Source organism: Arminella tubonensis, assembly GCF_003240585.1.
Classification (GTDB): Bacteria; Pseudomonadota; Alphaproteobacteria; order Rhizobiales; family Rhizobiaceae; genus Rhizobium; species Rhizobium tubonense.
Genome location: NZ_PCDP01000038.1, coordinates 171,208 through 282,069, shown reverse-complemented (window position 1 = coordinate 282,069; position 110,862 = coordinate 171,208). Strand labels below are relative to the sequence as shown.

Here is a 110,862-nt window from a genome sequence, read left to right as displayed (position 1 = left end):
GTTCAAGGCCGACGTTGCGGTCGTCGTTGCCTATGGCTTGCTGTTGCCGCAGGAAATTCTCGATGGCACGGCGCTTGGCTGCTACAACGGCCACGCCTCGCTCCTGCCGCGCTGGCGGGGTGCCGCCCCGATCCAGCGGGCGATCATGGCCGGTGACAAGAAGACCGGCATGATGGTGATGAAGATGGACAAGGGTCTGGACACTGGCCCCGTCGCTCTCACCCGTGAAGTCGAGATCGGCGAGACGATGACGTCAGGAGAGCTGCACGACAGGCTGATGCATGTTGGCGCCAAGGCCATGGCCGAGGCGATGGTGAAACTGGAGATGAACGAGCTGCCGCTGACGCCGCAGCCGGCCGACGGCGCCGTCTACGCGGCAAAGATCGACAAGAGCGAGACCCGGATCGATTTCGACAAGCCGGCGGTAGATGTCCACAATCACATCCGCGGCCTCTCACCGTTTCCCGGCGCCTGGTTCGAGATGGAGATTGCGGGGAAACTGGAGCGCATCAAGGTGCTCGGTTCGGAGCTTGCCGAAGGTGCGGGCATTGCGGGGGAAGTGTTGACTAACGAGCTCGTCATCGCCTGCCAGACCGGCGCGGTGCGGCTGGTCAAACTGCAGAAGGCCGGCGCCAAACCGCTGGTGGCTGCTGATTTCCTGCGTGGTACGCCGATCGCAACCGGCACGAGGCTCGCCTGATGCCGCGATACCGCATGACGGTCGAATATGACGGTACGCCCTATGTCGGCTGGCAGCGCCAGCAGAACGGACATTCCGTCCAGGCGGCGATCGAAGCCGCGATCCTGTCGTTGACGCGCGAGACGGTTCTCGTCCGCGGCGCCGGCCGCACGGACAGCGGCGTCCACGCCATGGGGCAGGTGGTTCACGCAGACCTGTCGAGGCAGTGGGAGCCGAATACGCTGCGAAATGCCCTCAACGCCTATCTGGGGCAGGCTCGCGAAAGCGTCTCGATCATCGATGCCGCGGAGGTCGACGAACGTTTCGACGCGCGCTTCTCAGCCCATCGCCGCCATTACCTTTACCGCATCATCAGCCGCAAGGCGCCGTTGGCGCTGGAGGCGCATCGGGCGTGGTGGGTGTCGAAGCCGCTCGACCACGAAGCCATGCATGCAGCAGCCCAAACGCTTGTCGGCTACCATGATTTCACGACCTTTCGCTCGATCCATTGCCAGGCCAACAGTCCGCTCAGAACACTCGATCGTCTTGATGTGACCCGCAGCGGCAATCTGATCGAGATCCGCGCAACGGCGCAAAGCTTCCTCCACAATCAGATCCGTTCCTTCGCTGGGACGTTGAAGATGGTTGGCGAAGGCAAATGGGCGGTCGAGGACGTACGTGCGGCTCTCGACGCGCGCGACCGCAAGGCCTGCGGTCCGGTCGCGCCGCCGGAAGGGCTCTACTTCATGCAGGTGGATTATCCCGATGATCCCAATGCGATGCGCATCAGGCAAAGCGAGCAGCAAAGGCGTCTATCGGATCAGGAACCCGGCGGATAGATGTCGAGAAACCGCTGCAGGAAATCCGACAGCACCATCGAAGGCACCAGCAGCACCAGCGTCAGGGCCGCGACGAACAGGGGATGCGCGCCGCAGATCATTCTGAGAATGCGGGCAAGTGCGAAGATCAGCGCCAGCATCAGCGCGAACCAGAGTATCGCGGTCAGCCCGGCAGAGCCTGGAACGAAGGCGATGAGCGCGATTAACAGGGCGTTCATATAGGCGAGTGGAATTCCCAGCCAGTTTACGGCCACGACGATCGGCGCAAATTTGTCGCCTATCTTGAAGACGAGCAGCAACAGCCCGGCGAGGATTAGCGGCACCAGCCAGTTTGCAGCTTCGACCAGCCCGAGCCGCAGGAAGAAGGCCAGGCCTACGGAAGTCTGAGGCGGCATCTCCGACAGATAGGCCTGCTGCCACCAGAGCCAGGAAATACCGATCGGCGGCACGCACCAGAGGATCGCCCAGAAGGAACGTGTGACGCCGCGATCGGAAATGTCGAGATAGTGGAACCCGCGCTGGTCCATGCGGATCAGCAGCCATAGGCCGGCCAGATAGTATTGGACTTCCTTAAACGTCGGCATTCGCAAACCAGCGTTCGATGAAGGCTTCGTAGATTGCGGTCAACGTCTCGAGATCGGCAAGCGCGACGCTTTCGTCGATCATATGCATCGTCTGGCCGACAAGACCGAACTCGACGACCGGGCAATGATCCTTGATGAACCGTGCGTCGGAGGTGCCGCCCGTCGTGGAAAGTTCGGGAGCGCGTCCGGTAACGGTTTCGATGGCCGATGAAAGCGATGCAATCAGCTCGTTGTTGCGCGTCAGGAAAACAGGGCTCACCCGCGCTCCCCAGGCCACGTCGTATTTCGTAGGCGCCCGGCCGGGACGCAACGCCTGGCTCGATGAAGCCCTGTCCAGTCGGGCCACGATCTCGGCCTTCAGCGTCTCGGCAGTCCATGTGTCATTGAAGCGGATATTGAAGCTTGCCGTCGCCTTCGCCGGAATAACGTTGCCGGCGCCGTTGCCGACGTCGATTGTGGTGACTTCCAGGTTCGACGGCTGAAAACTGGCTGTGCCGTTGTCGAATGGCGGGTCCAGCAGCGCCTGTGTCAACGCCACGATGCTACGCACCGGATTGTCGGCGAGATGCGGATAGGCGACGTGGCCCTGCACGCCTTGGACGGTAATCGTCCCGGAAAGCGAACCACGCCGCCCGATCTTGATCATGTCTCCAAGCTGGTTGGGATTGGTCGGTTCGCCAACGACGCATGCGTCCCAGCGCTCCCCCTTTTCGACGGCCCATTCCAGGAGTTTGACAGTACCGTTGATCGACGGACCCTCCTCATCGCCGGTGATCAGGAAGGATACGGATCCGTTCGGTGCGCCGCGCTTGGCGATGTAGCGGGCGATCGCGGCTGCAAAGCAAGCGATGCCGCCTTTCATGTCCACTGCTCCGCGGCCGAACAATTGCCCGTCGGCGATATCGGCGGCAAACGGCGGATGGCTCCATGACGTCTCGTCGCCGACTGGAACAACGTCCGTATGGCCGGCAAACATCAGATGAGGGCCGTCTTTCCCGAGCCGGGCATAGAGGTTTTCGACGTCAGGTGTGCCGGGCTCGCTCGCGCTCATCCGATCGACCTCGAAGCCCAGCGGCAACAGCATCGCCGTCAGCGCGGACAGCGCACCGCCTTCTGCCGGCGTGACGGAAGGGCATCGGATCAGGGTCTGGAGGTTGGCGACGGGATCGGTTGCGGTCATGACGTGCGATTTATCCGGCGGGAAATGGCAAAGCGATGGCAAAAATGAAAATGCTTTCAGAAATCCGGGCGCCCCGGTGAGCCGGAGCGCCTTTGCTGATCAGCTGATCAGTCGCGAAGGAGCTCGTTGATACCGGTCTTAGAGCGCGTCTGCGCGTCGACGCGCTTGACGATGACGGCGCAGTAGAGGCTGGGCTTCGGCTGGCCGTTGGCCATCGTACCGGCCGCAGGCAGTGAGCCGGCAACGACGACGGAATAAGGCGGCACTTCGCCATAGGTGATTTCGCCGGTGGCACGATCGACGATCTTGGTCGACTTGCCGATGAACACGCCCATGCCGAGGACCGAGCCTTCGCGGACGATGCAGCCCTCGACCACCTCGGAGCGGGCGCCGATGAAGCAATTGTCCTCGATGATCGTCGGGCCCGCCTGCATAGGTTCCAGAACACCGCCGATACCGACGCCGCCCGAAAGATGCACATGCTTGCCGATCTGCGCGCAGGAGCCGACGGTTGCCCACGCATCGACCATCGTGCCCTCGCCGACATAGGCGCCGAGATTGACGAAGGACGGCATCAGGATTGCGCTCGGAGCGATATAGGCGGAGTGGCGCACGATGCAGTTCGGCACGGCGCGGATGCCGGCTTCGCGGAAGCGATTTTCGCCCCAGCCCTCGAACTTCGACGGAACCTTGTCCCACCAGACCGAGCCGCCTGAACCACCCTCGATGATCTTCATGTCGTTCAGGCGGAAGGAAAGCAACACTGCCTTCTTGAGCCACTGGTTGACCTTCCAGTTGCCGTCGCTGCCGCGCTCGGCAACGCGTGCCTTGCCGCCGTCGAGCAGGTTCAGCGCGGTTTCCACCGCATCGCGAACCTCGCCGCGGGTCGACAAGTTCACATTGTCGCGATCGTCGAAAGCGGCTTCGATGGTCTTTTCAAGCGAGGCAAGGTCGGTGGCGCTCATGAGAATTCCTTAAACTTCAATGGATATCGTGAAGGCCGGAAAGCGATCCGGGATATGATCGGCGGGCCGGTGTCCTGCTCTACAGCATGAGCCCCGAAAATGGAATAATGTTATCGGCTCGGATCACACTTGGATTCATGGCGCTATCGCGGCATATGCGCCTGTACGGACTTGTTGAAAGGCATGGGAATGGCAAAGACCAAAAACGGCAAGCTGCGGCGCAAGGACGGGGTATGGGACCCGCTGAAAACCAGCTCCGCCGACAAACAGCGCGCCGAAGCCGTCCAGAAGACACCGCAGTCGCTTTCGCCCTCCTATCGACTTGCCTACGCCGACGAGGATTTCCTCTGCCGCGAGGAACTCCGGCCGATCCGGCTGCAGCTGGAGCTCCTGAAGACCGAAATGATGCTGACCGAGCGCGGCATCAAGTCGACCGTCGTCATGTTCGGAGGCGCCCGCATCCCTGCGCCCGGCCAGAGCGCCTGGGCCGCGCGCAACGACGTCCAGCGCGCCAATCTGGAGGCGGCATCGGTCTATTATGACGAAGCCCGGAAATTCGCGCGGCTATGCTCGCGCTATTCCGCCGGTTTCGATTTCCATGAATATGTCGTGGTCACGGGTGGCGGTCCGGGCGTGATGGAAGCTGGAAACCGTGGAGCGTCGGAGGAGGGCGCCCCCTCGATAGGCCTCAACATCGTGCTGCCGCATGAGCAGGCGCCGAATGCCTACGTCACCCCTGAGCTCAGCTTCAATTTTCACTACTTTGCCATCCGCAAGATGCATTTCATGGTGCGGGCAAAGGCAATCGCCGTCTTTCCCGGTGGCTTCGGTACGCTGGACGAATTCTTCGAATGCCTGACCTTGATCCAGACCGGCCGCATGGAGCGCCTGCCGCTCATCCTGTTCGGCGAGGCATTCTGGCGCAAGATCATCAATTTCGACGCACTCGCCGAGTTCGGCACCATCGCGCCCGATGACGTCAATCTCATCAGCTTCGTCGATACCGCCGAGCAGGCTTGGAAGATCGTCACGGATTTCTACGAGCACTAAGCAAGGAAAAGCCCGCCTTCGCAATGCGCGGCGGGCTTCGTTCGTCATTGAGAGAGTCGGCTGTTTCTAGAGCAGCGGGAAATTCGGCATGTCGTCGAGCGAGATGAAGCCGTCATGGTTGCGGTCCATGCGGTCGAACAGTTTGTCGAGCGCAGCCTCGGCCTCAGCCTTGCTGATCTGGCCGTTTTCGTCGGTGTCGACGCGCTGGAAGAACAGCGCCGAGCGCATCATGCCAGCTTCGCGCATGCCGTGCGGGCCGCGGTGATGTGGACGTTTTCCATCCTTGCCGTCGTTGGCCTTGTCGTCATTCTGGGCCTGGTCATCGGGGCCCTTTGTCTTGTCATCGCCCATCTTGGCGTTGTCGGCCTTCCAGGCCTGCATCCGGGCTTCATGGTAGGCGCGAAGCTCACCGGGGGTGATCGAGCCGTCCTTGTTGGTATCGATCTCGTCGAAGATCTTGTCGACGCCGGCTTTGGCTTCGTCCTTTGAGATTTTCATGTCGCCGTTGGTGTCGAACTGCTTGAGCATCCTGACATAGATGACCTCGGGCGGCAGCCAGCCGTGTCGGCCGTGGCCGTGACGACCTTTCCAGTCATGCCCGCCGGGGGCTGCAAACCCGACGCCCGCGGCAGCGCCGGCAAGAAGGGTTGCGGACACTGCGGCCAGAAGAATTTTTTTCCCGTTCATCGCTTTTTCCTTTGATTGCCGAGACACAATCATAAGGTAGGGCGGAACCGGAAAAACAGCGAATTAAACATCGGTAAGATGGATGAAACTTTTGTAATCTCTAGCGAATCCGCTCAGACCAGCGCTTTGAGAAACGTTGTCAGATCGTCCGTCACATAGTCTACATGATCGTCGGAATCGCTCTGCCGCTCCCACCATTCGGTGAACGTTCCCTCGAGGTTTTGCGGCACCAGTAGCACCGTGCGCATGCCGAGCGCCTTCGGTACGTTCAGGTTGCGCGGAAGGTCTTCGAACATCGCCGCATTCTTGGTGTCGACGCGGTGAAGGCTGGCGAATTTGTCATAGGTGCTGCCGGCGGGCTTCGGAACATACTCGGCAGCGACGATGTCGAAAATGTCATCGAAGTGGTCGAGGATGCCAAGCGCCCCGGCGGTCGCCTGCGCATGCTTGACGCTGCCGTTGGTGAAGATGAACTTGCGGCCGGGAAGGGCCTTGATCGCCGCCGCCAGTTCCGGCTGCGGCACTAGCCCGGTGTAGTCGATCGCGTGCGCCTTTTCGAGAAAGTCGTCGGCGTCGATCCCGTGGTGGATCATTAGCCCCTGCAGCGTCGTTCCGTGCTCGTGGTAATACCGCTTCTGTACCACCCGCGCCGCCTCGCGGTCCATCCGCAGGAGCGCCGCGACATAAGCAGTCATATTCCGGTCGATCTGCGAAAACAGGTCGACGTGGTGTGGATAGAGCGTGTTGTCGAGGTCGAACACCCATTCGCGAACATCGGCGAAGTCGGTTGGGCTGGGAGCGGTCTTAATCTGTGCCATGGCGGCTCTTATCACACGCGCGGACGGAAGGCGCAAACCGGAAATCGCCGTGGCTCGGTCATTGATGTGCTTGGGCTTGCGGGCTAGATATTGACAAGACGCGCGACGGCGGGGAGAGCCGGGCATCGCGACGACAAATCAAGGGAGGGAATAGATTTGGAACAGGCAAACAAGGCGCAGGAGTTCGCCAAGCTGCACAAAAAGGGCAGCCCGCTCATTCTCTACAATATCTGGGACGCTGGAAGCGCGCGAGCGGTCGCTGAATCAGGCGCCAAGGCCATTGCTACCGCCAGCTGGGCGATCGCTGCTGCCCACGGATTCAGCGACGGTGAAGCCATCCCGCTCTCGCTTCTGAAGGAGATTGTAAAGCTGATTTCACAGGCGACCGACCTGCCGCTTACAGTCGATTTCGAGGGTGGATACGCAGTCGACCCTGCCGAAGTCGCCGCGAATGTCTCGGAGATCATCGATTGCGGCGCCATCGGTATCAACTTCGAGGATCAGGTCGTCGGCGGCGAGGGTATTCATTGCATCGAACACCAGTCCGCTCGCATCCACGCTATCAGGGCCATGGTCGACAAGCGCGGCGTTGAGCTGTTCATCAACGCCCGAACCGACCTCTTCCTGAAGGAAAAAGACACCAGCAAGCATGCCGCCCTGATGGATGACGCGATATTGAGAGCCGCGGCCTTCGCGGCAGCAGGTGCCAGCGGCTTCTTCGCGCCCGGCATCGTCGATGCAGGCCTCATCCAGACGCTTTGCGAGCGTGTCACCCTGCCGGTGAACATCCTCACCCGCCCGACGACGCCTGATCTGGCGACCATGGCGACCCTCGGCGTCAGCCGCATCAGCCATGGTCCGGGACCGTACCTCTCACTGATTGAGAAGCTGAAAACCGATGCCTCGGCGATCTATCGACCGGCAGCAGGTTAGGGAACGATCAGGGTTCCCGCGCCGAGTTCGGTGAAAATCTCGAGCAGGACCGCATGGGCGGTCTTGCCGTTGAGGATGACGACGCCCTGGACGCCGGCCTGGATCGCCTCGATGCAGGTCTCGACCTTGGGGATCATCCCGCCTGAAATCGTGCCATCCTTGATCAGCGCGCGGGCTTCGGCAACGGAGAGCTCCTTGATCAGCTCGCCGCTCTTGTTGAGCACGCCGGGAACATCGGTGAGAAACAGCAGGCGCGTCGCCTTCAGCGAGCCGGCGATGGCGCCCGCAAACGTGTCGGCATTGATATTGTAGGTCGCGCCGTCGCGGCCGGGTGCAACGGGGGCGATGACCGGGATCATCTCGGACTTCGCAAGAAGATCGAGCAGCGTCCGGTCGACCTCGACAACCTCGCCGACGAAGCCGAGATCGAGAACGCGCTCGATATTGCTGTCCGGATCGATGACTGTCTTCCTCGCCTTTTCGGCGAAGACCATGTTGCCGTCCTTGCCGCAAAGGCCGATCGCCCATTCGCCGGTCTGGTTGATCAGCATGACGATCTCTTTGTTGATCGAACCCGCCAGCACCATTTCGACGATTTCCACCGTCTTCTGGTCCGTCACCCGCAGGCCCGCCTCGAACTTGGATTCGATGCCCATCTTGGTCAGCATGGCGCCAATCTGCGGCCCGCCGCCATGGACGACGATGGGATTGACGCCGGATTGCTTCAACAACGCGATGTCCGCGGCGAAGGCCTTGCCGAGCGCGGCGTCCCCCATGGCGTGCCCGCCATATTTCACCACGATGGTCTTGTTTTCGTAGCGTTGCATGAACGGCAGAGCCTGGGCCAGCAGACGTGCTTGTGTTTCGCTTTCAGACTCGGTCATGGGACACCCCGCAGGAATTGATCGCGGCGTTTTATCTCAAGTTTTTGACAGATGGAATAACGACGGAGCGATAAGTTTGCGACGCCCTTGCATGTTATCTCTATCTAATTGAGCGCAGTGGACATTCGCCTTGCCCGCCATATGTTTTCTTCTAATATGAGGTCCTATTGAAGGAGCGGGGAGATTTGATTGGCCAGTGACGACGTTGCCGTTCTTATCAGCCGTGTCGCATTGCGCGATCAGAGCGCCTTTTCCGAGCTTTACACCAAAACAAGTCCGAAACTTTTCGGCGTCTGCCTGCGTATTCTGAAAGACAGGACTGATGCCGAGGAAGTGCTCCAAGAGGTCTTCGTGAAAATTTGGCAGCGGGCCGACCGATATGTCGCGTCGGAAAACCCTGCCATGCCCTGGTTGACGGCGATCGCCCGCAATCAGTCAATCGATGCGATCCGGGCAAGAAAGCCTGTCGCCGACGAAATAGACGCAGTGTACGATCTTGCCGACGACCAGCCGGACCCCGAAACTCAGGCTGCGACCAAGGGCGAGGGAAGGCGGATTGACAGCTGCATGGAAGAGTTGGAAGCTGATCGCGCGAAGGCGGTCCGAGGCGCTTATGTCGAGGGCCTCAGCTATCAGGAACTTGCCGATCAATTCGCGGTGCCGCTGAATACGATGCGGACTTGGCTGCGCCGCAGCCTGCTACGACTGAGAGAGTGCATGGACCGATGAGTTCACCTGACCAAAGCAAGGGAGACCGCTCCCGCGACGAAGTACTCGCAGGCGAGTACGTTCTCGGTGTCCTTTCGTTGGAGGACAGGCAGAAGGTCGAGCGCCGAATGCGCAACGACCGGCCGTTTGCGGCGATCGTCAGCCGCTGGGAACAGAATCTCTCGACGTTCAATGACGAATATGAAGCGCTGATGCCGTCTCCATCGGTCTTTCCGAAGGTCGAGCGCCGCATATTCGGCGAAGCCGGTCCGGCGAGGGGCATCTATGGCCGCCTCTGGAATTCGATTGTACTCTGGCGATCAGTGGCGATTGCTTCGATCGTGATTGCAGCCGCCGTCGTGGCGACGAACGCGAACATCACGGCGCTCTCGCCGAGGAGCAAGCCGCTCGTGGCAGCACTCGGCGCGGAAAACAGTGCCATCAATCTGGTCGCGTCCTATGACGTCGGCAGCGGCCATCTGAAGGTGACGCCCGTCGCGGCCGGCAAGCCGGAAGAAAAGTCCCTGCAGCTGTGGCTCATCCGCGGCAGCAATCCCGCCGAATCGCTCGGCGTTCTGCCGCAGACAGGCGAAGGCGAAATCGCCATTCCCGAGAATATTCGAGGCCAGCTCGCCGAAGGCGTCGTTCTCGCCGTCAGCGTCGAACCCTTCGGCGGCTCGCCGACCGGCAAGCCCACAGGCCCTGTCGTCGCCTCCGGTGCGGTACACCTCCCCTGATCCCGATAGGACGTATCTGAGCGTCTTTCGCGATGCTGCCCCTCCTGCGCGGCAGCGGTCGTCTGTGCATCACAGGTTCCCATAAAATCTCCCGCCGCAATTTGAATTTTCGTGAAACTCTTTCTCGAACCTCTCCGTACTTCCCTCTGTGCCCGGCGGCGCAAAGGATTGGCCAAAGCCAACCGGCCGCGGGAAGTGGAATTCGCCGTCGTGAATTCAAACACAGGGAAGAGGATTGGATCAATGATCAAGACTACGCTTCGCATCCTGGCAGTCGCAGCGGTCATGTCGGCCGGCACCTATGGCGCCTTTGCGGCAAAGAACCCGATCGTCGGTGGCGCACCGATGTTCGCCAGCAAGAATATCGTCGAGAACGCCGTCAATTCGAAGGATCACACCACGCTCGTCGCCGCGGTCAAGGCCGCCGGCCTCGTCGATACGCTCGAGGGCAAGGGGCCGTTCACGGTTTTCGCGCCGACCAATGAAGCCTTCGACAAGCTGCCTCCGGGCACCGTTCAGACGCTCCTGAAGCCTGAGAACAAGGCGCAGCTCGTCAAGATACTCACCTGCCATGTCGTGGCCGGCGACGAGATGTCCTCGGCCATCAAGAAGATGGTGATGGGTGCCGGCGGAGAATACGACGTCAAGACTGTTGGCGGTTGCGTGCTGAAGGCCATGGACAAGGGCGGCAAGATCACGCTCACGGACGAGGCCGGCGGCACAGCTCATGTCACGATCGCCGACGTCAAGCAGTCGAACGGCGTGATCCACGTCGTTGACAAGGTTCTGTTGCCGAAGATGTAATCATTATTGGCAACAGGCCGCCGTCCCTGGGGTCAGGGACGGCGGTTTTTATGTCTTTAAAGCGTCAGGCCGACGGTGTCGCGTATCGCCTGGCGCAGCTCCTCGAGGCCTTCGGTCTTCTCCGACGACGTCGCCAAAATCTCGGGATAGGCAGCCGGTCGCTTGCGGATTCTTTCCTTGGTGTCTGCCAAAAGCTTGGCCATTCCCGACACATGTATCTTGTCGGTCTTGGTCAGAACCACCTGGTAGGAGACCGCCGCCTTGTCGAGCAGCGTCATCACATCCTCGTCGTTCTTCTTGATGCCATGGCGGCTGTCGATCAGCAGATAGACGCGCTTCAGCGTCGAGCGTCCGCGCAGATAATCGAAAACCAGCTCCGTCCAGGCCTCGACGTGTTCCTTGGGCGCCTGCGCGTAGCCATAGCCCGGCATGTCGACCAAAGCCATCGGCGGCAGGTCTCCGCCTTCGCCGGAAAAACCGTCCGGCACGAAATAGTTGAGCTCCTGCGTACGACCCGGCGTGTTGGATGTACGGGCAAGGCCGCGGTGTCCGACCAGCGCATTGATCAGCGACGACTTCCCGACATTGGAGCGGCCCGCGAAGGCGATCTCGAGCGGCCCCTCCGGCGGCAGGAATTTCATCGCCGGCACGCCGCGAATGAAGATCCACGGTCGCCCGAAGATCGGCTTTTCGTTCTGTACGTTTTCGTCGGCCATGCGTTTACGATCTCTGTTCTCTAAGCCGAGATGGCTTCACGGTTTTAACCCGGAATGTCAAGTTTTGGGCGATGTTCGCCCTTGAGTGGCTGTTGTCCTGAGTTTGAGTTTCTGCGACGCCAGCGGGTGCATCTATTCCGAGGAATTTTTCTGCCTCGCATCATCATTCGACGACGGCACGAAGCAAAGCATTTCACGGATCGTGAAAAGGCAGGTGCTGAAACTTACCACTACCACGGCTACGCTAAGCCAAACTGTGTGAAGCGCATCACTACATTGATTTCCGGGACATGCTTCCGAACTCTCGAAGAGCGCTGCCAATCCCGCAAACACATAGAGGATAGTGAGAGCCAGCCCGCACGCGAAGAGCGTGATTAAGAATATGATGCTCAAGATTTTCAATGGTTCTTACCGCCCATAATATGTTTGTCTCAAAGTAAAATTCGGCAAAATGTTTCACGAAATATTTTAGGCAAGAAAAAGCCGGATCGCCCATGCGGTGAGCGATCCGGCACCATTCAACTTGGATTTCACATTTCAATCTGGGCGCGGGCAATTTGCCGCGATCGAAGCCTATTTCGTCGGTGCAGGTTTTCGTTTGAACAGGTTCCGGACATTGTCGATCAGTTCCACCTTCACGCCGTGGCGCTTCATGATGATCGACTGCTGGATGACCGAGAGCGTGTTGTTCCAGGCCCAGTAGATCACGAGGCCAGCCGGGAAGCTCGACAGCATGAACATGAATATCAGCGGCATCCAGTTGAAGATCATCGCCTGTGTCGGATCCGGCGGCGTCGGGTTCATGCGCATCTGCAGGAACATCGTCACGCCCATGATCAGCGGCCAGACGCCGAGGTGCAGTATCGTCGGAGCCTCGAAAGGCAGGAGGCCGAACAGGTTGATGAACGACGTCGGATCGGGTGCCGAAAGGTCCTTGATCCAGCCGAAGAACGGCGCGTGCCGCATTTCGATGGTGATGTAGATCACCTTGTAGAGCGAGAAGAAGATCGGAATCTGCAAGGCGATCGGCCAGCAGCCGGCAACCGGATTGATCTTCTCTTCCTTGTAGAGCTGCATCGTCGCCTGCTGCAGCCCCATCTTGTCGTCGCCGAACTTGGCCTTCAGCTCCTCCATCTTCGGCTGCATGCGCTTCATGTTCGCCATCGAGGCATACTGCTTGCTGGCAAGCGGGAAGAACAGGGTCTTGACCACGATGGTCGTGCAGAGGATCGCGACGCCGAAGTTTCCGAAGAAGCGATAGAAGAAGTCCATCAGCTTGAACATCGGCTTGGTCAGGAAGTAGAACCAGCCCCAGTCGATCAGGCGGTCGAAGCGCGGGATCGAATAGCTCTCTTCATACCTGTCGATGACAGGCACTTCCTTGGCGCCGGCAAAGACGAGGTTCTTGAGCTCGACCGACTGGCCGGGCGCAACGGTAACCGCGTCCTGCTTGTAGTCGGCCTGGAAGCGGGGCTGCCCGTCGGTGAAGTGAGAGAAGCGCGCATCATAGGCGGTGGCCTGCGGCGGAACGATCGTTGCGGCCCAATACTTGTCGGTAATGCCGAGCCAGCCGCCGGTTGCCTTTGCAGGCGTGACATTTTCCTTCTCGACGGCTGCATACTTGCTTTCCAGCAGGCCATCGTCGCCGATGACGCCGATGAAGCCTTCATGCAGCACGTAGGTCGGTGCGATCAGCGGCTTGTTGTAGCGGATGACGCGGCCGTAGCTCGACAGCGAAACCGGTTGATGGCCGCCATTGCTGATCTTGTCCGTGACGGTGAACATGTAGTGGTCGTCGACCGAGATCGTGCGGTTGAAGGTGACGCCCTTGTCATTGGTGTAGCTCAGCGTCACCGGCGTCTTGTCGGTCAGCTTGTCACCGCTGGCAACCGTCCAAACGGTGGCTGGACCGGGGGTCGCGCCCGTGGTGTCGCCGCCGATATAGCCGAGCTCGGTGAAATAGCCGTCCTTGGTTTCGGCCGGGCTGAACAGGGTAATGATCGGGCTCGTCTTGTCGACGGTCTCGCGGTAGCCCTTGAGCTTCAGGTCGTCGAGGCGTGCGCCTGCAAGATTGATGGAGCCGGAAAGCGCCGGCGTGTCGATGGAGACGCGCGGGGTCTTGGCAAGCGCCTCTTCAAGTGTCTCGGCAGTGGGTGCCGCCTGGCCTGCGGGCAGCGCGCCGCTGGCAGCGCTGTTTGCGGCTGTCGTCTGTGCCGCATTGCCGGTCTTTGCCTGTTCCGTCTGATGCTGCTGCGCCTTGGCGATCTCGTCGGCCTTGCGCTGCGCTTCGATGCGCGGATTCATATAGAAAAACTGCCAGGCGAGAACGATGAGCACCGACAGGCCGATCGCGATGAAGTAATTGCGGTTCTTTTCCATCATTCTTTCCTGGAGCGGTCTGGTTGCGACCGCCGGTGTTTCGGCTTCGCTTCGACGCGTGTTGCGAGCTCTCTGGCCAGCGCATCGAAGGGCGCAGTCAATACGTCGCGCCGGGCGACAACCACATAGTCGTGTCCGGGCTGCATTGCAAACCCGGCATGAAGCCGCACCGCTTCTTTCAGCCGGCGCCGCATGCGGTTTCGTTCCACCGCGTTCCCATGTTTCTTGGTAACGGTAAAGCCAACGCGGGGTTCCGCCTCGGGCAGGGCGCGGTCGAGCGCTTCAACGAGGAAAAAATTCCCCCTGCGCTTTTCCCCTGCGCGTACGGCAAGAAACTGCGGCCGGCTCTTCAGCCGCCCGACAGTCTTTTCTGGTCGTGCATTCGTCATTCGCCCGCCATCGCTATCGGGCATATCCGGCCTTAGGCCGAAAGACGCTTGCGGCCGCGCGCGCGGCGGGCAATGATGACCTTACGGCCGCCCTTGGTTGCCATGCGTGCGCGAAAGCCGTGGCGGCGTGCGCGAACAAGCTTGGATGGTTGATAGGTACGCTTCATTTATTTTAAACACCGCGGAGTGCGGCCCTTCTTGGGTTTGCATATAGCAAGGAGCGTTGTTGATCGCACGGATGTGATCCCGCTATAGCAGGCTCCATGACCGGACGTGCGGCGGCTTATAGGGATGAAGCCCGCGAAAGTCAATTATCCCTAGCCGGATTCACAGTCGTCTGCATCAGCACCTAATAAATCTAGTATTGCGCTACTAGTACCTAAAAACACACCTGAAGTTGAAATTTTATCGCTGGTTCGCGCTGAAAAGTTACAGGTTTTGGTGTTTAATTTTAATATCTGGCGGTTTCTCCGATGTTATCGAAGCGAACCTGTCCAGCTATAGAAAATTTATCCCGATTAATACGCGAAGCGCCGCAAGCTAAAATTAAGCATTTTAGTCAATGCTTATCGATATGCGCGGAGAAGCCAGATTTCTCCAAGCCGTTTATTCGTCCTCCAGGAGGTATATCGTTGAAAATCCGCGGTAAGATTAACCTGCTCGTCTTCGTCATGGCCGGCGCTGCGCTGGTAATCGGCGCAACCGGCCTCTACGCCATGCGCCAGTATGACCAGCAGCTGCAGGTCTACGAACAGGTCGCGGAGCGGGCCCACCTGGGAGAGCGGCTGAACCGTTATGTGACGGCGGTAGTCATGGAGGCACGCGGCATTTACGCGGCTGACACGGTCAAGACCGCAAAACCCTTTGCCGACGGTTTGATGAACGACCTCGACGAGATCGACAAGGTTGTAGCCGCGTGGGCGCCGCTCGTGCCCGACGGCCAGAAATCGGCGTTCAACAGCCTGGTTGACCGCTCGAAGGAATTCCGCGGGTTCCGCACCGAGACGGCCCGCCTCGGGACGACCGACGGCCCGGACGCCGCCGGCAAGCAGGGCAACAACGACGCCAACCGTGCAAACCGCAAGGCTTTCCAGTCCGAGATCGACGCCGTGGTTCAGACCGACAAGGCTGAACTCAACGCGATTGATCAGCAGGTCGATGCCTTCCGCGAGATGATGTTCTGGCTGCTGCTCGGCATCACGGCGGTCGGGATTGGCGCCGGCGTGGGATTGGGCCTGTACATCGGCACGGTCCATCTCAGCCGGCCGATCAAGAAGGTGACCGAGACGATCAAGCAGGTTGCCGACGGCAATTTCGACGTGGATGTTCCCTTTGCCGACCGCGCCGACGAGATTGGCGACATGGCCGCGGCAGTCGAGGTGTTCAAGCAGAACGGCCTTGCCGTCAACAGGATGAACGCGCAGGAAACCGCGATGCGCGCCAAGAGCGACGACCTGCAGTCCAGCATGTCGCAAGTCGTGGCTGCCGCCGCCGCCGGTGATTTCAGCCGCCGCATCGACAAGCATTATGACGACGAAAACCTCGACCGCTTCGCCGGTAACATCAACGAGCTGCTGCAGAGCGTCGATACCGGCGTCACCGAGACCCGCCGCGTCGTTGCAGCGCTGGCGGACGGCGACTTGACCTCCATCATGCAGGGCTCCTTCCAGGGCGCTTTCGGAGAGCTGCAGCAGAACGTCAACCACACGCTGGCGACACTGCAGAACACCATGCGCGAGGTGCGCGACACCACCGAATCCATCAACGGCAACACCAACGAATTGCGCAGCGGCAGCGACGACTTGTCGCGACGCACCGAGCAGCAGGCAGCGGCCCTCGAGGAAACGTCGGCAGCGCTCGACGAGATCACGGCCGTGGTCCAGAACTCGACCGGCCGCGCCCAGGAAGCAAGCGTGATGGTCACGGAGGCCAAGGAGAACACCGAGCGTTCCGGCACGGTGGTGCGTAGCGCGGTCGACGCCATGGGCCGCATCGAGCAGGCCTCGCGCGAGATCAGCCAGATCATCAACGTCATCGACGAGATCGCCTTCCAGACCAACCTTCTGGCGCTGAACGCCGGTGTCGAGGCAGCACGCGCCGGCGAGGCGGGCAAGGGTTTTGCCGTTGTCGCCCAGGAAGTCCGCGAACTTGCCCAGCGTTCGGCCAAGGCTGCCAAGGACATCAAGGGGCTGATCACCAAGTCGGGCAGCGAAGTGCAGGTCGGCGTCAAGCTCGTCCAGGCAACCGGCGAGGCCCTGGCGGAGATCGAGACCCGCGTCCTGAAGATCAACGACCACATCCATTCGATCGCCACCTCGGCACGGGAGCAGGCGACCGGGCTGCAGGAGGTCAATACGGCTGTCAACCAGATGGACCAGGTGACCCAGCAGAATGCGGCGATGGTCGAGGAGACGTCTGCCGCGACCCACAAGCTTTCCGGCGAGGCCGACGGGCTGCTGCGGCTGATCTCGCGCTTCAAGATCGAGGACAAGCCGCGCGCACCAACGCTCGTCCGCCCCGAGAAGACACACCGCCCGGCACAGTCGCCAGCCCGCCGCATGATGGGCAGCGTGGCGCTTGCCTTCTCCGGCGGCAGCGCGGCCTCCGCGAAACAGGCCGTATCGCAGGATTGGGAAGAGTTCTGATCCAACCACGATTTGTGAATAGATAAGGAGGCGCCGCCCGGAACTGTGCGGCGCCTCTTTTGCGTCCGGCAATTGCTACCATCGTCGCAATTGCAGCAATGGAGATTGGAATGTCGGAAACAATCTCCTATGATCGGGTCCTGATGGACTTCGCCTTGCTGATAAAGCGGGATACCGGCATATGGAAAATGGGCAGGACGTAAGTGCCGCTGAGGGCGTCAAGGCCCCACCGCGCGCGGGGTCGGGGCTCGGTCGGCCTACCGGCATCTTCGGCGGACTTTCCGGCAAGCTGCTGCTGCTGACGATCGTCTTCGTCATGTTCGCCGAAGTTCTGATTTTCGTTCCCTCCGTCGCCAACATGCGGCTGCGCTGGCTGCAGGGCCGGCTGAACACTGCGGCCGCCGCTGCGATCGTCATCGATGGCCTGCAGCCGGTGGAACTACCACGCGCTCTGCAGCGGGAAACGCTGATGGCGACCGGCACCCGCGCCATAGTGTTGCGCAAGGACGGAACCTCACGGCTGCTCGCTGCCGCCGAAATGCCATCCTCCGTCGACGATCAATATGACCTCAGCGATGTTTCGATGCTGACGTCGATCCGCGACGCCATGGACACCATCCTCTTCGGCGGAGATCGCATCATCCGCGTCTTCGGCCCGTTCGGCGATTCCGGCATGGGCGTCGAGGTCGTCTTGAAGGATACGAGCCTCAGGGACGCGCTCCTTCTCTATTCGCGCAACGTCTTCCTGATGTCGCTGCTGCTCTCCTTCGTCACGGCAACGCTGATCTTCTTCGCCATCAATCGCATCATGATCCGCCCGATACGCCGGCTGACCGACAGCATGCAGGCCTATTCCGACGATCCGGAAGATCCAAGGCGCGTCCTCGTCCCCGACGGTGGGCGTGACGAGCTTTCCGTCGCCGGCCGCCATCTCGCCTCCATGCAGGCGCAGCTGCAAAAGACGCTGAAGCAGCAGAAGAACCTCGCGGCGCTCGGCCTCGCCGTCTCGAAGATCAATCACGACATGCGCAATATCCTGGCCTCCGCGCAGCTGATGTCCGACCGTCTGGTCGATGTCGACGACCCGATGGTGAAGCGCTTTGCCCCCAAGCTGCTGCGCACCATCGACCGTGCCGTCGGCTACACGACCGAGGTCCTGTCCTACGGCCAGGCCTCCGAATCCGCGCCCAGACGGCGCCGGCTGAGGCTGCGCGACCTGACGGAAGAGGTGCGGGATATCCTGGCGATAGATCCCGAAAGCGGCATCGAGTTCATCGAGCAGGTCAGCCGCGATCTCGAGGTCGACGCCGACAGCGAGCAGCTCTTCCGCATCATCCACAATCTCTGCCGCAACGCCCTCCAGGCTCTCGTCGCCTTTCGCGAGAGCGATCCGGACAGCACGCTGCGCATCACCGTCTCCGGCCATCGCATCGGCAGCGTCGTCTCGATCACTGTCGACGACACCGGCCCCGGCATGCCGCAAAAGGCGCGGGAAAACCTGTTCACCGCCTTCCGCGGCTCGGCCCGCTCCGGCGGCACCGGTCTCGGTCTTGCGATCGCCCGCGAGCTCGTCCTCGCCCACGGCGGCACCATCGCGCTTGTCGAAAAGCCGGCGGCCGGCACCCAGTTCCGCATCGAAATCCCCGACCGCCCGGTATCGCTCGACGACTACCGCAGCCGCACCGTCCACGAAAGCTAAGGCCTTTCAGAGCTTTCCCGGAAGCCCCGACGAAAATCGCGATTTTTTCAGAAATCCACTTGCTTTCGAAAGGCGGACGTTTTAGAGGATCGCCACGCAAACGGTTTCACCCGTTTTCGTCACGCACCCGTAGCTCAGCTGGATAGAGCACCAGACTACGAATCTGGGGGTCGGGCGTTCGAATCGCTCCGGGTGCGCCATTTCCATTTCAGATTGTCGCCAGACTCTTCCCGAGATATCTATCTCGCGCCGAGCGAGCAACTGTCGCTTGCCGCCTGAATTTCAATCAGCGTTCGAACAGGTTCATCGAAACGTCTATTGACAACCGATGTCGCATCCGTAATGCTGGATATATGGATAAAGTTACCGCAATCGCAGCCCTGTCCGCGCTCGCGCAGTCGACGCGCCTCGATATCTTCCGGCTCCTCGTCAAACACGAGCCAGGCGGTATTCCGTCCGGAGAAATAGCAAAACTGGTGGACGTTCCTCAAAATACGGCATCGGCCCATCTTGCGACGTTGTCTCGTGCTGGGCTGATCAGAGGCGAGCGACAGAGCCGGTCGATCGTCTACCGGGCCAATCTCGACGGCTTTCGCGAGTTGACCTTGTTCATGATCAAGGACTGCTGCGGTGGTCGTGCCGAGTTGTGTACGCCTTTGGTCGCTGATCTTGCATCTTGCTGCATGCCGACCGAGCTTCGCCAATGAGTCCGGTGTCGTTCGATCCCACGCGAACTTTCGACCACAAGAAGGCAACGCATGAACGTCACCATCTACCATAATCCCGCTTGTGGCACCTCGCGCAACACGCTGGCCATGATCCGCAACGCGGGCATAGAGCCAACTATTGTCGAATACGTGAAAACGCCGCTCACTCGCGACCGGTTGGCCTCGATGATCGCGGACGCCCACTTGACCGTTCGCCAAGCGATCCGCGAAAAAGACACGCCCTTTGCGGAACTCGGGCTTGGCGACCCATCGCTTGCCGACGACCAATTGCTCGACGCGATGATGGCGCATCCCATCCTGATCAACAGACCCTTCGTGGTGACGCCGATCGGTACGCGCCTCGCTCGCCCTTCCGAGGTCGTACTCGATATCCTGCCGGCGACGAGCAAGGGAGCTTTTTTTAAGGAAGACGGAGAACAGGTTCTGGATGGGGAGGGCAAACGAATTGTCTGATCTTCCAGCCGCGATCTTTGATCATCTCCATCGACCTCATATAGAGTCCCTGCGGCCCGCGTTCTCGACCCATCCGCCGCGTATCCTGATCCTTTACGGCTCTTTGCGCACTGTTTCCTATAGCCGTCTTCTCGCTGGAGAAGCCGCACGTCTGCTTGAGCACTTCGGCTGCGAGGTCAGGATTTTCGACCCGGCAGGTCTACCTCTGCCCGACGCTGCTCCCGCGGGCCATCCGAAGGTGCGGGAACTCAGGGAACTGTCGGAGTGGTCTGAGGGCCAGGTTTAGGTCAGCCCCGAACGTCACGGCGCGATGACGGGAATTATGAAGGCGCAGATCGACTGGATACCGCTATCCATCGGCTCGGTGCGTCCTACACAGGGCAAGACGCTTGCCGTCATGGAAGTGTCGGGCGGGTCGCAATCCTTTAACGCCGTCAACCAGTTGCGCATACTCGGCCGCTGGATGCGGATGATAACGATCCCGAACCAGTCGTCGGTCGCAAGGGCCTTCGAACAGTTCGACGCGGAAGGCAGGATGAAGCCGTCGGCTTTCTACGACCGGGTTGTCGATGTCTGCGAGGAGTTGACAAAGTTCACGCTGCTGACCCGCGACGCTTCCGCCTACCTCACCGACCGCTATAGCGAGCGAAAGGAGAGTGCCGAAAAGCTCGAGCAACGCGTCACTCTGGCGTCGATATGAGCGCGTAAGCCCCTAGCTTGAGGTATCCGTGCTGCTACCCGCCGTCGTACCCGTGGTGCTCGCCCCAGTCGCCGCATCCTTAGGCGCAGACCAAGTCAAATAATAAAACTGCGACCCCACCTGCCCGAAATAGGCTTCATTGCCGGTTGTCTTGTCGATGAAGCTGCCGTCGCTGGCGCGGGCGAAGGTGCCGTTTGAGCCGCGCTGGAGGTGGGTCTTCAGATAGTCGTTCCAGTCCGTCGTCGGGATGGTCGTGGCGGTCTTGGTCGTGGTGCTGGTTGTTGCATCCGTCGTATCGGTCGCGCTCGGGTCCCAAGCGGTGATCGAGACGCCGTTGGTGGGGTCGCTGACCGTCAGCGTGCCGTTGTTGAGCGCATCCAGCATTGCCTGTGCCTGGCCGCCGTCCTCGTTTTTCTTCGCGGTGGCCGTCAGGTTCTGCTTCAGCAGCGCCATGAAGGAACTGGTGGTGATGTCGGTGCTGGCGAGGTTCGAGCTCGACGAGGACGACGTGGTGTCCGACTGGCTGGCCGTCATGCCGTTGAGAATGCTCGTGAGAGACGCCTGCGACGATGACGGCAGGCTGGAAATATCGCCGGAGCCCGGCATAGACGAACTGTCATCCTGCGATGAGCTGTCATCGGGGCTTGTCATCAAGACCTGGAGAGCCATTTGGGCAGCAATCAATCGGGTGTTTGCAAGCGCGGAAACCATGGAGAGACCTCTTGTTGGCGACCATGATCGTCCACGCAAGGGACAGTCGCGACCGCATGATTGCCGCAACGGTTAACGCCAGGAACTTGCCCCGGGCTTATGGCGGGTTCAGGCGCCCCGTTCCGCCCGGTCGATCTGCGAGCGGATGCGCTGCTGGACGTCATGATCCTGGACGCGAACGGCCTCCATCAGGTCGCGTAGGGTGCCGCGCAGGCCGTGAACCTGGTCGACGAGATCCATGACGACGTCGACGCCGGCCTCGTTGACGCCCATTGTCTCGATGAGGTCGAGAATGAGGCGACCGCGCGCCACATCGGCATCGTGGAAGGTTAGCCCTCGATCGGTCCTGTCCGGCACCAGCCAGCCCTGTTCGACCCAGACATCAAGGATCGTCACATCGATTTTGAGGCAGAGGCGGAATTCAAGATCGTTCATGGTTCAAACTCCCATGCTTGTTCTCGGTTCATGCGTTTTCCCGGCGGCCCAATCCTCGACAAAGGTCGCAAGATCCGTGTTGGGTCCATCCGGCAGGACGATCTTCAGCGTCACATAGGCATCGCCGCTTTCGCCGCCGCGCTTCGGCACGCCCTTGCCCTTGAGGCGCAGGATCTTTCCCGTGTTCGAGTTGGGGGCAAGCGTGACGGTGACCGGGCCGGACGGCGTCGGTACCCGGATCTTGCCGCCGAGAACCGCTTCAGGCAGTGAAATGGGGAGTTCGAAGCGGATGTCGTCGCCGTCGCGGACATAGAACTTGTGCGGCCGCACGCGGATGTCGATGAGCGCGTCTCCGGCCGGGCCGCCGGCAAGCCCGGGCTCGCCTTTTCCGCGCAGGCGCAGCGTCTGGCCATCACGGGTTCCCGGAGGGATGGTAACCTCGAGCGCCGGTCCGCTCGGCAGGCTCACCTGCGTTTTCGTGCCGTTGACGGCGTCGAGGAAATCGACCTCCATCGAATACTGCCGATCCTGGCCCTTCATTCTGGTTTGTCCTTGGCCGCCGCCGCGGCGCGAGAAGAAGCTTGAAAAAACGTCGTCCGCATCGCCGAAATCCGCAAATCCCCCCGCGTTCTGGTAGCGGCGGGTAGCACCGTCTGCCGAGGCGTAGTCGCGATAGTAGTTTCGCTGAGCCTGCTCGGTTCCCGCACCGTCGATCTCGCCGCGGTCGAAGCGGGCGCGCTTTTCCTCGTCGCCGATGATCGCGTAGGCAGCGGATATCTGCTTGAATTTCTCTTCCGCCTGCTTGTCACCGGGGTTGAGATCGGGGTGCAGCTTCTTTGCCAGCTTGCGATAGGCGCTCTGGATATCCTTTTGCGCCGCATCCCGCTTTACGCCAAGAAGTTCGTAAGGATCGCCGCTCATGCATAGCTCCGTTTCAATGGCAGGGGAGGGACTGGCTCCGCGATCACCTGCTCGCCTGTCTAAACATAGTCGTCAATGAAAGCATTCAAAGCCATCAAAAACGTTTTTCGAGCAAATTCAATTGCCGAGGCGATTTCGATGGGCACGGCTCTGGCCAGAACCTTTACACGCCTTATGTGTTTAAGAGGGATATTCAATAAAAGGATGCTGACGTGAAGAAATTCCTTTCCGCCATTTCCGCTACCGCCCTTAGCGCGCTTTTGGGTTTGAGTTCCATCATGCCGGCGACGGCCGCGCCGATCGCCAGCATGTCTCCCATCCAGAACATGGCCCAGAACCCGGCGATTTCGCAATCACCCGATGTGATCGACGTGCAGTACCGGCATCGTCCCGTGCGGCGTCCGGTTCACGGGCGCCCCGGTTATCATCGTCCTCCCTATCACCATCCGGGGTACAGACCCGGTTACCGCCCCGGATACCGACCGGCCTATCGCCCCGGCTACTGGAACGGCTATCACGGCTACACCTATGCCCGGCCGGGCTATCGCCGCTACAACGGCTATTGGTATCCTGCCGCAGCCTTCGGTGCAGGCGTCATCGTCGGCGGCGCCATCGCGACGCAGCCTGCCCGCAGCGGCCATGTTCAGTGGTGCATCAATCGCTACCGTTCCTATCGCGTGTCGGACAATACCTACCAGCCGAACAGCGGTCCGCGCGTCCAGTGCATTTCGCCCTGAGGAAGTCTGATCCAAACAAAAAGGCGGGCCTGATCGGCCCGCCTTTTTCATGCCCGCTCGGATGGGCTCAGGCCGCGACCGGTAGCGGCATCCTCGCATCGGTTATTTGCTCCGAGACCTCCCAAAGACGCCGCCAGGTGCTCTTGCCCAGGGCGCGCGGCACGATCTTCGCAAGCGTCGGCGTCCCCTTCAATTCGTAGAAGCCATCGGGTCCATACATGACGCCGCCCTTGGCATCGGGAGACGTCGCAGCATAGAGCGTGGGCAGCGCGCCGGCGGCGGCCGATTGGGACATGAAAGGCTCGAGCATCTTGGCGAACCGCTCCAGCAGGGCCGGCCTGTTCTCGCGGCCCATGCGCGGACCCGTGCTCTGCAGGCCGGTGACGGAATAGCCGGGATGGGCAGCGTTGCTCATCAGGTTCCAGCCCTCCGCCCGCGCCCGGCGTTCGAGCTCCAGGCTGAACAACAGCGTCGCCAGTTTGGATTGCGAATAGGCTTTCCAGGGCGTGTAGCCATTTTTCAATTGCAGATCGTCGAAGTGAATCGTCCCCGAACGGTGCGCCAGGCTGCTGACCGTGACAACGCGCGGCGAGGGGGCCGCCAGCACCTTGGGCATCAGGTGAAGGTCGAATGCAAAGTGGCCGAGATAATTGGCGCCGAGCTGCATCTCGAAGCCATCAGCGGTTTCGTAGCGTTTCGGAATGGCCATGACGCCGGCATTGTTGATCAGAAGATCGATATGCGGAACCGAAGCGGCGATGCGGGCGGCGCAGTCGGCAACGGATGCGAGGCTGGAAAGATCGAGCGGCTCGAAGCTGACGTCGGAACCCGGAGAGGTGCCGCGTATCTCGGCGACCACCTGCGCGCCCTTTTGTCCATTGCGAGAGGCGATGATGACGCGCGCTCCAGCACCGGCAAGCGCCTTGGCAGTTTCATAGCCAATGCCGCTGGTGGCGCCGGTGATGACGGCAATGCGTCCTGATTGGGAGGGAATGTCTTTGATGGCAAAATTGGACATGCAAGTCTCCAGACAACGAGGAAGGTTTCATCCACGATCCAGCATAATTATTGCATTAAGTGCAAAATTGCAATAGATATGAATATGCATTAAGATGATTCGATCGTGACTGAAGCGTTGCGCCTTCGAACGGCCATGCTTCACGCTCACTGAGCGACATTGATATCGCGGCCTTTTCAACGGATTGGACATATTGAATGACTGCAAACACCACGTGCTCTGATTTCGTTCAGTTCTTCCGCTCCTGGGTCAGCAATCCGCGGCAGGTTTCGGCGATTGCGCCCTCCGGCGAACGCCTCGCGCGCTTGATGACGAGGGAGATCGAGGCGCTCGATGAGCCGGTTCTTGAGCTCGGTCCCGGTACTGGCGTCTTCACGCGTGCCCTGCTTGCGCGCGGTGTCCGCGAATGCGATCTGACGCTGATCGAGTTCGGAGCCGAATTCGTCGGCGCATTGTCCGGTCGCTTTCCAAAGGCGCGCGTGGTGCAGATGGATGCAGGCGAGATTGCTGAAGCCGGGCTCTTTGACGGAAATCCCGTCGGCGCCGTCGTCAGCGGGCTGCCGCTGCTCTCGATGCCGCCCTCCAAGGTGGCCGCCATTCTCTCAGGCGCCTTCAGCGTTCTGAGGGCAGGCGGCGCATTCTACCAGTTCACCTATGGCCCGCGCTGCCCGGTGCAGCGAGCGATCATGGAGGGTCTCGACCTGCAGGCGACGCGCATCGGCGGCACGGTGCGCAATCTCCCGCCGGCCAGCGTTTACCGCATTTCACGGAAGGCCCCGACGGAGATCTCGTCCGCTCGCCGCAGATATGGCGGCAAGAGCATCGACGCCGATATTTCTCTGGTGGCCGCCGAAATGACTGCAGAAAGAAACGTTAGCAATCTGGGCAGCTTGAATCCGGGATTATAGATGATCGAAGGCAAGGACATCGATGCTGAACCGAGGGAAGGCCGGCGCGAGCGCAAGCGCCGCCAGACCCGGGAGCGCATCGAGCAGGCGGCGATGGCTCTTTTCCTCGAGCGTGGTTTCGACGCGACGACGATCGAGGACATCACCGAGGCGGCCGATGTCTCCAAGCGGAGCTTCTTCGACTATTTCCCCAGCAAGGAAGACGTGGTCTTCGCCTGGCAGGACTCCTTTGCCGACGGCCTTGCCGCGGCAATCGCGGAACGCCCGGCCGATGAACCGATCGTCAAGGTCGTCGAGGAAGCCCTGACCTCGGCGATCACCGCGGCGCTCGATCCGCAAAGCGTGGCTCTTGCCGACCTTATTCGCGAGACGCCGGTTCTCAGTGCCCGCAATCAGCTCAAATATGCCAAGCTCGAACGGAAATTGACCGAGGCGCTGCTCGCCCGCACCGGGGACGATGAGGGCGAACGCCTGCGCATCCGGCTGCTGTCGGCCGTAGTCGTCAGCACCATGCGCGTCGGCGGCGAAAGATGGCACGAGCAGCAACGCCCCGAAACGCTTGACACATCATCGCTGGAGACATTTGCCCGCGATATCTTCAGGGAGCTTTGGGGCGTCCTTGCCGATTTCGGAGCCGGCGCTCGCTCCGCCCCCAAACCCGAGTAACGCTCAGGTCAGCGCACCCGCAGTCGATGGCGTGACGTCTTCGCGGCGTCGGCGCAGGAAATCGATCAGCGCCCGGAGCTTGGCCGGCACGCGCCGACGATCGGCGTAATAGAGCGTGAGCCCGGCGAGGACCGGACTCCAGTCGGACAGGATGCGCACTAGGCGGCCGTCGTCGAGAAAACGGTCGATATAGCCGTTGACCATGTAGGCGATGCCGATCCCGTCGAGTGCCGCCTGCGTCAACGCCGCGGAATCGTTGAGGATCAGCCGTCCGGCAGTGGCAAGCTCGATCTTCTGGCCGCCTTTCTCGAATTCCCAGCGCTCGACCTGTCCGCTGCTGGCATGGCGGAAGCCGATGCAATTGTGATTGAGGAGATCGTTCGGAACCTTCGGTACGCCGAAGCGGCCGAGATAGTCGGGCGCCGCGATGATATGGGCACTCAGTGGCGGGCCGACCTTCAGCGCCACCATGTCCTTCTGCACCAGATCGCCGAAGCGGATGCCGGCATCGAAGCCCTGCTCGACAATATCGGCGAGCGAAGGCTCGATGCGCACCTCAAGCTCGATGTCTGGATAGGCGTCGAGAAAATCCCGGAGCACCGGCTGCAGCGCGATCATGTAGCCGGCGCGCGCAACATTGATGCGCAACAGGCCGGCGGGCCTGTCGCCCGCTTCGCGCATTTCCAGCGCCGCCTCCTTCAACTCCCTGACCGCCGGGACGACGCGGTCGAAATAGTGCTGACCCGCTTCCGTCAGGCTGACGCTGCGCGTCGTACGGTTGAAAAGCGCCAGCCGCATCCGCTGTTCGAGCTTGCCGATCGCCTGGCTGATGGCAGACGGCGAGACCCCGAGCCGCATCGCCGCTGTCGAAAAACTCCGCTCCTCGGCCACGATCAGGAAGACGATCAAGCCATCCAGCATATCCTTCTGCACACTGTGTTCCAACTTCCACCTCATCAGACTAATCAGATTTTCTAACAAGCCTATATAGAATTGGTGAGATTATCAAAATTATCACAGGGATATAGCGTTGGGTCATGAACAGGGAGCATCATCATGTCCGACTCAAAAACCAGGACTTTCTTCATCACCGGAGTGTCGAGCGGCTTCGGTCGGGCGCTTGCGGAAGCAGCGCTCGCCGAAGGCCATAAGGTCGCTGGAACGCTGCGCAACGAACAGGCTCGTGCCGAATTTGACGCGCTGAAGCCCGGCTTCTCTTTCGGCAAGCTGCTCGACGTCACCGACAACCTAGCGATTGCACCCGTCATCGCCGAGGTGGAGGCGGATGTCGGCCCCATCGGCGTGCTGGTCAACAACGCCGGCTACGGCCACGAAGGGCTGCTTGAGGAATCCTCCATCGATGAATTGCGGCGGCAGTTCGAAGTCAATGTCTTTGGACCGGTGGCTGTCATCCAGGCGGTGCTGCCCTATATGCGCAAGCGGCGTTCCGGCCACATCCTCAACATCACCTCCATGGGTGGGATCATGACCATGCCGGGCATCTCGTTTTACCACGGTAGCAAGTTCGCCCTCGAAGGGATTTCCGAAAGCCTCGGCAAGGAAATAAAGAGCTTCGGCATCCACGTAACGGCAGTAGAACCCGGCGGTTTCAGGACCGATTGGGCGGGCCGTTCCATGGTCCGGGCCGAACGGTCGATAGAGGACTACGACGAGATCTTCGAACCGCTGCGCGCACGACGCCTCGGCTACAACGGCAAGCAGGCCGGCGATCCGAAGAAAGCGGCTGCGGCGATGCTGAAGCTCATTGCATCCGACAACCCGCCTGCCCATCTCCTTCTAGGCCGGGACGCAATCAACCTCGTGCGCGAAAAGCTCGGGCTTCTGAAGTCGGAGTTCGACGCATGGGAACCGGTATCGAATTCGACCGATTTTGAGTGAGCATAACATTTCGAATGAGCAAGAAAATCACCATTGGAAAGGGAAGACCATGTCAGATTTGAACGCATCCAAATCCGGAACTTTCAAGATCGGCGGCGACCTGACCGTCAACCGCCTGGGCTTCGGCGCCATGCGGATCACCGGCCGCGGCATATGGGGAGACCCAGCCGACCACGCGGAAACCATTCGCACCCTGAAGCGCTTGCCGGAGCTTGGCGTAAACTTCATCGACACCGCCGATAGCTACGGCCCCGATGTTTCGGAACGCCTGATCAAGGAAGCGCTGCATCCCTACGCCAAGCTCGTCATCGCCACCAAGGCGGGCCTGACGCGATCAGGTCCAGACATATGGGCACCGCTAGGTCGCCCGGAATATCTCATCCAGCAGGCGCATAAGAGCCTGCGCAATCTGGGTGTCGAGCAGATCGACCTCTGGCAGCTTCACCGGATTGATCCGAAAGTGCCGGCAAAGGAACAGTTCGACGCCGTCAAGTCGCTGCTTGACGCGAAGATCATTCGTCATGCGGGCCTGAGCGAAGTATCGGTCGCCGACATCGAGGCCGCCTCCAAGGTCTTCAAGGTCGCGACCGTCCAGAACCGCTATAACCTCGTCGACCGTACCAGCGAGGACGTGCTCGACTATTGCGAAAAGCACAATATCGGCTTCATCCCGTGGTTTCCGCTTGCCGCCGGCGATCTTGCCAAGCCAGGTTCGCTGCTCGACACCATCGCCAAGCGCCACAACGCAGCCCCGAGCCAGATCGCGCTCGACTGGGTACTGAAGCGCAGCCCCGTGATGCTGCCGATCCCCGGCACATCCAAGGTAAAGCACCTCGAAGAAAACGTCGCCGCAGTGAACATCACGCTATCCGACGAAGAGTTCAAGGCGCTCGACAACGAGGGCAAGAAGGTCTTCAAGGCGGCCTGACCTGGGTTTCGGCGGACAGTAAGGGAAAGAATAGCCGCATTCACGGATTTGCGCTTTTTTCAGGCGTCCGGCATTGCAGCATTGCAAAATATGCAATGCTGCAATGCAGCGAATGTGCTTCCCAACTAAATCACTAGTCTATATCACTTGTCCTCGAAGGAAGCGCGCTCCTCCTCCCAGCGCTCCTTCATAGACTGGCAACACTCCTCCTCCTCCCAGTTGCCGGTCAGGATCAAGAGCCCGACGCATCCTCCTCCCGCGTCGGGCTCTTTTCGTTTCCGCCCTTTCCATCGAATATTTCAGGCGATTGGCCAATTTGGGCGAGCCCGTTTCACCGTCGCATATCTCGACGCAGGCTGTTGTCTTGCAATCGTCGGTCGATATATTGGCGGCGATCGCGAAAAAGAATGCCGAGGCAAGGAGCTTTCGATTGATGAAGACGGGTTCGGCCCATGGCGGCCGGCGCGGAAGCGTATTCTTCAAGGTGCTTGCCGTGATTGCCGGGCTTTCGCTTGCAGCCTGCGGTGGCCGACCGATCGGCGTTATGCAGCCGACCCAGACGACGGTGCCGGGAACATCGAAGGTCGATCTTCTGGTGGCGACGACACGAAAATCCGCAGATAATCCGGCGATACTCTTTTCTGGCGAACGGGGCGCTAGTCTCAAGGTGGACTCCGTCGAAATATCCATTCCGCCCGAAGCGAACCGTAGTGTCGGCCAGGTGCAATGGCCGACCCGTCTCCCGGGAGATCCGCTGAAGAATTTCGTGACCGTCGATGTCAAGTCGCTGAAGGACGTGCCGGAATACCATGCCTGGCTGAAGGCACACATGCCGAAGAGCAAGCGTGTGCTGATCTTCGTCCACGGGTTCAACAACCGCTACGAGGATGCGGTTTATCGCTTTGCGCAGATCGTCCACGACAGCCACGCCGACGTCATCCCGATCGTCTTCACCTGGCCATCGCGGGCGAGCATTTTCGACTATAATTACGACAAGGAAAGCACCAACTACTCCCGCGACGCGCTTGAGGAACTGATGCGCCGCGTCGCCAACGATCCGGATGTCGGTGACATTACCGTCATGGCCCATTCCATGGGCACCTGGCTGGCGGTCGAGGCGCTGCGCCAGATGGCGATCCGGGACGGTCACGTCGCGCCAAAGATTCGAAATGTCATCCTCGCCTCACCGGATCTCGATGTCGACGTCTTCGGCCAGCAGTTTGCGGCGCTGGGCAAGGACAGGCCGCATTTCACGCTGTTCGTCTCCCAGGATGACCGAGCCCTCGGCCTGTCGCGCCGTATTTCCGGCAGTGTCGATCGCCTGGGCCAGATCGACCCCTCGGTCGAGCCTTATCGCTCGGAGCTCGAAAAACACGACATTACCGTCATCGATCTGACCAAACTGAAATCCGGCGACTCGCTCAACCACGGCAAGTTTGCCGAAAGCCCCGAAGTCGTAAGGCTGATCGGTGATCGGCTGGTGACGGGGCAGACGATCACCGATTCGGATGTCGGCGTGGGAGAGGCGCTGGGCGCGGTCGCGGTCGGTGCGGCGCAAACGGTCGGAACGGCTGCAAGCGTCGCGGTCAGCGCCCCAATCGCGATCTTCGATCCACGTACGCGTCGGAGCTATGGCGATCAGGTCCACCGGCTCGGCCAGTCTGTCGGCAACACCGTCGGATCGGTCGGCGACAGCGTCGATGCGACGCTTTTCGACAACAGCCTCGCCCTGCCGCGTTCATCACAGACGACGACTTCAACCGCAAAAAACCGGTAGGCAGACGTTCGCATCTGATATATCACAGATATCGACCTTGGGGGGCGGACCGCCTGTGGTCGGTACTGCGAATTTCGGGTGACCATGACGGAAGACGGAAAACAGACGGTAATCGTCGTCGGCGCCGGCATCATCGGCGCGGCGATCGGTTTGGAGTTGCAGCGTCGCGGCCGGCAGGTGACGATCGTCGATAAAACCGAGCCGGGGCGGGGCGCATCCTTCGGCAACATGGCCAGCATCGCGCTCGATTTCGCCGCCAGCTCCGGTCCGTCCACCTGGCGCAAAATTCCGAAATGGCTGCTCGATCCGGAAGGCCCCGTGTGGCTCCGCCCGGCCTACGCCCCGAAGATATTGCCCTGGTTCCTCCGCTTCATCGCCGCCGGGAGACCCTCCCGCCTTAAAGAGATCGAAGATGCAGGCATGGCCTTGTCCGCTCGTGCGCTCGACGATTTCAGGGCAATGCTCGACGAGATCGGCGCACCCGAGCTAATGACCGAGGAAGGTTGCCTCGCCATCTACGAGACCGAAGCGGAGTTTGCCTCCGACCGCGGCCATATCGCGTTGATGCAACGCTATGGGTTCGAGCATAAGGTCCTGGCCGGCGCAGAGATACAGGATTACGAACCCGCGCTGTCGCCGACGATCGCCAAGGCAGTGCTGCTGCCCGACAATAAATCGATCCGCGATCCCTATCATCTGGTTCTGAAACTCGTGGATGCTGCAAAAGCCCTCGGCACGACCTTCGTCACCGGCGAGGCGCAGAGTGTCGAGCGCACGCCCGGCGGCGCGGTATCCGTGCTCTTCGCCGACGGCCGCCGGCTCGACGCCGATCACGTCGTCCTTGCGGCCGGCGTCAGAACCCGCTTCATCGCCGAGGCGCTCGGCGAACCGATCCCGCTCGAGACCGAGCGCGGCTATCATACCCAGATCATGAAGCCCGGCATTTCGATGCGATATTCGGTCATCTGGCCGCATCGCGCCTTCATGGTCACGCCGACAGCAGGCGGCATTCGCGTCGGCGGCAATGTCGAACTGGCCGGCCTCGACGCGCCGCCGGATTATCGCCGTCCGCGGGTGCTCGTTCGTCATGCCCAACGGGCGCTGCCGGGACTCAAGGTCGAAGACGCCAGCGATTGGATGGGGCATCGCCCGGCATTGCCGGATACGATCCCGATCGTCTCGCCGTCGTCGCGCCTCGCAGGCGTCTGGTATGCGACCGGTCACGGTCATCTCGGGCTGACCTTTTCGGCAACGACAGCGAAGCTCCTGGCCGATATGATGACCGGCATTGTCCCGTCGGTCGACATGACCCCGTTCCGTATCAATCGCTACTAGGAGGAAACCAATGTCCGAAAACGAAAAGCCCGTCGCCCTCATCACCGGCGGTGGCCGCGGCATGGGCGAGGCAATCGCCCGCGAGCTTGCCGCAAACGGCTATCGCCTCGCGCTGATGTCGCCCTCCGAAAGTTGCGAGAAGCTGGCAGCCGAGCTCGGCGGCGTCGCCTCGCGCGGCGTGGCCGAGAAAGCCGAGGACATAAAGGCGATCTTCGATCTGACGATGAAGACCTATGGCCGCATCGACGCCGTGGTCAACCACACGGGCCACCCGCCAAAGGGCGATCTCCTCGACATATCGGACGAGAACTGGACGCTAGGTTCCGACATGATGGTGCTGAGCGTCGTGCGTATGGCGCGGCTCGTGACACCTGTCATGTTGAAGCAGGGCAAGGGCGCCTTCGTCAACATCACCACTTTCGCGGCATACGAACCGTCTCTGGTCTTCCCGGTTTCCTGCGCCTATCGCGCCGCCGCCGGCGCGTTTACCAAGCTCTATTCCGACCGCTATGCCGCCGACAACATCAGGATGAACTGCATCCTGCCCGGCTATATCGATAGCCTGAACCACAAGCCCGAGACCGCCGACAAGATCCCGATGAAGCGCATCGGCCAGATGAGCGAGATCGCCAAGACCGCGGCTTTCCTGCTTTCGGACGGCGCCGGCTATATCACCGGGCAGAACATTCGCGTCGACGGCGGCGTCACCCGCCACGTCTGATCTGGAGAAGACGATATGAGATGGAAGCGCACGATCCAGCTCCTGGACGTTCATTGCGAAGGCGAAATTGGCAAGGTCGCGATCGGCGGCGTGCCGAAGATCCCGGGCAACACGATCGCCGAACAGCTTCACTGGATGAACACCGACCCGAAAGGCCAGGAACTGCGACGTTTCCTCGTGCTAGAGCCTCGCGGCGCGCCGATCGGATCGGTCAACCTGCTGCTACCGGCAAAGCATCCCGATGCCGATGCTGGCTTCATCATCCTCCAGCCCGACCAGGCGCATGCCAGCTCCGGCTCGAACTCGATCTGCATCACCACGGCGCTGCTTGAATCCGGCATCGTCGAGATGAAGGAGCCGGAGACGGTGGTGACGCTTGACACGGCGGCAGGCCTCGTCAAGGCAACCGCCACCTGCCGCGACGGACGATGCGAGAAGGTGAAACTGACAATGGTGCCATCCTTCGTGCACGAGCTCGATGTGGCGATCGATACGCAATGGGGCAGAATCTCGGTCGATATCTGCTATGGCGGCATTTTCTATGCCTTGGTCGATGTCGGGCAGGTCGGCCTGACGATCGAAAAAGAGAACGCCGCAGCGCTGGTTCAGGCCGGCATGATCCTGAAGGACCTGATCAACCGCACCATCCCGGTCGTCCATCCGGAAATTCCGGCGATCTCCGGCATCGCCTATGTCATGTTCCGCGACGTCGACCCCGACGGCGCAATCCGCACCTGCACCACCATGTGGCCCGGACGCGTCGATCGTTCGCCCTGCGGCACCGGCAATTCGGCCAATCTTGCGACCCTGCACGCGCGCGGCAAGGCCAAGGTCGGCGACGTCTTCAAATCACGCTCGATCATCGGCTCCGAATTCGAGGTCGGCCTCGCAGCCGTCACGGAAGTTGCCGGCCGACCGGCAATCATCCCCACCATCACAGGCCGAGGCTTCACCTTCGGCCTCTCGCAGGTCTCCCTCGATCCCTTCGACCCGATGGCGGAAGGCTTTGCCCTCACCGACGTCTGGGGACCATCTGCGGGCGAGATCGGGGCGGGGTTGAAGTAGGCTGTGGCGGAAACACCCTCCCCTTGAGGGGGAGGCTCGGCACGCAGTGCTGGGGTGGGGTGACCGCCACAGACACCCAATGATCACCCCCACCCGCGCGTTCCGCGCGACCTCCCCATCAAGGGGGAGGTAGATCACTCCGGATAAACCACGCCCTTCCGCAAAATGATATTCCCATAAAGTCGTCGCTCGCTGGTCTGTATCAGCGCATGCGCAGTTTTGACGCGCTCATAGAAATCCTTCGGCAGCAAGGGCACGACCTTGATATCGGGGACATGCCTGGCGCAGCAATCGACCATCTCCCGATGCACCGGATCGAGCGCTTCGCGGTCCTGCTTGACCGTGGCGCGAAAGATCGCCTCGTCGACGAAATCGTCTATCGGCATCAGGCTGAGGACGGCGTCTAGCACGGGGATGACGCCATGGCCGTCGAGCCGGATCAGCCGGCGCGCATGTTCCAGGCCGGGATAATTGCCGTCGACAAGCGCGATCTCGTCGCCATGCCCCATGGCGCGCAGCGCGTAGAGCAGGTCCGGGCTCAGCAGCGGGTCAATGCCCTTCAGCATGGTCGATCTCCTTGAAGAGTATGTTCTGGTCTATGAGGTAGCGCGCGAAGATCGGCAGGCTCGCGCCGCCGATGGCGCGCGCCTGCGTGCCGACCGCACCCTCGATGATTTCCGGCATGACGACGCCCTGCAGGTCGAGGTCCGAGGCGGCCTTGATTGTCGCGCGCACGACCCGCTCGCGCACCCAGCCCGGGAAGCCGCCGTCGATGACCGCGGCGCTGAAATCGATGATCGATGCGGCAGCGACGATCGCCTGCGCCAATGCCTTTGCCGTATCCTGAATCCATATCTCCAGCGGCTCGCCGAAGTCGATCCAGTCGTCGGCTGAGTACCAGAGAGGCTGCGGATCGATGCCCCGATCGCGCAGGAGATTTTCCAGAACGAAGATAGAGGCGATGTCGAGCAACTGCCTGGTCTCGCCGTTGCGGTCCCTAACCGGTAGCGGTCCGAGCGCGCCGGCGGTTCCCGTCCTGCCGACGAAGATCGAGGAATTGAGAACGATGCCGCCGCCGATGAACGAGCCGATGAACAGATAGACGAAATCGGGATAGTGGGCGCCGACGCCGAAGACGAGTTCGGCCCCGCAGGCGCTGGTCGCGTCGTTCTGCAGATAGACCGCGTGCGGCACGCGGGAGGCGACCTCAGTCTGAAGATTGAACCCGCGCCAGACGTCCATCGCCCCCGCCGGCGCGCCGACTTCATCAGCCCAGTTCCACAGCTCGAAGGGTGCAGCAATTCCGACCCCGGCAACGCGCTCGCGTTCGGTCTCGGTCATCCGGCTTTCGATATCCTGGATGCCCGCGGTGATGAAACCCATAATGTCCTGCGGCAGGGGATAAGGATAGATCTGACGCAGCTTCATCCTGATGCCGCCAACGAAATCCATCAGCACCAGATCGGCGCTGCGCCGCCCGATTTTAACGCCGAACGAGAAAACCGCGTCGGCATTGAGCCGCATCGGAACGGACGGTTGGCCGACGCGGCCGCGGACCGGTTCGTCTCTCGAGAGCAGACCTTCCTTCTCCAAGGCGCGCATGATCACGGAGACGGTCTGCGCGGAAAGGCCGGTTCGCCGGGCGATATCGGCCTTCGAAAGCGCACCGTGACGGCGGACGAGCGAAAGCACGAGCCGCTCGTTATGCTCTCGGACACGGATCTGGTTGGCACCGCCGCTCGGATCGAAAATGTAAGGTAAAACCGACGCATGCATCGGGTCATCAGCGGACGACATTGGCCGGCTCCTCCCGTAATGGCCATGCCTCATTTTTCGGCAGCATGCCACAACGAATTAATAATTCAATCGGATTTATTAATTGACAAGTGCATTTGGTTGCGCTCTAAATTGCCGCCGTGGAGGACGCGGCACGGCTTTCGGAGGAAGCTCGCCAGAGAAAATTTCAAACCATGTCGCGCCTGTAATCCGGGTCCGTTCGGCCCCGGCCTTTTCATATCCTCGGGAGGATCGCATGAAGAAATCTGTTGTTGCAGCAGCCCTCGCAGGGCTTGCTATGGGCGTCGCGTTTGCATTGCCGGCGCAGGCCGCTGATGTCACGGCATGCCTGATTACCAAGACCGACACCAATCCCTTTTTCGTGAAGATGAAGGAAGGTGCCACGGCCAAGGCAAAGGAACTCGGCGTGACGCTGAAGTCCTACGCCGGCAAGATCGATGGTGACAGCGAAAGCCAGGTCGCAGCTATCGAAAGCTGCATTGCCTCTGGCGCCAAGGGTATCCTGATTGCCGCTTCCGACACCAAGGGCATTGTCTCTTCGGTGAAGAAGGCGCGCGACGCCGGCCTGCTCGTTATCGCGCTCGACACGCCGCTTGAGCCGGCTGATGCAGCCGACGCGACCTTTGCCACCGACAATCTCCTTGCTGGCAAGCTGATTGGCCAGTGGGCCAAGGAAACCATGGGCGACAAGGCTAAGGATGCCAAGGTCGGCTTCCTCGACCTGACGCCGTCACAGCCATCGGTCGACGTTCTGCGCGACCAGGGCTTCATGATCGGCTTCGGCATCGACCCCAAGGATCCGAACAAGATCGGCGACGAAGTCGATGCTCGCATCGTCGGCCATGACGTCACCAACGGCAACGAAGAAGGCGGCCGCAAGGCGATGGAAAACCTTCTCCAGAAGGATCCGGGCATCAACGTCATCCACACGATCAACGAACCGGCGGCAGTGGGCGCTTACCAGGCGCTGAAGGCAGTCGGCATGGAAAAGAACGTGCTGATCGTGTCGGTTGACGGCGGTTGCCCAGGCGTCAAGTCGGTCAAGGAAGGCGCCATCGGCGCAACCTCGCAGCAGTATCCGCTGATGATGGCCGCCCTCGGCGTCGAAGCGATCAAGAAGTTCGCTGCAACTGGCGAAAAGCCGAAGCCAACGGAAGGCAAGAGCTTCTTCGACACCGGCGTCTCGCTCGTCACAGACAAGCCGGTTTCCGGCCTGAAGTCGATCGACACCAAGGAAGGCCTTGCCAAGTGCTGGGGCTAAGCCTCGTATAGCAATCGCAGCATCGGCCGGGAGTTGCTTCTCCCGGCCGGTTTCTACGGCGATGCATCGTTGCCCTGGCGACCCGGCATGGATGCATCGGTAACGGGATCTGCGCGGGTTCGGCGCGCGGAGGAGATAACATGACCGGAACTCAGGAATTCGAGAGCGTTCTCGAGGGCAGCGACAAGAATGTCGCGTCGTTCGAAAACCAGGACTTATCGCTTCTAAAGCGTGCGCAACACTTTCTGCACTCGACCCCGGCCGCCGTGCCGCTGATCGTCCTGCTGCTTGCGATCGTGATCTTCGGCATCGCCATCGGCGGCCGATTTTTCTCGTCCTATACACTGACGCTCATTCTGCAGCAGATCGCCATCGTCGGCATTCTCGGTGCGGCGCAGACGCTTGTCATCCTGACGGCAGGTATCGACCTGTCGATCGGCGTGATCATGGTGATCTCCTCTGTCATCATGGGCAATGTCGCGATCACCTACGGGATACCGACGCCGATTGCTGTCGTGGCAGGCTTGGTCGTGGGTGGCCTCTGTGGGCTGCTCAACGGCTTTCTCGTTGCCTATATGAAGCTGCCTCCCTTCATCGTGACGCTCGGCACGTGGAACATCGTAATGGCCACGAATTTCATCTATTCGGCCAATGAGACGATCCGCGACACCGATGTGGACGAACAGGCACCGCTGCTTCACTTTTTCGCTGCGAGCTTCAAGCTGGGCAATGCCGTTCTGACCCTCGGCGTGGTGGCCATGGTCCTGCTGGTGCTCCTGCTCTGGTACGTTCTCAATCACACCGCCTGGGGCCGACATGTCTACGCCGTCGGCGATGACCCGGAAGCGGCCAAGCTCTCCGGTATTCAAACCAAGAAAGTGCTGCTTACCGTCTACGCCGTTTCCGGTGTGATCGCCGGTCTGGCAGCGTGGGTTTCGATCGGTCGCAACGGTTCGGTCTCGCCATCCTCGGCGGTCACGGATTTCAATCTGCAGGCAATCACGGCAACCGTGATTGGCGGCATCTCGCTCTTCGGTGGCCGCGGCTCGATCCTCGGCACGCTCTTTGGAGCCATGATCGTCGGCGTCGTCTCAATGGGGCTGAATATGCTCGGAGCCGACCCTCAATGGAAGGTCCTCCTGACGGGCGTGCTGATCATCGCAGCCGTCGCAATCGATCAGTGGATCAGAAAGGTTTCGGTGTAATCATGGTTGGCGAACCCATTCTTACCGCTCGCGGTCTGGTCAAGCGCTACGGGCGCGTGACCGCTCTCGATCACGCCGATTTCGATCTTTATCCTGGCGAAATCCTTGCGGTCATCGGCGACAACGGCGCCGGCAAATCCTCGCTCATCAAGGCGATTTCAGGTGCTATCACCGTCGACGAGGGTGAGATCACGCTGGAAGGCAAGCCTGTGCACTACAGGTCGCCGCTCGAGGCGCGCGAGGCCGGCATCGAGACCGTCTATCAGAATCTCGCTCTGTCGCCGGCTCTCTCCATTGCCGACAACATGTTTCTCGGTCGCGAGATCCGCAAGCAGGGTATGCTGGGCAGCTTTTTTCGCATGCTTGACCGTCCCGCGATGGAAAAAAAGGCTCGTGACAAGCTCTCCGAACTCGGCCTCATGACCATCCAGAACATCAACCAGACAGTGGAAACGCTGTCCGGCGGCCAGCGCCAGGGTGTCGCGGTTGCCCGCGCTGCGGCTTTCGGGTCGAAAGTCATCATCCTTGACGAGCCGACGGCGGCCCTCGGCGTCAAGGAAAGCCGCCGCGTGCTGGAGCTGATCCTGGACGTTCGCTCCCGCGGCATTCCGATCGTACTGATATCGCATAACATGCCGCATGTTTTCGAGGTCGCCGATCGCATCCATATCCACCGCCTCGGCAAGCGGCTGACTGTCATCGACCCCAAGGAATATACGATGTCGGACGCCGTGGCGTTCATGACGGGCGCGAAAACGGTGCCGGCGGAGACCGTTGCGGCATGAGCGCAATGCTTGACGATATCGCCGGCCAGATCATCGCTCGGTCGGGACAGGCGAAGCGCTTCATGATCGCGATCGCCGGCCCTCCCGGCGCCGGAAAGTCGACGCTGGCCGACAATCTGGCCGAACATCTCAGGGCAAAGGGCGAAAGCGCTGAAGTCCTGCCGATGGACGGCTTCCACATGGACAATGCCATCCTGATCGAGCGGGGATTGCTCGCGCGCAAGGGCATTCCGGAAACCTTCGACGTCAGGGCGTTCCTCGACATCGTCAAGGCTGTGCGCCCCGGCGATCAGGAGGTGTTGGTGCCCGTCTTCGATCGGTCCCGCGAACTCGCGATCGCCTCGGCCCGCGTGGTCTCGCCCGATCATCGGTTTATCATCGTCGAGGGCAACTACCTGCTTTTCAGCCAGGGAAAATGGGCCGAGCTCGAAGGCATGTTCGATTATTCGATCATGATGGCGCCCCCTATCGAAGTGCTGGAAAAGCGCCTTTGGGATCGCTGGAAGGGCTACGACCTCGATGACCTGGCTGCACAGGCCAAGGTCTACGAGAACGATCTGCCGAACGGCCGGTTGATCCTCGGCAACCGTCGCCCGGCCGACCTCACTTTAGAGATCGTCCAGGACTGAGGTCTTCCGGATATCCCGGTCATTCCTCGATTGTTTTGCGGTATGGGTTGATGCTATCGAGGCGTGAACGATCATGCCCGGAGACCTGTCGCCATGCAAAAGCTCACCATTCGCCGCCCCGATGACTGGCATCTGCATCTCAGGGACGGCGCCATGCTGGAAGGCGTGATCGGCGATACGTCAAGGCATTTTGCCCGCGCCATCATCATGCCGAACCTTGTGCCGCCGGTCGTGACCACGGCGGATGCAAAAGCCTATCGCGAACGCATCATGAAGGCCCTGCCGAACGGCGATCGTTTCGAGCCGCTGATGACGCTTTACCTCACCGAGCATACCGATCCCGATGATGTCGAGGAGGGCAGGAACAGCGGCCTCGTCACCGCCGTCAAGCTCTATCCGGCAGGCGCGACGACGAATTCCCACGGCGGCGTGCGTGACATGAACAAGGCAATGCCTGTCCTGGAGCGCATGGCAAAGATCGGCCTGCCGCTCTGTGTCCACGGCGAGGTGACGGCCGCGGAAGTCGACATCTTCGACCGCGAGGCCGTCTTCATCGAAACGGTGCTCGACCCCCTGCGCCGTCGATTGCCTGAACTCAAGGTGACCATGGAGCACGTGACGACATCGGACGGCGTCGATTATATCAAGTCGGCCAAGGAAAACCTCGCCGGCTCGATCACCACGCATCATCTCATCATCAACCGCAACGCCATCCTCGTCGGCGGCATTCGCCCGCACTATTATTGCCTTCCGGTCGCCAAGCGCGAGAGCCATCGCCTGGCGCTGCGGGCGGCCGCGACAAGCGGCGACACCAGGTTCTTCCTCGGCACCGATTCCGCCCCGCATGTCGACCCGCTCAAGGAATGCGGCTGTGGCTGCGCGGGCATCTATACCTCGATCAATACCATGAGCTGCCTCGCCCATGTCTTCGAGCAGGAGGGCGCACTGGACAAGCTGGAAGCCTTCACATCGCTGAACGGCCCTGCCTGGTACGGCCTCGCACCGAATGACGAAACCATCACCCTTATCCGTCACATCGAGTCCGTGTCGTTTCCCGACAAGATCGAGACCGGCGCAGGACCTGTGACAGTTTTCGATCCAATGTTTCCCCTGCATTGGCATGTGGAAAGAACCCACGCTCTTTAAACCTTTGCCGCTTGCTGCTATGCCGCAGGCATATCGACGCGCTGTAGGAGAGACGCATGATCCAGACGACATTTCCCGACCGCGCCGTGATGGCGGAACTGGTGGCGAAGATGCTCTGGGAGATCAAGGCGGTCCATTTCAACGCCGAAAAGCCCTATAAGTTTGCCTCGGGAATGGCGAGCCCGGTCTATATCGATTGCCGCAAGCTGCTGTCCTATCCGCGCATCCGCTCGACAGTGATGGATTTCGCCGCAAGCGTTCTGATGCGCGATGCCGGCTTCGAACAGTTCGATTGCATCGCCGGCGGCGAGACGGCCGGTATTCCTTTCGCCGCACTCCTCGCCGATCGCCTCGGTCTGCCGATGATCTACGTCCGCAAGCAGCCCAAGGGCCACGGTCGCAACGCCCAGATCGAAGGTCACATGCCGGAGGGCGGCCGCGTACTCGTTATCGAGGACCTGACGACGGCCGGCGGTAGCATGTTCACCTTCATCGACGCAGTCCGGGCAGCCGGCGGTGTCGTCGACCATGGTATCGCGTTGTTCTACTACGGCATCTTCGCCGAGGCCGAGGAGCGCTTCGCCGCCGGCAAAGTGAAGTTGCACCACATCGCCACCTGGCGGGACGTGCTGGCCGTTGCCAAGGCGCAGCAGCTGTTCGACGAAAAGACGCTGTCGGAGGTCGAGGATTTCCTCAATGCTCCGCTTGCCTGGTCCGGGCGAAACGGCGGTGTGACCGAGCTTTTGAAGAAGTGATACTGTGCCTTTTTCGCGAATGCATTTAGTCGATTTTACAATCTGGAAAAGAGACGCGTTCTCTGGGAGGCCTGAATGATACTGTGTTGTGGCGAAGCTCTAATCGACATGCTGCCGCGGGATACGACGCAGGGCGAAAAGGGATTTGCGCCCTATGCGGGCGGTGCGATCTTCAATACCGCCATCGCGCTCGGCAGGCTCGGCGTGCCCACAGCCTTCTTTACCGGCCTCGCCGACGACATGATGGGCGATATCCTGCGCGAGACGCTGTTGACCAGCAAGGTCGATTACAGCCCCTGCGCCATCGTTGCGCGGCCAAGCACGATTGCCTTCGTCAAGCTGGTCAACGGCCAGGCGACCTACGCGTTCTACGACGAGGGCACGGCCGGCCGCATGATCACGACAGCCGATCTGCCCGACCTCGACGATGCGTGCGAGGCGCTTCACTTCGGCGCCATCAGCCTTATTCCCAGCCCCTGCGGCGAGACCTACGAAGCCCTGCTCGAACGCGAGTGCGCCAAGCGCGTCATCTCGCTCGACCCCAATATTCGCCCCGGCTTCATCAAGGACAAGCCGTCCCACATGGCGCGCATCAAGCGCATGGCTGCCAAATCGGACATATTGAAATTCTCCGACGAAGACCTCGAATGGTTCGGCATGAAGGGCGATCACGATGCGCTTGCTGCCCATTGGCTCGACGAAGGCGCCAAGCTCGTCGTCATTACGAGGGGCGCCGACGGTGCTACCGGCTACACCCGCTCGCTCAAGGTCTCCGTACCAAGCCAGCGTGTCACCGTCGTCGACACCGTCGGCGCCGGCGACACATTCGATGCCGGCATCCTGGCCTCGTTGAAGCTGGGCAACCTCCTGACCAAGGCGCAAGTCGCCTCGCTCGGCGAAGACGCGCTCCGCGACGCCCTGAGCCTCGGCGCCAAAGCCGCCGCCGTCACCGTCTCCCGCGCCGGCGCGAACCCGCCCTGGGCGCGTGAGATCGGACTGTGATAGCCTTTCGCTGATGGGCAATTGAGCCCGAGCCCTGCCGCCCCCCTCTGTCAGCTTCGCTGACATCTCCCCCACAGGTGGGGAGATTGGGAGGATGCCGCGGCGACATCGTCAATTAACTTGATTTGAATTTATAGCGACTTAGGCAGGCAAGCTGCCACGCATTGATCTCCCCACCTGTGGGGGAGATGTCGGCCCGGCCGACAGAGGGGGGCGGCCGGACTCGAATCATCCTGCCCGTCCTAGGGCGTCATTACTTCGCGCGCTGAGCCAAGGCCGCTACCAGCCCGATCGTCGAGGAATCGTGGCCCTCGGCGCTTTCCTTGCCTTCGATGACGGGCAGCAGGCCGGTCGCCAGTTCCTTGCCGAGCTCGACGCCCCACTGATCGAACGAGTTGATGCGGAAGAGCACGCCTTCGACGAAGACGCGGTGCTCGTAGAGCGCGATCAACCGGCCAAGTGCGAAGGGTGTCAGCTTGTCGTAGACAAAGGTGATCGACGGGCGATTGCCGGTGAAGACGCGGTGCGGCGCGATGAAATCCGCCTTCTTGTCGTCCATGCCCTTTGAGGTCAGCTGTCCTTTTGCTTCCTCGAAGGTTCGGCCCTTCATCAGCGCTTCCGATTGTGCCAGGACATTGGCCATCAGCAGCTGGTGCTGGTGGCGCAGGTCCGGCTCGAAGCCATTGGCGGCGATCATGAACTCCGCGGGGATGACGCTCGTTCCCTGGTGGATGAGCTGGTAGAACGCGTGCTGGCCGTTGGTGCCGGGCTCGCCCCAGACGACAGGGCCGGAATTGCCGACGACAGGCGTTCCGTCGATGGTGACACCCTTGCCGTTCGATTCCATGTCGAGCTGCTGCAGATAGGCCGGGAAACGCGAGAGGCGCTGGTCGTAGGGCAGGATCGCGCGGGTGGCATAGCCGAGAACGTTGCGATCATAGAAGCCGATCAGGCCGAGCAGCATCGGCAGGTTTTCCTTGATCGGCGCCTTGCGGAAGTGGTTGTCCATCGAATGTGCGCCATCGAGGAACTTGCCGAAATTCTCAGGGCCAACCGCGATCATCAGCGGCAGGCCGATCGCCGACCAGATCGAGTAGCGGCCGCCGACCCAATCCCAGAAGCCGAAGATGCGGTCGCTTTCGATACCGAAGGCAGCGACCTTGTCGAGCGCGGTGGAAACAGCCGCGAAGTGATGCTTGACCGCGGTCTCGCCGAGCGCCTTGGCGATGAAGGCGCGAGCCGTCTGCGCATTGGTCATCGTCTCGACCGTGGTGAACGTCTTCGAGGCGATGATGAAAAGAGTTGTCTCGGGCGACACCAGCTTCAGGATGTCGGAGATATGCGCGCTGTCGATATTGGAGACGAAGTGCGAGCGGGGACCGTCGTGGAAGGGCGCCAGCGCCAGTGTCGCCATCACGGGGCCGAGGTCCGAACCGCCGATGCCGATGTTGATGACGTCGGTGATCGCCTTCCCCGTGGCACCCTTCAGCGTGCCGGAGCGGATGCCGTCGGCGAATTTGCCCATGGCAGCGAGAACGCCGTTGACCTCGGGCATGACGTCCTTGCCGTCGACCAGAACAGGCGTATTGGAGCGGTTGCGCAATGCCGTATGCAGGACCGCGCGGTTCTCGGTGAAATTGATCGGAACGCCTGCGAACATTTCATCGCGCTTCTTCTCGACGCCGCCCTCTGTGGCGAGCTTGACGAGCAGAGCCATGACCTCCTCGTTCACTGCCGTCTTGGAATAATCCATCAGCAGGTCGTCGAGCGACGCGGTGTAACGGGAGAAGCGGCTCTTGTCGGCGGCAAATGCCGCGCGGATATCGGTGGCCTTGGTGGCCGCCGCAGTGCTCTTCAATTGTTCGACGATCGCTTGCATGGGAAACTCCCTGGGGTTCGCACCGCATGGTCCCGAAACTTTGGGTCAGGTCCCGGAGAAAGACCATGCGCGAGTTAAATTCTCCATGGTGCCCGCTCCCCGAGGGGTTGACGAGACGCTCTGGAGGGTCGCGGAAACTATTCGCTTTGCTGGTCGTAAATCAAGTTCACGCGGGGGTAAAATGTAAAAAAGCAGGCCGCTGGCAAGGGCTGCCATTCAATAATTCGGAACGTCGCTGAAATCAGCTGCGCAGCTCCTTTCGCAGGATCTTGCCGACGTTGGATTTCGGCAGTTCGCTGCGGAATTCGATGAATCGCGGGCGTTTATAGTTGGTGAGGTTGGCGACGCAGTGCGCTTTCACGTCCGCCTCGGTCAGCGCCTGGTCCTTGCGAACGATGAAGAGCTTCACGGCTTCGCCCGAGTGCTCGTCCGGAACGCCGATCGCGGCGGCTTCGAGGATGCCGGGATGCATCGCCGCCACTTCCTCGATCTCGTTCGGATAGACGTTGAAGCCGGAGACGAGGATCATGTCCTTCTTGCGGTCGACGATCTTGGTGTAGCCGCGCGCGTCCATGTAGCCCATGTCGCCGGAGCGGAAAAACCCGTCCGCGGTCATCACCCTTGCCGTCTCGGCTGGTTGTTGCCAATAGCCCGCCATGACCTGCGGCCCGCGAATGCAGATCTCGCCGACCTCGCCGAGCGGCAGCGATTTGCCGTCTTCGTCGCGGATGTCGAACTCGGTCGAGGACAACGGAAGACCTATCGTGCCGGAAAACTCGGCGCTGTCGAAACGATTGGCGCTAGCAACGGGCGATGTCTCCGAAAGGCCATACCCTTCCGTAATCCACGCGCCGGTCATCTTCTGCCAGCGCTCGGCCACCGGTCGCTGCACCGCCATACCGCCGGCAAGAGTGCTCACATGCGACATATCGAGCTTGGCAAATTCGGGATTGTTCATGAGTGCATTGAAAAGCGTATTCAGCCCGGGAAAAATGTCAAAGCGATATTTGCCGAGCTCCTTGATGAAAGCCGGAATATCGCGCGGATTGGCGATCAGCACGTTATGGGCGCCGAGCGACATGCCCATCAGCGAATTCACCGTCAGCGCGAAGATATGATAGAGCGGCAGGGCGCAGACGAAGGTCAGCACCTCGGGACGCTTCTTGTTTATGTAGGCGGAGGCCAGCCAATAGGACAGCTGCAGCTGGTTGGAGAGCAGGTTGGCATGCGTCAGGATCGCGCCCTTGGCCGTCCCGGTCGTCCCGCCGGTATATTGCAGGAAGGCTATGTCGCTGGCGACCAGACTGACGGGCTTGAAGGGCAGGCGCGCACCTTCGGCGATTACCCTTGAAAAGGTCTTGTGACCCGGGATCGACCAGGCCGGCACCAGCTTCTTCACCCGGCGAATAACCAGATTGACGATGTGCCCCTTGGGCCCGAGCATGTCGCCGAGCGTTGCGACGACGACGTGGCGGACTTCCGTGTGCGCCAGCACCTGCTCGACGGTGTGGGCAAAATTTTCGAGAACGAAAATCGCCTTTGCTCCGGAATCGCGCAGCTGATGTTCAAGCTCGCGCGGCGTGTAGAGCGGATTGACGTTGACGACCGTCAGGCCGGCGCGAAGGATGCCACAGGCCGCGATCGGGTTGACCAGCACGTTCGGCATCATCAGCGCGACGCGGTCACCCTTGGCAAGCCCCAGGCTCTGCAGCCAGGCAGCTACCTTTCGCGTTTCGACCTCCATCTGCCGATAGGTGATGGAGCGCCCCATGCAGGTAAAAGCCAGCCGATCGGCATAGCGGGCGCAGCATTCCTCGAAGAGTTCGGGAAGCGAAGCATGCTTGAGCGGTGGCAGCTCGGCCGGAACGTTGTCGGGATAGGAGGCGAGCCAGATTCTGTCACCCGCCTGTCCCCCGGAATGGACCGAAACTGTGTTCATGCGATCGCCCTCCTTGCTGGAAAGCCTCCCCGCTTTCCGTGCTTCGGATAGCTTATGCCTTTGGCCAAATGGTTCAAGCAGCAATAGGATTACAATAGCATTGACGTAAACGTCAGGATCGCCGGCGGAAGCCGGGAAGCCGAAAAATTCGGAACCTTCCCGCCCAGTTCACGTTCTCCAACTGTGGATATACGACGAGAAAATAAAAGGAGATCCATCATGCTGAACCAGACTTCTGACACTAGCGGCCGCGACCCGCACGTCACCGACACGCCGACGCTGATCGCCAGTGACCGTGTCGAGGGGACGAAGGTTTATGGCGCCGATGGCAAGCATATCGGTCATATCGAGCGCATCATTCTGGAAAAGCGCGGAGGCCGTGTTGCATATGCGGTGTTGAGCTTCGGCGGATTTCTGGGCATCGGGCAGGATCACTATCCGCTCCCGTGGGAAAAGCTGCATTACGACGAACAGCTTGACGGCTATCGCGTCGACCTGACGAAGGCGCAAATCGAAGGCGCGCCGCGCTTCGCCGACGAAAACGACAGCTGGTACCAGGATAATGGCCGCAAGGTTTACGACTACTACGGCATACCGCCGTATTGGATGTAAACACTGAAATTGTAATAAAAATTGGCCTCGTTCACGCTGTGAGCGGGTCCTTTTCCTTAGCTATACCGCTATTGGAAGCGGCCGTGACGCTGCAGCACTTCGATTTTGTAGCCATCCGGATCGGTTACGAAGAAGAACAGCGCAAATAGCCTCCCATCACGGTTCAGCTCGATGAGATCGCCGGGCTTGAGGCCGAGTTTCGTCAGGCGCTCATGTTCTTCCCGAACCTCATTGACCGACACCGCCAGGTGCCCATAGGCATTTCCGAGCGGATAGGGTTCGATGCGGCCCTGGTTGATAGTGAGTTCCAGTTCGAAACTGCTGTCACGATTGCTGAGATAGACAAGGGTAAACGTCTCGAAGGCAATTCGGTCGGCGACCGTCAAGCCAAATGCTTTGCCGTAGAATTCGACCGAGCGCGCTTCGTCGAGCACGCGGATCATCGAATGGATCATCTTCGCCAAGGGCAGCCTCCCGTTGCCAGCTCCGAATCCGCATCCTAATGCATGTCATCGAATAATGCGTAGCAGTTTCGATTAACGCCGCATGAAAACAAGGGTTTGGCTTCGCTATTCGGAAGCGCGTACGCCGATTCGCCTGTTGATCACGCCTTCGATCTGCCCCATGGCGTCATAGATAAGCACCGCCATCAGGCCGACGATCAGGCCGCCCTGGAGGATGAAGGCTGTGTTGTCGGAGATCAGGCCGGCGATGATCACCTCCCCGAGCCCCTTTGCCGCCACCGTCGAGCCGATTGTCGCCGTGCCGATATTGATGACGGTAGCGACCTTCAGGCCTTCTAAGATAAGCGGCATGGCGAGCGGCAGTTCGATGGAAAACAGCCGTTGGCGCGGGCTCATTCCCATCCCGTCGGCAGCATCGATGATCGAAGCGGGCACTTGCTGCAGCCCCGAAACGGTGTTCTCGAAAATCGGCAGCAATCCATAGAGAAACAGCGCGATCAAAGTTGGCGCCATGCCGAACCCGGTAGCCGGAACAGCGAGTGCCAGCACGGCGACCGGTGGAAACGTCTGCCCGGCATTGGCGATCGCGCGTGTCAGCGGCAGGAAATCGGCGCCGCTCTTGCGGGTGACGAAGATGCCCCCGAGCACGGCCAGCACGGCGCTGCCGATGATCGACGCCGCCACGAGTTCGAGGTGATATGCAGCAAGCCATGCAAGGCTGTTCTGGGTGTAGATCGGCGGGGCATTGAAGTTCGTCAGCGGCGCGAGCAGCGGCGTCAGCCACTCTGTCCTGAAAAGCAGCACCAGCAATAGCGCCAACGCCGCGACGCGAAAGGTGTTGGCAAGCATCAGCCTCATGATCTCTTGCCTAGCTGCAGCAGCCGCTCCATCGAGATCGAGCCGACAGGCGCCTTGGCCGTGTTCTCGACCGCGACCTCGTCGACCCCCTGCCAGATCATTTCGGCAAGCGCGTCCCGCAGGTTCAGCGTCTCCGACAGGCCGTAGGTCAGCCCGGGCTTGATCGGCTGCATGCTCTCCTTCAGCGGCAGCAGCGACATCAGCTTCAGCGCTCGGTCGGAGGTTCCTGTCAGCTGCTGCACGAACGGATCGGCCGGTTCGGTCAGGATTTTCTCGGGCGTCGAACATTGCAGCAGCTTGCCCTCGCTCATGACCGCGATGAGGTCGCCGAGATGGAAGGCCTCGTCCATGTCGTGGGTGACAAGGATAATCGTCGTGCCGAACTGCCTTTGGATCGCCAGCAGATCGTCCTGCGCCTTGCCGCGGATGACGGGATCGAGTGCACCGAAAGGTTCGTCCATCAGCAGCACCTCGGGTTCCGCGGCAAGTGCCCGCGCGACGCCGACGCGCTGCTGCTGGCCGCCGGAAAGCTGATGTGGATACTTGTCGGCAAAGGTCGCGGCATCGAGACGAAAGAGAGCGAGCAGTTCCTCGACGCGGCGGTCCATGCGCGCCTTGTCCCACCCGAGCAGCTGCGGCACGGTCGCGATGTTTTGCGCGACCGTCCGGTGCGGAAATAGCCCATGTCCCTGGATCGCATAGCCGATGCTGCGGCGGAGCTCGGTTGCCGGAACGTCCATAACGTCCTTGCCATCGACCGAAATATGCCCGCTGGTGATCGGCACCAGCCGGTTGATCATCCGCATCAGCGTCGATTTCCCGGAACCCGACGTGCCGACGATCACAGTGATACTTCCGCGCCGAACGGACATCGTCACGTCGTCGACTACGGTCGCAGCGCCGTAGCGCTTGGTCACGTTCCTCAGTTCGATCATGTTTTCAGTCGCAGGCGTGGTGGTCATGGGCGTTGCCCCCGGATGGTGTCGATGACCGCATCGAGGATGACGGCCGATGAGAAGGCGAGGAAAACGGTCGGCACTGCGCCGAGCAGTACGAGGTCCATTGCCGTCTGGCCAAGTCCCTGGAAGATGAAGAGGCCAAAACCGCCGCCGCCGATGAGGGCGGCCACCGTGACGAGGCCGATCGCCTGCACCAGCACGATGCGGATACCGGTCAGGATCACCGGGAAGGCGAGGGGCAGGTCGATGCGGGTGAGCACCTGCCGCCGTGTCAGCCCCATTCCCGACGCTGCGTCGCGCACCGAGGGGTCGACGCCTTCGAGCCCGACGACCGTATTTGCGACGATCGGCAGCAGCGAATAGAGCACGAGGGCGATCAACGCGGGCGCGGCACCGATGCCGCGGATGCCAAGCTCGGCAGCCCCTGGCACATGCGTCGAGATATAGCCGAGCGGCAGCATCAGCAGGCCGAACAGCGCAAGGCTCGGAATGGTCTGTACCAGGCTCAAAAGCTGCAGCACGACGGCGCGCAGTTTCGGCACCCAGAAGCAGAAGATGCCGAGCGGCAAGGCGAGCACGATCGCGATCGCCACCGACCCGAATGCCAGGAACAGATGCCCGAGCGCCTCGCCCCAGAACTGGTCGGCGCGGATGGCGAATTCCTTCATGATCGACAGGCTGTCGAGGAGGCCCGAGAACAGGAATATCCCGAGCAGGGCCGAGTAGACAACGAGCGATGCCACCCGCATCCATGGGGTAAGCTGGATCTTGACCAGCGCGTCGGAGATCACCAGGCCGACAACGGCAAGAATGGCCCAGAAGGCGCCTCCGGGCGTAATGCGCGCCGAAGCGCTGCCGACAGGCGTGGCCGCCGTCGATACCAGGCCGATCGCGAGGAAGAGCACACCTATCGTAAGGGTCGCAATGCCAAGGCGGGGAAACGGGTTCCGCACGAAGACTGCCGCAAGACCGGTCGCGAGCAGCAGCATGAGGAGCGCGATGGCGACAGGCTGGGCGAGCAGTTGGGTCAGCAGCAATGGCTTGCCGGAAGCGATGCGATTGGCCTTGACGATAATGAACGGCATCGACGCCGTCGCCGCGGCACCTGCGGCCACGAGGACCAATCCGAGGCGGTCCATTTTAGGGACCGCTTGCGCTTCTTCCATCAGTCAGGCTCCATCGGTCGGAAAATCCGCGGCCCCGATCTTGTCGATGCGGGGCCGCGAGACGTTTGATCAGCTTCAGACTACTTCAGGAAGCCCTTTTCCTTCAGGTAGGATTCGGCAACCGTCTTCGCCGGCTCGCCATCCACCTGGATGCGACCGTTAAGCTTGCGCAGCTCGTCGGCAGTGAGACCCTTGAAGATCGGGGCGAGCACTTCCTCGATCTTCGGATTGGCTTTCAGAACAGCTTCGCGAATGATCGGGGTCGGCGCGTAGACCGGCTGCACGCTCTTGTCGTCTTCGAGCACCGTCAGCTCGGCGGCTTCGATCGCCCCGTCGGTGCCGTAGACCATGGCGGTGTTGACGCCGTTGGTCTGGTCTGCCGCCGCCTTGATGGTCGCTGCCGTGTCACCGCCCGAAAGGACGATCGTTTGGTCCGGCTTGATCTTGAAGTTATAGGTCGTCTGGAAGGCCGGGAGCGCCGCTGCCGAGTTTACGAACTCCGAGGAGGCCGCAAGTTCGACCTTGCCGCCGCCGGAGACCCATTTGCCGAAGTCGGACATGGTCTTCAGCTTGTTCGGACCGGCAACATCGTTGCGCACGGCAATCGCCCAGGTGTTGTTGGCGGGCGACGGCGTCAGCCAGACGATCTTGTTGGCATCGTAGTCGAGCTTCTTTGCGAGCTCGTAGCCGGCGTCATTCTTCTTCCACGCGGCATCGTCGGCCTTGTTGAAAAAGAAACCGGCATTGCCGGTATATTCGGCATAGATGTCGATTTCGCCTGATGTGATCGCCTTGCGCAGGACCGGCGTGGTGCCGAGTGCGATGCGATCCTGCGCCTTGATGCCGTTGGCATTGAGCGACAGGAGGATGATGTTGCCCAGCAGCGTGCCTTCAGTGTCGATCTTCGAGGACACGACGACGTCGGCGGCGCTGGCGCCGCTGGCAACGAAGGCCGCCAGCGAGGCGGCGATTGCGAGTTTCTTCAACATGGTGTTTCCCTTTACCCCGTTTGAACCGATGTCTCTTGCGTCCGCCCGAGCCAAGGCCGGTCCCCGGACGCATAGTCTTTCTGCCGCGAGCCCTTCGGGCCGCCTGCCTGCGTCGAAGAAGTAGCGTTCATCGCGGAAAAATCGATGTACGCCGACCCGTCAATTGCAGTCGCGGCGCGATTATGGCGAGCGTTGCCGCTATATGCGCGAAATTGCATTTCAATTTTATAGGGTTAGCGCGTTTGTTTTTGTTCCCACAGCTCTTTCGGCGCTGTTCCAATCCTCCTGTCACCTCTGGCGGGCAAATGAACGGGGATCGGTGAAGCACTGGGAGAAACGATAAACATAGCATGACATGTTTGGGATATCTTTTTTAGCGAACACACCATATGTTCGCGCATCAAGATCCGGCTGTTGGACCAGCAAGAGACAGAAGGAAAAGACGTGCATCTCGGAGCACTGTATATCGCCGACACGGTCTTCTCTCTCGGCTCGGTCCGCGAAACTGGCCGCCAGTTTTCTCTCTCGGCATCGACTGTATCCGGCATGCTGCGGCGGCTGGAAACCGAACTGGCGATGAAGCTCGTCGAACGCACGTCGGGCGAGCTTGCGACCCTGTTGGCCAGTTCCAAAGTGCAAAAAGGGCTGCAGCCCATCCTGTCGGGATTGCGTGAGCTTTCCGCTCTGGCGGCCGATCCGCCCTCGGGCGAGACCTATCCTCACTGGGCCTCCCGTTTCCCGCTGAAGATCGCCACGATCGAGCGCTTTCTAGAAGTCGCGGATCAGGGCAGCATCAACCGCGCCGCCCGAAGGCTCAAGCTCGGCCAGCCGCAACTCTCGTTGCAGATCGCCAATTTCGAAGCCCTGCTCGGCTGCCGTCTGTTCGAGCGCCAGGCGCAGGGTTCAGTTCTCACGGAGACGGGCAGGCAGGCCTACACCATTCTGTCATCGATCAGCCACGCCTGGAGCGAAATGAAATCCTCGGCCGACGAACGCTTTCAGCGCGTCGCCCGCGCTGTCCGCATCGGCTCGATCATCCCGACCGGCTCTGAAAGCTGGGTTGCTCGCTGCCTCGGCATGCTCGTCTCGCGCTGGAACGCCAGTGGCAACAGGAACACGATCTCGCTGGTGTCGATGACCGCCGACGATCTGCGCGAGGCGTTGAAATCCGGCCGCATAGACGTCGCCATCCTCGATTCCGTCTTCGGGCTCGCCGCTTTCGAACATATGGAACTTCTGGCCACCGAAATGGTGGCGATCGCGCCACCCGAAAGCGTTGAGGCGACCGTCTCCGAACTGGTCGAGAACCACCCACTGTGCCTTGCCAGTTCCCGCACCGGCATCGGGCACGCGGCAATGGCCTATGCCGATGGCGGTGGTGAACGCCAGCGGGATCGCAGCCGAGATATCACAGCCGCTGACAGCCTTCCCGTCATCGTCGACCTCGTTGCCACCCATGGCTATGTCTCGTTTCTGGGACGGGTGAGCGCCGAACCGATCGGCCACAAGGTCCGCATCGTCGCTCTGGATCAAGCGATACCGCTATCCTATCACCTCGCGCATAACGGCCGAAAAGCCTCGCTCGACGCCTGCCGGTTGATCAGGGCGGCAGTGGCTGAGATCGTTGACGACAGATAGAGCGGCGCAGGGCGGCGGCGCGCTGGTTTGACGCAACGAAATAGCCGCTCGGGCGTTATAGGATTTCAGGAATTCAGTGCTATCAGATACCGTTGTAAAACCGGAAGGTCGCGACATTGCAGCAATTTCCAGACATCGACCCGGATATGGACGACGATGACGCTCACGGGACCGGTGGAGGCACGATGACGCTGCAGTCCGTCGTGAAATCGGCACTGAAGTCGGCCTACGATATCAATGCCTCTGAAATAACCGTCTCGACCATGGGCTCCTACGTCATCCTCGAAGGCCGCGTCCGCTACCGCGGCGACATCGACCGCGCAGTCGAAATATCAGAGGAAATCGCCGGGGATGGCAGGGTGAGATGCCGGTTGGTTTGTCGGTGATGTCGTGTGGATAGCGGGTGGGATTAGCGCGACCCACTCTTTGAAGCCGCGCGAAGTGGGACGCTGAATACTGCAAAGGAATAGGGATCCTGAGAAATTAACCCGCCACATCTTCATAGGCTTTTAGAAAAACATCATTCGCATTTCTTACAATGTTTTTGAGAAGGCCGGTCAAATGGATAGCAATCGATGAATTTTTTGACTACACAAAAGACACTCCACACTTTTTGAGAGGCGCAGTGCGCGGTTTTTTCGCTCTTCCGATCTTTATCGCGTCAATGACGTTATCAGTGCTTCCGGCATGGCCAGGCGACGATCGGTCAACAGGCGACCCGAACATCGGCTTGGAAGACAAGTCTTGCTATGATCTGAACCGAGCTTACGAACGACTGAATAATTCGGGGCGTATGACTTCGAATATCTATGAACTATACCCCAACGGGAACACGAGATTGTTTCTCCAGGCGCGCGTTATCGATCGTGGTTTCTTCGAAAAGATCGAAGAAAGCCCTTGGAACGGTTATCCGAGACTGCCGATACACACGACGATCGATGCTCTCACAGGTCTTCCGGTTCTTACATCTTGCCAATACCAAGGCGTCGAAACCGTCCTTGGAGAACCGGCACTCCGTTACGCAGCCGGCTGGCGGCGAAGTGGTTGGGAAGCTTCCCTTGACGCATGGGTTTCGAGTGCTTCTGGGAGAATTGTTAAGACCGTTAGCCATTACCGACAAGGCATGGCGGAGTTCTCGTTCCCTGTTGCGCTTCAAACAATGGACTACGAGCGCAGCCACGCAATAGAGCCGCAAAACCTCGGGCAATGATTGTGGCAGCCGCTTCGCAAGCGGTATCGCAGTATCCGACATGATGCGCACTAGGCGAGTTTTTTCAAACGGCCGGGTTTCCAGACCAAGGTCTCGCCCGGCCCGTGAACGGCTGCGAATAGCAGGCCGGCCAGAAACGTGAAGTGATCGACGAAAAAACCGAACTCGGCCTGGTTAGAGGACCAGCGCCCTGGGCCGTGGAATGAGAAAGCGAGAAATATCACGTAGATCCCAGCAAGCAGTGCAGCCTGCGAAAACATAAAACCGCTTAGGAACGCCAATGCGAGCGCAAGCTCAAGGAAGGCCGCGATCCAGGCGAGGAAAAACGGGAGGGGAAAGCCAGCCGCCGCAATGAAATCGGCAGTCCCTCGCATGTCAAAGAATTTGAAGCTGGTCGCCATGACAAAGAGAGCGCCGAAAATCAGCCGACCCATTAGAATCGCAATTGTTTTGCCCATGTACTTCACTCCCATTCGGCCATGTTATCTCCTGGCGCATCGATCCAAGGACGGACGACAGAAGCAGATTCCGACATCTCCCAAAAGAAATTTCAGGTACCAAAACGCGAAGGCGTGCTCACCTACAAAGGTTTCAATGAAATTTAATTCGCTGAGGTACCGGCGATAGAGTTGGACAACAAGGGGTTGAAAATCGCGTGGAGCGCTTAACGCGCCGTAAAGTCTAGCTTTTCTGAAAATATTTGGTGCCGCTTGCAGGACTCGAACCTGCGACCCCATCATTACGAATGATGTGCTCTACCACCTGAGCTAAAGCGGCATCTCGCGGCCATCATTGAAGGCCGGGCGATTTGCATGGCGCTGATACAGTCTATGCGCCGAGATTTCAAGCGCTCTGTTTGTCGATCGTCAAAAAAGCGCTGCCGTCTTTCGTCCTAGACCGCCAGCCGGGCTCGTACCTCCTGATATTCCCGCTCCAGCCTATCGACCAGCGCGGCAACGGGTTCGATGGCTTTTACCGCGCCGATCCCCTGGCCGGAGCCCCAGATGTCCTTCCAGGCTTTCGAGCCGGTCGTCGCCTGCTCGAAATCCATCTTCGAGGGATCGGCCTCCGGCAATTTGTCCGGGTCGAGACCGGCGGCAAGGATCGAGGGTTTCAGATAGTTGCCGTGGACGCCGGTGAAATAGTTGGAATAGACGATGTCGCCGGCGCTGCCTTCGATGATCGCCTGCTTGTAGGCGTCTGCAGCGCGCGCCTCCGCGGTCGCGATGAAGGGCGAGCCGATATAGGCCATGTCGGCGCCCATGGCCTGCGCGGCGAGGATCGCGCCGCCCGTGGCGATCGCCCCTGCCAAAAGCAGCGGCCCGTCGAACCATTCGCGGATTTCCTGGACGAGGGCAAAGGGCGACAGCGTGCCCGCATGTCCGCCGGCGCCGGCCGCAACCGCGATCAGCCCGTCGGCGCCCTTGCGGATCGCCGAATTGGCATGGCGATTGTTGATGACGTCGTGCAGCACGATGCCGCCATACGAGTGGATCGCCGCATTGACCTCCGGCACAGCCCCGAGCGAGGAGATCACGATCGGCACCTTGTATTTGACGCAAAGCGCCAGGTCGTGCTCCAGCCGCTTGTTGGATGCGTGGACGATCTGGTTGACCGCAAAAGGCGCCGCCGGTCGTTCCGGATTAGCGGCGTCATGGGCGCCAAGCTCCTCGGTGATCATCGCCAGCCACTCGTCAAGCTGGCTCTCGGGGCGGGCGTTGAGTGCGGGAAAAGCGCCGACGACGCCTGTCTTGCATTGCGCGAGCGTGAGGGCCGGATGCGAGATGATGAACAGCGGCGAGGCTACGACAGGCAGCCTGAGATTGTTCGTCAGGATGGAAGGAAGAGCCATGTACAGCATCCACAGTTGACGTTTACGAAAACGTCAAGTTGATAGCAGAGACCTGCGCTTCGGAAAAGCTGTCAATCACGTCCCGTAACGCAGCCGGACGAATGCCTTCGATCGCTCGCAAACCTTCGGCATCTCCCATCTTATGCCGTGTTTGGCATTTATCCCCGCTCGAATGGCAGCGGTCACATGGCGACACTTGCACATTACCGGGCGGGGCGTTACCGAACTTGGTTAGCCATGGGTAAAGATTTCGGCAGTGCTGCTTGCATAATTCTGAAAATCGGGTTCGATTTAGGAATGAAATTATGCAACATTTCAAAGTGATAGAGCGGCCTTGGCGCATCCTTGTAGATGTGCGGCGCTCTACTTAGTGTGAAGGACCGGACGTGAGCGGATTAGAAACGGCCATCAGAAATGCCTTGGAGCGATCCGAGCGTGCCAATCCGGAAGTCCGGGCCCGAATCTACCAGTCCGCCCGCCAGGCGCTCGAAACCGGGCTCCGTAAGCAGGACGTCACCGACATCGAGACCGTTACGTCGCAGCGCCAGCGCCTGGAAGTGACCATCCGCGCGATCGAGGGCGAAGAGCGGGCTCGGGTTCATGCCGCCGTCGTTCCGCCGGAGACGGTGCAGCGCGCGCCCCAGCCCGTGCAGCAGCAACCCGCAGCCGTCCAGCCTCCCCAGCCGGCAAGGCAGTCTCCACGGCAGGAGCCGACCATGGACATCGGCGGCGAAGCGCGCGGCCCGATGCCGGTGCCGGTGCCGGATCCTGTTCCCCGTGGTGATCTCGGCGATGTTCACGCCAGGCCGGATGATCATCTTGCCGGCGACACCCTTCAACCCGAGCTCGCTGCCGTCCCGACGACTGCGCGCACGATGAATTTCAAGCCGGAGCGCGCTGCCGTGCGCCGCAAGCCGCGGAAGATATTCTCCCGGCTGCTCGTCCTCTGCATCATCGTCGCCTTCGTCGGCACGGGCGTCTGGTGGGTCAAGTCTTCAGGCCTGCTGCTCTCGGTAGCGCAGCGCGACACCAGCGTTCGCAATCCGCCGGCCCATGTCGACGCCGAGGACTACAGCGGCAGCGACGACGAACCCACCGGCAACAACACCGGTCTGCTGACGATCGATCCGCAGGATAGTTTCTCGGCCGAGTGGGTCCAGATATTGGCTCCCGGCGACGCATCCAAGATCGCGACTGGAGCGCAGGCGAAGGCGGAGGGTGTCTCGGAGAATGAAGGCCCGGCCGTGCGTGTCACCTCGCAATCGAGCGGCACGGATGGCAACGCTGCCGTCGCGGTTCCGGCAGACGTCCTGGCGAAAGCGGCGGGCAAGGCATTGACCGTGGCGCTGACATTGCAATCCACCTCGGATACGCCGACGCAAATAACGGTCGAATGCGATTTCAAGGCGGTCGGCGGTTGCGGCCGTCACCGATTCGACGTCACACGACAGAAAGCGGACGCACTCTTCCAGATCCATCTCGACAAATCGCAGGCGAGTGCCGGACACTTCGTCATCAACAGCAATGTCGACGGCAAGGCCAAGGGCGTGAATATCTATGCGATCCGCGTTCTGCCGGAGCAATGAGCGAACGCGGCCTGGAAGCGGACGCCTATCGCCTGGCGGCCTGACGCCGGCGCCACTCGTCGACCGCGTCCCCCATATTCTGGCCGACTGCCGTCTTGAGCCACGCCATGAAAGAGCGGTCGAACTTGAAATCGTCACCGCACTCCGCCTTGAAAAAGCGCCGGACGTTCTGAGTGTTCCGGTAGGATTTCGTCAGGGGCGTAGCGCGGGTGATCTCATCACTATGCCAGTCGAACGCCATAGTCCTTGCCCTCCGCCCAAGCACCCTAGCCGGCGCTGTCTCTTGTAACGGCGAATACTATTTCAGGAAGTTCGGTCCCCAGCCGATGATCTTGTCGTCCAGATCGCCGATCGCCTTCTTGTCCTTGCCGGTATAGTCGAGCGTCTTCAACATGTGGCGGATGAGATTGAGACGCGCGCGTCGCTTGTCATTGCCCTTGATCACTGTCCAGGGCGCATGCTCGGTGTGGGTCTCTTCCAGCATCCGGTCGCGCTTCTCGCTGTAGTCCTTCCATTTGCCGAGTGCGGCGATATCCATGGAAGACAGCTTCCATACCGCCCGCGGATCGTGGCGGCGGTCGTGGAAGCGCTTGAGCTGCATCTCGCGGCCGATATCGAGATAGAACTTGAAGAAGGAGATGTGTTCGTGCTCGATCACCCGCTCGATTTGCGGCGCCTGCTTCAGGAAGTGCTCGTATTGCTCTGACGTACAGAAGCCCATGACCGGCTCGACGCCCGCGCGGTTGTACCAGGAGCGGTCGAACAGGACGAATTCGCCGGCCGTCGGAAACTGGGCGACATAGCGCTGGAAGTACCATTGCCCGGCCTCCCGGTCGGTGGGCTTGGTCAGTGCCACGACCCGCGTCAGGCGGGGGTTCATATGCGACGAGGTTGCTGCAATCGCGCCGCCCTTGCCGGCCGCGTCTCGCCCTTCAAAGAGAGCCATGACGCGCTTGCCGGTCGCCTGCAGCCAGAACTGCACCTTGATCAGTTCGATCTGCAGGAATTCCAGCTCCTCCAGATAGTCGTCTTCCTTCAGTTTCTTCTTGTAGGGGTAGTTGCCGGAAGACAAGGCCTCCTCTTCGACCCAAGCCGGCAGAACAGGATCGTCGACATCGAAGATGCGGTGCTTGCCATGGATTTCCAGCTCCACTGCACGGCTTTCCACATCCTCGCTCATGTCTTTTCCTTCACATTTGGCCCATAACCCGCAGCGTGAGTGGCAATCGGGCCCGGCGCCGGCAAAAAAATCTGCTGCGCAAGGGTGATCATATTAATGTTGTGATTTCAAGCCCGTTGCCGGTGACCTCACGTTGCGGGTGGCTCGGTCGATCCCTCTTTGCCAGCCCTGTGGATAGAGCTGAAAACTTCTGTCATGAAATAAGGTTATCACGCAGAATCTTATGTTCGCGGATGAAACGCAAAGCGGTGAGGCGTAATTGGAAGACGACCTGTCATTCCCCAGGAGATTCACAAGGCGGCTGCAGCACGAAAGCGCCATCTTGGCTCTCGCAACGCTGATTGCCGTCCTCGCCTTGGTTGAAGGGACCGGCAAGGGCGTCGTAGCGGCCATATGGCTGGTCGTCGTCCTGGTCGCGATGCTGCGCTCACCGATGGTGGTGGAAGCCGAGGCACCGCCCCATGCGGAGCCGGTGCCTGTTGATAGCGAAGGCCTGTTGCTGCCGCTTGCAGCCGGTCTTGCGGCGCTCGATGTGCCGGTGCTGGTCATCGGCAGTGATGCCTCTCTGGTGCTTCAGAACCCGGCGGCGGAAAAGGCGCTCGGCGCTTTTCCGCTTGGCGCGCACATCTCCGCCAAGCTGCGCTCTCCGGGCATCCTCGACATGGTGCGCGAAACCATCGCCACCAAGACGCCAAACCAGATCGAGCATTCGGAACGTCTGCCGTCCGAGCGCGTCTATATCGTCCGCATCGCCCCGGTCGAGTTGCCAAAGCCGACGTCGGAAACGCAGACCTTCTTCATGCTTTCCTTCAGGGACATATCGGAACTGCGCCTGATCGACCGGATGCGCTCCGATTTTGTCGCCAATGCCAGCCATGAGCTGCGCACCCCGCTTGCCTCGTTGCGAGGCTTTATCGAAACCATCCAGGGTCCGGCGCGCAACGACCCCAAGGCACAGGCACGCTTCCTCGGCATCATGTTCGACCAGACGACACGGATGAGCCGTCTCGTCGACGATCTCCTGTCCTTGTCCCGGCTTGAGCTGAAGTCGCATATCGCGCCCGACCAGAAAGTCGATCTCGTGCCGCTGCTCGGCCACGTCCGCGACAGCCTGCTGCCGCTTGCCGGCGATCTGGACGTTTCCATCAACCTGCATCTGCCCGCAGGCAAGATCGAGGTCCTCGGCGACCGCGACGAGCTCGTCCAGGTTTTCGAGAACCTTATCGAGAACGCCTGCAAATACGGGCAGGAGGGCAAGGTCGTCGAGGTCACGTTGCGCAACGACCCCGGACAAACCGTCGAGGTAACCGTTTCCGACAAGGGCCCGGGCATCCCGGCCGAGCATGTTCCGCGCCTGACCGAGCGCTTCTATCGGGTGAGCGTCGAAGACAGCCGTTCGAAAAAAGGCACGGGGCTGGGGCTGGCCATAGTCAAGCACATCCTCACGCGCCATCGGGCGAGATTGATCGTCAAATCCGAGGTGGGCCGGGGGACGGACTTCACAGTTCGCTTCTGACGGTGTTTTGGCGCACAAAATTATCTATTATTTTCATATGGTTGAACTGTCATAATTGTTTCACTCGCCTGACATAAAAGGACGGTGCTTGGACCGCTAAGAGAGGGCGCTGAAGAAGGCGACGCTCGCCGCTTGCCACGACCCCGCATAATGCCCGCGACGGGAGATTTTCATGAATGCCTTGACGCTGTCCACACCATCGCTCGCCTCCGCTGGCGCTGGGTGCTTCGGCAGGCAAGCAGACAAAATATTCACCAGACACGACGTTCCGCTCACGCAGGATTAGATCATGGGCCGCTTCGGCTGATAGTCTTTGCGGGCATGACGTCTCCGTTCCAACTGAGGACAGAAACATGGCTTCGACACATATCTTCACCGCCTTCGACGATGACCTGAAGTTCCTGACGCGCCGTATCGCCGAAATGGGCGGGCTGGCCGAGCAGATGGTCAGCGAGTCCGTCCGCGCCCTGGTCAATGGCGACGTCGGCCTTGCTCAGAAGGTCATCTCGGATGACACCATCCTCGACCTCGCCGAGCGCGAAGTCGGCGACAAGGCGATCGTGACGATCGCCCGCCGCCAGCCGATGGCTGCCGACCTTCGCGAAATCATGGGCTCGATCCGCATCGCCTCCGATCTGGAGCGCGTCGGCGATCTCGGCAAGAACACCGCAAAACGCGTCATCGCCGTTCAGGGCACCGGCGTCCCCCGCCGCCTCGGCCGCGGCATCGAGCATCTCTCCGAACTGGCGCTCGTGCAGCTCAAGGAAGTGCTTGACGTCTACACCACGCGCTCGGCCGACCGCGCCGTGGCCATCCGTGAACGCGACGAGGAAATCGACGCGATGTACACCTCGCTCTTCCGCGAGATGCTGACCTACATGATGGAAGATCCGCGCAACATCACCACCTGCACGCATCTCCTTTTCTGCGCAAAGAACATCGAGCGCATCGGCGACCACGCCACCAACATCGCCGAGACGATCTACTACATGGCGACCGGTGCCCAGCCGGAAGGCGAACGCCCGAAAGACGATACCGCCAACACCGTTGGCGCGGTCACGGAATAGGGCTTGCGCCCGCTAAAGGAGACCAGAAACGAATGGTTCCGAGAGTTGCTGTTGTAGAAGATGAGGAAGCGCTCAGCGTGCTGCTGCGTTATAATCTCGAAGCCGAAGGTTTCGAGGTCGATACGATCCTGCGGGGAGACGAAGCCGAGCTTCGTCTCCAGGAGCGCATCCCCGATCTTCTGATCCTCGATTGGATGTTGCCCGGCGTGTCCGGCATCGAGCTCTGCCGCCGGCTGCGCATGCGCCCGGACACGGAGCGCCTGCCGATCATCATGCTGACCGCCCGTGGTGAGGAAAGCGAACGCGTGCGCGGGCTCTCCACCGGTGCCGACGACTATGTGGTGAAGCCCTTCTCGACGCCGGAACTGATGGCGCGCGTCAAGGCGATGCTGCGTCGCGCCCGTCCCGAGGTCCTGTCATCCTTGCTGAAATGCGGCGACATAGAGCTCGATCGGGAAACGCACCGTGTCCACCGCAAGAGCCGCGAGGTTCGTCTCGGACCGACCGAATTCCGCCTGCTGGAATTCCTGATGTCGTCGCCTGGCCGCGTCTTCTCGCGCTCGCAACTGCTGGACGGTGTCTGGGGTCACGATATCTATGTCGACGAACGCACTGTCGACGTCCATGTCGGCCGCCTGCGCAAGGCACTGAACTTCTCGAACATGCAGGACGTCATCCGCACCGTTCGTGGCGCCGGCTATTCCATGGAAGCCTGATCGCTCCAAGGTCGGAACCCTGAAACGCAAAACGGGCCTCGCGGCCCGTTTTTTTCGTCGATAGTCCGAATGCTTAGCGAGCCGCCCTGCGCCGTTCGTGAACCGGCTGGTAGGCCATCTTCTGATGGTAGCTGCAATAGGGCGAAGCGTCGGGCGATTCATGGCCGCAGAAGTGAAAATCGTCCTTCAGCGGATCGCCGACTGGCCACTTGCAGGTGCGCTCCGTCAGTTCCGTCAGGCCGAGACGCATCGAGATCGGGACGACGACATTGGAAGCGGGACGATACGAGACCTGTTCGGCCGCATCGACATCGACTTCTTCCTTGAGCATGGTCGAGCCCTGCTGGCGCGTCACCGTGCGGGTCGTGATACCGCGCGAACCGAAGGTCGAAGGCCGAGCAGCAGCAGCACTCCGCTTGGGCGCCCGAGCCGTCGTTGCCGAGCCGCCGGCCTTGGCCCGGCCGGGCAAATTCAGGCGATGCACCTTGCCGATAACCGCGTTTCGACTGACACCACCGAGCTGCGCTGCAATCTGGCTGGCGCTCAGCCCTTCGGCCCAAAGCTTCTTAAGCCGCTCCACACGCTCGTCTGTCCAATTCATGCCCTGTCTCCGCCTAGCGCGTTCGTGATGGCAGAATCCTTCGCCATTGCCCCGATGCAGTCGAGGCATAAAACGCTTTTAAATTGTGGTGACTAGTTCCGCCGCATGCAGTCTAGTAATTGATCTTTAACCTAGTGTGAGGCTGACTCCCTGACAAGAGTCGCGGGAATCCTGGGGAATCGATTTCGGGGTTTTCCCCAACTTGCTGCCTAGTGTGTTATTTCTGCAATACCCTCCGCAGGGGTAACTCTAGTTGCATGCGGACAATCTGTAGCACCCGCCTTTTCAGCGGTTTTGTTGACATTGCAGTGCGAAACGTCAATAGTGCCAGAGCCGCCGCAAGGCGGCATTTTTGATTTTTTCGGGGCCGTTTTGCATAGCGAAAACGGCAGCTAAGCAAGGTTTTGATCGAAGGATTTGTACGATGGCCGAGACAGCACCGCTCTATGACACCTATATGCGGGCTCCCTTGCGTTTCGAGCGAGGTGAGGGCGTTTGGCTGATCACGGAAAGCGGCGAGCGATATCTCGACTTCGGCGCCGGCGTCGCTGTCAGCTCGCTCGGTCACGGACATCCCCACCTCGTCGGCGCGCTCAAGGAGCAGGCCGACAAGGTCTGGCATCTGTCGAACCTCTATGAGGTGCCCGGACAGGAGACCCTGGGCAAGCGGCTGACGGAAGCCACCTTCGCCGACAAGGTCTTCTTCACCAACTCAGGCGCCGAAGCGCTCGAATGCGCGATCAAGACTGCCCGGCGCTATCAGTTCGTCAACGGCCACCCCGAGCGGTTCCACATCATCACCTTCGAGGGCGCCTTTCACGGCCGCACGATCGCGACGATCGCGGCCGGCGGCCAGGAGAAATACCTCGAAGGCTTCGGCCCGAAGGCGCCGGGCTTCGACCAGGTGCCCTTCGGCGACATCGAAGCGGTCCGTGCCGCCATCACGGATGAAACTGCCGGCATTTTGATCGAGCCGGTTCAGGGCGAGGGCGGCATCCGCCCGGCGACCAACGAATTCATGCGGGCGCTGCGCCAGCTCTGCGACGAGCACAACCTCCTGCTGATCCTCGACGAGGTCCAGTCCGGCGTCGGGCGCACCGGCAAGCTCTTCGCCCACGAATGGGCGGGCATCACCCCCGACATCATGGCGGTTGCCAAGGGTATCGGCGGCGGCTTCCCGCTCGGCGCCTGCCTTGCGACTGCCAATGCCGCCTCCGGCATGAAGGCCGGCACCCACGGCTCGACCTATGGCGGAAACCCGTTGGCTATGGCCGTCGGCAATGCCGTTCTCGATATCATCCTGGCCGACGGCTTCCTGCAGCACATCAACGATGTGGCACTGGTCTTCCGCCAGGGGCTGGCCTCTCTGAAGGATCGCTTTCCTGACATCATCGAGGACGTCAGGGGCGAGGGGCTGATGCTCGGCATCAAGGCCGCCATCCCGTCGGCGGAGCTGTTGCAGGCGATCCGCGGCGAACGTCTGCTTGCCGTGCCGGCTGGCGACAATGTCATCCGCCTCCTGCCGCCACTGGTCACGACTGCCGAGGAGGCCCGCGAGGGTCTTGCCCGTGTGGAACGCGCAGCCGAGACGCTGCGCGCCGCTCGCGTCAGGAAGTCGGCTTGAGTTTATCGCCCGCTATTTGGGGCGTTATAGCCCCGCAGCGGGCGTTGTTGTTTCCAGGGTACGGATAAAGATTATGGCTTCACCGAAACACTTTCTCGATCTCTCGGCGGTGAAGACCTCCGACCTTCGCACAATCATCGACGATGCGCTCATCCGCAAGCTGGCGACCAAGGCTGGTACGGCGGACAGGCCGCTCGAGGGCAAGATGCTGGCGATGATTTTCGAGAAGCCCTCGACCCGGACCCGCGTTTCCTTCGATGTCGGCATGCGCCAGCTCGGCGGCGAGACGCTGTTCCTGTCCGGCACCGAAATGCAGCTCGGCCGCGCCGAGACCATCGGCGATACCGCAAAGGTGCTGTCGCGCTACGTCGATGCCATCATGATCCGCACGACAGACCATTCGCGCCTGTTGGAACTGGCCGAACATGCCACCGTCCCTGTCATCAATGCGCTCACCGACGACACCCACCCCTGCCAGATCATGGCCGATGTCATGACCTTCGAGGAACATCGCGGCCCGATCAAGGGCAAGACCATCGCCTGGACCGGCGACGGCAACAACGTGCTGCATTCGCTGGTCGAAGGGGCCGCCCGTTTCGGCTATCGCATGAATATGGCGGTGCCCCTTGGTTCCGAGCCGAAGGATCACTATTTGAACTGGGCCCGCAATGAGGGCGCCGAAATCATGCTCAGCCATGATGCAGACCGTGCGGTCGCCGGCGCCGATTGCGTGGTTACCGATACCTGGGTTTCCATGAATCAGGAGCACCGGGCTCGCGGTCACAACGTCTTCCAGCCCTATCAGGTCAACGCGGCTTTGATGGCACAGGCCGGTAAAGACGCGTTGTTCATGCATTGCCTGCCCGCTCATCGCGGGGAGGAGGTGACGGACGAAGTGATCGATGGTCCGCAATCCGTTGTTTTCGATGAGGCGGAAAACCGCCTTCATGCGCAAAAGTCGATTCTTGCTTGGTGCCTGGGCGCGATCTGAGGATTTAAGTGCTGCGACGAAGAGATCGCAGCCGCGACTAGGAGATTAAGCATGGCGGAAAGTGCAGCATCGCTGGGTCAGTTCGATTTTGCAGGCGATGATCACGTCGTTCCCTTTCAGGTCGACGGCCTCGACGTGCGCGGCCGTGCCGTGCAGCTCGGCCCTATGCTCGACGCAATCCTGGAACGCCATCATTATCCGGCACCCGTCGCCCGGCTTCTGGCCGAAGCCATCGTGCTCACCGTGCTGCTCGGCACCTCGCTGAAATTCGATGGCAAGTTCATGGTCCAGACCAAGGGCGATGGCCCCGTCGACCTGCTGGTCGCCGATTTCTCCACGCCGGAGAACGTCCGGGCCTATGCCCGTTTCAACGAGGAGGCGCTGGCAAAGGCGATCGCCGCCGGCGAGACCGAGCCGGAGCAACTGCTCGGCAAGGGCGTTCTCGCCTTCACGATCGACCAGGGCCAGTATTCGCAGCCCTATCAGGGCATCGTCGAGCTTGACGGCACGTCGCTCGAGGAGATCGCCGGTGTGTATTTCCGCCAGTCGGAACAGATACCGACCCGCGTCCGCCTCGGGGCGGCCGAGCTTTTCGATCGCGACGAGGCAGGCAAGCCGCGCCATCGCTGGCGGGCAGGCGGCCTGATCGCGCAGTTTCTGCCGCAGGCATCGGAGCGCATGCGCCAGCCCGACCTGCACGGCGGAGACGGCGACCCGGGCGTCCACGACCATGCGGACGACGATGCCTGGGCGGAAGCACGCTCGCTGGTCGAGACGATCGACGCCGACGAACTGACCGATCCGCTCGTCGGCACCGAGCGACTGCTCTTCAGGCTGTTCCACGAGCGCGGCGTACGGGCTTTTCCGCCGCAGGCGGTGTTCGACCGCTGCAGCTGTTCGCGCGACAAGATCAAGGGCGTGCTGAAAGGCTTCTCGGCTGAGGAGATCGAGGCAAGCGAGGAAGACGGCGAGGTCGCGGTGACCTGCGAGTTCTGCTCCACGACCTATCGTTTCGATCCTTCGGAGCTCAAGACGGAAGCCTGAGGGCGCAGCCTTCAGTTCAGGGTGCGCAGCAGGCCTGGCGAATCCAGCGAGAAGGCGGGGATTTCGACGTCGAACTGTTCCCCGTCGTCGGATTCCATGTGGTAATGGCCGAACATCATGCCCGACGGGGTATCGAGCGGGCAGCCGGATGAATATTCATAGGTATCGCCCGGATTGAGGTGCGGCTGCTCGCCGACAACGCCGGGCCCGGTCACCTCGTCCACCTGTCCATTCTGGTCGGTGATGTGCCAATAGCGCGTGATCAGCCGCACGGAGACAGTCGAGTGGTTCGAAATGACGATGCGATAGCCCCAGACGTAGCGATCATCATCCGGATCGGATTGCTCCTCCAGATAAAACGGCTCGACGACGACCTCGATATCTCGTGTTAGGGCGCGATACATACCTGACACCTTAGACGTATTGAGTTACCGATATCCTATAGGCTTCAATATCCGTCAAGGAACGGATTGGTGAATCAGTCCTTAACGGACAGGTTTATGTGATTTTTCGAATATTAAGACTAACGCTGAAGGTTAACGCCGGGGTTGCCGAGCCAGAGGATAGCTACGCAGCTTTTGAGCCGGAATTCGTCGCCGGCGGGCCTGCCCGATTTGGTTCGGACAGGCCCTGCTGGCAATGATCAGCCGATCACCTGCTTCAGTGCGCGGGCGAAATCCTCGAGCAGATCGTCCGTATCCTCGATGCCGGCGGAGTAGCGCACTGTTCCAGGCGAGATGCCGAGCTCGGCGCGTGCCTCGTCCGTCAGGTTCTTGTGCGTGGTCGTCGCCGGATGCGTGATCAGGCTCTTGCTGTCGCCGAGATTGTTGGAAATCTTGGTGATCTCCAGCGCATTCTGCAGCGCAAATGCCGCTTCCTTGCCACCCTTCATTTCGAAGGCGACCAGCGTCGAGCCGCCGGTCATCTGCTTGGCGATGATATCGGCCTGCGGATGGTCCTTTCGGCCGGGATAGATCACCTTGGCGACCTTGCCGTTCTCAGCGAGAAAATCGGCGATCGCCGCGGCGTTCTGCGTCTGCTGCTTGACGCGCAGCGGCAGCGTCTCGATGCCCTTCAGCAGCGTCCAGGCGTTGAACGGCGACATGGCCGGTCCGGTATGGCGGAAGTAGTCGTGCAGATGCTCGTCGATCCACGCCTTGTCGGAAAGAACGACGCCGCCGAGGCAGCGTCCCTGACCGTCGATGTGCTTGGTCGCCGAATAGACGACGATATGGGCGCCGAGTTCGAGAGGCTTCTGGAAAAGCGGCGTCGCGAAGACATTGTCGACGACGACCTTGGCGCCGACCTGGTTGGCAAGCCTGGCGACACCCGCGATGTCGATCACTTCCAAAGTCGGGTTCGTCGGGCTTTCCAGGAAGAACACCTTGGTGTTCGGCTGGATCGCATTTTCCCAGTTCTCAAGGAAGCGACCGTCGACGAGCGTGCATTCGATGCCGTATTTCGGCGCCAGTGTCTCGACCACCCAGCGGCAGGAGCCGAACAGGGCGCGGGCAGCGACGATGTGGTCGCCGGCCTTCAGCTGGCAGAGGATCGCGGCGGTGACCGCAGCCATGCCGGAGGCGGTGGCGCGCGCATCCTCGGCGCCTTCGAGCATGCACATCCGCTTTTCGAACATGTCATTGGTCGGGCTGCCGTAGCGGGCGTAGATAAAGCCTTCGGTCTCGCCCTTGAAGCGTGCTTCTGCGGCCTCAGACGTTTCGTAGACAAATCCTTGGGTGAGATAGATCGCTTCCGATGTCTCGCCGAATTGGGAGCGGAGCGTGCCGCCGTGAACGAGTTGCGTTGCGGGGCGCCAGGTCTTGGTCATGTCATTACCACCTTCGTGATACAAAAAAACCGGTCGCAATAGCAGACCGGTTTTCAACCCGGTCTTTTTAGCCATTTATTTAACGTGGCTGCAAGCCGACCGGCCAAATCACCACGGGATAAGACTGCAATACTGCCGATAGCGCCTTGCGTCAATTCCCCGTATTTGGTTTTGTCTGCGGCAAATTAAGGATGGGCAGAATGGCTCGCGACACAGGTATTTTAGCGGATCGCGCAATCGCGGAATTATTCGAAAGTGGTCGGCTGACCACGGAAAAAGAACTCGACCGCGACCAGATTCAGCCGGCAAGCCTGGACCTGCGTCTTGGCGCCAAGGCTTTCCGCGTTCGCGCCAGCTTCATGCCCGGCCCCTCGCATCTGGTTTCCGACAAGCTAGACCGCCTCAGCCTGCACGTCATCGACCTCAGCGAGAGCGCCGTGCTCGAAACCGGCTGCGTCTACATCGTCCCCCTGATGGAGCATCTCGACCTGCCGGCGGACATGTCGGCATCGGCCAATCCGAAGAGCTCCACCGGCCGCCTCGACATCTTCACGCGCGTCATCACCGACTACGCGCAGGAGTTCGACAAGATCCCGGCCGGCTATTCCGGCCCTCTATACCTCGAGATCAGCCCTCGGACGTTCCCGATCGTCGTCCGCCGCGGTTCGCGCCTGTCGCAGATCCGTTTCCGCGTCGGCCACGCAATGCTGTCCGAACCGCAATTGCTGGAGCTTCATGCCGCGGAGACCCTGGTCGCCAGCAGACGGCCGAACGTGACGGGCGGCGGCATCGCGCTGTCGATCGACCTGATCGGTGACGGCGAAGGCCTGATCGGCTATCGCGGCAAGCACCACACGGCTGTCGTGGATGTCGACAAAAAGGCCCAGCACGACATCTTCGATTTCTGGGAACCGCTCTATAGCCGTGGCCGCACGGAGCTGATCCTCGATCCCGACGAATTCTATATCCTGGTCTCGCGCGAGGCCGTACACGTACCCCCGCACTACGCCGCCGAAATGACCCCATACGACCCGCTGGTCGGCGAGTTCCGCGTCCATTACGCCGGCTTCTTCGATCCCGGCTTCGGCCACGCCCCCGCCGGCGGCCGCGGCAGCCGCGCCGTGCTCGAAGTGCGCAGCCACGAAGTGCCCTTCATCCTCGAAGACGGCCAGATCGTCGGCCGCCTCGTCTACGAACACATGCTGGAACCACCCTCGAGCCTCTATGGCACTGGCCTCGGCTCGAACTATCAGGCCCAGGGCCTGAAGCTCTCCAAGCATTTCCGCCTCTGAACTCAAGTCTTTCAGCCTTGACAGCGGCCAGGTTCTGTTGGAAGTCTTCGCCCTATCGGCGGGTGTAGCTCAATGGTAGAGCAGCAGCTTCCCAAGCTGAATACGAGGGTTCGATTCCCTTCACCCGCTCCAAAAATTCAAGGGCTTGCTAAGTTCGCACGTCACTCGCGTCACTGAACGTTTCACAGCGCTGGTTTCGGCGATCTTGCGACCCTTTTTCGAGTCCGTGGCCTCGGCTGTATTTATGTAGCCCATATGCTCTCATCATCAACATATTGAGCCTTAGGGAGCTCACCGCCCCGCTTGAGTGGATCGAGCTGAGGGCGAATTGCATGCCAATGCTGCAGCAACTTATCCTGGTATTTGCCGCCCTCGGCGCTCAATGCAGCCCGCACTGCCGTGTCGCTTCTGGGCCTCTTCATCCACTTTGCAAAGACTTCCTCTGCGGTCCATATACCTTGCACGACTAGGTCCCAGGCATTCTGTTCCTCGAATAGACCTTTCTTTCCAGCGTGGGCTACCAAAACTCCTGCCATCATACGCTGCCTAAGCGGAGTCGATGGATATAACTTCTTTTCATCTGGGTCGAAATCTGCTGGTCGATCTTCAAGACGGAAAACCATGTAGATCGCGAAAACCGTCATTAACAAATATGTGGCGCCTCGGCCAAATTGGTCGTCGAGTTCTGATTTTATGATCGGGAAGGGATGCGTAATGACGCCGAAATTAAAAATGTGGGTTGCGGCGAAGGAATCGGCATCGAATTCAAGCGTCTGCAGGTCGATGTTCGACAATCCTCCGTCTCGGGACGACGCGATTCCTCGTTGTTGTTTCAAGCTCGTGTGACCGTTCCATATGTGTCCAAGTTCGTGCAGAAAAATGGAGTGCTTTGCACACTCATAAAGCCAGAGGGCGGCTTCATCTCGCTGGTGTTGTGGGATCCAAGAGAAAACGGAAAGACCCATAATCCCCGAGAACACACCGCGATAAGTTTCTATAATCCCCCAGCTTACGGCGATTACGTCGGTGCCCTCGAATATGCCTGAAAATGCGCGACGTTGAGAAGATTTAAAGAAACCTACCTCGACCTCGAAGCCTGGCGCGCGTATTTTCGCGTGATCAGCGTTCAGTTGGTTGACCTGCCAAATGCACCTGACGAGCTCTTCTTGATCCTCAAACTCTAGTCCGTCCCCATTCAATGGATCCAGTCCACACTCAGCACACATTCGCTCAAAAACAGTGTCCATCGAAGCGACTCTCGCACAGCGTGGGGATGCAATGGCGTTGCAGCCGCATTGAAAATATTTGCTAATTGTCGATCAACATATCGATCAAGGGTCGGCACACATATATTAGATAATAGAAATCAATGGTTGCGATTTACCAAGCTTTAAACCCCCAGTTAATACCCTGGCGTCGAGCACTGGACTAAGGCGTATCGGCATTGGAAAATCGACAACACTTGCGAAAAAGAACCTTTCTTGGCGCAAAGATCGTTCTGGATGGAGGTCACTCCGTGTTTGATTGCGTCGTGAGAGACCTCTCAGAAGCGGGAGCGCGGTTGAAGGTTCAGAATGTTGTTTCCGTTCCCGAGACGTTCAAACTGCAGATCTCGGATGGTCGTACATATAAAGCTACGGTGAAGTGGCGGCGCATCGATGCTGTCGGCGTCAGCTTTTCAGAAGATTGACATGCAGTCTCGCGATGCGGCCCGCAATCTACGCAGCCAATAGATCGGCGACTTCGCCATGTTTCGAGAGAAGCCTTGGTGCGCTCATGTCGCCGGTCTCTTCGTCGACCATGACGGCATAGGCCGCGACGCCGACGAAACGGTCCGCCATCGCGGCGGCGATCTTCTCGGCGCTTGCCGCATTCGAGGCCTGCCTCATCTCGCCGGAAACAAGATTGCCCCGGTTCCGCTTGTAGGGAAGGACGATAAATTTCTCGGCTGCCATGTATCTCACCTCTTGTTCGTTCTACAAATGTTCTCATTCGCGCATAATGTCAATATGCGGATTGATAGTCGGCGCAACGGCTATTCATCCTCTATTTCCCGATCCTGGAAGATGGCGTGTGCGGCGTCTTGTGCCAGAAGAACGGGTTCGATCGAAGTTCGAAAACGGCGCGCCAAGCGGCAAGCGATACCATCATCCAGTAGAGCGGCACGGCCATCCACCGCCAACCGATTTGCTTCTGTTCATGCTTGGTCATCGATGCGTGGCCGAGGATGATGAAGGTGGCATAGCTGCCGATGATGTTCACGAAGTCGACGGTAAGCAGGACCATTTCGCCGATCAACGGTTGGCTGCCCGGGGTGGCGAACATCGCAATGCTCGACCGCACGAGGAAGACGACCATCAGCGGATGTGCAAGCGACGAGATCAGCATGCCGCCGATGAGGAGGTGAAAGACCGCAAAGGCCTTGCCGCCCATTTCCCGGCGCAATCCTCCGGGATCGCGCATCAGCACCAGCCAGGTCTGCAGCCAGCCTTTGAACCAGCGCGTGCGCTGGCGCGTCCAGATGCCGATACTGGTCGGCGCATCCTCGAGGGTTTGCCGCAATATCACCTCCGAGCGATAGCCGAGCCGATAGAGCCGCATGCCGAGATCGGCATCTTCGGTGACATTGAAGGGATCCCAGGCGCCGACCGCGCGCAGGATATCGGTGCGGAAATGATTGGACGTACCACCAAGGGGAAGCGGCATCCGATGGGTCGCCAGCATCGGCAGGAGGCCGCGAAAAAGCGCGGAATATTCGAGTGAAAACAACGCGCTGATCCAGGATTCGCGACTGTTGGCAATGACGAGGGGCGCTTGCAGGCAGGCGACATCAGCGGCCGCGCTCGCAAAGCGGGCATGCGCTTCCCGCAGCTGCTGCGGGTGCGGGCGATCCTCTGCGTCATAGACCACCAGGTAGGCGCCACGCGCGCCGGCAAGCGCGTAGGTCAGCGCCTTGGGCTTGGTCCGCGGCTGCATCGGCGGCACCTCGACGATCTCGAATTGGGGGCCAAGGCAGTGCTCCCTCAATGCAAGAATTGTTTCCTGGTCGTCCGCCTCGCAGACAAGCTTTATGTCCAGCAGCGAGGCAGGCCAGTCGATGCGCTTCAATGCCGCAACGAGTTGCTCGGCAAGTCCCGCTTCCTGGTAGAGGGCAACCATGACGGTATAGACCGGCAGTGGCACGTCGCTATGCAGCGCGGGGAGCAAACGCTTATGCCGACGCTGGATGACGGCGATGGCCCGCAGCCACAGGGCGGTAAGATAGAGCGTCGACAGAAAGACATGCAACAGCAGTTGGCCGGCGTCGCTGACCATCAGCCCGGCAGCGATGACGCTGACCGTGATACCGGCATAGAATCCCTGGTTGCCATAGAAGACCACACGGGCGCTGAAGCGCGGCCGCGTCTCGAACAATGCGGTGACGGTATCGCGCACTCGGCGCGCGGCCCCCGCCCGCCATACTGCCGCGCGTATGGTGGAAGGCGCTGCGACGGCGAGCGAATGTCGGAGGTCTGGATAGCGAATGATGGATTTGCGGATCTCGTCGATGCGACGGGCCTCCGGTGCGATCGCCGTCAGCGGCGCACGGCGGGAATGCGTCAGCCTCAGCATCGTCGGCTTCAACAGTTGGCTGTCCAGCTTGGAACCATCGGCGACCGCACCGTCCGCGATGCTGTCGACGCAGGGCAGGCGCAACGCCCGGGCTATCGCGCCGTAATAGGCGCATTCCTGAACCAGTCCATTGGCGAGCAACTCCCGCTCGATGCTTGTCCTGTTGACAGTGGCACTTTGAGCCGCCTTCTCGAGGGCGGGTTTACCGACGCCAAGCCCGGCGAGTATCCCCATTTCAAAACGGAGGTCTTCGCTCAGCTCAGCGGCATCGGCCCAGGGGATTTGTGGCTTCGTCGCGGCCGCTATCGGCTTGCTTTCAACTGCGATAGTCGCGTGCGGCAGATATTCCCCGATGCGCATGACTCTGTTACACAGTCCCGGAAGATCGGTGCCCCCATATTGAAGACGCCTCCAAAATCTAACGCCGGGAGTGGATGATAGTGATATGGCCGCCGCTTACATCCCTCAATTTAAGGGGTCTATGCACGCTGAGCGCGATTTTGATTGCATTTTCATGCGCCGCACCCGCTTTGGGGGAGGGCACGATGGCTTCGAATTTGCCCGTCCTTTTCGATTCGCGTGAGCGTCTGCCGAAACCGGACCTCTCGTTGCTGGTGCGGCTGCGTTTCCTGACCTCCGTCGATTTTCCCCCGTTCAATTTCGCGGATCAGACGGGCAAGCTTGCCGGTTTCCACGTCGATCTGGCCCGTGAAATCTGCGACGAACTGGGTATCGCTGAAAAATGCCAGATCCAGGCAATGCCGTTCGGCGATTTGCAGGAAGCCCTGGCGGCCTCGCAAGGAGATGCCGTTATGGCCGGCATCGCCGTAACATCAGAGCTCAGACAGCGATTTGCTTTTTCGCGGCCCTTCCTGCAATTGCCGGCTCGTTTCATTCGCAATCTCAAGACGGCGCCGGTCAAGGGAGAGACGGCGGCAAGTCTTGCCGGGCATCCCGTCGGCGTCGTCAAGGCAACCGCCCATGAGGCGATGCTCGCCGCCTTCTTTCCGGCGATCAAGCCCGTCGCTTTCGACAGCAAGGAAGCGCTTCTGTCAGCCGTCAAGGATGGCAAGGTCGATGCCGCCTTCGCCGATGGCCTGCAGCTATCCTTCTGGGTCTCCTCCCCGGCCGCGGAAAAATGCTGCGCGCTGTTCGACGGCCCTTATCTCTCGCAGCAGTTCCTCGGCGAGGGGATGACGATCATGCTGCGGCAACAGGATGGCGAGCTGACCGCCGCGATCAATCACGCATTGGCGACATTGTCGCGCAACGGCCGCCTGCAGGAGATATACCTGCGTTACTTTCCCTATGGATTGTATTGACGCTCTAGCCCTTGCGGTATCGGGCGATAGCGCTGCGCTCGATGGCGGCGCAGGTAAGCTTGCCGAGTTCGAGGCGATCGCGCAGCAATGCCAGCAGCCGCAGCTCCTCCGCCTTCACGGAAAGGTCGGCCGAGGCCACCTCGACGGCGAGCGCATAAGCGGTGTCGTAGAGGCGTGAGGGAAGGGTGTCGCGCACGGTCTCGAGCACGATATCGAGACCTTCCGGCCCGGACAGCAGAGTGGCGCAATCGCGCGACACCGCAATCAGCCGGTCCTCGTCGAAGCCGTTGAAGACCGGCAGCGCCTGGATCAGCTCCCCGATCCGGCCGAGCTCGCGGTCGTTCATCGTCCGGTCGACGGCGGATGCCATCACCATGACGTAGATCAATGCCTCATGGGCGGAAAGCGGCCTGTTCATCTCTGCGGCAAAGTCCTTTGTTGTTCATTCCCAGAGTAGGAAGTCGAATAGCGGATGACAAGGGCCGGAGCCGTCGTCACATAGGGTTCAGCGGATCTTCCCGAACCGGTGGCGGCGCCAGCGTCGATGGCCGTTCTTTACGGGGGTCGTCGCCGTAGATGCCGCGATTGCCCTTGCGTGCGTCATCCGCAGCAGCAACGAGCGACGAGCCCGCCTCTGCCTCCGCCCAGCCGTTTCGCGCAAGCCAGTCGCTGAGGTCGGTTTTGACGTAGCGGCAATTGGCGGTGACGGTGCCCTGCCACTCGGCGCTCGGCAGATCGCAGGTGATCGCCCTGGCGCGCAGAAATGCCCTCAGCGCCGTTCGCGCTATCGTGCCGCAAGGCCATTCCTTGCCGCTGGGTCCGGTGCAGGTCCGGTTCGGATCGGTCGGCACGATGCCGGAAAGCTGCAGCTTCTTGTCGCCGATGACGAGCAGTCCGGCGTTCTCTGCATAGAGCCGCCCCAGATCAACTGATTTCAGCTCGACTGTCTTCGCATCGGCCGGCGGCGGCGCTGCTGGCGGCGTCTCGGCGACGGGCGCTGCGGGCTGCGGCTCGGATGGCGCGGTTGCAGTCGGCGCGCTCTGTGCCTGAACGACGTCCGACGTGCCGGCCGTCTTGCCGCTCGGCGAAGTCCCAGTCGTCAACGTCGTGTCCACGACGGTTGGGGCAGTCGCGGCCGGTGTGCCTTTATCCTTTGTCGCAAGGTTTGCGAAAATGCCGCCGGAACCGACAGCAGGAGCCCTGTCGAGATAGGATGCACCCATCGCCAATAGAACGCCAACCGCCGCAATTCCCGCCAATCCTGTCGCCAAGGCCGTCGTCCTCATCGGAGAAAACTTTCCTATTGGCTGGCCCAGATGATCCGGGCAATCCATTCGACATCCGAAAGCTCAAGGTTGCGGTTGGGATGTTCGGGATTGAGCGACAAAAGTTCGATCGAGCGCGGGCTCTGGCGCAAAAGCACTTTGGCCATGACTTCGCCTTCGCGCGTCTTCACGACAACGCGGTCGTTGCGCCGTACCTGGGCCCCGGGCTCGACGATCAGCACGTCGCCGTCGCGGTAAAGCGGCATCATGCTTTCGCCCTGAACCTCGAGCGCATAGACACCGGCCTTCTGCGCCGGCCCGGCCGGAAACTCCACGACATCCCAACCCTGACCCGCCGGAAAACCGCCATCGTCAAAAAAACCGCCTGCTCCGGCCTGCGCGAAGCCCAAAAGCGGGATGGAGCCTGCCTGAGGCGGGAAGGCGCCTTCCGGCATGCTGCTGCCCCCGCCTTCGGGCCGCAGGAAGCTCATGAACTGCTCCATGCTCGCCCCGGTCGCATCCAGCACCTTGGCGATCGATTCCGTCGAGGGCCAGCGCAGCCGGCCATCGGAACTCAGCCGTTTCGATTTGTTGAATGAGGTCGGGTCGAGGCCTGCACGCCGGGCAAGGCCGGACGGCGTCAGATCATGCCGTTCGGCAAGCCCGTCGATCGCGCCCCATATTTGCCCGTGTGACAGCATCTTCGCCTAGCACCCGAAAAGCCGGATTTCCGGCATCTATCCATCGGCGACAAGATTAGCGGAGGCCCATTCGTGAGTAAAGGGCGAGAGAGGAATAAAATCCTCTCTGCCAGCTTTTTACGTCAGTCACGCGACCATCGCCATGTTGATCTTGCCGAGTTGAATCACCGCCTGCGTACGGCTGTCGACATTCAGCTTCAACAGGATCGCCGAGACATGCGCCTTGATCGTTGCTTCCGAGACGTTGAGTTCATAGGCGATCTGCTTGTTGAGCAGGCCCTCGTTCAGCATCGCGAGCACGCGGCTCTGCTGCGGTGTCAGCGTCTGCAGCCGGTGGATGAGGTCGGCGACCTCGGCGTCCTGCTCCTGTCCGTCCTGGTAGGATCGTGGGGTGAATATGTCGCCGGCAAGCACCGTCTGGACGCCATGGCGGATGTCGTCGATCCCGGAGGATTTGGAGATGAAGCCGGATGCGCCGAGTTCAAGCGACCGGCGGATGGTCGTGCTGTCGTCGGTCGCCGAAATGACGACGATCGGCAGGCTGGCGAATTCCGCACGAAGCGACATCAGCCCGGAAAAACCACTGGCGCCGGGCATGGCGAGGTCGAGCAGCATCAGGTCGGCATCCGGGTGCGACTTTGCCGCCCTGCGCGCCGCCTCGAAGTCGCCGGCCTCGACGATCGCCTGCTCGCCGTCCATGCCGCTGACGGCCTGGCGGAGGGCGCCGCGAAACAGCGGATGGTCGTCGGCAATGATGATGGTCTGTTCGCTCATCCAAGCTCCCTCCCAAGAGCTCGCGGCCCCGTTCCCGCTATTCCTATATTCTTATAGCGCTCAGGTCTTCTGCGGAAGAGCCTTGTCGTCGGATGGGTTGTCCTGGAACTCCTTCACCATGCCGATGACGCTTCGCATCATTCGCTCCATGATTCCGATCGAGCGCTCGACCTCGGCGTCGGTCGGCAGCTTCGGCGCACCGCCGTTCTGGGCGACGGTCTTTTCAAGTGCCGTCACGCGGCTGGAGAGCCGGTCGAGCTCGTCGTCGTAGGCGGCGCGCTCGTCGGCGGCCATGCGGCAGACGAGGTTGCCGTTCAGGTCTTCGCAGAGCGACATCGCGCCGGTCTGGCGGTCGAGGCGAACGAAATGGTCGCCGCTCCGTTTCAGCTCGAAGCGCTCCGCCCCCGGCTCGATCGCAAGGCTGGTCCCCGGCAGCAGAGCAGTTGCGCCGAGGAGAAAGGCCGTAAGGCCGAATGCCATTTCTCTGGTCATGTCATCCTCCGGATTTTCTGCGTTCCGGCGCAAATATTGAGGTCAGACCGTGGACATCCGCGCCGCTTTTCGGCAAAGCCCTAACAAGAATAACCTTGCCGATGGGAATGATGGCCGTGACGCCAGTGGTTTACAAGATCGTGCCGGAAACACTCTGGCAGGAAGCCAGACAATCCGGCGTTTTTAATGGCGCCGCGATCGATTTGACCGACGGCTTCATTCATCTTTCGACCGCAAGCCAGGCGAAGGAGACCGCCGCGCGATATTTCGCCGGAAAGGGCGGTCTGCTCCTTGTCGCCATCGATGCTGCCGCGCTCGGAGAAAAACTGGTGTTCGAGCCCTCGCGCGGCGGCGATCTCTTTCCGCATCTCTATGCGCCGCTGCCGCTCGCAGCCGTGTTCTGGGAAAAGCCTCTGCCGGTCGGACCGGATGGTGCGCATGTCTTTCCGGAGATATCGGAATGATCGGCGCCTTCAAGGATATCGGCCGTCGCGGCCTGTTCATGTTCGATCCGGAAACCGCGCATGGGATGTCGATCGCCGCGCTGAAATCCGGCCTCGTGCCGACCTGCCGCTTGAAGGATGATCCCAGGCTGCGCCAGACGGTCGCCGGCCTCGATTTCGCCAATCCGCTGGGAATGGCTGCCGGCTATGACAAGAACGCGGAGGTGCCCAAGGCGCTGTTGAAGCTCGGCTTCGGCTTCACCGAGATCGGCACGGTCACGCCGAAGCCCCAGTCCGGCAATCCTCGTCCGCGCATTTTCCGGTTGGTCGAGGACGAAGGCGTCATCAATCGCCTCGGCTTCAACAACGAAGGGCATGAAGCGGCGTTTCGCCGCCTTGCCGCGATCCGGGGCAGCGGCCTGATCGGGGTCAATATCGGCGCCAACAAGGACAGTTCCGATCGCGTCGACGACTATGTCAGGGGCATCCGCCGCTTCTATTCCGTGGCAGCCTATTTCACCGCCAACATCTCCTCGCCGAACACGCCCGGCCTGCGCGATCTTCAAGGGCGCGAGAGCCTGGCGGCCTTGCTGTCGGCGGTGCTTTCCGCAAGGAACGAGGAAGCGACAAAGGTCGGTAAGACGCTGCCGGTCTTCCTGAAGATCGCTCCTGACCTCACAGAGGAGGGCATGGACGATATCGCCGCCGAAGCCTTGGCCCACGATCTCGACGGCCTGATCGTTTCCAACACGACGCTTGCACGCGACGGGCTGAAGGACCAGCGGCAGGCGAAGGAGGCGGGCGGCCTTTCCGGCAAGCCGGTCTTCGAGAAGTCGACGGCGGTGCTGGCGAAAATGCGCAAACGCGTCGGCCCCGCGATGCCGATCATCGGCGTCGGCGGTGTCTCGTCGGCGGAGACGGCGCTCGAGAAAATCCGCGCCGGCGCCGATCTGGTGCAGCTCTATTCCAGCATGGTCTACGAAGGCCCCGGCCTGCCTGCGAACATCCTTCGCGGACTGTCGGCGCTTCTCGACCGCGAGGGCGTGAATTCCATCCGGACATTGCGCGACAGCCGGCTCGACTACTGGGCCGGCCGAAAGGTCTGATCGGCCCGAGGCTTGACCAGCAGCATCAGGAAGAACCCGCGAAACAGCAGGAAGCCGTTGAGCGCCAGCCACAATCCGGTGTTGCCGAGCAGCGGCACGAGGACGGCCAGCGCCAGGAGGTAGCCGGCAAAGGCGAGCAGCATGCGGTTTCGCATGTCGCTGGACCATGTCGCCCCGATGAACACGCCGTCCATCAGATAGGCGAGCGCGCCCGTAAGCCCGGTGATCGCGGCATAGGGCAAATAGGCCTCGGCCGCCGCGCGAACATCTTCCGATGTCGTCAGCACGGCGATGATGCGTGGGCCAAGTCCGAGAAAGAATACCGTGGCGACGGCGGCAAGGCTGAACGACCAGAGCATGGTGAGCTTCAGCCCGCGATCGAAGGCCGGCCGGTAGCCGGCGCCGATCGCCCGTCCGGTGATCTGCTCGGCCGCGTTCGCAAGGCCATCGAGATAGAAGGCCGAAATCAGCACGAAATTCATGAGAACCGCATTGGCGGCAAGCGTCACCGCGCCGAAATGCCCACCGATCCGGGTCATCAGCGTGAATGCGGCGAGCAGCACGAAGGTGCGGATCAGGATGTCGCGGTTCAGCGCGAAAAGCTCCGCCAGCTTCGCCCGCGAGAACAGATCGGATCGGGAGGGACGCGGCGCGCCCGCAAAGCCCCTGGCCACGATGACCAGCCCTGCGATGGCGCCGACCGTCTCGCCGATCATCGACCCCCAGGCGACACCTGCCACCCCCAAGCCGAGGCCGAGCCCAAGCGCGATGGCAACCACGATGTTGATGCCGTTGATGAGCGTCTGCAGCAGCAGCCCGATGCTGCCCTGGCCGCGCCCGAGCACGAACCCGAGGATGGCGTAGTTGGCAAGCGCTGCCGGCCCCGCCAGCATGCGGATTGAGAAATAGGTGCGGGTGGCTGCCGCCACGCCGCCTTCCGGTCCCATCAGCTTCAGGCCGAGCCACAGCAGCACGGGTGACAGGATGAGAAGTGTCGCGCCGCAGGCAAGTGCGGAAATCATGGCGCGCCAGAAGACGGCCTGTTCCTCACGCAGGTCGCCGCGGCCATAGGCCTGCGCCGTCAGTCCCGTCGTCGAAGACCGCAGGAAATTGAAGCTCGCAAAGACCAGGTCGAAAAGCACTGCGCCGATCGCAAGGCCCGCCAGCTGCTCGGCCTGGCCGAGCCGGCCGACTACGGCGGTGCCGGTCAGCCCCAGCAGCGGCGTCGTCATGAAGGCAAGCGTCATCGGCAGGGCAATCGAGACCACCAGCCGGTGGGTCACCTCGAATGCCAGTCCGCCTTCTGGCGTCGCCGCCTGATCCATGTCGAAGCTCCCGCTCGATCGCGCGGGAATCAACCCGCCTTTACGAAGAAAGCACCATGGACCAATAGGGCATCTTATTGGAAGAGGCGTCGTAGGCGAGCGCAACGCCGAGCCCGGTATAGTGACCGAGCATGTTCTCGAGGTGATGCGGCGAATGAATCCAGGCATCCACCACGGCATTTGTGGAGCGCTGGCCCTCGGCAATATTTTCCGCCGCCGGCAATCTGACGCCGCTTGACTTCACCCGTCGGCCGAAATCGTCGCCGAAGCCGATCAGATGGGACATCTTGCGCAGGCTGGCCATGCGCCTGGCCTGATAGATGGCCGCAGCGCTCGCAGCCGGATCGATCGAAAGCGCAGACAGCCCGTTCTTGGCGCGCAGGGCATTGACCAGCGGCAATGCCGCCGCTGTCTGGTCTTCGCCGGTGGCGTTCAACACCAGCGGCTTGGTCGCGCAGCTGGCGACCCCCGAGACGAGCGCAAGTGAGGCAAAGCGCAATGCGTTGCGCCGTGTGAAGAGCGATGTTTGAAGTGTCATGGTCAGCGGCGGTAGTTGAAGACGCGAAGGATGATGAAAAGAGGAATGACGATCGAGGCGCCGAGCAGCATGTAATCGCCGAACTTGCCAAGGGCTGCAAAGCCGGAACGCCAGATATCGAGGATGAAATGGCGGATGCCCTCGATCAGATCCCACGGCTGCCAGCCGAACACCTTCATGACGAAGCCGACGATCAACGACGCGACGATAAGCTTGACGAGCGTTCGCGCCGGCGAATCGCCGAGGAACCTGTTCACCTGATCCGACATGCAGTCTCTCCTGTTTGCCCTGAAATAAAGGCGGCGGCGGGTAGCCGCAAGCGCTTTTCCCGGTAGCGGGCGGTTCTGCGTGAAATAGGACTTGAGTTTTTTTGTGGCCGCGTCCAAACCTTGGCGCTCATTGGAGCGCCGCAGGTCCGCAAAGGACGCGCAAGGGTCGCTCTAGCACTCGGACGCGTTGCATAGTCCTATTCTCAAACCGATTCCGGCTTGAGGAATTATGCAATAGGATCACCATCATGCTGCCAAGCCAGCTATCCTCGGGCGACGCCACTGCCGATCGCCGGGCAGACTATGCGAAAATGCTGGCCGAAAGCGGCGAACCCGCGAGCGCTGCCGAATTGATGGAGCAGGCGCTGGAAGTCGTGCCCGAATGGGCTGCGGGCTGGTTCGGACTTGCAAATTATCGTGACAAGGCCGGAAACGCCAAAGGCGCTACCGAAGCGTTGCACCATCTGCTCGCGCTCGATGCGGACGACATGTTCGGCGCCGGCCTGAAGCTTGCGCTTCTTGGAGCCATCGATGTTCCCGACCAGCCGCCGAGCCGCTACATCGAGCGAATGTTCGATGACTACGCCGAGCGCTTCGACAAATCGCTGATCGAAAAGCTTGGTTATGCCGCGCCGCGCAAATTGGCTGAATTGATCGCCGAGACCGCAGGCATATCAAGGCATTTCCGCCTTGCCGTCGATCTCGGCTGCGGCACCGGACTGCTGGGCACTGAGCTAAGCGACCGCGTCGAGAGGTTCGAAGGTTTCGACCTCTCGCGGAAAATGCTGGCCAAGGCCGCCGAAAAGCGGGTCTACCAGCATCTCGGCCAGGCCGACCTGTCGCTGCCGGCGCCGATATCAGGATTGTTCGGCCAAGACCTCGCGGCCCATCGCGCCGATCTGATCGCGGCCGCCGACGTCTTCATCTATCTCGGCAATCTCGAGACTGTCTTTGCCAATGTCAGGGAGCTTGCAGCGCCCGGCGCCATTTTCGCCTTCTCCGTCGAGGACGCGGGAGCAGGAGAGGGCACCCGCCTCGGTCCGTCGCTGCGCTACGCCCATTCGCAGGACTATGTCATCGCCATTTGCCACAGATACGGCATGGCGATCGAGACGTCGAGGCGGACCGTCATTCGCATGGATGCCGGCAAACCCGTCCATGGCATCCTGTTCCTTACGCGGGCAGCCGCCTGAAAGACCGAATATTGCCAATTGCAAATAGGTCAGCATCCCTTACGCATCCGTGCTTGATTATCCCGGGCGCTTTCCGCAGACTTGGCGAAAAGCAAGGAAACGCGGCATGACACGGATCAAGAATGCGCTCGGCGTCTGGAACACCAGCGCAACCCGGCATTCGCTAGTCGAGGATGTCCAGGGGATCATCTCGGGCAGCATCGTATCCTCGCTCGGCCTGTTCCTTCTGTCGGCGGCGGGGCTTTTGACCGGCAGCACGGCTGGCATCGCCTTTCTGCTGCACTACGCGACAGGCGTGAATTTCGGCCTGGCGTTCTTCCTGGTCAACGTGCCGTTCTTCTATGTGTCCTGGAAGCAGCTCGGCCGGGCGTTCACCGTCAAGACAATCATCGCAATCGCGCTGACGTCTCTGCTGACAAACCTGCAGCCAAAGCTATTGGAAATCGCTCGCATCCACCCGGTCTGGTCGGCAATCCTCGGAGGAATATTGCTGGGCTTCGGGCTTCTTGCCCTCTTTCGCCACCGCGCGAGCCTCGGCGGTGTCGGCATCCTTGGAATTTATCTCCAGGAGCGTTTTGGCATTCGAGCCGGTCTGGTCCAGCTGGTGGTGGACATGTGCGTCCTGGTCGTCGCCTTCGCGGTCACCACGCCCTATGTCGTCTCATGTTCGGTGCTCGGCGCGATCGTGCTCAATCTTTTCGTGGCCATCAACCATCGGTCGGACCGCTACATCGCGCTTTAGTCGGTGCAAACTCAGGGCTTGCGGGGTTTTTCTGCCTCAAGCACAGCTGCCTGATGATACCAGCTGCCGGTGTCGCAGACATGCACAGGCGGTGCTTCGACTGTGAACTTGCCGTCGCCGCGCGCAATGTTCGCGCGCCCTCCGACAGGGAATTGGTAGATCTTTGCAGTATCGCGATGGGTGTTCATCGTCATGTGAACGTCTCTCTCTTTTCTCAATCCCAGGGTTGGCACGCCGAGGAATGATCCGAGTATAACACGGCTCGCACAGGATTCGTTCCATTTGCTCAAAAAAAATGCAAAACGTTGAAAATATAGGCATATCCGTCATTTTCAGTCCGCTAATAAGGACCTTTTAAGGATCGGTTGCGCCCCCGGTTCAATTTGTCGCAGTGCCGCAGCTGCAGCGGCTTTCCAGTTCCAAATGTCGAGGTTTGTCCGGCTGTAAGGGGGTCGAGCGTTCGTCAGGCTGCCGCGCAAAATTCGGTGCAAGCCGTATCCGGAGCGCAACCCGTCCGTCCGTCAAACCCGGCCAGGGACCGGCAACGCGCGGTTTGGCATGTCAAATGCATGTCACACATCAGCCGTTGGTGGCTGACTATTTCTGGCGGACACGCCTGGAGTTTTCGACCTGCTTCGCATGATCAACCTATTATGAGGTGCGTAATGACAAAGTATAAACTCGAGTACATCTGGCTCGATGGGTACACACCGGTACCAAATCTACGCGGAAAGACACAGATCAAGGAATTTTCGGAATTCCCGAAGCTCGAAGAACTGCCGCTGTGGGGCTTCGATGGAAGCTCGACGATGCAGGCTGAAGGAAGAAGCTCGGATTGCGTGCTGAAGCCCGTTGCCGTTTATCCTGACCCGGCCCGCACGAACGGCGCTCTCGTCATGTGCGAAGTCATGATGCCGGACGGTGTCACGCCGCACGCCACGAACGCCCGCGCCACTATCCTCGATGACGAAGGCACCTGGTTCGGCTTCGAACAGGAATACTTCTTCTATCAGAATGGCCGTCCGCTCGGCTTCCCGGAACAGGGCTATCCCGCTCCGCAGGGTCCGTATTACACCGGCGTCGGCTATTCCAACGTTGGCGACGTCGCTCGCGAAATCGTCGAAGAGCACCTCGACCTCTGCCTCGCAGCCGGCATCAACCACGAAGGCATCAACGCCGAAGTGGCAAAGGGCCAGTGGGAATTCCAGATCTTCGGCAAGGGCTCCAAGAAGGCCGCCGACGAAATCTGGATGGCCCGCTACCTGCTGCAGCGCCTCACGGAAAAGTACGGCATCGACATCGAGTATCATTGCAAGCCGCTCGGCGACACCGACTGGAACGGCTCGGGCATGCATTGCAACTTCTCGACCAAGTACATGCGCGAAGTTGGCGGCAAGGCCTATTTCGAAGCGCTCATGGCTGCCTTCGACAAGAACCTGCTCGACCACATCGCCGTTTACGGTCCTGACAACGACAAGCGCCTGACCGGCAAGCACGAAACGGCTCCGTGGAACAAGTTCAGCTACGGCGTTGCCGACCGCGGCGCTTCGATCCGCGTTCCGCACTCGTTCATCAAGAACGACTACAAGGGCTACCTCGAAGACCGCCGCCCGAACTCCCAGGGCGACCCCTACCAGATCGCTTCGCAGGTTCTGAAGACGATCTCGGAAGTCTCGATCGACAGCGTTTCCGCTGCTGCCTAAGTAATCCTCGTGGCGTCGACGGGCTCCGTCGACGCCACGATTGTCTTTGTCGCACAGACGTCGCCTTCGATTGCCCGACGTCTTGCCGCCGCGACCCACAAAACCTTCCCAAATAAACATTCCCGATGTCGAGCCGGGCGGATTATCATCTGCCGAGCGCCGATGCTTGCCGCCCGGATGTGTGCAGCAGGTTCGGGACAACGCCATGCATGACGACAAAGACTGAAGCCGCGCCATTTGTGATCTCATTTCACAAGTGCTGATCGCGGCGTGGCAATAATCGCGCAGCCGCATCGATCCTACATTCCCGTCAACGCAACCTCAGGAGTTTTGACATGGACTTGAAATTGAACGGCAAGACGGCGCTTGTCACAGGATCGACCGCCGGCATCGGCCTCGAAATCGCACGCACCCTGGCAGTGGAAGGCGCCGACGTCATCGTCACCGGCCGCAGCCAGGCAAAGCTCGATCAGGCCGTGGAGAGCATCCGGGCATCGGGTGGCAAGGCTGTGCGCGGCATTCTGGCCGACGTGGCAACTGCCGAGGGCGCAAGCGCGCTGATCGCCGCCGTCAGCCGGATCGATATTCTGGTCAACAATCTCGGCATCTACGAAAGCAAGCCCTTCGCCGAGATCTCCGATGCCGACTGGCAGAAATACTTCGAGGTTAATGTGCTGAGCGGTGCCCGGTTGGCGCGCGCTTATTTCCCGGCCATGCTGGAACGCAATTGGGGCCGCGTCATCTTCATCTCCAGCGAGACGGGTCTCTCGCCTGCCAAGGACATGATCCATTATGCGATGACCAAGACCGCACAGATTTCGATCTCGCGCGGCATGGCCGAGATGACGAAGGGGACGAACGTCACGGTGAATTCCGTTCTGCCGGGGCCGACCCGCTCGGAGGGCATCATCGACTTCCTGAAGAGCGTCTCGAGCGACCCGCAGGGTACGCCGGAAGCCATCGAGGCCGAGTTCTTCGCCAAGGGCCGTCCCTCGTCGCTGCTGCAGCGAATGATCGAACCCGAGGAGATCGCCGGGATGGTGGCTTACCTCGCAAGCCCGCTCTCCGCAGCCACGAACGGAGCCGCCATCCGCGTCGAAGGCGGCCTGCTCTCGACCATCGGCTAGACGAAAGTCTTGGCAGAAATTGTCGTCAAACCTGTTGACAACCACGTCGTCGTCGCGGCACGTTCACAAAAGGTTTACGAGTAGGCAGGCGAGGGAGGCCGTTTTGCGACGGTCTCCACCACAACTGACCTCAACGCCGGGTAACTGTCCGGCGTCCTTTGGTACGGCTCACAAGCCGTCACAAAAGGGCAACCGATTGAAGGTACGTAGGGCCCAAAGGGCCAGCGTCGCCTTGTAGGAAAATCGGGTGAAGAGGGAAATAATGTCGAATAATGAAGAGCGTTTGTTGAAAGACATAAAGAACGCGACTGGATTTCACGGGACGGTCTATCCTATCCGTCTCGCAGACAAGCAAACCGCAGGCAAGCTCGTCGCCGAAGGCGCGATCGTCGAGGCCGCGGGATCCTGGGGCACGACGATGTGCATCGGCTACCGTCTGAAAACCTGCTGAGATTCAGTGCCAAGCCCCTCATTGCATTTCGGGGCCTGGCTCATCTGTAGAACTCATCTGTTCCGGTTAAGCGCGATGGGCCTTGGCCTCACGCAGCCTTGGCGACCTTGTCGACCGGATGCTGCGACCGGAAGCCGACGGCGAGGCGATTCCAGGTATTGATCGCGCCGATGGTGACGGTGATCTTCATGATCTCCTCTTCCGAAAAATGCGCCTTCAGCGTTTCGAAGTCGCTGTCCGGTATGCCGGTCTGGGCAATATTGGTGACCGAATCGACCCATCCAAGCAGCGCGCGCTCGCGAGCGTCGTAAACGGTCGATTCCTTCCAGACACACATCAGGTTGATCCACTGTTCGCTCAGGCCATCGTGGCGCGATTCCTTGACGTGCATGTCGACGCAATAGGCGCAGCCGTTGATCTGCGAGGCACGCAGCTTGATCAGATGGATGAAGCGGCGCTCCAATCCGGAGTTCTGTACGAACTGTTCCAGCGCATAGACGGCCTTGATGGCTTCAGGCGAGGCTTTGGTGATATCGAGGCGTGGATGCATGGTCTTTCTCCTTTTTGTGAGGCTCAGCGAGCCGCTCTGCGTTCGTGAATGTCCAGGAAGGCGCAGCCTCTCGCTGCGATCGTCCCGTCGTCGAGTGCCGTCAGTTCGGCAATGAGGTCGGCAACATTAGTCTTCGCCAGTTCGGCCCGGTAGACCTTTTCCGCCCGCAGCATCGCGGCCGAGACGTTGCAGGGCGTGGCAAAGAAGCGGCTGGACACCGGGTTCGGCCCGCGCTGGCGGATTTCGTTGCAACGGAAAGCAGGTGCCGGCCCTTCGACTGCGAGCACGATATCCAGCAGCGTAATCGCCTGCGGCGCCCTCGCCAGCCGATAGCCGCCTTTCGGCCCCGGCAGTGTCTCGAGGATACCCGCACCGGATAGTGCCTGCAGGTGCTTCAGGAGATAACTCACCGAAACCCCGTGAAATTCGGCAATGGCTGCTGCCGAAAGCACGCCGCCCTCGGAAAGCCCCGCAAGCATCGCGACGCTATGTATCGCCTGTTCGACTCCGTCTCCGAGTTTCACCGGATCATTCCTTTCAATTCATGGATAAAAAATATCCATGATTCGATCGGTTGTCAACACCCTTCTCTTTTGCGCCATATCCATTACCTCTAGCGCGTGGATCAGATCGATACCGAAAGCCCTGTTGCCTTGCCCGTCCCCTTTGTCCGCTGGTTTGCGGAAAAGGGCTGGCAGCCGCGCGCCCATCAGCTGGAATTGCTGGCCCGCAGCGAGGCCGGTGAAAGCACTCTGCTGATCGCGCCCACCGGCGCCGGCAAGACGCTGGCCGGCTTTCTGCCGTCGCTGACCGATCTCACCCGCCGCGGCAGGATCCCGCCCGGCTCAGCCTTCATCGGCATCCACACGCTCTACATCTCGCCGCTCAAGGCGCTGGCCGTGGATATCGAACGCAATCTGATGAAGCCGGTCGGCGAAATGGGCCTGCAGGTCACGGTGGAGAACCGGACGGGCGACACGCCGAGCGCCAAGCGCCAGCGCCAGAAACTATCGCCGCCCGATATCCTGCTGACGACGCCGGAACAGGTGGCGCTCCTGCTTGCCAACAAGGAGGCGGAGCGCTTCTTCAAGGACCTCAGATATGTCGTCCTTGACGAGCTGCATTCGCTGGTGAGCTCGAAACGCGGTCACATGCTGTCGCTCGGTCTTGCCCGCCTGCGCCGTCTCGCGCCGCGCCTGCAGACGATCGGTCTCTCGGCAACGGTCGCAGAACCGATGGAACTGCAGAAATGGCTGGTCGCGCAGTCGGAAGGCGCCGACGCCCATGCGGGCCTCGTCACCGTCGAGGGCGGCGCCAAGCCCGAGATTTCGATCCTTCAGACCGAAAAGCACATCCCCTGGGCCGGTCATTCGGCCAGATACGCAATTCCCGATATCTACAAACAGCTGCTCGACCACCAGACGACGCTGCTATTCGTCAATACCCGCAGCCAGGCCGAAATGCTGTTCCAGGAACTCTGGAACGCCAATGACGACAATTTGCCGATAGCGCTGCATCACGGTTCGCTCGATGTCGGCCAGCGTCGCAAGGTCGAGGCCGCCATGGCCGCCAATAGGCTGCGCGCCGTCGTCGCCACCTCGACCCTCGATCTCGGCATCGACTGGGGCGACGTCGATCTGGTCGTTCACGTCGGCGCGCCAAAGGGCGCATCCCGGCTGGCCCAGCGCATCGGCCGTGCCAATCACCGCATGGACGAGCCGTCGAAGGCGATCCTCGTTCCGGCAAACCGCTTCGAGGTGATGGAGTGCCAGGCGGCACTCGATGCCAATTATATCGGTGCGCAGGATACGCCGCCCGTCGGGCGCGGCACGCTGGACGTTCTTGCCCAGCATGTGCTCGGCATGGCCTGCGCCGAACCTTTCGATCCGCTGCAGCTCTACGACGAGACCGTCAGTGCCTCGCCCTATGCCGATCTTTCCTGGGAAACCTTCGAGCGCATCGTCGATTTCGTCGCCACCGGCGGCTACGCGCTCCGAACCTACGAGCGCTATGCCCGCATCCGAAAAATGGACGACGGCCGCTGGCGCGTCTCAAATCCTGGTGTGGCACAGCAATACCGGCTCAATTCCGGCACGATCGTCGAGGCGCCGATGCTCAATCTGAAAATGGTCAAGCGCGGGGCAGGCGGGCGCATCGGCCGCGGTGGCGCCACGCTCGGCAAGATGGAAGAGTATTTCTTCGAGCAGTTGTCGCAAGGCGACACATTCATCTTTTCCGGCAAGGTACTGCGCTTCGAGGGCATTCGCGAAAACGAGGCGCTGGCAAGCCAGGCTTATTCCAACGATCCGAAGATACCGTCCTACGCCGGCGGCAAGTTCCCGCTCTCGACCTATCTCGCCGACCAGGTGCGCTCGATGCTGTCCGATCCGGACCGCTGGCATAGTTTGCCCGACCAGGTGCGCGACTGGCTTGAGCTGCAGAAGGACAAATCCATGGTCCCGAAGCGCGACGAGCTATTGGTCGAAACCTTTCCGCGCGGCAGCAAGGCCTATATGGTCGCCTATCCCTTCGAAGGGCGGCTGGCGCACCAGACGCTCGGCATGCTCCTGACGCGGAGGATGGAGCGGGCAGGGGCAAAGCCTCTCGGCTTCGTCGCAACCGACTACTCGCTTGGCATCTGGGGCCTGGAGGACATGGGGCTGATGATCGAGAACGGCCGGCTCAGCCTGTCCGATCTTTTCGACGAGGATATGCTCGGCGACGATCTTGAGGCCTGGCTCGCCGAGAGCTTCCTCTTGAAACGTACTTTCCGCAATTGCGCCGTCATTGCAGGCTTGATCGAGCGCCGCCATCCGGGCAAGGAGAAGTCCGGACGGCAGGTGACGGTCTCGGCCGATCTGATCTACGATGTCCTGCGCAGCCACGAGCCGGATCATATCCTCTTGCAGGCGACGCGGCAGGATGCGTCAACTGGGCTTTTGGACATCGGCCGCCTTGGCGATATGCTGAGGCGAATCAGGGGTCACATCACCCATCGGCCGCTCGACCATATCTCTCCGCTCGCCGTGCCGGTGATGCTGGAAATCGGTCGCGAATCCGTCCCCGGTGAGGCGCATGACCACCTGCTTGCCGAGGCGGCCGATGACCTGATCCGCGAGGCGCTGGCATGACGACAGGACCCGAAGGAACTGCAGACGAAATGAACAGACTGGCACTTGCGCGCGAAACGAATGGCCTCGTCGCCGCCCCTGGCGTCGAGACGACCGTTCATGGTGTCGCGGCGGTCTGCGATCCTTTTGGTGCGCTGTATCTCCCGGATGCCGGCATCCTGGTGGTTTCCGACCTGCACCTTGAGAAGGGTGCCGCCTTCGCCCGACGCGGCATGATGCTCCCGCCCTACGACACGCTGGCGACGCTGACCGTGCTTGCCGCCGTCATCAGCCGCTACGATCCGAAGCTGGTGATCTCGCTCGGCGACAATTTCCACGACCGCGTCGGCTCGCAGTTTCTGCCGGAAGCCTTTCGCAGCTTGATCGTCACCATGGCGCGCGGCCGCGAATGGGTCTGGATCAACGGCAACCACGATCCCGACGGCACCGTCGCCCTTCCGGGTCATTCCATGGACCAGATGACCCATAGCGGCCTCACCTTTCGCCACGAGCCGCGAACCGGCCCGCAGGCAGGCGAGATCGCCGGCCATCTCCATCCCTCGGCGACGGTTCGCCGCCGCGAGAAATCCATCCGCCGCCCATGCTTTGCGACGGACGGCACCCGCCTGCTGATGCCGGCCTTCGGCCTCATGAGCGGCGGCCTCGACCTTAAGCACAAGGCGATGGCCGGCCTTTTCGACCGGACCTCGCTTGTCGCCCACCTGCTCGGCCGCGACCGGATCTATTCGGTGCGCTATGGCAGCCTGACGGCCTAGAGCATTTTCCGAGAAAGTGGACACCGGTTTCTCGATAGAAAATGCGACCAACAAAAAGTTAGAGCTTCAGCTCTAAGCAGTCTTCACCGGCTCGTAGCGCAAAATCACGCCACCGGTTTTCAAAGCCTTGGCTTCCAGCAGTTTCAGCGGCACCTGTTCCGTTGCCGGTTTGAAATGCGGATTTCCGCCGCCGAGGATGACGGGGACGAGGCAGATGCGGTACTCGTCGATCAATCCGGCCTTGGCCAGCGTGTCGGCAAGCTCGGCGCTGCCGAAGATGAAGATCGTCTTGCCTGGTTGTTCCTTGAGCGCCTTCAAGTCGGTCACGGCATCGCTGACGACCCGGGTGTTGTTCCAGTCGGCCTGCTTCATGGTCCGGCTGGCCGCGATCTTGGAGATGCCGTTCATGTAGGTCGCTATTTGAGGCGTCTCGGTCGCGGTCGGCCAGTAGGCGGCCATGCCCTCGTAGGTCTTGCGGCCGAAACGAGAGTATCCCCTTCGTTGCCAAGCTCCGTCGCATATTTCTCCAGCTCCTCCCCCCAGGCAAGCATATGGAAGTCGAGCTGCCACGGATTTGCCCCCTCGAAATAGCCATCGAGCGTCATCAGGTTCCAGACGATAAGCTTTCTCATTGCATTCCCTCCATTTGATCCCACATCTGTACCATTATCAAAACTAGTTGCGAAATGCAACCGGTTGAAACTAGGCTACACTGGTGGCAAAATGCAAGCAGTTTTTTTTGGAGACCCTAATGAATGAAATCCACCGTTCCGGCTGCCCGATCAATCTGACCCTGGAAGTTCTGGGAGACCGCTGGAGCCTGATCGTCATTCGCGACATCATGTTTGGAAACCGGCGGCACTTCCGCGAGCTGCTGCAGAATTCGCAGGAGGGCATAGCCTCGAACATCCTGGCCGACCGCCTCAAGCGTCTGGTCGAGCGCGGACTGCTGACCCGCGGCGACGATGCCTCGCACAAGCAGAAGGCCATCTACAGCCTGACCGAAATGGCGATCGACCTCGTCCCGTTGTTCGCCCTCATGGGTGCCTGGGGCCGCAAATATCTCGACGCATCGGAAGATCTCAGCATTCGCGCCCAATTGCTGGAAGAAGGCGGCCAGCCGCTTTGCGACGATTTCATGGACGAGCTTCGCTCAATGCACTTGGGCAAGATCCTGCCGCCCGGCACGCCATCTGTGCTGGGGCGGCTGACCGAAGCCTATCTGCAGGTCGTCGCGCAAAAGAAGATCGCGTGAATACGATGGCTAGGGTGAGGGGCGAGGCCTTGCTCGGTAGCAACCCGTGAATAAGGTCAAACAGGCGGGCCGGCCCTCAGTTTTTGCGGAAGATGTAGCTCGCGGTCCAGCCGGTGAAGACGGCCAGCAGCACCGAGAAAATACCGTATGTTATCGGCCTTTCATGCGCCGCATCGGTGATCGTCTGCTCGATGCCGGTCTTGATGACGCGCAAGGGCAGGGATTTTTCCGTTATGAACTTGCCGCTCTTGAAGAGGTAGGCGCGCACCGTGTGAACGCCGTTCGGCACATCGGCCGGCAGCCGCAGGGACGCCTTGAACAGGCTGGAGCTGACGAAGCGAACGCCGCTCGGGTCGCGCTCATAGAGTCCGCTCGCCTCCTGCAGCCGACGGAAGGCCTGGCGGAACTCGGTGAGATTGGCGGCGTTGCCGACCGAGCCGATCGGGGTCAAGGGGATATGGTCCATGCCGATGCCGCGATCGTTGAGCTCGAGCGGCGCGGTGATGTTGTCGATCGCCCTCGTGCTGGAGAGCGAATAGGCCTCCGGCACCCGTTCGAATGTCATCGAGCGCGTGTTCACCCAAATCCCGAAAACGCGCTCCTTGCGGCGCACGGTGGCATTCTCGCGCGGCCCTTCCAGCACGACGACGATGTCGTATTGCCCGATCGCCAGCAGCAGTTCGTCGGTATTTGAAAGAGCACCGAAGATCGTCAGGTCCGCGCCGGCGAAATCCGAGGTGATGGCAATCTCGCTGGTCGATGAGCCAATTTCCATCGTCTCGCGCGATGCGGTCTCGGGCTGGTCGAGCAGCACCTGCGCCTTTGCCGCAAAGGGCGTCAGCATCAGGGCCGCGAGAAGGAGGAGGGTTGGGCGTTTCACCGGCCGACGCCCTCCATGACGATGGAATAGACATCCGTCGGCGTCACCACGAGGGCTACGGCAAGGCGCAGCCCGACGGCAAGGACCAGCAGGCCCAGCAGCGCGCGCAGCTGTTCGCCGCGCAGCTTCTGCCCGACGCGCACGCCATATTGCGCGCCGATCACGCCGGCCACCATCAGCACGAAGGCCAGCACGATATCGACGGAATAGTTGGTCGCTGCCTGCACGATCGTCGTATAGGCGGTGACGAAGATGACCTGGAACAGCGACGTGCCGACCACGACATTGGTCGGAATCCGGAGCAGATAGATCATCGCCGGCACGAGGATGAAGCCGCCGCCGATACCCATCGGCGTCAGCACGCCGACGAAGAAGCCGAGCCCAAGGACGGGGATGATGCTGAGATAGAGCTTCGATTTCTTGAAGCGCATCTTCAGCGGCAATCGTTGCACCCAGTTGTGATGGCTCGGCCTGTTGGCGCTGAGCGGCGTCTTTCGCGCTGCCCGGCGCAGTGCAATTATGCTCTCCCAAAGCATCAGCGTGCCGACGGTGCCGAGCAGCACGACGTAGAGCAGCGAAATGATGAGGTCGATCTGGCCGACCCTGCGCAGGATCACGAATATCCAGAGCCCGAAGGTGGAGCCGGCAAGGCCGCCCGCCAGCAATATCGAGCCGAGTTTCAGGTCGAGCGAGCCGCGCCGGAAGTGCGATATGGCGCCGGAGACCGAAGAGGCGACGACCTGGTTGGAGCCGGTTGCGACGGCGACGATCGGCGGGATGTTGTAGAAGATCAAAAGCGGCGTGATCAGGAACCCGCCGCCCACGCCAAACATGCCGGAGAGGAAGCCAACGGCCGCGCCCATGCCGAGAATGATCATGATGTTTACCGACAGTTCGGCTATCGGCAGGTAAATCGTCACGGCTGGCCCCAGTTATATGCGCTCGATCCTGGCCGGATTTTTCGTCATGCCGGCCCGGCGCTATTGAACGGCTTCCCTTTGTCGTCCGGCAACATAAAGCCAAATCATTGCCAGAGCCTTAGGAGACTTCGGCCTGCCACCCACCAAGTCAATTGCATCGTCGGGATTACCGGCCGTTTTTGGGGACGTGTGATGCATGGGCCACGCGCAAGCGCACCTCGTCCGCGCCAGACGGCAAAAGGCCCGGCGCGAGGTTTTCGCACCGGGCCTTTCGGATATCGTTTGCTCTCGGCCTCAGGCCTTCTTATTGCGTGCCAGCAATTGCTTGACGACCGCGTCGGTCACTTTGCCGTCCGGCTCGAGGCCCACCGACTTCTGGAAGCTCTTGAGCGCGGTCACGGTCTTTGCGCCCATTTCTCCATCAGGTGCCCCGGCGTCGAAGCCGTTATTGTTGAGAATGGCCTGGATGTTGCGGATCGCCTTCTTCATGTCGATCGAGGCGGTGTGGACGCCCTTGCCGCCCCATTCGTCGGGAATGTTGACACCGTTGGCCTTCGGGTCGAGCGGCTGCGGCTTCCAGAGGTCGACCTGCGCGCGGGCGGCGGCAAGCTGGTCCGGCTTCATGGCGTTGGCCACTTCGTCGCGCTTCTGCGCCGCATCCTTGTCGCCACCCTTGGCGGCAATCGCGAACCATTTGTAGGATTCGCCGAGGTCCTGCTTCACGCCGTTGCCACGGGCATAGAGGATGGCCAGGTTGAACTGGCTGTCCGAGACGCCGAAATTGGCGGCCTTGATGAACCAGTTCGCAGCGGTCGGGTAATCCTGCGGGCCGACGGCGCCGGAGGCGAAGAGGACAGCCAGGTTATGCATGGCGCTGGCGTTACCCTGGTCGGAGGCCTGCTGGTAATATTGCTTGGCCTTGGCAAGGTCGCGGTCGACCCCGTTGCCCTTCTCATACATGCTGGCAAGGCGATACTGCGCAGGTGCCAGTCCCTTGTCGGCAGACATCTGGTACCAGCTTGCCGCCTGCTTGAGGTCGGTCGGCACGCCGCGCCCGTCGGTGAACATTGCACCGATCTGGAAAAGCGCCAGCGGATCGCCCTTGCGCGCGGCGTCGGCAAGCGACGGCGGCTGGATCGTGTCCGGAACGGAGATGCCGGCGGTCTGGGCCGGTGCCGGATCTGCCGGGGCTGAAGCTGAAGCAGCGGGTGCGCCGGCGCTAGCATCGCTCTGCACGGCTGCCGGGGCGTCCGTCGTCGGAGCCGGCGCAGCGTTCGATACCGGCTTGTCGCCGGCATCGCTGGGCGGTGCGGCCGCAGAGAGTTGATCGCCGTCGGTCGCAGGGGCCGCCGCTGGTGCCGTTGGGGGCTCAGCCTGAGTTACCACGGCAGGCGCCTCGACAGCTGCCACGTCGACAGGCGCTGCCTTCTGCTCGGTTGCGACAGTATTGGCGGCCTGCTCCTCGATTGCTGGACTGTTCATCGAAACGTCGGCCGGCGGCGGGGGCGCCTTCTGGCCGTGGGTCAGTGTGTGCACAAGCGGAAAGGCCATGATCGCCAGGAGTGCCGCGCCGACGGCGAGCAGGATCGGACGACGATAGCGCGAGAAGGCGCTGCCGCCTCTTTTACTGGTATCCGCGGCGACCGGCGAGGTCCGCTGCGTCTGATCGACCTCGACGGCTGCAGCCTGGGCGGCGCGGCGGGCGGCGGCGATATAGTCGGCGCGCTCGTTTTCGCTCTGCGGCTTGCCGCTGCCGTTGCGCGCGGCAGTCTGGCTGGCGCGCACCCGCTCGAGGATCTTCTTGATGTCAGGTGCGCCGGAGCCCGGCTCCAGCGGCTGGTTGTCTTCCTCATGCGGCATGACGTCGACGGGATCGATCGACGGTGCCGGGTCGATGACCGATCGGCCCACCGGGGTCGCAGCCTCGGCCTTGCGTGCCGGCCGGAAGCGCTTTCCAAGACCGGCAAACAGGCTGGCCTTGCCGACTTCCTGGCTGACGGTTGCCTTTATCTCGGCCTTTGCGGCTTCGTCGAGCGGTTCGCCCGTAATTTCGGGTTCGCGTGCCGAAGGCGCATCTGCCGGTGGCGACGTGCGGATGATGGGGGCCGCCCTGCTCGATGCTGGTGCGGCTGCCGAAGCTCGTGCCGCAAGGGCCTGCGTGTCCGCATATTCGAACGGCTCGGGCCTGTACTCGGCCGCCGGCATGCGTGGGGCAGGTGCGCGCGTCTCCATGCGATCGAGCCTGTTGGCGATCTGCACAAGCGTATCGTGCAGCGCTTCGAAGGTCCGGTGCGTGCGCTCGTCGCTGCTGCGGCTGAGGTCTTCAAGATGACGCAGGTCCTCGGCAAGCGCCGTCAGCGCCGAGAGTTCGCCCTCGGGGGCCGAACCGCTCATGGCGCCGTTGCGTGAATAGGCCTGGACCACGGCCTCGGCCGCCTGGCGCGCAGCCTCGATGATATATTCGTCGTTGGTGGTCATATAGTCTTCGATCGCATTCATGCGACGATCGAATTCGGCCGGAAAGCTGTCGACACTGTCGCGCGGCTCGCTCATCAGCAAGGACAGATGCGAAATCTGCTCTTCGAGATTGCGCATCGCCTGCGTGTCGGTCGGAGGGGCTGCGGTGCTTTCCTCCAGCCGTGCGACGATATCGGACAGCCGGCCCTCGATGCGCTGCATGGCGCCGTCGTCGATGGCGGGCAGGGGAGCAGGGGCGGCCGGATGGAAATCGATCTCGTCGATGCGGCGAGCGAGATATTCCAGCCTCTCTGACAGGACGTCGTTGACGGAGCCCTGGTCGAGGGCATCGATCTTGCGGGAGATGTCGGAGAGGTAGCCGGTCAATTCCGGCTGCGGTGCTGCAACCTTCTGCGACCGCTCCATCAGGAAGGAGAGCTGGTCGAGGCGTTCTTCCAGTTTGGAAGCGGCTTCGGCATGGGACATTTCCTCGATGCGCAAGGTCAGCGCTTCGATCCGGCTGGCGAGATCTTCCGTTGGCTGCTGGCGGCGCTGCGCCTCGCTGCTCATCAGGTCGATCTGTTCCGCAAGTCCCGTGAGCCGGCCTTCAAGGCGCTGGGCGAGCATTGGATCGGCAGCGCTTGCCGCCGTGCGTCCGGTCGCGACGATGGCGCGGCTGATCTCGTCGAGCCGCGTATCGAGCGATGAGAACTGTTCGATCATCGCGCGGTCATGCGGCAGTATCAGATCGCTGAACTGCTCCATCGCCGTAGCGATCGCGATCAGTTTTCCCTCGAGCGCCTGCACCATGGGGCTTTCGCCCATGCCGCCGAGCTGGCGCTTCATGTCATCGAGGCGATAGGCGAGCGAAACGAGCTCTTCCTGCAGATCAGTGGTGTCGATCGCATGCAGCCGTTCCTCGAGCCCGTCCCAGCGGCTTTCCATGCCACGCACGGATGCCTCGCGGGCAAGCCCGTCCATCAGCGAGCGCAGTTCCTCGAATTCCGCCTTGAGGCCCGTTGTCTCCGGCTGCCCGGCATGGACGCCGAGCTGGTTGATGCTGTCGGCCAGCCGCGCCATGTCGGCACGAACGTCTTCGGCGAAGTTGTGGTCCTCCGCGTTCGTCTTGATATTGCGGATCTCGGCGCGGAGGGCACCCATCTCCCGGGCAACGCCTTCGGCGATGTCCTGTTTCAGATCCTGGCGCAGACCGATCAGCGCCTGGGCGATCTCTGTCATCGCGTCATGGGCTGGAGCAGCGGCGCGCTGCGCGGGTAATGGCGTGGATCTCGCAGCAAGCGGCAGCCGTTCCTGGAAGGCAGCCTCCTCGCGGCGGGCGTGGTCACGCTCGCGGCTGGCCTCGAGGACGCGCTGGCGGTTGCGGATTTCCGCGAGAGGATCGGGTCGGGTGTCCGGCTCCGGCCTTTGGTAGTCGCGTCCGTCAATCGGATTGCGCTCTGCGCGAGGTGTACGTTCCGGTATCGCGGCTCTGTCGGGCAGCGGCGGCTGGCGCGGGTCGCGCATGCTTGCGGATGACCCCATCAGTCCTTCGATCCGGGCCTCGAGACCCTCGATCGTCCGGCTCAAGGCATCCAGGGATGTCCTGTCGCTTGTAGGAGGAATTGAACGCGATCCGCTCATCTTCTTGCTCGCTTCGACGTTGAACCCGTGCGGGCCGTTTCCAGTATCGCTCGCACTGTTCTGTCGCCCCAAAGGCCGGAACCGTCGCGAACTACTCGAAAGTCTTAGTTTATTAGACTTTCCTGAAGCTGGATGACCATAGTTGCATTCCTTGATATTGCAGCCCATCGCCGCAGGAACACGGATCATCGTCGCTCATCCCGCACAATTCACGAAACGTGGTAAACAAGCCGTTAACTTCTGGGAAATTTTTTTAACCTTTTGTTCTGTATTGCGGCGCGCGGCTCGAAATTATCGAGGACAACCAATGGCCTGGCGAGAATAAGGCCGCCGGCTTTGCCTGCACCAACAAAAGCCCGTAGAATTGAGGGACCGGTTTTCTATGGGAGCTTGTGGCTCGGGGCACGGGCCGGGAACGTCTCGGGGGGGATGGGAACGTGGATCTCAGGACATTGTTTTCAAAGGCTGCAGGCCATGCCGCCGCATTTCGCGAGACCGTAAGCGATCGCAAACAGAGGCCCTTGCGCGACTACGCCGCCTCGCTCTCGGTCTTTTCGGAAGACCTGCCCCTTCACGGTTCGCAGATGGAACAGCTTCTCGACGAGCTCGTGGCCAAGGCCGAGCCCGGCCTGCATATGACCACTGGCCCACGGTTTTTTGCCTGGGTGATAGGCGGCTCTCATCCGATGGGGGTCGCGGCAGACATGTTGACGTCCGCCTGGGGTCAGAATACCGGCAACCACACGGCAGCACCGTCCGCGGCGGCGGCAGAAACGGTGGCGGCGCGCTGGCTGCTCGATCTCCTGCGCCTGCCGCCGGAGAGTTCGGTTGGTTTCGTCACCGGTGCGACCGTTGCCAATTTCACCTGCCTGGCGGCCGCGCGCGGGGCAGTTCTGAGAGAACGAGGCTGGGACCCGGACACCCAGGGCCTCTTCGGTGCGCCGCCGATCACGGTGCTGATTGGCGACGATGCCCACACAACCGTATTCTCCGCCCTGCAGTTCCTCGGTCTCGGACATGACCGCGTCGTTCGCATCGAGACCGACGGCCAAGGGCGAATTTTGCCCGATGCGTTCGCACGTGCGCTGGGTGCTGCCCAAGGGCCGATGATCGCGATATTGCAGGCCGGCCAGATCAACACGGGCGCGTGCGACAACTTTGCGGCGCTGGTGCCGCTCGCAAAAAGCCACGGCGCCTGGGTCCATGTCGACGGCGCCTTCGGGCTCTGGGCACAGGTTTCACCGCGCACAGGCCGCCTGACTGCCGGAATTGAGCTTGCCGACAGCTGGGCGACAGACGGCCATAAATGGCTGCAGACGCCCTACGACAGCGGCTACGCGATCGTTCGCGACGAAGTGGCGCATCGCCGGGCGATGACGATCGCGGCCAGCTATCTGCCATTCGCCTCGGAGGGCGAGCGCGATCCTTCCCATTATGTCCCCGAACTATCGCGACGCGCGCGAGGTTTCCCGACATGGGCGATGCTCAAGTATCTGGGGTGGGAGGGCGTCACGGCACTTGTCGAGCAGGACTGCGCGGCAGCGGCACTGATCGCCGAAAGGCTGTCCGCCGAGCCAGGGATCGTCGTCTTGAACGACGTCGTGCTGAACCAGGTGATCATCCGTTTCGGCGCCGGTCTGGCAAAAGAACAGGCTGATGCGGTGACACAACAGACCATCCGCGCATTGCAGGAGGACGGGACCATATTTGCCGGCGGCGCGATCTGGCGCGGCGATCAGATCATGCGTCTCTCCGTCAGCAACTTCCAGACCGACCTCGACCAGGCGGAGCACGCGGCAGAGGTCATCATCAGGGCCTATCGAGCTGTCCGCTCCGATCGCTCCAATTTCTGACGGGTGCGAGCAGTGATAAATTCCGGCGACAAGGTCGATATCGGCGTAGCGCTCGTCGCGAGGCTGGTTGCGACGCAATTTCCCCGCTGGGCACACCTGCCGATCACCCCAGTCTCATCTGGCGGATGGGATAACAGGACGTTTCATCTTGGCGAGCAAATGACCGTGCGGCTGCCGAGTGCCGAGCAATACGCGCTTCAGGTAGAAAAGGAGCATCGCTGGCTGCCGAAGCTCGCACCGCTTTTGCCCCTGCCGATTCCCGCGCCCTTGGCCATGGGTGCTCCAGGCGAGGGCTACATGTGGCCTTGGTCGATCTACCGCTGGCTTGAAGGAACGATAGTCGCGCAGGGGAATATCAAGGATCTCGCCCAATTCGCGGCGTCGCTCGCAGAGTTCCTCACATGCCTTCAACGGGTCGACGCATCGGACGGCCCTCCGCCCGGGAGGCACAATTTCCATCGCGGTGGCTCGCTGACAGTCTATGACGGCGAAACGCGACAGGCGATCTCCGTCCTCGGCGACAGGATCGACACCGTCGCCGCGACCGCCATTTGGGAGACGGCGCTGGCTGCAGAGTGGCGCGGCACTCCGGTCTGGTTCCATGGTGACGTCAGCCCGGGAAATCTGCTTGTCGACGAGGGACGACTGACCGCGGTCATCGATTTTGGAACCTCAGGCGTCGGAGATCCGGCATGCGACCTTGCGATCGCCTGGACATTCTTCCACGACGAAAGCCGCCGGGCATTCCGGAAAGCAATGCCCGGCGACGAGGCCATGTGGGCGCGCGGACGCGGCTGGACATTGTGGAAAGCGCTGATCGTCCTTGCAGCACTCCCCGGCACCAATTCTGCGGAGGCGAAAAACGCGCAACGCGTGCTGAATGAGGTGATTGCCGACGATCTGCGCAACGCGCGGTGAAATGCTGCCGACCTGATTGTTCGGCCGTTGTGCTGGCGTCGTCGCAAATATCCATCATCACGCAATATTGACGTTTACGCGCACGTCAATATTTTGTATGAACGGTCGAACGCTGGATTTGGCAACCCGGTCGCGGGAATTGGAGGAATTCGAACGATGGCAGTCTACAAGGCTCCGGTGAACGACACGCTCTTCGTCCTCAACGACGTGCTTGGCCTCGAGCGTTACAACAATCTCCCGGGCTTCGCGGATGCCACGCCCGACATGATCGAGGCGATCCTCGGCGAGGCGGGCAAGCTTGCCGAAGAAATGCTCCTGCCGCTCAATTATTCCGGCGACCAGGAAGGCTGCGTCAGGAACAGCGACGCGACGGTCACGACCCCTGATGGCTTCAAGGACGCCTACAAGGCCTATCGCGAGGGCGGCTGGATCGGTCTTGCGGTGCCTGAAGAGTTTGGCGGGCAGGGGCTGCCCTACACCTTGCATGTCGCCGTCGGCGAATATACCTCGGCTGCCAACATGTCGCTGATGATGTATCCGGGCCTGACGCAGGGCGCGATTGCCGCAATTATCGTCCACGGCTCCGAAGAGCAGAAGGCAACCTACCTGCCGAAGATGGTCGATGGAACATGGTCCGGCACCATGAACCTGACCGAGCCCCATTGCGGCACCGACCTCGGCCTGCTGCGCACCAAGGCGGTTCCCCAAGGCGATGGCAGCTACAAACTCACAGGCCAGAAGATATTCATCTCCGCCGGCGAACACGACATGACCGACAATATCGTCCATCTGGTGCTTGCCCGCATCGAGGGCGCGCCGGAGGGAACCAAGGGTATCTCTCTGTTCATCGTCCCGAAATTCCTGGTCGAGAAGGACGGTTCGCTTGGCGCACGCAACGGCGTTTCCTGCGGCGCCATCGAGCACAAGATGGGGATCCACGCCAACGCCACCTGCGTCATGAATTACGACGATGCCACGGGCTACCTGATCGGCGCTGAAAATCGCGGCCTCAACGCCATGTTCGTGATGATGAACGAAGCCCGCCTCAGCGTCGGCCTGCAGGGCGTGGCAATCGCCGAGATCGCCTATCAGAACGCCGCCGCCTACGCCCGCGATCGCCTTCAGGGCCGCTCGCTTTCCGGTGCCAAGGCGCCTGATAAGAAGGCCGATCCGATTATCGTTCATCCCGACATTCGCCGAACATTGATGACCATCCGCGCCTTCAACGAGGCAGGCCGCGCTTTCATGCTCTGGACGGCGCTGAAATCGGACATCGCCCACCGCGCAAGCGACGAGAAGGAGCGGCAAACGGCCGATGACATCCTCGGGCTGGTGACGCCGATCCTGAAAGGCGTGATGACCGACAAGGGCTTCGATCACGCCGTGATGGCGCAGCAGGTCTTCGGCGGCCACGGCTATATCGAGGAACATGGCATGAGCCAGTACGTCCGCGATGCCCGCATCACCATGATCTACGAAGGCGCCAACGGCATTCAGGCTCTCGACCTCGTCGGCCGCAAGCTCGGCCTGAACGGCGGCCGCGCCGTCATGGCTCTGTTCAAGGAGATCGGCGATTTCTGCGAGGAAAACCGCGCCGACGATACCCTGAGCTTCTACACCAAGCACCTGAAGAAGGGCTTGAACGATGCCCAGGCGGCGACCATGTGGTTCATGCAGAACGCCATGGCAAAACCAGACAACGCCGGCGCCGGCTCCACCGACTACATGCACCTCCTCGGCCTCGTCGTCCTCGGGTATATGTGGGCGAAGATGGCCAAGGCAGCGAACGACGGCCTTGCATCCGGCGCCGCCGGGCGCGAAGAGTTTCTGAAGAACAAGCTTGTCACGGCAAAGTTCTACATGGAGCGCATCATGCCTGAAACGGCGCTGCGCAAGACTCGGATCGAGGCAGGAGCCGATACGATGATGGAACTGGCGGCCGAGGCATTTTAAATGGATTCCCTCTTCTCCCCAGCGGGGAGAAGATGTCCGAAGGACAGATGAGGGGGCTGAGCGACGAAGGAACGAGCGGCTGCGCCAAAGCAAAGCCGAGTTTGCCGCCCCTTCATCCGACCCCTTCGGGGCCACCTTCTCCCCGCGGGGGAGAAGGTATTAAATCACCGGCCTCACCGCCGCAGGGAGACGAAAACATGACCGACGTTTTCATTTACGACCATGTGCGCACGCCGCGCGGACGGGGAAAGAAGGATGGTTCGCTGCACGAGGTACCGTCCGTCCGTCTGGCCGCGAAGACCCTGGAGGCGATCCGTGACCGCAATGGGCTGGACACCGCAACCGTCGACGACATCATCATGGGCTGCGTCGATCCCGTGATGGATGCCGGCGCCGTCATTCCGAAGGCGGCCGCTTTCGAGGCCGGTTATTCGACCAAGGCTCCAGGCATGCAGATCTCCCGCTTCTGCGCCTCGGGGCTCGATGCCGTGAACTTCGCGGCCGGCAAGATCGCGCAAGGGGCTGATGACATCGTCATCGCGGGCGGTGTCGAGAGCATGTCGCGCGTCGGCCTCGGCATGGCCGGCGGCGCATGGTTCATGGATCCGTCGGTCAATTTCCCGGCCTATTTCATGCCGCAGGGCGTCTCCGCCGACCTGATAGCGACGAAATACGGCTTCTCCCGCACTGATGTCGATGCCTATGCCGTGGAAAGCCAGAAGCGCGCCGCCCATGCGTGGGCAAGCGGCTGGTTCGACAAGTCGGTCATTCCGGTCAAGGACCAGAACGGCCTGACGATCCTCGACAAAGACGAGCACATGCGCCCCGGCACTGACATGCAGGCGCTCGGCGCGCTCAATCCTTCGTTCCAGATGCCCGGCGAGATGGGTGGCTTCGAGGCCGTCGGCATCCAGGCGCATCCGGAAATCGAGCGCATCAACTATGTCCATCACGCCGGCAATTCCTCCGGCATCGTCGACGGAGCGGCCGCGGTCCTGCTTGGCTCGAAAGCCGGCGGCGAGGGCATGGGCCTGAAGCCGCGCGCCCGTATCAAGGCCTTCGCCAACATCGGCTCCGATCCGGCGCTGATGCTGACCGGGCCGGTCGACGTCACCGAAAAGCTGCTGAAGCGCTCCGGCATGACGCTTGCTGACATCGACCTGTTCGAGCTCAACGAAGCCTTCGCCGCGGTGGTTCTGCGCTACATGCAGGCATTCGATATTCCGCACGACAAGATCAACGTCAACGGCGGCGCCATCGCCATGGGCCACCCGCTCGGCGCGACCGGCGCGATGATCCTCGGCACGGTGCTTGACGAACTGGAGCGGCGCGACCTGAACACCGCGCTGGTAACGCTCTGCATCGGCGCCGGCATGGGTACCGCCACGATCATCGAACGCGTCTGAGGGAGAGTTAGTCATGACTTACACAAATTTCACCTTGGAAACCGACGCCGACAATATCGCCCTCGTCACCTGGGACATGCCCGGCAAATCGATGAACGTCTTCACGCCTGAGGTGATGGACGAGCTCGACGCCATCATCGACGCGACGGTTGCCGACGCCGGCATCAAGGGCGTTGTGATCACGTCGGGGAAATCCTCCTTCTCCGGCGGCGCCGACCTGTCGATGATCAAGTCGATGTTCACCTTCTATCATGACGAAAAAGCTCGCGACCCGGCGACAGCGGCGCAGAAACTCTTCGACCTTGTCGGCCGCATGACCGGTCTGTTCCGCAAGCTCGAAACTTGCGGCAAGCCATGGGTATCGGCCATCAACGGCACCTGCATGGGCGGCGCGCTGGAAATGTCGCTCGCCTGCCATGGCCGGGTTGCCTCGAATGCGAAGAGCGTCAAGCTCGCACTGCCGGAGGTGAAGGTCGGCATCTTCCCGGGTGCCGGCGGCACGCAGCGCGTCTCGCGCCTCGCCAATGCGCAGGATGCCCTGCAGATGATGACGACGGGCTCGTCGCTGACGCCAGCGCGCGCCAAGGCCATGAACCTCGTCCATCAGGTGGTCGACCCGGATCAGCTGATCCCGGCGGCCAAGCAGATGATCAAGGATGGCCTGAAGCCGATCGCCCCATGGGACGAACGGGGCTATAAAGTCCCCGGCGGCGGCATCTGGACACCGGCCTCGGCGCAGCTCTGGCCGGCAGCGCCAGCCATTCTCCGCCGCGAGACGGCAGGCAATTATCCCGGCGCGCTGGCAATCCTCAAATGTGTCTACGAAGGCCTGCAGGTGCCGTTCGACACCGCGCTGAAGATCGAGCAGCGCTATTTCACGCAAGTTCTGCAGACCACCGAAGCCTTCTCGATGATCCGCTCGCTGTTCGTCTCCATGCAGGAACTCGGCAAGGGCGCCCGCCGCCCGAAGGACCAGCCGAAGTCGCAGCTGAAGCATGTCGGCATCGTCGGCGCCGGTTTCATGGGCGCTTCGATCGCCTACGTCACCGCAGCGGCAGGCATCCGGGTCACCCTGATCGATCGCGACATGGACGCCGCGACGAAGGGAAAGACTCATTCCGAAGGCCTGGTGAAGGACTCAATCGGTAAGGAAAGACTAACGCAGGACGAGGCAACCGCACTGCTCGCCAATATCACTCCATCTGCCGACTACCACGACCTGAAGGACGCCGATCTGGTGATCGAGGCGGTATTCGAGGACCGCGACGTCAAGAAGGCGGTCATCGAGGCTGTCGAAGCCGTGCTGCCGGAAGGCGCCCTCTTCGCCTCCAACACCTCGACCCTGCCCATATCGGGCCTCGCCAAGAGCTCGAAGCGTCCGAAGGACTTCATCGGCATCCACTTCTTCTCGCCCGTCGAGAAAATGATGCTGACCGAGGTCATCCTCGGCAAGGAAACCGGCGACCGGGCGCTGGCCGTCGCGCTAGATTTCGTTGCCGCCATCAAGAAAACCCCGATCGTCGTCAACGACACGCGCGGCTTTTACGTCAATCGCTGCGTCTTCCGCTACATCCACGAAGCCTACGACATGCTGATCGAAGGCGTGCCGGCAGCTATGATCGAGAACGCCGCGAAGATGGCCGGCATGCCGGTCGGCCCACTGTCTCTCAACGATGAAGTCGCCGTCGACCTCAGCCAGAAGATACTCAAGGCAACCGTCGCCGACCTCGGCCCCGAGGCTATCGATCCAAAGCACCTGGCGCTGATCAACAAGATGGTCGACGACCTCGACCGCCGGGGCCGCAAGAACGGCAAGGGTTTCTACGATTATCCGGCGAAACCGGCCAAGAAGACGCTTTGGCCCGGCCTCAAGGAATTCTATCCGCAGAAGAAGCCCGACGAGGTCGACGTCAAGGTGCTGAAGCAGCGCCTGCTGGTCACGATCGCCCTCGAAGCCGCCCGCACCATCGAGGAAGGCATCGTCACCGACCCCCGCGAGGCCGACGTCGGCTCCATCCTCGGCTTCGGCTTCGCCCCCTACACCGGCGGCACGCTCAGCTACATCGACGGCATGGGCCTCAAGACCTTCGTCGCCCTCTGCGAAACGCTGGCAAGCGCCTACGGCGAACGCTTCCAGCCGACGCCGCTCCTGAAGGAGATGGCCGCCAAGGGCGAGACGTTCTATGGCCGGTTCGATCCATATGGGGTGAGCAAGGCGGCGTGATCCTCCACGTGAATGGCGGGTTGCGATCGGGTGAGGGGGGCTGATTCAAACATCGTCGAGCCGCCCCACCACCCGCCCTCGCCGTGCGCGGCTAGACGCCACAGCGGGACACCGCCCGCCCTCGCCCTTCGAGGCTCCAGCCCTTCGCAAGCTCAGGCCGCTCCGCACCTCAGGGTGAGGGCTATCTTCTGTGCGCCGGGGGTCACATGGGTTCCTTTTTACGCTCGCACGCAAAAACCTCCGCCGATCCTCATCTGAGAGCGTTTGCTTTTTCAGGCGCAAAACCCTCCCCGACCTCACCCTGAGAGCATTTGTTTTTCCAGTCGCAAAGCCCCCTCCGCCCTCGCCCTTCGAGGCTCCAGCCCTTCGCAAGCTCAGGCCGCTCCGCACCTCAGGGTGAGGGCTATCTTCTGTGCGCCGCAGGGGCCTCTATCTCGCCATGGGGTCCTTTTGCGCTCCCACGCGCAAACCCTCCCCGATCCTCATCTTGAGAGCGTTTGCTTTTTCCGGCGCAAAACCATCTCCGCCCTCATCCTGAGGCACTTTTGCGGCGCTAGCCGGAAAAGCCTCGAAGGACGAGGCCGGCCCCCGCAGGCCCCGCGGCCAACTGCCGCCTAACCCACATGCCCCAAAACATTGACCACGTTCCCAAACGGATCGCGCACATAAAACCGGCGCACGCCCCAGGGCTTATCCGTCAGCGGATACACGATCGGGAATCCCGACCTCTTTGCCGCCGCGAAGACCTCGTCCACATTATCCACCTCGATCGAGATATCGGGAACCTCGGTGCCCGAGCCGCCTTCGCTGGCGATGCTCAATTGTGGTTTCATACTTGCCCCCGCGCCGAATGTGACGATCCACCCGTGGTCCATGAGGATGTCCAGGCCGAAAAGGTCGCCGTAAAATGCGCGGGCCTTCTCCGGTTCAGCGGCCCATAGATTGGCGACAATCCTCAGCACGGTCATGGCCTTACTCCCTGTTTTCGCTTTCGGCAGGTGTAGCGCTTTTCTGATGAATGCAAAAATATGCAGCTTCCAGTTTCCCCGCTCCCCAAACCGCGCGCCATAATCATCGGGCCTTCGTCGCCGGAGTGTTTCGCGAGACGGTCGCGGATAGGCGGGGGCTGGTGCCCTGTTTGAGGCCGTAACGTGCGGTTGACGGCAGGGAGGCGCATGCTACGGCCGCGATCCGTCAAAAGATCGCTTCTGGTCAAGTCTCCCCCAGGGCTCCGAGCCCCGGTTTGGGTCAACCATGCAAGCACGGGCGTCAAAACTCGTGTGCAGCGAGACGAGGCGCGCGTCTCAAGGGGCCGGAAGCCCCGAAGAACGCCAAAGGCCACGCAAATGCGGAGCCACCTATAAAACAAAAACCCGAGGTTCCGCATTTGCGTGGGCTCTCCGGACCGATTCATCGACAGACCGCGGACGGAAGCGTCCCGTGGAGGGCGAAGCCTGGCTTTTTGAGGAGAGCGACATTGAGAAAAAAGCAGAATGAACCGGGCGAGCAACCCACATTTGTGGTCCGTGGCAAGAAAATGACCCAGGAGCAATTTATGGGCCTGCCCTTTCCCGAGAGGGCCGCCGTCTACCTTCCCGGCACGCGTTATGCAGCTGAGGTCTGCGCCTTCTGGAAGACCTGCCGCTTGCCTCCGTGCCGCCGGGCAAAGGCCTGCCGCGGCGAGGTCAGGCCAGACGCCGACATGCCCTCATGGCAACTGGCTTTCCCACCCTGCACCCGCGGCGACGAAGAGCTGAAGTGGAAACTGATCAATACCGTCACCCGGCTTCAAGACGAACTTCGGGCCAAGCACCGGAAGTGACTTTTCAGAGCAATTCCAGCAAAAGCGCGCAGCGGTTTTGCGCCCGGAATTGCGCAACAAAAAGTTAGAGCGTTTTCGCGATTCGAAGAAAAGCGGAAATATTCTAAGGGCCGTTGTCGGATTTCGTCGCCTCCGATCGTCCTTCGGAAAGTCACCAACCAAGGAGGACCGTGACATGGACAACACGATTGGCGGCAAAACCGAGCAGGCGGAGATCAATGCGACGCTTCAGCGTTGGGGACAGGCGATGGGCGGCAAGGATGCGGCAGCGGCCGTGGCCGAGCTTACTGACGACGTCATCCAGTTCACGCTGGCAGCGCCGCTCTCGTTCGAGGGTAAGAGTGCCGAGGGCCTGGCAGCCTGGTTTACGACCTGGGACGGCCCGATCGGCGGCGAGGTTCGCGATGGCAGGCTGACAGCGGGAGACACCGCCGCCTTCTGGAGCGGATTGATGCACATGACAGGGACGAAGACAGATGGCGTCAAGGTCGACCTCTGGTTCCGCCAGACGCTCGGGCTGGTGAAGACGGGTGGAAAATGGAAGATCGCCCATATCCACACCTCGGTCCCCTTCGCCATGGATGGCAGCGGGTTGGCCGAGCTCGGGCTCAAGCCATAGCTGCCGATACCTACTCGGCGGCCGCCCGTTTCAGGCTGGAGACCTGCGCCAGGTAGGCGCGCAGCGCCGCCGGACGAACCGGCTTCTGCTGCAGCCCGATCCCATGCTTCTCCGCTTCCGCCCGCACCTCGGGCGAACGGTCGGCGGTGATGACAAGAGCCGGAAGATCGCGGCCATATCTCTGGCGCAACAGGCCGATCGCGTCGATGCCGGTCCCGTCGCCGAGGTGATAGTCGGCGATGACGATATCAGGCGGTGTATCCGTTGCCGGCATTTCTGCAAGCGCCGCCAGCGAAGGGGAGACCGCAACTTCGCATCCCCAGCCGGACATCAGCAGCTGCATGCCCTCGAGAATGTCAGGTTCGTTGTCGACGCAGAGAATTTTGAGCCCCCGGAGGCTCCGCATTGCCCGGTCGGCAACGGAGGCGGACGGCACGGTGGTCTCGATGGTCTGCGTCAGGTCGAGCGGCATGACGATGCGGAAATCCGTGCCGCGACCGGGGATCGAGCGCAGCTCGACCGGGTGGTCGAGAACCCGGGCGATGCGGTCGACGATCGAAAGCCCGAGGCCGAGGCCAGATGCGGTCTTTGCGCCCTCGTCCAGCCTCGCAAATTCCTTGAAGACGGTGCGGAACTTCGATGCGGGAATGCCGATGCCGGAATCCATCACCTGGATGATGACCTTGTTGCCGCGCCGGCGTGCACCGATGAGGACCTTGCCGGTCGGGGTATATTTGATCGCGTTCGACACGAGGTTCTGCACCACGCGACGAAGCAGGTTCGGGTCGGAGCGCACCTTCAGCGTCGTCGGCATGACCACCAGCTTCAGCCGCTTTTCCCGCGCGATCGGCGCAAAATCGGTCTCGATACGCTGAAGGAGGGCGGAGAGCGCCACCGACGCCATGCGCGGCTTCATCGCCCCGGTGTCGAGCCGGGAAATATCGAGCACGGCGCCAAGGATGGTCTCGACCGATTCCAGCGCCGAATCGATGTTGCGAACCATCGCGCTGCTGTCGCTGGCACCCAGCCGCTCGACCAGCGCAGAGGAATAGAGCCGGGCGGCATTGAGCGGCTGCAGGATGTCGTGGCCGGCAGCGGCGAAGAACCGCGTCTTGCCGATATTCGCCTCGTCGGCGGAAGCCTGCGCCTCGGCAAGCTCGCGGTTGACCCGCGTAAGCTCGGCCGTGCGCTCCGCAACGCGCTGCTCCAGGGTCTCGTTTGCCTGCTTCAGCGCCCGGTCGGCGGCAACGCGCTGCGTGCTGTCGGTAAGCGTCGCGACGAAACCCTTGTCGGGCATGGCGTTCGAGCGCACCTCGATGATCCTCTCGCCGCCTGCGAGCACCAGCGGAAAGGGCTTGTCCAGTGTCAGGAAGTGCTTGACGACCTGGGCCTGCTCGGCAGCCGTGATATCGCCGCGTTCGCTGAGGATCGCAACGATGTCGGCCAGCGGAAACCCCACCTGGCCGACGGTCTCCGGCAAGTCGAGAAGCTGGCGGAAGCGACGGTTCCAGATCGTCAGCCGGTTGTGGCTGTCGAACACCGCGATGCCCTGGTCCATCTGCGAAAGCGCCGTCTGCAGCATGTCCTGGTTATATTGCAGCGCCTCGCTGGCTTGATCCAGCAGCCACGCGGTATCGGCCGAGGCGTCCTCCATCTTCTGCAAAATCAGCGACAGCACCAGACGGGCCGAAGAGGAGCCGATGGCGCTGCCGAGCAGTTGTTCGGAAAAATGGATCAGCGCGATATCGGCCGGCTGGTCGTCCTCGAGCCTCCGCCCCGCAGTTCGCTCATAGGTGTTGAACGACCGCTGCATCCGCTCCTCGCCGAGATAGCGGGCAATCGCGGTCTTCAGGTCGCCGACGCTGACGCGCGTTTTCCAGCCTCGGGTGGCAAATTGCGAGCGCGAGTGGCGCGTCACGAAGATGCCGGCCTGGATGCGCTCCAGAGGCCGGGCGTTGCGGGTGAGCGAACCGAGGACGAATGCCGCGGTGTTGACCAGCAGGCTGAGCACGGTCGCGTTGACAAGGGGATCGGTGTCTGGACCGGCAAAGACGCTTGCCCCTGGGAAGATGAAGGAAAGCACGGCAGAGGAGACGTAGGTGTAATCAGGCCCACCGAGGCTCGGG

108 protein-coding genes, 3 tRNA genes, 2 pseudogenes and 1 riboswitch (2 of these 114 cut by a window edge) are annotated in these 110,862 nt (G+C 61.2%); of the genes and pseudogenes, 61 read left to right on the top strand and 52 right to left on the bottom strand.

Features of this window, described 5'->3' with window-relative positions:
• Positions 1–700: the 3' portion of a methionyl-tRNA formyltransferase gene (gene fmt / locus CPY51_RS18820; RefSeq protein ID WP_111161755.1), read on the top strand. It extends 236 nt beyond the left edge of the window; only the last 700 of its 936 coding nucleotides appear in the window; its start codon lies off the left edge, out of view; it ends in the stop codon at positions 698–700.
• On the top strand, positions 700–1,518 hold the full coding sequence (truA, locus tag CPY51_RS18815; RefSeq protein ID WP_111161754.1) for a tRNA pseudouridine(38-40) synthase TruA: 819 nt from the start codon (positions 700–702) through the stop codon (positions 1,516–1,518). The genes fmt and truA overlap by 1 nt, the downstream gene beginning before the upstream one ends.
• On the opposite strand, the gene CPY51_RS18810 is transcribed toward truA, so the two are convergent.
• The 3 genes from CPY51_RS18810 to dapD all read right to left on the bottom strand — a co-directional run bounded on the left by CPY51_RS18810 (position 1,500) and on the right by dapD (position 4,247).
• The gene (locus tag CPY51_RS18810) at positions 1,500–2,102 is read right to left on the bottom strand and encodes a hypothetical protein (RefSeq protein WP_111161753.1); all 603 of its coding nucleotides are present in this window, start codon (positions 2,100–2,102) and stop codon (positions 1,500–1,502) included. The genes truA and CPY51_RS18810 overlap by 19 nt on opposite strands.
• Positions 2,089–3,282, bottom strand: coding sequence for a succinyl-diaminopimelate desuccinylase (gene dapE, locus CPY51_RS18805; RefSeq protein ID WP_111161752.1), 1,194 nt, complete (start codon positions 3,280–3,282; stop codon positions 2,089–2,091). The genes CPY51_RS18810 and dapE overlap by 14 nt, the downstream gene beginning before the upstream one ends.
• Before the next feature lie 107 nt (positions 3,283–3,389).
• Positions 3,390–4,247, bottom strand: a complete 858-nt coding sequence (dapD, locus tag CPY51_RS18800) for a 2,3,4,5-tetrahydropyridine-2,6-dicarboxylate N-succinyltransferase (protein ID WP_111161751.1) — start codon at positions 4,245–4,247, stop codon at positions 3,390–3,392.
• 189 nt (positions 4,248–4,436) lie between these two features.
• Here dapD and CPY51_RS18795 point away from each other — a divergent pair, with 189 nt between their 5' ends.
• Positions 4,437–5,297, top strand: a complete 861-nt coding sequence (locus CPY51_RS18795) for an LOG family protein (RefSeq protein ID WP_111161750.1) — start codon at positions 4,437–4,439, stop codon at positions 5,295–5,297.
• 66 nt (positions 5,298–5,363) lie between these two features.
• Here CPY51_RS18795 and CPY51_RS18790 read toward each other — a convergent pair whose 3' ends face one another.
• Both CPY51_RS18790 and CPY51_RS18785 read right to left on the bottom strand, forming a co-directional pair.
• A complete protein-coding gene (locus tag CPY51_RS18790) occupies positions 5,364–5,984 on the bottom strand; it encodes a CREC-EF hand family protein (RefSeq protein WP_111161749.1) in 621 nt (206 codons plus the stop codon).
• Between the two features lie 113 nt (positions 5,985–6,097).
• Positions 6,098–6,802: a pyrimidine 5'-nucleotidase gene (locus tag CPY51_RS18785; RefSeq protein WP_111161748.1), complete on the bottom strand. Its 705-nt coding sequence runs from the start codon at positions 6,800–6,802 to the stop codon at positions 6,098–6,100.
• 156 nt (positions 6,803–6,958) lie between these two features.
• On the opposite strand from CPY51_RS18785, the gene CPY51_RS18780 reads away from it, so the two are divergent.
• Complete coding sequence (locus CPY51_RS18780; protein ID WP_111161747.1) at positions 6,959–7,735, top strand: isocitrate lyase/PEP mutase family protein; 777 nt, start codon at positions 6,959–6,961, stop codon at positions 7,733–7,735.
• Here CPY51_RS18780 and argB read toward each other — a convergent pair.
• On the bottom strand, positions 7,732–8,619 hold the full coding sequence (gene argB / locus CPY51_RS18775; RefSeq protein ID WP_111161746.1) for an acetylglutamate kinase: 888 nt from the start codon (positions 8,617–8,619) through the stop codon (positions 7,732–7,734). The two genes, CPY51_RS18780 and argB, sit on opposite strands and share 4 nt — an antisense overlap.
• 189 nt (positions 8,620–8,808) lie before the next feature.
• Between argB and CPY51_RS18770 the strand changes: the two genes are divergently transcribed.
• The 3 genes from CPY51_RS18770 to CPY51_RS18760 all read left to right on the top strand — a co-directional run bounded on the left by CPY51_RS18770 (position 8,809) and on the right by CPY51_RS18760 (position 10,868).
• Positions 8,809–9,348 carry a sigma-70 family RNA polymerase sigma factor gene (locus CPY51_RS18770; RefSeq protein WP_111161745.1) on the top strand — a complete coding sequence of 180 codons (540 nt, stop codon included), beginning with the start codon at positions 8,809–8,811 and terminating at the stop codon, positions 9,346–9,348.
• A complete protein-coding gene (locus tag CPY51_RS18765) occupies positions 9,345–10,064 on the top strand; it encodes an anti-sigma factor (RefSeq protein WP_111161744.1) in 720 nt (239 codons plus the stop codon). The genes CPY51_RS18770 and CPY51_RS18765 overlap by 4 nt, the downstream gene beginning before the upstream one ends.
• A gap of 243 nt (positions 10,065–10,307) precedes the next feature.
• Positions 10,308–10,868, top strand: a complete 561-nt coding sequence (locus tag CPY51_RS18760; protein WP_111161743.1) for a fasciclin domain-containing protein — start codon at positions 10,308–10,310, stop codon at positions 10,866–10,868.
• 56 nt (positions 10,869–10,924) lie between these two features.
• Here CPY51_RS18760 and yihA read toward each other — a convergent pair whose 3' ends face one another.
• From yihA to rpmH, 4 genes are all read right to left on the bottom strand, one after another.
• On the bottom strand, positions 10,925–11,584 hold the full coding sequence (yihA, locus tag CPY51_RS18755; protein WP_111161742.1) for a ribosome biogenesis GTP-binding protein YihA/YsxC: 660 nt from the start codon (positions 11,582–11,584) through the stop codon (positions 10,925–10,927).
• A gap of 573 nt (positions 11,585–12,157) precedes the next feature.
• Complete coding sequence (gene yidC, locus CPY51_RS18750; protein WP_111161741.1) at positions 12,158–13,963, bottom strand: membrane protein insertase YidC; 1,806 nt, start codon at positions 13,961–13,963, stop codon at positions 12,158–12,160.
• Positions 13,963–14,352, bottom strand: coding sequence for a ribonuclease P protein component (rnpA, locus tag CPY51_RS18745; RefSeq protein ID WP_195909567.1), 390 nt, complete (start codon positions 14,350–14,352; stop codon positions 13,963–13,965). The genes yidC and rnpA overlap by 1 nt, the downstream gene beginning before the upstream one ends.
• A 32-nt stretch (positions 14,353–14,384) precedes the next feature.
• The gene (gene rpmH / locus CPY51_RS18740) at positions 14,385–14,519 is read right to left on the bottom strand and encodes a 50S ribosomal protein L34 (protein WP_111161739.1); all 135 of its coding nucleotides are present in this window, start codon (positions 14,517–14,519) and stop codon (positions 14,385–14,387) included.
• Positions 14,520–14,984: 465 nt separating this feature from the next.
• On the opposite strand from rpmH, the gene CPY51_RS18735 reads away from it, so the two are divergent.
• The 6 genes and pseudogenes from CPY51_RS18735 to arsH all read left to right on the top strand — a co-directional run bounded on the left by CPY51_RS18735 (position 14,985) and on the right by arsH (position 20,577).
• Entirely contained in the window at positions 14,985–16,997 is a 2,013-nt protein-coding gene (locus tag CPY51_RS18735) for a HAMP domain-containing methyl-accepting chemotaxis protein (RefSeq protein WP_111161738.1), read from the top strand.
• A 181-nt stretch (positions 16,998–17,178) separates the two neighbouring features.
• On the top strand, positions 17,179–18,696 hold the full coding sequence (locus CPY51_RS18730; protein WP_111161737.1) for a sensor histidine kinase: 1,518 nt from the start codon (positions 17,179–17,181) through the stop codon (positions 18,694–18,696).
• A 123-nt stretch (positions 18,697–18,819) separates the two neighbouring features.
• A tRNA-Arg gene (locus CPY51_RS18725) sits at positions 18,820–18,896 on the top strand.
• A gap of 153 nt (positions 18,897–19,049) precedes the next feature.
• Positions 19,050–19,403 (top strand): ArsR/SmtB family transcription factor, encoded by a 354-nt coding sequence (locus CPY51_RS18720; RefSeq protein WP_111161736.1) that lies wholly within the window; start codon positions 19,050–19,052, stop codon positions 19,401–19,403.
• Between the two features lie 51 nt (positions 19,404–19,454).
• Entirely contained in the window at positions 19,455–19,877 is a 423-nt protein-coding gene (gene arsC, locus CPY51_RS18715; protein ID WP_111161735.1) for an arsenate reductase (glutaredoxin), read from the top strand.
• Positions 19,852–20,577: pseudogene (gene arsH / locus CPY51_RS18710) on the top strand (arsenical resistance protein ArsH). Before arsC ends, arsH begins: the two are co-directional and overlap by 26 nt.
• A 12-nt stretch (positions 20,578–20,589) precedes the next feature.
• On the opposite strand, the gene CPY51_RS33490 reads toward arsH, so the two are convergent.
• From CPY51_RS33490 to CPY51_RS18695, 3 genes are all read right to left on the bottom strand, one after another.
• Positions 20,590–21,288: a hypothetical protein gene (locus CPY51_RS33490; protein WP_244598718.1), complete on the bottom strand. Its 699-nt coding sequence runs from the start codon at positions 21,286–21,288 to the stop codon at positions 20,590–20,592.
• Positions 21,289–21,396: 108 nt separating this feature from the next.
• The gene (locus CPY51_RS18700; protein ID WP_111161733.1) at positions 21,397–21,723 is read right to left on the bottom strand and encodes a chaperone modulator CbpM; all 327 of its coding nucleotides are present in this window, start codon (positions 21,721–21,723) and stop codon (positions 21,397–21,399) included.
• Positions 21,724–21,726: 3 nt separating this feature from the next.
• Positions 21,727–22,644, bottom strand: coding sequence for a DnaJ C-terminal domain-containing protein (locus tag CPY51_RS18695; protein WP_111161732.1), 918 nt, complete (start codon positions 22,642–22,644; stop codon positions 21,727–21,729).
• A 212-nt stretch (positions 22,645–22,856) separates the two neighbouring features.
• Between CPY51_RS18695 and CPY51_RS18690 the strand changes: the two genes are divergently transcribed.
• Positions 22,857–23,381, top strand: a complete 525-nt coding sequence (locus CPY51_RS18690) for a BA14K family protein (RefSeq protein WP_420820717.1) — start codon at positions 22,857–22,859, stop codon at positions 23,379–23,381.
• 67 nt (positions 23,382–23,448) lie between these two features.
• Here the strand turns inward: CPY51_RS18690 and CPY51_RS18685 are convergent, their stop codons facing one another.
• Positions 23,449–24,399 carry an SDR family oxidoreductase gene (locus tag CPY51_RS18685; protein WP_111161731.1) on the bottom strand — a complete coding sequence of 317 codons (951 nt, stop codon included), beginning with the start codon at positions 24,397–24,399 and terminating at the stop codon, positions 23,449–23,451.
• A gap of 197 nt (positions 24,400–24,596) precedes the next feature.
• Between CPY51_RS18685 and CPY51_RS18680 the strand changes: the two genes are divergently transcribed.
• Positions 24,597–25,307 carry a class I SAM-dependent methyltransferase gene (locus CPY51_RS18680; RefSeq protein ID WP_111161730.1) on the top strand — a complete coding sequence of 237 codons (711 nt, stop codon included), beginning with the start codon at positions 24,597–24,599 and terminating at the stop codon, positions 25,305–25,307.
• Positions 25,308–25,973 carry a TetR family transcriptional regulator gene (locus CPY51_RS18675; RefSeq protein WP_111161729.1) on the top strand — a complete coding sequence of 222 codons (666 nt, stop codon included), beginning with the start codon at positions 25,308–25,310 and terminating at the stop codon, positions 25,971–25,973.
• Positions 25,974–25,976: 3 nt separating this feature from the next.
• Here the strand turns inward: CPY51_RS18675 and CPY51_RS18670 are convergent, their stop codons facing one another.
• A complete protein-coding gene (locus tag CPY51_RS18670) occupies positions 25,977–26,906 on the bottom strand; it encodes a LysR family transcriptional regulator (protein ID WP_111161728.1) in 930 nt (309 codons plus the stop codon).
• A gap of 123 nt (positions 26,907–27,029) precedes the next feature.
• Here CPY51_RS18670 and CPY51_RS18665 point away from each other — a divergent pair, with 123 nt between their 5' ends.
• The 6 genes from CPY51_RS18665 to CPY51_RS18640 all read left to right on the top strand — a co-directional run bounded on the left by CPY51_RS18665 (position 27,030) and on the right by CPY51_RS18640 (position 33,698).
• Complete coding sequence (locus CPY51_RS18665; RefSeq protein WP_111161727.1) at positions 27,030–27,872, top strand: oxidoreductase; 843 nt, start codon at positions 27,030–27,032, stop codon at positions 27,870–27,872.
• Positions 27,873–27,921: 49 nt separating this feature from the next.
• Positions 27,922–28,800, top strand: coding sequence for an aldo/keto reductase (locus CPY51_RS18660; RefSeq protein WP_111161726.1), 879 nt, complete (start codon positions 27,922–27,924; stop codon positions 28,798–28,800).
• Between the two features lie 433 nt (positions 28,801–29,233).
• Complete coding sequence (locus CPY51_RS18655; RefSeq protein ID WP_111161940.1) at positions 29,234–30,577, top strand: alpha/beta hydrolase; 1,344 nt, start codon at positions 29,234–29,236, stop codon at positions 30,575–30,577.
• An 84-nt stretch (positions 30,578–30,661) separates the two neighbouring features.
• The gene (locus CPY51_RS18650) at positions 30,662–31,912 is read left to right on the top strand and encodes an NAD(P)/FAD-dependent oxidoreductase (RefSeq protein ID WP_111161725.1); all 1,251 of its coding nucleotides are present in this window, start codon (positions 30,662–30,664) and stop codon (positions 31,910–31,912) included.
• Positions 31,913–31,922: 10 nt separating this feature from the next.
• Positions 31,923–32,633 carry an SDR family oxidoreductase gene (locus tag CPY51_RS18645; RefSeq protein ID WP_111161724.1) on the top strand — a complete coding sequence of 237 codons (711 nt, stop codon included), beginning with the start codon at positions 31,923–31,925 and terminating at the stop codon, positions 32,631–32,633.
• A gap of 15 nt (positions 32,634–32,648) precedes the next feature.
• Positions 32,649–33,698, top strand: coding sequence for a 4-hydroxyproline epimerase (locus tag CPY51_RS18640; RefSeq protein ID WP_111161723.1), 1,050 nt, complete (start codon positions 32,649–32,651; stop codon positions 33,696–33,698).
• 134 nt (positions 33,699–33,832) lie between these two features.
• Here CPY51_RS18640 and CPY51_RS18635 read toward each other — a convergent pair whose 3' ends face one another.
• Together CPY51_RS18635 and CPY51_RS18630 are read right to left on the bottom strand one after the other, a co-directional pair.
• The gene (locus tag CPY51_RS18635) at positions 33,833–34,264 is read right to left on the bottom strand and encodes an RbsD/FucU family protein (RefSeq protein WP_111161939.1); all 432 of its coding nucleotides are present in this window, start codon (positions 34,262–34,264) and stop codon (positions 33,833–33,835) included.
• Positions 34,248–35,495 (bottom strand): ROK family transcriptional regulator, encoded by a 1,248-nt coding sequence (locus CPY51_RS18630; protein WP_111161722.1) that lies wholly within the window; start codon positions 35,493–35,495, stop codon positions 34,248–34,250. Before CPY51_RS18630 ends, CPY51_RS18635 begins: the two co-directional genes overlap by 17 nt.
• A 235-nt stretch (positions 35,496–35,730) precedes the next feature.
• Between CPY51_RS18630 and CPY51_RS18625 the strand changes: the two genes are divergently transcribed.
• The 7 genes from CPY51_RS18625 (at position 35,731) to CPY51_RS18595 (ending at position 42,278) form a co-directional block, all read left to right on the top strand.
• On the top strand, positions 35,731–36,756 hold the full coding sequence (locus CPY51_RS18625; protein ID WP_111161721.1) for a sugar ABC transporter substrate-binding protein: 1,026 nt from the start codon (positions 35,731–35,733) through the stop codon (positions 36,754–36,756).
• A gap of 140 nt (positions 36,757–36,896) precedes the next feature.
• Positions 36,897–37,961, top strand: coding sequence for an ABC transporter permease (locus tag CPY51_RS18620; protein WP_111161720.1), 1,065 nt, complete (start codon positions 36,897–36,899; stop codon positions 37,959–37,961).
• Between the two features lie 2 nt (positions 37,962–37,963).
• Positions 37,964–38,746: an ATP-binding cassette domain-containing protein gene (locus tag CPY51_RS18615; protein WP_111161719.1), complete on the top strand. Its 783-nt coding sequence runs from the start codon at positions 37,964–37,966 to the stop codon at positions 38,744–38,746.
• Positions 38,743–39,375 (top strand): nucleoside triphosphate hydrolase, encoded by a 633-nt coding sequence (locus CPY51_RS18610; RefSeq protein WP_111161718.1) that lies wholly within the window; start codon positions 38,743–38,745, stop codon positions 39,373–39,375. The genes CPY51_RS18615 and CPY51_RS18610 overlap by 4 nt, the downstream gene beginning before the upstream one ends.
• A gap of 93 nt (positions 39,376–39,468) precedes the next feature.
• Positions 39,469–40,521: a dihydroorotase gene (pyrC, locus tag CPY51_RS18605; RefSeq protein WP_111161717.1), complete on the top strand. Its 1,053-nt coding sequence runs from the start codon at positions 39,469–39,471 to the stop codon at positions 40,519–40,521.
• A 56-nt stretch (positions 40,522–40,577) separates the two neighbouring features.
• Complete coding sequence (locus CPY51_RS18600; protein ID WP_111161716.1) at positions 40,578–41,276, top strand: orotate phosphoribosyltransferase; 699 nt, start codon at positions 40,578–40,580, stop codon at positions 41,274–41,276.
• Between the two features lie 75 nt (positions 41,277–41,351).
• The gene (locus tag CPY51_RS18595; RefSeq protein WP_111161715.1) at positions 41,352–42,278 is read left to right on the top strand and encodes a carbohydrate kinase family protein; all 927 of its coding nucleotides are present in this window, start codon (positions 41,352–41,354) and stop codon (positions 42,276–42,278) included.
• A 253-nt stretch (positions 42,279–42,531) separates the two neighbouring features.
• Here CPY51_RS18595 and pgi read toward each other — a convergent pair whose 3' ends face one another.
• Together pgi and CPY51_RS18585 are read right to left on the bottom strand one after the other, a co-directional pair.
• Positions 42,532–44,157 carry a glucose-6-phosphate isomerase gene (gene pgi / locus CPY51_RS18590; protein WP_111161714.1) on the bottom strand — a complete coding sequence of 542 codons (1,626 nt, stop codon included), beginning with the start codon at positions 44,155–44,157 and terminating at the stop codon, positions 42,532–42,534.
• Between the two features lie 241 nt (positions 44,158–44,398).
• Positions 44,399–46,096 (bottom strand): long-chain-fatty-acid--CoA ligase, encoded by a 1,698-nt coding sequence (locus CPY51_RS18585; protein ID WP_111161713.1) that lies wholly within the window; start codon positions 46,094–46,096, stop codon positions 44,399–44,401.
• A gap of 219 nt (positions 46,097–46,315) precedes the next feature.
• Between CPY51_RS18585 and CPY51_RS18580 the strand changes: the two genes are divergently transcribed.
• Positions 46,316–46,708, top strand: coding sequence for a PRC-barrel domain-containing protein (locus tag CPY51_RS18580; protein WP_111161712.1), 393 nt, complete (start codon positions 46,316–46,318; stop codon positions 46,706–46,708).
• Between the two features lie 68 nt (positions 46,709–46,776).
• Here the strand turns inward: CPY51_RS18580 and CPY51_RS18575 are convergent, their stop codons facing one another.
• The 5 genes from CPY51_RS18575 to osmF form a co-directional block, all read right to left on the bottom strand.
• Positions 46,777–47,172, bottom strand: coding sequence for a VOC family protein (locus CPY51_RS18575; RefSeq protein WP_111161711.1), 396 nt, complete (start codon positions 47,170–47,172; stop codon positions 46,777–46,779).
• A gap of 105 nt (positions 47,173–47,277) precedes the next feature.
• Positions 47,278–48,030: an ABC transporter permease gene (locus tag CPY51_RS18570; protein WP_111161710.1), complete on the bottom strand. Its 753-nt coding sequence runs from the start codon at positions 48,028–48,030 to the stop codon at positions 47,278–47,280.
• Positions 48,027–48,992 carry an ABC transporter ATP-binding protein gene (locus CPY51_RS18565; RefSeq protein ID WP_111161709.1) on the bottom strand — a complete coding sequence of 322 codons (966 nt, stop codon included), beginning with the start codon at positions 48,990–48,992 and terminating at the stop codon, positions 48,027–48,029. Before CPY51_RS18565 ends, CPY51_RS18570 begins: the two co-directional genes overlap by 4 nt.
• Entirely contained in the window at positions 48,989–50,155 is a 1,167-nt protein-coding gene (locus CPY51_RS18560; protein ID WP_111161708.1) for an ABC transporter permease, read from the bottom strand. Before CPY51_RS18560 ends, CPY51_RS18565 begins: the two co-directional genes overlap by 4 nt.
• A gap of 80 nt (positions 50,156–50,235) precedes the next feature.
• Positions 50,236–51,144 (bottom strand): glycine betaine ABC transporter substrate-binding protein OsmF, encoded by a 909-nt coding sequence (gene osmF / locus CPY51_RS18555; protein WP_111161707.1) that lies wholly within the window; start codon positions 51,142–51,144, stop codon positions 50,236–50,238.
• Between the two features lie 444 nt (positions 51,145–51,588).
• Here osmF and CPY51_RS18545 point away from each other — a divergent pair, with 444 nt between their 5' ends.
• From CPY51_RS18545 to CPY51_RS18535, 3 genes are all read left to right on the top strand, one after another.
• Complete coding sequence (locus CPY51_RS18545) at positions 51,589–52,782, top strand: LysR family transcriptional regulator (RefSeq protein ID WP_111161705.1); 1,194 nt, start codon at positions 51,589–51,591, stop codon at positions 52,780–52,782.
• A gap of 116 nt (positions 52,783–52,898) precedes the next feature.
• Positions 52,899–53,168, top strand: coding sequence for a BON domain-containing protein (locus CPY51_RS18540; protein ID WP_244598717.1), 270 nt, complete (start codon positions 52,899–52,901; stop codon positions 53,166–53,168).
• A gap of 152 nt (positions 53,169–53,320) precedes the next feature.
• Entirely contained in the window at positions 53,321–53,992 is a 672-nt protein-coding gene (locus CPY51_RS18535) for a hypothetical protein (RefSeq protein ID WP_111161704.1), read from the top strand.
• Positions 53,993–54,042: 50 nt separating this feature from the next.
• Here CPY51_RS18535 and CPY51_RS18530 read toward each other — a convergent pair whose 3' ends face one another.
• The 3 genes from CPY51_RS18530 to CPY51_RS18520 all read right to left on the bottom strand — a co-directional run bounded on the left by CPY51_RS18530 (position 54,043) and on the right by CPY51_RS18520 (position 55,844).
• Positions 54,043–54,450 (bottom strand): DoxX family protein, encoded by a 408-nt coding sequence (locus CPY51_RS18530; RefSeq protein ID WP_111161937.1) that lies wholly within the window; start codon positions 54,448–54,450, stop codon positions 54,043–54,045.
• Between the two features lie 243 nt (positions 54,451–54,693).
• Positions 54,694–54,769 (bottom strand) — tRNA-Thr (locus CPY51_RS18525).
• A 115-nt stretch (positions 54,770–54,884) separates the two neighbouring features.
• Positions 54,885–55,844 carry an NAD(P)H-dependent flavin oxidoreductase gene (locus CPY51_RS18520; protein WP_111161703.1) on the bottom strand — a complete coding sequence of 320 codons (960 nt, stop codon included), beginning with the start codon at positions 55,842–55,844 and terminating at the stop codon, positions 54,885–54,887.
• Between the two features lie 386 nt (positions 55,845–56,230).
• Between CPY51_RS18520 and CPY51_RS18515 the strand changes: the two genes are divergently transcribed.
• Positions 56,231–57,430, top strand: a complete 1,200-nt coding sequence (locus CPY51_RS18515; protein WP_111161702.1) for a hypothetical protein — start codon at positions 56,231–56,233, stop codon at positions 57,428–57,430.
• 25 nt (positions 57,431–57,455) lie between these two features.
• On the opposite strand, the gene CPY51_RS18510 is transcribed toward CPY51_RS18515, so the two are convergent.
• Together CPY51_RS18510 and ppk2 are read right to left on the bottom strand one after the other, a co-directional pair.
• Positions 57,456–57,671 carry a DUF6434 domain-containing protein gene (locus CPY51_RS18510; RefSeq protein WP_111161701.1) on the bottom strand — a complete coding sequence of 72 codons (216 nt, stop codon included), beginning with the start codon at positions 57,669–57,671 and terminating at the stop codon, positions 57,456–57,458.
• 57 nt (positions 57,672–57,728) lie between these two features.
• Complete coding sequence (gene ppk2 / locus CPY51_RS18505; protein WP_111161700.1) at positions 57,729–58,610, bottom strand: polyphosphate kinase 2; 882 nt, start codon at positions 58,608–58,610, stop codon at positions 57,729–57,731.
• 259 nt (positions 58,611–58,869) lie between these two features.
• On the opposite strand from ppk2, the gene phoR reads away from it, so the two are divergent.
• The 3 genes from phoR to phoB all read left to right on the top strand — a co-directional run bounded on the left by phoR (position 58,870) and on the right by phoB (position 61,909).
• Positions 58,870–60,126, top strand: a complete 1,257-nt coding sequence (gene phoR / locus CPY51_RS18500; protein WP_111161699.1) for a phosphate regulon sensor histidine kinase PhoR — start codon at positions 58,870–58,872, stop codon at positions 60,124–60,126.
• Positions 60,127–60,479: 353 nt separating this feature from the next.
• Positions 60,480–61,193, top strand: coding sequence for a phosphate signaling complex protein PhoU (gene phoU, locus CPY51_RS18495; RefSeq protein WP_111161698.1), 714 nt, complete (start codon positions 60,480–60,482; stop codon positions 61,191–61,193).
• Between the two features lie 32 nt (positions 61,194–61,225).
• Entirely contained in the window at positions 61,226–61,909 is a 684-nt protein-coding gene (gene phoB / locus CPY51_RS18490; RefSeq protein ID WP_111161697.1) for a phosphate regulon transcriptional regulator PhoB, read from the top strand.
• A 73-nt stretch (positions 61,910–61,982) separates the two neighbouring features.
• Here phoB and CPY51_RS18485 read toward each other — a convergent pair whose 3' ends face one another.
• Positions 61,983–62,510 carry a GcrA family cell cycle regulator gene (locus CPY51_RS18485; RefSeq protein WP_111161696.1) on the bottom strand — a complete coding sequence of 176 codons (528 nt, stop codon included), beginning with the start codon at positions 62,508–62,510 and terminating at the stop codon, positions 61,983–61,985.
• Between the two features lie 424 nt (positions 62,511–62,934).
• Between CPY51_RS18485 and CPY51_RS18480 the strand changes: the two genes are divergently transcribed.
• From CPY51_RS18480 to CPY51_RS18470, 3 genes are all read left to right on the top strand, one after another.
• Positions 62,935–64,134: an aspartate aminotransferase family protein gene (locus CPY51_RS18480; protein ID WP_111161695.1), complete on the top strand. Its 1,200-nt coding sequence runs from the start codon at positions 62,935–62,937 to the stop codon at positions 64,132–64,134.
• Between the two features lie 73 nt (positions 64,135–64,207).
• The gene (gene argF, locus CPY51_RS18475; protein ID WP_111161694.1) at positions 64,208–65,125 is read left to right on the top strand and encodes an ornithine carbamoyltransferase; all 918 of its coding nucleotides are present in this window, start codon (positions 64,208–64,210) and stop codon (positions 65,123–65,125) included.
• 51 nt (positions 65,126–65,176) lie between these two features.
• Positions 65,177–66,169 (top strand): Hsp33 family molecular chaperone, encoded by a 993-nt coding sequence (locus CPY51_RS18470; RefSeq protein ID WP_111161693.1) that lies wholly within the window; start codon positions 65,177–65,179, stop codon positions 66,167–66,169.
• An 11-nt stretch (positions 66,170–66,180) separates the two neighbouring features.
• On the opposite strand, the gene apaG is transcribed toward CPY51_RS18470, so the two are convergent.
• Positions 66,181–66,573 (bottom strand): Co2+/Mg2+ efflux protein ApaG, encoded by a 393-nt coding sequence (gene apaG, locus CPY51_RS18465; RefSeq protein WP_111161692.1) that lies wholly within the window; start codon positions 66,571–66,573, stop codon positions 66,181–66,183.
• A gap of 239 nt (positions 66,574–66,812) precedes the next feature.
• On the bottom strand, positions 66,813–67,997 hold the full coding sequence (locus CPY51_RS18460) for an O-succinylhomoserine sulfhydrylase (protein ID WP_111161691.1): 1,185 nt from the start codon (positions 67,995–67,997) through the stop codon (positions 66,813–66,815).
• A 46-nt stretch (positions 67,998–68,043) separates the two neighbouring features.
• Positions 68,044–68,122, bottom strand: a riboswitch (SAM riboswitch).
• Positions 68,123–68,197: 75 nt separating this feature from the next.
• Between CPY51_RS18460 and CPY51_RS18455 the strand changes: the two genes are divergently transcribed.
• Together CPY51_RS18455 and CPY51_RS18450 are read left to right on the top strand one after the other, a co-directional pair.
• On the top strand, positions 68,198–69,289 hold the full coding sequence (locus tag CPY51_RS18455; protein ID WP_111161936.1) for a 2'-deoxycytidine 5'-triphosphate deaminase: 1,092 nt from the start codon (positions 68,198–68,200) through the stop codon (positions 69,287–69,289).
• Positions 69,290–69,347: 58 nt separating this feature from the next.
• Positions 69,348–69,421 (top strand) — tRNA-Gly (locus CPY51_RS18450).
• Between the two features lie 110 nt (positions 69,422–69,531).
• On the opposite strand, the gene CPY51_RS18445 is transcribed toward CPY51_RS18450, so the two are convergent.
• The gene (locus tag CPY51_RS18445; RefSeq protein ID WP_111161690.1) at positions 69,532–70,536 is read right to left on the bottom strand and encodes a hypothetical protein; all 1,005 of its coding nucleotides are present in this window, start codon (positions 70,534–70,536) and stop codon (positions 69,532–69,534) included.
• 197 nt (positions 70,537–70,733) lie between these two features.
• Between CPY51_RS18445 and CPY51_RS18440 the strand changes: the two genes are divergently transcribed.
• Entirely contained in the window at positions 70,734–70,979 is a 246-nt protein-coding gene (locus CPY51_RS18440; protein WP_111161689.1) for a PilZ domain-containing protein, read from the top strand.
• A 28-nt stretch (positions 70,980–71,007) separates the two neighbouring features.
• Here the strand turns inward: CPY51_RS18440 and CPY51_RS18435 are convergent, their stop codons facing one another.
• Both CPY51_RS18435 and CPY51_RS18430 read right to left on the bottom strand, forming a co-directional pair.
• Complete coding sequence (locus tag CPY51_RS18435; RefSeq protein WP_111161688.1) at positions 71,008–71,244, bottom strand: hypothetical protein; 237 nt, start codon at positions 71,242–71,244, stop codon at positions 71,008–71,010.
• A gap of 91 nt (positions 71,245–71,335) precedes the next feature.
• A complete protein-coding gene (locus CPY51_RS18430) occupies positions 71,336–73,261 on the bottom strand; it encodes a glycosyltransferase family 2 protein (RefSeq protein WP_111161687.1) in 1,926 nt (641 codons plus the stop codon).
• Positions 73,262–73,446: 185 nt separating this feature from the next.
• Between CPY51_RS18430 and CPY51_RS18425 the strand changes: the two genes are divergently transcribed.
• Positions 73,447–74,223 carry a transporter substrate-binding domain-containing protein gene (locus CPY51_RS18425; protein WP_111161686.1) on the top strand — a complete coding sequence of 259 codons (777 nt, stop codon included), beginning with the start codon at positions 73,447–73,449 and terminating at the stop codon, positions 74,221–74,223.
• 4 nt (positions 74,224–74,227) lie between these two features.
• Here CPY51_RS18425 and CPY51_RS18420 read toward each other — a convergent pair whose 3' ends face one another.
• The 5 genes from CPY51_RS18420 to CPY51_RS18400 form a co-directional block, all read right to left on the bottom strand.
• Positions 74,228–74,641, bottom strand: coding sequence for a tellurite resistance TerB family protein (locus tag CPY51_RS18420; protein ID WP_111161685.1), 414 nt, complete (start codon positions 74,639–74,641; stop codon positions 74,228–74,230).
• A gap of 76 nt (positions 74,642–74,717) precedes the next feature.
• Complete coding sequence (locus CPY51_RS18415; RefSeq protein WP_111161684.1) at positions 74,718–75,509, bottom strand: thermonuclease family protein; 792 nt, start codon at positions 75,507–75,509, stop codon at positions 74,718–74,720.
• A gap of 14 nt (positions 75,510–75,523) precedes the next feature.
• The gene (locus tag CPY51_RS18410; protein ID WP_111161683.1) at positions 75,524–76,189 is read right to left on the bottom strand and encodes a S24 family peptidase; all 666 of its coding nucleotides are present in this window, start codon (positions 76,187–76,189) and stop codon (positions 75,524–75,526) included.
• Positions 76,190–76,315: 126 nt separating this feature from the next.
• Positions 76,316–76,963: a response regulator transcription factor gene (locus CPY51_RS18405; protein ID WP_111161682.1), complete on the bottom strand. Its 648-nt coding sequence runs from the start codon at positions 76,961–76,963 to the stop codon at positions 76,316–76,318.
• Positions 76,964–77,023: 60 nt separating this feature from the next.
• On the bottom strand, positions 77,024–77,455 hold the full coding sequence (locus CPY51_RS18400) for a hypothetical protein (protein ID WP_111161681.1): 432 nt from the start codon (positions 77,453–77,455) through the stop codon (positions 77,024–77,026).
• Between the two features lie 107 nt (positions 77,456–77,562).
• Between CPY51_RS18400 and CPY51_RS18395 the strand changes: the two genes are divergently transcribed.
• On the top strand, positions 77,563–77,919 hold the full coding sequence (locus CPY51_RS18395) for a DUF952 domain-containing protein (protein ID WP_111161935.1): 357 nt from the start codon (positions 77,563–77,565) through the stop codon (positions 77,917–77,919).
• The gene (locus CPY51_RS18390; RefSeq protein WP_111161680.1) at positions 77,916–79,004 is read left to right on the top strand and encodes a quinone-dependent dihydroorotate dehydrogenase; all 1,089 of its coding nucleotides are present in this window, start codon (positions 77,916–77,918) and stop codon (positions 79,002–79,004) included. Before CPY51_RS18395 ends, CPY51_RS18390 begins: the two co-directional genes overlap by 4 nt.
• On the opposite strand, the gene CPY51_RS18385 is transcribed toward CPY51_RS18390, so the two are convergent.
• The 3 genes from CPY51_RS18385 to CPY51_RS18375 are packed head-to-tail and all read right to left on the bottom strand — an operon-like array spanning position 78,980 to position 81,136.
• Positions 78,980–80,329, bottom strand: coding sequence for an MATE family efflux transporter (locus CPY51_RS18385; protein ID WP_111161679.1), 1,350 nt, complete (start codon positions 80,327–80,329; stop codon positions 78,980–78,982). The genes CPY51_RS18390 and CPY51_RS18385 overlap by 25 nt on opposite strands.
• A 40-nt stretch (positions 80,330–80,369) precedes the next feature.
• On the bottom strand, positions 80,370–80,867 hold the full coding sequence (locus tag CPY51_RS18380) for a CAP domain-containing protein (protein WP_111161678.1): 498 nt from the start codon (positions 80,865–80,867) through the stop codon (positions 80,370–80,372).
• 2 nt (positions 80,868–80,869) lie between these two features.
• Positions 80,870–81,136, bottom strand: coding sequence for a DUF6460 domain-containing protein (locus tag CPY51_RS18375; RefSeq protein ID WP_111161677.1), 267 nt, complete (start codon positions 81,134–81,136; stop codon positions 80,870–80,872).
• A gap of 248 nt (positions 81,137–81,384) precedes the next feature.
• Here CPY51_RS18375 and CPY51_RS18370 point away from each other — a divergent pair, with 248 nt between their 5' ends.
• Positions 81,385–82,329 carry a class I SAM-dependent DNA methyltransferase gene (locus tag CPY51_RS18370; protein ID WP_111161676.1) on the top strand — a complete coding sequence of 315 codons (945 nt, stop codon included), beginning with the start codon at positions 81,385–81,387 and terminating at the stop codon, positions 82,327–82,329.
• Between the two features lie 106 nt (positions 82,330–82,435).
• Positions 82,436–83,071 (top strand): DUF6198 family protein, encoded by a 636-nt coding sequence (locus tag CPY51_RS18365; protein WP_111161675.1) that lies wholly within the window; start codon positions 82,436–82,438, stop codon positions 83,069–83,071.
• An 11-nt stretch (positions 83,072–83,082) separates the two neighbouring features.
• Here CPY51_RS18365 and CPY51_RS18360 read toward each other — a convergent pair whose 3' ends face one another.
• Complete coding sequence (locus tag CPY51_RS18360) at positions 83,083–83,265, bottom strand: DUF2735 domain-containing protein (protein WP_111161674.1); 183 nt, start codon at positions 83,263–83,265, stop codon at positions 83,083–83,085.
• A 471-nt stretch (positions 83,266–83,736) separates the two neighbouring features.
• Between CPY51_RS18360 and CPY51_RS18355 the strand changes: the two genes are divergently transcribed.
• The 3 genes from CPY51_RS18355 to CPY51_RS18345 all read left to right on the top strand — a co-directional run bounded on the left by CPY51_RS18355 (position 83,737) and on the right by CPY51_RS18345 (position 86,352).
• Entirely contained in the window at positions 83,737–84,774 is a 1,038-nt protein-coding gene (locus CPY51_RS18355; RefSeq protein WP_111161673.1) for a glutamine synthetase beta-grasp domain-containing protein, read from the top strand.
• A gap of 335 nt (positions 84,775–85,109) precedes the next feature.
• On the top strand, positions 85,110–85,901 hold the full coding sequence (locus CPY51_RS18350; protein ID WP_111161672.1) for an SDR family NAD(P)-dependent oxidoreductase: 792 nt from the start codon (positions 85,110–85,112) through the stop codon (positions 85,899–85,901).
• A 262-nt stretch (positions 85,902–86,163) separates the two neighbouring features.
• The gene (locus CPY51_RS18345) at positions 86,164–86,352 is read left to right on the top strand and encodes a hypothetical protein (protein WP_111161671.1); all 189 of its coding nucleotides are present in this window, start codon (positions 86,164–86,166) and stop codon (positions 86,350–86,352) included.
• Between the two features lie 88 nt (positions 86,353–86,440).
• On the opposite strand, the gene CPY51_RS18340 is transcribed toward CPY51_RS18345, so the two are convergent.
• Both CPY51_RS18340 and CPY51_RS18335 read right to left on the bottom strand, forming a co-directional pair.
• A complete protein-coding gene (locus tag CPY51_RS18340; protein ID WP_111161670.1) occupies positions 86,441–86,902 on the bottom strand; it encodes a carboxymuconolactone decarboxylase family protein in 462 nt (153 codons plus the stop codon).
• A 23-nt stretch (positions 86,903–86,925) separates the two neighbouring features.
• The gene (locus CPY51_RS18335) at positions 86,926–87,426 is read right to left on the bottom strand and encodes an RrF2 family transcriptional regulator (RefSeq protein WP_111161669.1); all 501 of its coding nucleotides are present in this window, start codon (positions 87,424–87,426) and stop codon (positions 86,926–86,928) included.
• 96 nt (positions 87,427–87,522) lie between these two features.
• On the opposite strand from CPY51_RS18335, the gene CPY51_RS18330 reads away from it, so the two are divergent.
• A complete protein-coding gene (locus CPY51_RS18330) occupies positions 87,523–90,033 on the top strand; it encodes a ligase-associated DNA damage response DEXH box helicase (protein WP_111161668.1) in 2,511 nt (836 codons plus the stop codon).
• A 29-nt stretch (positions 90,034–90,062) separates the two neighbouring features.
• On the top strand, positions 90,063–90,788 hold the full coding sequence (gene pdeM, locus CPY51_RS18325; protein ID WP_111161934.1) for a ligase-associated DNA damage response endonuclease PdeM: 726 nt from the start codon (positions 90,063–90,065) through the stop codon (positions 90,786–90,788).
• A gap of 72 nt (positions 90,789–90,860) precedes the next feature.
• Here the strand turns inward: pdeM and CPY51_RS18320 are convergent.
• Positions 90,861–91,420: pseudogene (locus CPY51_RS18320) on the bottom strand (dihydrofolate reductase family protein).
• Between the two features lie 119 nt (positions 91,421–91,539).
• Here CPY51_RS18320 and CPY51_RS18315 point away from each other — a divergent pair.
• Positions 91,540–92,043: a winged helix-turn-helix transcriptional regulator gene (locus tag CPY51_RS18315; RefSeq protein ID WP_111161667.1), complete on the top strand. Its 504-nt coding sequence runs from the start codon at positions 91,540–91,542 to the stop codon at positions 92,041–92,043.
• 76 nt (positions 92,044–92,119) lie between these two features.
• Here CPY51_RS18315 and CPY51_RS18310 read toward each other — a convergent pair whose 3' ends face one another.
• The 3 genes from CPY51_RS18310 to CPY51_RS18300 form a co-directional block, all read right to left on the bottom strand.
• Positions 92,120–92,923 (bottom strand): TIGR02186 family protein, encoded by an 804-nt coding sequence (locus CPY51_RS18310; RefSeq protein ID WP_275540481.1) that lies wholly within the window; start codon positions 92,921–92,923, stop codon positions 92,120–92,122.
• The gene (locus CPY51_RS18305; protein WP_111161666.1) at positions 92,920–93,843 is read right to left on the bottom strand and encodes a sulfite exporter TauE/SafE family protein; all 924 of its coding nucleotides are present in this window, start codon (positions 93,841–93,843) and stop codon (positions 92,920–92,922) included. Before CPY51_RS18305 ends, CPY51_RS18310 begins: the two co-directional genes overlap by 4 nt.
• Positions 93,844–94,137: 294 nt before the next feature.
• A complete protein-coding gene (locus CPY51_RS18300; RefSeq protein WP_111161665.1) occupies positions 94,138–97,941 on the bottom strand; it encodes a peptidoglycan-binding protein in 3,804 nt (1,267 codons plus the stop codon).
• Positions 97,942–98,378: 437 nt separating this feature from the next.
• Between CPY51_RS18300 and CPY51_RS18295 the strand changes: the two genes are divergently transcribed.
• The 5 genes from CPY51_RS18295 (at position 98,379) to CPY51_RS18275 (ending at position 106,295) form a co-directional block, all read left to right on the top strand.
• On the top strand, positions 98,379–99,794 hold the full coding sequence (locus tag CPY51_RS18295) for a pyridoxal phosphate-dependent decarboxylase family protein (RefSeq protein WP_111161664.1): 1,416 nt from the start codon (positions 98,379–98,381) through the stop codon (positions 99,792–99,794).
• Between the two features lie 15 nt (positions 99,795–99,809).
• Positions 99,810–100,712: an aminoglycoside phosphotransferase family protein gene (locus tag CPY51_RS18290; RefSeq protein WP_195909570.1), complete on the top strand. Its 903-nt coding sequence runs from the start codon at positions 99,810–99,812 to the stop codon at positions 100,710–100,712.
• A gap of 156 nt (positions 100,713–100,868) precedes the next feature.
• Positions 100,869–102,665 carry an acyl-CoA dehydrogenase C-terminal domain-containing protein gene (locus tag CPY51_RS18285; protein WP_111161662.1) on the top strand — a complete coding sequence of 599 codons (1,797 nt, stop codon included), beginning with the start codon at positions 100,869–100,871 and terminating at the stop codon, positions 102,663–102,665.
• Between the two features lie 197 nt (positions 102,666–102,862).
• Positions 102,863–104,071, top strand: coding sequence for an acetyl-CoA C-acetyltransferase (locus CPY51_RS18280; protein WP_111161661.1), 1,209 nt, complete (start codon positions 102,863–102,865; stop codon positions 104,069–104,071).
• A 13-nt stretch (positions 104,072–104,084) separates the two neighbouring features.
• Complete coding sequence (locus CPY51_RS18275; protein ID WP_111161660.1) at positions 104,085–106,295, top strand: FAD-dependent oxidoreductase; 2,211 nt, start codon at positions 104,085–104,087, stop codon at positions 106,293–106,295.
• Between the two features lie 614 nt (positions 106,296–106,909).
• Here CPY51_RS18275 and CPY51_RS18270 read toward each other — a convergent pair.
• Positions 106,910–107,263: a VOC family protein gene (locus CPY51_RS18270; protein ID WP_111161659.1), complete on the bottom strand. Its 354-nt coding sequence runs from the start codon at positions 107,261–107,263 to the stop codon at positions 106,910–106,912.
• 509 nt (positions 107,264–107,772) lie between these two features.
• On the opposite strand from CPY51_RS18270, the gene CPY51_RS18265 reads away from it, so the two are divergent.
• A complete protein-coding gene (locus CPY51_RS18265) occupies positions 107,773–108,117 on the top strand; it encodes a hypothetical protein (RefSeq protein WP_111161658.1) in 345 nt (114 codons plus the stop codon).
• Between the two features lie 175 nt (positions 108,118–108,292).
• Positions 108,293–108,736 (top strand): YybH family protein, encoded by a 444-nt coding sequence (locus tag CPY51_RS18260; protein ID WP_111161657.1) that lies wholly within the window; start codon positions 108,293–108,295, stop codon positions 108,734–108,736.
• A gap of 10 nt (positions 108,737–108,746) precedes the next feature.
• Here the strand turns inward: CPY51_RS18260 and CPY51_RS18255 are convergent, their stop codons facing one another.
• Positions 108,747–110,862: the 3' portion of a hybrid sensor histidine kinase/response regulator gene (locus CPY51_RS18255; protein WP_111161656.1), read on the bottom strand. Its footprint extends 1,391 nt past the window's final position; the window shows 2,116 of its 3,507 coding nt (coding positions 1,392–3,507); its start codon lies off the right edge, out of view — the gene reads right to left on this strand; its stop codon occupies positions 108,747–108,749.

What these genes read in the sequence shown, in the direction of transcription:
- CPY51_RS18650 (WP_111161725.1), top strand. Translation starts at nt 30,662, where the DNA reads ATGACGGAAGACGGAAAACAGACGGTAATCGTCGTCGGCGCCGGCATC.
- CPY51_RS18625 (WP_111161721.1), top strand. Translation starts at nt 35,731, where the DNA reads ATGAAGAAATCTGTTGTTGCAGCAGCCCTCGCAGGGCTTGCTATGGGC.
- CPY51_RS18510 (WP_111161701.1), bottom strand. Translation starts at nt 57,671, where the DNA reads ATGGCGTTCGACTGGCATAGTGATGAGATCACCCGCGCTACGCCCCTG.
- CPY51_RS18655 (WP_111161940.1), top strand. Translation starts at nt 29,234, where the DNA reads ATGAAGACGGGTTCGGCCCATGGCGGCCGGCGCGGAAGCGTATTCTTC.
- CPY51_RS18385 (WP_111161679.1), bottom strand. Translation starts at nt 80,329, where the DNA reads ATGGATCAGGCGGCGACGCCAGAAGGCGGACTGGCATTCGAGGTGACC.
- CPY51_RS18270 (WP_111161659.1), bottom strand. Translation starts at nt 107,263, where the DNA reads ATGACCGTGCTGAGGATTGTCGCCAATCTATGGGCCGCTGAACCGGAG.
- CPY51_RS18420 (WP_111161685.1), bottom strand. Translation starts at nt 74,641, where the DNA reads ATGAACAGGCCGCTTTCCGCCCATGAGGCATTGATCTACGTCATGGTG.
- CPY51_RS18685 (WP_111161731.1), bottom strand. Translation starts at nt 24,399, where the DNA reads ATGTCCAATTTTGCCATCAAAGACATTCCCTCCCAATCAGGACGCATT.
- CPY51_RS18360 (WP_111161674.1), bottom strand. Translation starts at nt 83,265, where the DNA reads ATGACGATGAACACCCATCGCGATACTGCAAAGATCTACCAATTCCCT.
- CPY51_RS33490 (WP_244598718.1), bottom strand. Translation starts at nt 21,288, where the DNA reads ATGGTTTCCGCGCTTGCAAACACCCGATTGATTGCTGCCCAAATGGCT.
- CPY51_RS18615 (WP_111161719.1), top strand. Translation starts at nt 37,964, where the DNA reads ATGGTTGGCGAACCCATTCTTACCGCTCGCGGTCTGGTCAAGCGCTAC.
- CPY51_RS18530 (WP_111161937.1), bottom strand. Translation starts at nt 54,450, where the DNA reads ATGGGCAAAACAATTGCGATTCTAATGGGTCGGCTGATTTTCGGCGCT.
- CPY51_RS18645 (WP_111161724.1), top strand. Translation starts at nt 31,923, where the DNA reads ATGTCCGAAAACGAAAAGCCCGTCGCCCTCATCACCGGCGGTGGCCGC.
- rpmH (WP_111161739.1), bottom strand. Translation starts at nt 14,519, where the DNA reads ATGAAGCGTACCTATCAACCATCCAAGCTTGTTCGCGCACGCCGCCAC.
- CPY51_RS18315 (WP_111161667.1), top strand. Translation starts at nt 91,540, where the DNA reads ATGAATGAAATCCACCGTTCCGGCTGCCCGATCAATCTGACCCTGGAA.
- CPY51_RS18810 (WP_111161753.1), bottom strand. Translation starts at nt 2,102, where the DNA reads ATGCCGACGTTTAAGGAAGTCCAATACTATCTGGCCGGCCTATGGCTG.
- CPY51_RS18535 (WP_111161704.1), top strand. Translation starts at nt 53,321, where the DNA reads ATGTTTTTGAGAAGGCCGGTCAAATGGATAGCAATCGATGAATTTTTT.
- CPY51_RS18620 (WP_111161720.1), top strand. Translation starts at nt 36,897, where the DNA reads ATGACCGGAACTCAGGAATTCGAGAGCGTTCTCGAGGGCAGCGACAAG.
- CPY51_RS18630 (WP_111161722.1), bottom strand. Translation starts at nt 35,495, where the DNA reads ATGTCGTCCGCTGATGACCCGATGCATGCGTCGGTTTTACCTTACATT.
- CPY51_RS18580 (WP_111161712.1), top strand. Translation starts at nt 46,316, where the DNA reads ATGCTGAACCAGACTTCTGACACTAGCGGCCGCGACCCGCACGTCACC.
- CPY51_RS18485 (WP_111161696.1), bottom strand. Translation starts at nt 62,510, where the DNA reads ATGAATTGGACAGACGAGCGTGTGGAGCGGCTTAAGAAGCTTTGGGCC.
- yidC (WP_111161741.1), bottom strand. Translation starts at nt 13,963, where the DNA reads ATGGAAAAGAACCGCAATTACTTCATCGCGATCGGCCTGTCGGTGCTC.
- CPY51_RS18410 (WP_111161683.1), bottom strand. Translation starts at nt 76,189, where the DNA reads ATGCTGTCACACGGGCAAATATGGGGCGCGATCGACGGGCTTGCCGAA.
- CPY51_RS18470 (WP_111161693.1), top strand. Translation starts at nt 65,177, where the DNA reads ATGGCGGAAAGTGCAGCATCGCTGGGTCAGTTCGATTTTGCAGGCGAT.
- pdeM (WP_111161934.1), top strand. Translation starts at nt 90,063, where the DNA reads ATGAACAGACTGGCACTTGCGCGCGAAACGAATGGCCTCGTCGCCGCC.
- phoU (WP_111161698.1), top strand. Translation starts at nt 60,480, where the DNA reads ATGGCTTCGACACATATCTTCACCGCCTTCGACGATGACCTGAAGTTC.
- CPY51_RS18445 (WP_111161690.1), bottom strand. Translation starts at nt 70,536, where the DNA reads ATGGACACTGTTTTTGAGCGAATGTGTGCTGAGTGTGGACTGGATCCA.
- CPY51_RS18665 (WP_111161727.1), top strand. Translation starts at nt 27,030, where the DNA reads ATGTCCGACTCAAAAACCAGGACTTTCTTCATCACCGGAGTGTCGAGC.
- rnpA (WP_195909567.1), bottom strand. Translation starts at nt 14,352, where the DNA reads ATGACGAATGCACGACCAGAAAAGACTGTCGGGCGGCTGAAGAGCCGG.
- CPY51_RS18760 (WP_111161743.1), top strand. Translation starts at nt 10,308, where the DNA reads ATGATCAAGACTACGCTTCGCATCCTGGCAGTCGCAGCGGTCATGTCG.
- CPY51_RS18300 (WP_111161665.1), bottom strand. Translation starts at nt 97,941, where the DNA reads ATGAGCGGATCGCGTTCAATTCCTCCTACAAGCGACAGGACATCCCTG.
- CPY51_RS18275 (WP_111161660.1), top strand. Translation starts at nt 104,085, where the DNA reads ATGACTTACACAAATTTCACCTTGGAAACCGACGCCGACAATATCGCC.
- CPY51_RS18345 (WP_111161671.1), top strand. Translation starts at nt 86,164, where the DNA reads ATGTCGAATAATGAAGAGCGTTTGTTGAAAGACATAAAGAACGCGACT.
- CPY51_RS18285 (WP_111161662.1), top strand. Translation starts at nt 100,869, where the DNA reads ATGGCAGTCTACAAGGCTCCGGTGAACGACACGCTCTTCGTCCTCAAC.
- CPY51_RS18570 (WP_111161710.1), bottom strand. Translation starts at nt 48,030, where the DNA reads ATGAGGCTGATGCTTGCCAACACCTTTCGCGTCGCGGCGTTGGCGCTA.
- yihA (WP_111161742.1), bottom strand. Translation starts at nt 11,584, where the DNA reads ATGGCCGACGAAAACGTACAGAACGAAAAGCCGATCTTCGGGCGACCG.
- apaG (WP_111161692.1), bottom strand. Translation starts at nt 66,573, where the DNA reads ATGTATCGCGCCCTAACACGAGATATCGAGGTCGTCGTCGAGCCGTTT.
- CPY51_RS18565 (WP_111161709.1), bottom strand. Translation starts at nt 48,992, where the DNA reads ATGACCACCACGCCTGCGACTGAAAACATGATCGAACTGAGGAACGTG.
- CPY51_RS18435 (WP_111161688.1), bottom strand. Translation starts at nt 71,244, where the DNA reads ATGGCAGCCGAGAAATTTATCGTCCTTCCCTACAAGCGGAACCGGGGC.
- CPY51_RS18395 (WP_111161935.1), top strand. Translation starts at nt 77,563, where the DNA reads ATGATGGCCGTGACGCCAGTGGTTTACAAGATCGTGCCGGAAACACTC.
- CPY51_RS18700 (WP_111161733.1), bottom strand. Translation starts at nt 21,723, where the DNA reads ATGAACGATCTTGAATTCCGCCTCTGCCTCAAAATCGATGTGACGATC.
- CPY51_RS18520 (WP_111161703.1), bottom strand. Translation starts at nt 55,844, where the DNA reads ATGGCTCTTCCTTCCATCCTGACGAACAATCTCAGGCTGCCTGTCGTA.
- CPY51_RS18425 (WP_111161686.1), top strand. Translation starts at nt 73,447, where the DNA reads ATGGCTTCGAATTTGCCCGTCCTTTTCGATTCGCGTGAGCGTCTGCCG.
- dapE (WP_111161752.1), bottom strand. Translation starts at nt 3,282, where the DNA reads ATGACCGCAACCGATCCCGTCGCCAACCTCCAGACCCTGATCCGATGC.
- CPY51_RS18720 (WP_111161736.1), top strand. Translation starts at nt 19,050, where the DNA reads ATGGATAAAGTTACCGCAATCGCAGCCCTGTCCGCGCTCGCGCAGTCG.
- CPY51_RS18350 (WP_111161672.1), top strand. Translation starts at nt 85,110, where the DNA reads ATGGACTTGAAATTGAACGGCAAGACGGCGCTTGTCACAGGATCGACC.
- CPY51_RS18640 (WP_111161723.1), top strand. Translation starts at nt 32,649, where the DNA reads ATGAGATGGAAGCGCACGATCCAGCTCCTGGACGTTCATTGCGAAGGC.
- osmF (WP_111161707.1), bottom strand. Translation starts at nt 51,144, where the DNA reads ATGTTGAAGAAACTCGCAATCGCCGCCTCGCTGGCGGCCTTCGTTGCC.
- phoB (WP_111161697.1), top strand. Translation starts at nt 61,226, where the DNA reads ATGGTTCCGAGAGTTGCTGTTGTAGAAGATGAGGAAGCGCTCAGCGTG.
- arsC (WP_111161735.1), top strand. Translation starts at nt 19,455, where the DNA reads ATGAACGTCACCATCTACCATAATCCCGCTTGTGGCACCTCGCGCAAC.
- CPY51_RS18480 (WP_111161695.1), top strand. Translation starts at nt 62,935, where the DNA reads ATGGCCGAGACAGCACCGCTCTATGACACCTATATGCGGGCTCCCTTG.
- CPY51_RS18785 (WP_111161748.1), bottom strand. Translation starts at nt 6,802, where the DNA reads ATGGCACAGATTAAGACCGCTCCCAGCCCAACCGACTTCGCCGATGTT.
- CPY51_RS18400 (WP_111161681.1), bottom strand. Translation starts at nt 77,455, where the DNA reads ATGACCAGAGAAATGGCATTCGGCCTTACGGCCTTTCTCCTCGGCGCA.
- CPY51_RS18365 (WP_111161675.1), top strand. Translation starts at nt 82,436, where the DNA reads ATGACACGGATCAAGAATGCGCTCGGCGTCTGGAACACCAGCGCAACC.
- ppk2 (WP_111161700.1), bottom strand. Translation starts at nt 58,610, where the DNA reads ATGAGCGAGGATGTGGAAAGCCGTGCAGTGGAGCTGGAAATCCATGGC.
- CPY51_RS18340 (WP_111161670.1), bottom strand. Translation starts at nt 86,902, where the DNA reads ATGCATCCACGCCTCGATATCACCAAAGCCTCGCCTGAAGCCATCAAG.
- CPY51_RS18600 (WP_111161716.1), top strand. Translation starts at nt 40,578, where the DNA reads ATGATCCAGACGACATTTCCCGACCGCGCCGTGATGGCGGAACTGGTG.
- CPY51_RS18380 (WP_111161678.1), bottom strand. Translation starts at nt 80,867, where the DNA reads ATGACACTTCAAACATCGCTCTTCACACGGCGCAACGCATTGCGCTTT.
- CPY51_RS18790 (WP_111161749.1), bottom strand. Translation starts at nt 5,984, where the DNA reads ATGAACGGGAAAAAAATTCTTCTGGCCGCAGTGTCCGCAACCCTTCTT.
- CPY51_RS18355 (WP_111161673.1), top strand. Translation starts at nt 83,737, where the DNA reads ATGACAAAGTATAAACTCGAGTACATCTGGCTCGATGGGTACACACCG.
- CPY51_RS18635 (WP_111161939.1), bottom strand. Translation starts at nt 34,264, where the DNA reads ATGCTGAAGGGCATTGACCCGCTGCTGAGCCCGGACCTGCTCTACGCG.
- CPY51_RS18560 (WP_111161708.1), bottom strand. Translation starts at nt 50,155, where the DNA reads ATGGAAGAAGCGCAAGCGGTCCCTAAAATGGACCGCCTCGGATTGGTC.
- dapD (WP_111161751.1), bottom strand. Translation starts at nt 4,247, where the DNA reads ATGAGCGCCACCGACCTTGCCTCGCTTGAAAAGACCATCGAAGCCGCT.
- CPY51_RS18375 (WP_111161677.1), bottom strand. Translation starts at nt 81,136, where the DNA reads ATGTCGGATCAGGTGAACAGGTTCCTCGGCGATTCGCCGGCGCGAACG.
- CPY51_RS18730 (WP_111161737.1), top strand. Translation starts at nt 17,179, where the DNA reads ATGGAAAATGGGCAGGACGTAAGTGCCGCTGAGGGCGTCAAGGCCCCA.
- pyrC (WP_111161717.1), top strand. Translation starts at nt 39,469, where the DNA reads ATGCAAAAGCTCACCATTCGCCGCCCCGATGACTGGCATCTGCATCTC.
- argF (WP_111161694.1), top strand. Translation starts at nt 64,208, where the DNA reads ATGGCTTCACCGAAACACTTTCTCGATCTCTCGGCGGTGAAGACCTCC.
- CPY51_RS18610 (WP_111161718.1), top strand. Translation starts at nt 38,743, where the DNA reads ATGAGCGCAATGCTTGACGATATCGCCGGCCAGATCATCGCTCGGTCG.
- CPY51_RS18280 (WP_111161661.1), top strand. Translation starts at nt 102,863, where the DNA reads ATGACCGACGTTTTCATTTACGACCATGTGCGCACGCCGCGCGGACGG.
- CPY51_RS18390 (WP_111161680.1), top strand. Translation starts at nt 77,916, where the DNA reads ATGATCGGCGCCTTCAAGGATATCGGCCGTCGCGGCCTGTTCATGTTC.
- CPY51_RS18595 (WP_111161715.1), top strand. Translation starts at nt 41,352, where the DNA reads ATGATACTGTGTTGTGGCGAAGCTCTAATCGACATGCTGCCGCGGGAT.
- CPY51_RS18460 (WP_111161691.1), bottom strand. Translation starts at nt 67,997, where the DNA reads ATGACCAAGACCTGGCGCCCCGCAACGCAACTCGTTCACGGCGGCACG.
- CPY51_RS18455 (WP_111161936.1), top strand. Translation starts at nt 68,198, where the DNA reads ATGGCTCGCGACACAGGTATTTTAGCGGATCGCGCAATCGCGGAATTA.
- CPY51_RS18675 (WP_111161729.1), top strand. Translation starts at nt 25,308, where the DNA reads ATGATCGAAGGCAAGGACATCGATGCTGAACCGAGGGAAGGCCGGCGC.
- CPY51_RS18680 (WP_111161730.1), top strand. Translation starts at nt 24,597, where the DNA reads ATGACTGCAAACACCACGTGCTCTGATTTCGTTCAGTTCTTCCGCTCC.
- CPY51_RS18795 (WP_111161750.1), top strand. Translation starts at nt 4,437, where the DNA reads ATGGCAAAGACCAAAAACGGCAAGCTGCGGCGCAAGGACGGGGTATGG.
- CPY51_RS18660 (WP_111161726.1), top strand. Translation starts at nt 27,922, where the DNA reads ATGTCAGATTTGAACGCATCCAAATCCGGAACTTTCAAGATCGGCGGC.
- CPY51_RS18415 (WP_111161684.1), bottom strand. Translation starts at nt 75,509, where the DNA reads ATGAGGACGACGGCCTTGGCGACAGGATTGGCGGGAATTGCGGCGGTT.
- CPY51_RS18370 (WP_111161676.1), top strand. Translation starts at nt 81,385, where the DNA reads ATGCTGCCAAGCCAGCTATCCTCGGGCGACGCCACTGCCGATCGCCGG.
- argB (WP_111161746.1), bottom strand. Translation starts at nt 8,619, where the DNA reads ATGACCGAGTCTGAAAGCGAAACACAAGCACGTCTGCTGGCCCAGGCT.
- CPY51_RS18765 (WP_111161744.1), top strand. Translation starts at nt 9,345, where the DNA reads ATGAGTTCACCTGACCAAAGCAAGGGAGACCGCTCCCGCGACGAAGTA.
- pgi (WP_111161714.1), bottom strand. Translation starts at nt 44,157, where the DNA reads ATGCAAGCGATCGTCGAACAATTGAAGAGCACTGCGGCGGCCACCAAG.
- CPY51_RS18260 (WP_111161657.1), top strand. Translation starts at nt 108,293, where the DNA reads ATGGACAACACGATTGGCGGCAAAACCGAGCAGGCGGAGATCAATGCG.
- CPY51_RS18405 (WP_111161682.1), bottom strand. Translation starts at nt 76,963, where the DNA reads ATGAGCGAACAGACCATCATCATTGCCGACGACCATCCGCTGTTTCGC.
- CPY51_RS18585 (WP_111161713.1), bottom strand. Translation starts at nt 46,096, where the DNA reads ATGAACACAGTTTCGGTCCATTCCGGGGGACAGGCGGGTGACAGAATC.
- CPY51_RS18695 (WP_111161732.1), bottom strand. Translation starts at nt 22,644, where the DNA reads ATGAGCGGCGATCCTTACGAACTTCTTGGCGTAAAGCGGGATGCGGCG.
- truA (WP_111161754.1), top strand. Translation starts at nt 700, where the DNA reads ATGCCGCGATACCGCATGACGGTCGAATATGACGGTACGCCCTATGTC.
- CPY51_RS18430 (WP_111161687.1), bottom strand. Translation starts at nt 73,261, where the DNA reads ATGCGCATCGGGGAATATCTGCCGCACGCGACTATCGCAGTTGAAAGC.